A 114073-nucleotide genomic window follows, 5' to 3' on the forward strand; every position below is an offset into this window, starting at 1 on the left:
CAAGCTCGCCTACTAGTACATCGCACAACAGTTGATCCTCGTGGCGGCGGCCAATCCGGTATCAGCAACGGGCAGACGATTAGCAGAGTTACGAGGAGGTGTCGCGGGGTTGTTTTTGGATCACCGTCCAAGGCCAGGTAGACCAAGGACGGTGAAGATTTCCAAAACCCGGTATCCAGTTGACCGTAAGGCTGCTCCGCTTAAGTGAACAGCATTAGGCCCAATGCCGGGCTTTCGCATTTCTGAGCATTTGAGGCGACCTGCGCAGCCCTTTTCCAACCCATCAAATCGCAAGGTTCACGGGCCGCACTGAACAGCCGTGACCAGAGTGTGACCTGCCGCCAATTGCTCAAGCGTGTCGGCGAGCACAGCAAACGCGTGCGGACATTCGCGGACAAAACGCGTTGCACTGGCACTTGATAACGGCTTAGACTGGTTCTTGTGGGACTTGGCTGCGCTCGATGCAGGCTTGGTTTACATCCCGCTCCCCAGTTTCTTCTCGGCGGCGCAACACAGAGCTCATGCTCGAAAGCGCCTCCGCAGACAGCTACATCGGCAAGGACGCTGACCCTATTCAATCACTCGGTTTAACCCTGTGCGCCTGACATTGCCCTTCGCCAAATTGGCGAATCGTGCGCAATGAATTCGGGCACCTAAAACCTGCTGCACCTCTGGCCTGCCCAGCAACCCGCTCGGGCTGCCGCACCTGCATCCAAAACGCCAACTCCAGCCTGTCATAATAATGGCCCACGCCAACTCAATATCTCACGATCCAACAGCAATCCTTTGCGCAGTCAGGTCTTGGGCTAGAGTTGAATCTTTAAACCTGCACAGAATTCTGATGATGCTCAGCACTGCCCTTTCGAAATTCACGCGCCTGCCATTGGTTAACACCCCAACGCCACTGGAGAAACTCGAACGCCTTTCGAGCCAGCTGGGCACCGATGTCTGGGTTAAGCGCGACGACATCACCCCGTTCGCCCTGGGTGGCAACAAGGTTCGCAAACTTGAGTTTTTGGCAGCCGATGCCTTGGCACAAAACGCCGATACACTGGTAACGGCAGGGGCGATCCAGTCCAATCACGTACGCCAAACCGCCGCCATCGCAGCACGCCTCGGCCTCAAATGCCTGGCGCTGCTGGAGAACCCGATTGCCAGCCGCGACCACAACTATCAGAGCAACGGCAACCGCCTGTTGCTCGACCTGTTTACCTGTGAAGTTGAACACGTCGCTAACCTCGACAACGCCGATGAGCAACTGCAAGAAGCCGCCGATCGTTTGCGCGCGAACGGACGCAAACCCTACATCGTGCCGATTGGCGGCTCCAACGCGCTCGGCGCACTGGGCTACGTCCGCGCCGGCCTTGAGCTTGCCGAGCAGATCAAACTCACCGGCGAGCAGTTCTCGGCAGTGGTTCTGGCCTCGGGTTCGGCCGGCACGCACAGCGGCCTGGCGCTCGCACTCGAATACGCTTTACCCGGTACTCGCGTGGTTGGAGTCACCGTTTCACGCACCGACGCTGCGCAGCGCCCCAAGGTTGAAGGTTTGCTGCAACGCACGGCAGAACTGCTGAATATCGCGGTGCCGGATGCCCTGCAAATTGAACTTTGGGATGGCTATTTCGCTCCACGTTATGGCGAGCCCAATGCAGCTACACTGCAAGCAATCAGTTTGCTTGCAGCCACCGAAGGCCTGCTGCTGGACCCGGTTTACACCGGCAAAGCCTTCGCCGGTTTGCTTGACGGCATTGCCAAGCAACAGTTTGCAGCAGGGCCAGTGCTGTTCCTTCACACCGGAGGCTCGCCGGCCTTGTTCGCGTATCACCCTGCCGCAGGTTGATAGCGGCTATTAATACCGTTCATTGGTCGTATGGACGACTTCTGATTATTTTGTACCACCCCTCGCAGCCAAGCTGCGGGCACACCAGCCTAAGCGAGTGACACTATGAAGCTAGCTACTTTGCGTCGCCATTTCCTGATCACCAGCCTGGGCCTGATTCTCGGCTCCAGCATGATCAGCAGCACTTATGCCGCCGAGCTGCTTGAGCACATCAAGAGCACCGGGAAAATCCAGATTGGCCTTGAGGGCACTTACCCGCCGTTCAACTTTCAGGATGCGGATGGCAAACTGACCGGCTTCGAAGTGGACTTCGCCAAAGCGCTTGCGGCCAAGCTTGGGGTTGAAGCTGCGTTTCAACCGACCAAGTGGGATGGCATTCTCGCCGCCCTCGAATCCAAACGTCTGGATGTGGTGATCAATCAGGTGACCATCACCGACGAGCGCAAGAAGAAATATGATTTCTCGACGCCATACACCGTATCCGGCATTCAGGCACTGACCCGTAAAGGTGAGGCCGACAGCATCAAGCAACCCGCTGATCTGGCCGGTAAGCGCGTCGGTGTGGGTCTGGGCACCGCTTACGAGACCTGGCTGAAAGAGAATGTGCCGCAAGCCGACATCAAAACCTACGACGATGACCCGACCAAGTTTCAGGACCTGATGGTTGGCCGTCTGGATGTGATTCTGGTGGATCGTCTGGCAGCCTTCGAAATGGTTGAAAAAACCTCGGGCAAGATGGCCGTGGCCGGTGAGCCGTTCTCACGTCAGGAGTCTGCAGTTGCCATGCGCAAAGGCGACCCGGAACTGCTCGCCGCGATCGACAAGGCCATGGCCGAGATGCGCGCAGACGGCAGCCTCAAGGCTATTTCCGAAAAATGGTTCAAGTCTGACGTCACCCAATGATCGAAGAAAGCCTACAGCTTGCGATGGACTCGGCGCCTTACCTGCTCAAGGGCGCCATGTACACGGTTGTCCTGAGTATTGGCGGGATGTTCTTTGGATTGCTGCTGGGTTTCATGTTCGCCTTGATGCGCCTCTCGCGCTTCAAGGTGCTGAACTGGCTCTCGCGCATCTACGTCTCGTTCTTTCGCGGCACGCCTTTGCTGGTGCAACTGTTCATCATCTACTACGGGTTGCCGCAGGTCGGTATCCAGCTGAGCCCGCTGCTTTCGGCACTGGTCGGCTTCTCGCTGAACATGGCCGCCTACACTTCGGAAATTCTCCGCGCCGCGATCTCCTCGATCGACCGTGGCCAATGGGAGGCAGCAGCCAGTATCGGCATGAACCGGATGCAGACACTGCGCCGCTCGATTCTGCCGCAAGCAATGCGCACCGCTCTGCCGCCGCTGGGCAACAGCTTTATCTCGCTGGTTAAAGACACGGCGCTGGCCGCGACTATTCAGGTGCCAGAGCTGTTTCGTCAGGCGCAGCTGATTACGGCGCGCACCTACGAGATCTTCACCATGTACCTGGCTGCGGCATTTATTTACTGGATTCTGGCGACTTTACTGTCGCACTTTCAGAGCCGCCTTGAGGCGCGCGTTAACCGACACGAGCAGGACTCCTGATGATTTCCGTGCGTAACCTGACCAAACAATTCAATGGCCAAACCGTACTCAAGGGCATCGATCTTGAGGTGAAGGCAGGCGAAATTGTCGCCATCATCGGCCCCAGCGGTTCGGGCAAAACCACCCTGCTGCGTTGCCTCAATCTGCTTGAAACCCCGGACGGTGGCACCATCAAGGTCGGCGACATCGAAATCGACAGCAGCAAGCCGCTGGGCAAGCAGCAAAGCAAGATTCGTAAACTGCGCCAGCACGTCGGTTTTGTGTTCCAGAACTTCAATCTTTTCCCCCACCGCACTGCGCTGGAAAACGTGATTGAAGGGCCGCTGATCGTCAAGAAGGAACCGCTGGCAACCGTGACTGAGCGCGCCATTGCCCTGCTTGCCAAAGTCGGTCTGGCGGGTAAGGAAAACGCCTACCCGAAACGTTTGTCCGGCGGCCAGCAACAGCGCGTCGCCATTGCCCGGGCGTTGGCCATGCAGCCAGATGTGATCCTGTTTGACGAGCCGACCTCGGCGCTCGACCCGGAGCTGGTCGGCGAAGTGCTCTCAACGATTCGGGCATTAGCGCAAGAGCAGCGAACCATGGTGATTGTCACTCACGAGATGAGCTTTGCCCGTGATGTGGCCAATCGGGCAATCTTTATCGACAAGGGTGTCATCGTCGAACAGGGCGATGCCAAGAGCCTGTTTGGCGCGCCCAAGGAAGAGCGCACGCGCCAGTTCCTCAGCAAGTTCATCAGCGATGGCGCACCGCAAAATTCCGCGGACTTCTGATGCCTGCCTGAACAACGCGCAGAAAAAGACCGGCCTCAGCCGGTCTTTTTTATAACGCTGCAAAACTTCCGCCCGCTCAACGCTTATGCATTGGCCCGCGCCTGCACCACGCTCAGGCCAGTGGTGGGCGCACGCCGCTGCGCCAGATAACGGCTGCAACTGACGCGCAGGAACGAGGCAAAATTAACCACTTCGCCACGGTAATCCATAACCTCCTCATACAGCTTGGTGATCAGCTGATTGGTGGTCATGCCGTCAATTTCAGCGATTTCGCGCAGAATGTCCCAGAACTGGTTTTCCAGGCGCAAAGTGGTGACCACGCCGCAAATACGCAACGAGCGCGAGCGCGACTCGTACAGAATCGGGTCGGCCTTAACGTACAGCTCACACATAAATCACCTCAGCGTCTGCGGTTTCTGGTTACAGCTTGATTTCGGTGCCAAGCAATTGCAAGAAGCCAGCGAGCCATTTCGGATGCGCAGGCCAAGCTGGCGCCGACGCCAGATTACCTTCGACATGCGCCTCATCGGCGGCAATGTCGATGAACTCGCCACCGGCCAGACGTACTTCTGGCGCACACGCCGGATAAGCACTGCACGCACGCCCTTCAAGCACACCGGCAGCCGCGAGCAATTGCGCGCCGTGGCACACAGCCGCAATCGGCTTGCCCGCAGCAGCCAAAGCCTTGACCAGCGCCAGCACATCCGCATTCAACCGCAGGTACTCGGGCGAGCGGCCACCGGGAACCACCAGCGCGTCGTAGTCTTCGGCCTTGACCTTGGCAAAGTCGAAGTTGAGCACGAAGTTGTGGCCAGGCTTTTCGCTGTAGGTCTGGTCACCTTCAAAGTCGTGGATGGCGGTGCGCACGAACTGGCCACTGGTTTTATCCGGGCAAACAGCGTGTACGGTGTGGCCGACCATCTGCAGCGCCTGAAAAGGCACCATCACTTCGTAGTCTTCCACGTAGTCACCGACCAGCATCAGAATCTTTTTCGCAGCCATGGTTTTCTCCTCACAGGGGTTGGGTTTAGAGAAGTATTGCCCCGCTAAAGCGTAGCCGGGTAATAGCCCGCGACTACGTTAAACGGCGCAATTGAACATGCCGTTTAGCGGCGCCTGTCGAGCAGATTGACCACAACCCGGTCGAGCCAGCCCCACAACCGCTGCTGCAGGCGGCTCCACCATGGGCGTTGTTGCCAGAGTTCGTGGGTCACTTGCAGGCTCTGGCTGAAATCGTCGATGAAACATTGTTCGACCTGCTGAGTAAGCCGCGAATCGAGGGCCTCCAGATTGGCATCCAGATTGAAGCGCATATTCCAGTGGTCGAAGTTACATGAACCGAGGCTGACCCATTGATCGACCAGCACCATTTTCAGGTGCAAAAAGCGTGGCTGGTACTCGAATATCTTGATCCCGGAGCGCAGCAGACGCGGGTAATAACGCTGGCCGGCGTAGCGTACCGAGGGATGATCGGTGTTGCGCCCGCTCAACAGCAGGCGCACGTCTATGCCCCGCGAGGCAGCTTTACGCAGCGCCCGGCGCACCTTCCAGGTTGGCAGAAAATACGGCGTGGCCAGCCACACCCGCTGCTCGGCATTGCTCACCGCGCGGACCAGTGCTTGCAGAATATCGCGATGCTGGCGTGCATCGGCGTAAGCCACACGGCCATGGCCATCACCCGAGTCGGGCGGTATTGGCGGTTGTTTGATGCGTTTGCTGGGCCGCAGCATCCAGCTCAGTTTGGCCACGCTGGCGCGCCACTGATGCTCAAACAGTGATTGCCAGTCCGCCACCAATGGGCCGCTGATTTCGACCATGACTTCATGCCACGGGCTTTGCGCGTCATCCGGCACCCAGAACTCATCGGTAGCGCCCGTACCGCCGGTGAAGGCAACGTTGGCGTCGACCAGCAACAGCTTGCGGTGGTCACGATAAAAGTTGCGGATACCGTGACGCCAACGCAGCGGGTTGTAGCAGCGTATCTGCACGCCACAATCGCTCAGGCGCTTGCGTTCATTGGCATGCAATGCCTGCGCGCCGTAATCGTCGAACAGGCAGCGCACCTGCACCCCGCGTTGAGCGGCCGCACACAGGCTGGCAACCAGCAACTCGACGCAGCGCCCGCTCTCGATCAGGTACAACTCAAGTTCCACTTGCTGCTGCGCGGCATCGATTGCCGCGATCATGCGCGGGAAAAATTGCGGGCCATCGTTTAGCAGGTTGAACCGGTTAGCGCTGCGCCAGCCAAATACTGTACCGGGCATCAGCGTTGACTGAAGATCAAGACAACACTGACCGGCACCGCCGGGCTTATCGACTTCAATCCGGCCGCGTTGCGCAAGGCCTCAAGCCCCGGGGACAAGGCAAAGTCATCAATATTGAGAATCAGCGGGCTCAGCGTCACGGCCTGGAAACGGTGGTAGTCCAGCCGGGTAATCAACAACTCGGCGCTGTACTGTTGCTGTTTGCCGTGCAGGTTGAGCTGCATGGGCTGCTGGATTTCCAGCTGCGCACCCGGCGCCAGCGTGGCCAGTTGGTCAAGGTCGATTTGCGCCTCGATGGTCGCCTCGGGATATTTATCTATCTCGAACAGCATCGAGCGCATGCGCTCATCGCGCAAAGGAATGCCGCTGGCAATCGACTCCAGCTCGACACGCATCTGCACCTTGCCTTGCTTATCGACGTTACCGTGCAGTTTGAGAAAGCGCTGAGGCTCGGCAACGCTTTGGTTCTTGGTCGAGACGAACGCGATCCGCGAAGACTCGTTGTCCAGATACCAGTTGGCGTGAGCGGGTAAGGCAACACTGCAGGCAAGCAGCAGTAAAACGCGTAGCAGTTGCATAAATATCCCTTGGGCATGGCACTCCAAGCCTCAAGATAGCCGCCTGCGTGCCCGTTGCAAAGTCACTTGAGCTTAGCCCTGCAATGTTAACGCCGTGAAATATTAACTCTCGGGTGTAGCAGCGGGTTGCGCGAGCAATTGGCAACCTTGACGCGGCCCTTGCCATTGCGCTGTTTGAGTGCTGCCCAGCCCGCGTGCAGTCACGCGCTTGCTGGCCTGATCATCTAGCAGTTCGCTCAGCGGAATGTACTGTTTGATGTAGCCTTCGCAGTAGTTCGGCGGATTATTCATCACATAGCGGCACGAGCAATATTCCTTGGCCGAGTAGGCCCCGATAATGCTCGGAAACGCCTGCAGATCAGCGCGATTAGTCCAGCCCCAGCCAAGCGCGATAAGCACCAGCACAGCCAAAATCGACAACCATGGATGACGACGGATCATGGTTTGACTCCTGGCCCAAAGGCGGCGGTGACACGTTTAAGCAACTCGTTGTGTTTGAAACTGCCATCGCGGTCATCGCCATAGCGCACCACGACCAACTTTTCCTCTGGCATCACATACATCCCCTGCCCCCAATGGCCGAGCGCGGCAAAGGTATCGTCTGGTGCGTCCGGCCACGGTTTGCTGCCGCTTGGCGCGGCGCTGTTGAGCCACCACTGGGCACCAGGCACGGCGCCATCGGGCTTTTCAGCGTCGGCTTGATAATCGGCAAACGGCGTCAGGTTGAAAGTTACCCAGGCATCGGGCAGCAATTGCTGATCATGCCAACGCCCGCGGCGCTCCATCAGCAAGCCGACACGGGCCAGATCGCGGGCCGTCATGTAGGCATAGGAAGACCCCACGAAGGTGCCCGATGTATCTGTTTCCCAAACGGCCGAGGTGATTCCCAGCGGCTCGAACAGCGCCGTCCACGGGTAATCGGCATAGGCTTTGACGCCGACGATATTTTTCAGCGCCGCCGCGAGAATATTGCTGTCGCCACTGGAATAACGAAACCGCTGGCCCGGCTCGGCATCCGCCGGGGTTTGCGCGGCGAACGCGGCCATGTCGGTTCGCCCACGGGTGTACAACATGGCGACCACCGAGGATTTCAGCGGCGCGTATTCATAGCCTTCCTGCCAGGCAAGGCCGGAGGCCCAGTTGAACAGGTGCCCCACCTTGATACCCGGGTGCTCAGCCATTGGCGCGTAATAAGCGGCAACGGGCGCATCTAACTTGAAACGCCCTTCGCCATAGGCAACCCCGAGCACGCTGGCCATCAGACTTTTGCTCATCGACCAGGTCAGGTGTGGCGTGTTGGCGGTGGTCGGCCCGGCGTAACGCTCGTAAATAATCTGGCCATCGCGGATCACCAACAACGCATCGGTGCGCACACCTTTGCGAGCCTCATCATCGCGCGCAGGAAAGGCGTAGTCTTCCAGCGCGGTAATGGCCGCGCTGGTACTGGCGGTCGCTGTGCTCCAATGCGGATCAGGCCAGCGCTCAGCGGCCAACACAGCACTGCAGGGCAATGCCAAGGCCAGGGCAAGAGTCAGTCGCGGGAAAAGCGGGATACGCATGGCAGCAGCTCGGCAGCAAGGGAAGCTGCACCCTAGCACGGGAAATATGACCCTCAATAGCGCGATATATGCCGTGAATGCGGCTTATTTGGCGCGATAGGTCAAGGTTGTTACTGGGTTAACGCGGCAAGCGAAAATCGTCTGGCCCCATCAGATCCAATCCACACTCCAGCGTCTCGACCCAATCGAGGAACGCAGTGATCATTTCTGGCCCAACGAACGGGCGGCCATGTTGCGGCACGATCATCGCCACATCCATCTCGCGCACCATCGCCGCCCACAGCCGGCACACCTTGTTGCTAGCCATATAGCGCTGATGGAAGCCGCGCATGTGTGAGATGTGGCTGGCGAAGTCGCTCACCGGCGTTGCGTCATCCACCAGCGATGCGCCCATGTCGCCGGAAAACAGGATTTTGCTGACCGGGTCGTACAACTGAAAGTTGCCCACAGAATGCAGAAAGTGCGCGGGCACAGCCTTGAGCTGACATTTACCGAGGTTGAAACTCAAGCCGCGGTCCGGCAACGCGAGAATCCGGTCGTAGGTCGAGATACCGTGGTTGATGGCCAGATAATTGGCCGTCAGGTGCGGCAGAAAGCGCGCCCACAACTTGGAACAGATGACCTTCGCCCGCGTGTGCAGCAGCCATTTGTCCAGCGACGAGATGATGTCCGGGTCCTGATGCGAGGCAAAAATGTAAGTCAGGTCCTGCACCGGAATGAACCGCGACAACCCCAGCGACAGCGGGGTGTAAGTCAAATCGCCGCCGGGGTCGAGCAGCAGGTATTGGTCGTTGTCGATAATCAGGAACTGATTGGACTGCACGCCCTCGCCGCTCACCAAATCGTCGAACATCAGGCAGCTATGCCCGTCTTTCTCGAACAGCACTATCGGCTCACGGCGCATGATTTTTATTCCTGCAAAATCGCGCGACTCTAGCGAGTCCGACCCATGCGACTACTGATCTGGATCAATCCAGCGGGCTAGAGCGAGGCGAGTGCCTTATGCAAACGTTGAGCGCGCGCCGAATTTGCGACATTCATCACAGTTTTGTCGCGACTCCAGAGCGTCGCCCACTCGGCCGGTCCCGCTGCCAGTGCAGCGTCGATATCGGCCTGCAATGCATCGAACTGGGCGAACAGGCCCGCCAGCAGCACGTGCGTGGCGGCACTCGAAGCGCACAACCGCGACACCTCGCTGCAACCCGCCAGCAATGCCAGCAAGCGCAACTGCAAGGGCTGCGGCCAGTCGCAAGTCTGGCCCACGCCATACAGCCAGGCACTCATGGCGCTGAGCACGTGCAGGTCTTCGATAGTTCGAAACGGCTTGGCGTAATCGCTCCAGCCATCACCGGCGAGGCGCTCGCAAGGGGCGCTTTCCAGTTGCACCCGGGCATGGCTGACATCCGGCATGAACGGTAGCGCCGGCAGCGGTTCCAGACGCACGCCGGGCCCGCTGGTTTGCACCACGACCAGCGCCACGCGGGGCGCGTCTTCATCCGGTCCTTCCTCACGCGCCACCACCAACAGCCAGTCGGCAGCATCGCCAGCGGTGACAAAGTCTTTGCGACCATTGACATGCAACCACGACAAACGCGATTGCATGTCGGCCGGGCGCAGACTTTTGTTTTCAGTCACGCACAAGGCGCCAAGTGTCCACGGCGCAGATGGCCAAAGTGCGCGCAACGCCGCCTGATAACCGGCGAGAAACGCCAAGCCCGGGGTGGCTGCCGCTCGCCCGCCAAGAATCACCAGGACCAGCGGTGACGGCTGCTGCAGCCGTTCAAGCAAGGCGCCATACCACTGATCGAGCGACGGGTATGCAGGGAGCCGTGGCTGATGACTCAACAATTCTTGCCAGCACATAAACAACCTCCGAAAACCATTTGGGCCGATGTCACACAAGCATCATGAATTGTTCATGGTGGTGACACTCGCAGTTTCTAGCCTGAGCTTGCCCAACAAGAATGATCGAATGCAAGACGTAGTCAGCACTTGCCCGAATCGGCTAACGGAGAAAGACCATGATCCAACAAGCAGCCAACACCAGTGCACGTCGTTTGCAGGCCGAACGTCTGAGCGGCCCTGCGGCTTTGCAAGAGGCGCAAGCCCTGCGCTATCGGGTTTTCAGTGCTGAATTTGACGCCAAGCTCAAAGGTGCCGAGTTGGGCCTGGACATGGACGACTACGACATTCACTGCAAACACATCGGTGTGCGCGACCTCAATACCGGCGAATTGGTCGCCACCACTCGCCTGCTCGACCATCAGGCTGCCGCCGGTTTGGGCCGTTTCTACAGCGAAGAAGAATTCAGCCTGCACGGTCTGGTTCACCTGCAAGGGCCGGTACTGGAAATTGGCCGCACCTGCGTCGCATTGGGTTATCGCAACGGCGGCACGATTGCGGTGCTCTGGAGCGAGTTGGCAGAAATCCTCAATGAGGGCGCTTACAGCTACCTGATGGGCTGCGCCAGCATTCCCATGCAGGACGGCGGCGTGCAGGCCCACGCAATCATGCAGCGCCTGCGCGAACGGTATCTGTGCAATGAACACCTGCGCGCCGAGCCCAAGCAGCCGCTTCCGGCGCTGAGCGTGCCCGCCAACGTGATTGCTGAAATGCCGCCCCTGCTCAAGGCGTATATGCGTCTGGGCGCAAAAATCTGCGGCGAGCCGTGCTGGGACAAGGAGTTCCAAGTGGCCGATGTGTTCATCCTGCTCAAGCGTGATGACCTCTGCCCACGCTACGCCCGCCACTTCAAGGCCGCGGTGTAATCGCGCAAGGCAAGCCGCTGAAACAGGCCGCGCCTGCAGTGCTTTTCAGGGGTTTGCTTGTGCGTCGACGCGCCACTGTGTAAAAAGTGCCGCCAGACTAGAGCCAACCCAACGGATACCTGATGATCAAACTGCGCCTGTATTTACGCTTGCTGCGCCTGCTCGCCGTGATTGGTCTGGGCACGTTGATGGCCGCCATTGTCAGCCTGATGGAGCGCTGCAGCCGTCGCGACTTGCTGAGCATGCGTCAACGCCTGACCCGCTGGTTCCTCAGTCGTCTCAGCGCCGCCTTGCCGTTTCGCGTCAGCGTACGCGGCGAATTGCCGAAAAAGCCCATGCTCTGGCTGAGCAACCATGTGTCATGGACCGATATTCCGCTGATCGGCATGATCGCCCCGCTGTCGTTTCTGTCCAAGGCAGAAGTACGCACCTGGCCGGTTGCCGGTTGGCTCGCACGCAAAGCCGGTACCTTGTTCATCCGCCGGGGGTCAGGTGACAGCGCCCTGCTCAACCAGCAGCTCGGCCGGCACTTGGGCAGCGGTCATGATTTGCTGATTTTTCCGGAAGGCACGACCACCGACGGCAGCGCCGTGCGCACCTTTCATGGCCGCCTGTTGAGCAGCGCGATTGAAAGCGCCGTGGATATCCAACCGGTGGCCATCCGTTACACGCGCCAAGGCAAGCCCGACTCGATTGCGCCGTTTATTGGTGATGACGACATGCTCTCGCACCTGTTGCGCCTGTTCAGCAGCGATATCAGCGAAGTCGAAATCCAGTTGCTAACGCCTATTGCCAGCGCCAGCGGCAACCGCAATGAACTGGCGCGCAGAACCCAGACGGCGGTCAGTGACGCGTTATTTGGTCAGGCGCAACCTTGCGAGCCACGCGCCGCCGCTTAATCCTCACGGCGCCGCTGCTCGGCGACAAACGCCTGCAGCTGTGGATAAAACGCCTGAAAATCCTCCTGCAGCGGTTGATACAACCGCTGCAACTCCAGCATCGCGTCTGCTAATTCCTCGGGGCGCGACAACCGCCGTTGCAGCCCGTAGATCACCTGTTCCAACACCGCAAAGTCGGCATAGCTGCCCAGCCAATCCTGCGCCGACATACGCGGTGCTATTCGCGCCAGATTGAGCGGCAGCTCAGGTTCATTGGCCAGCACCGAGTAAACCCGGCTCGTGAACTGGTCGAGTGGCTCACTGGCGTAATCAGCCCAGCGTTGCGCCAGGCAATGATCGAAGAATACATCCAGCACGATCCCGGCATAGCGCCTGCGGGTCAGTGAAAAACGCGCGCAGGCCTGAAGTTGCAGCGGGTGGCTGTCGGTGAACACATCAATGCGCCGATGCAAACGAATAGCGGCTTCTATATCTGGCGCGAACTTGCCGGTGAGCGGGCCTTTGACGAAGTCGCCATACAGGCTGCCCAACAACTGCGCGGGCGCGGTGCCACCTAGATGCAAATGGGCGAGGTAATTCATGGGCCAATTCATACCGTGTAGCGGGCAACTGTGCCCGACAGAAGTTGAGTGCAGCAGGGCTGCGATGTTCCATCAGCGAAATCAATGATCACTATCGCTGGAATCGAAGGGTATATCGGGCCGACCCGATATAAAGTTCGTCCCATAGCGATACGCAACCGGCGGAACCTGACATGCAAACAGCACACATCGACCACCAAGAGATTATCAAAGCCCTCGCGCATCCGGTACGTCGAGACATTCTCAACTGGCTGAAAAACCCGGAAGCGTATTTTGCAGACCAGGACCACCCGCTCGAAATCGGCGTTTGTGCCGGCAAGATTGACCGGCTCACGGGTCTGTCGCAATCCAGTGTCTCGGCACATTTGCGCACCCTGCAAAACGCCGGACTGATTACCAGCAAGAAGATTGGCCAATGGCACTTCTTCAAGCGTGACGAGGCGGCCATTCAGGCATTTCTCGAAGAATTGAACAACACCCTTTAACTCGCTGTAACTGCCTTAAGCGTTGTTGGCGTAGCCGCCAGCTTAATAGAACCAACGCGCGTCGCTCTGACGCACCGCGCAAGACTGAACCCGCAAGCATTTTTTGCACTCAACGAATAACCCTGATGGAGCGCTACCCAATGCCTACTCTGTTCGATCCAATCAAAATCGGCGACCTTGAACTCAACAACCGCATCATCATGGCGCCGCTGACCCGTGCCCGTGCTGACAAAGGCCGTGTGCCCAATGCGCTGATGGCTGAATACTATGTGCAACGTGCGTCCGCCGGCCTGATCATCACCGAAGCGACAGCCGTCACTCCGATGGGCGTCGGCTATGCCAACACTCCCGGCATCTGGTCCGCGGATCAGGTACGTGGCTGGAGCAATATCACCAAGGCTGTGCACGCCAATGGCGGCAAGATTGTCTTGCAACTGTGGCACGTCGGGCGCATCTCCGATCCGAGCTTCCTCGACGGTCAGGCGCCAGTCGCTCCGAGCGCAATCGCGGCCAAGGGCCACGTAAGCCTGCTGCGTCCAATGCGTGACTACCCGACTCCGCGCGCACTTGAAACCGAAGAAATCGAAGACGTTATCGAGGCTTATCGTCAGGGCGCGGAAAACGCCAAAGCGGCCGGTTTTGATGGCGTCGAGATCCACGCCGCCAACGGTTACCTGATCGACCAGTTCCTGCAGGACAGCACCAACAAGCGCACCGATCGCTACGGTGGCTCGATTGAGAACCGTGCACGCCTGTTGCTGGAAGTCACCGATGCCGCCATTGGCGTCTGGGGTGCTGGCCGTGTAGGTGTGCATCTGGCGCCACGTGGCGACTCACATGACATGGGCGACTCGCAGGCCAGTGAAACCTTTGGTTATGTTGCCGCCGAGTTGGGCAAGCGCAACATCGCGTTCATCTTCACCCGCGAAAAGGCCGGCGAAGACAGCCTGACCCCGGCCCTGAAAAAGCAATTTGGTGGCATGTTCATCGCTAATGAGCGTTTCAGCAAAGAGCAAGCCAACGAGTGGCTGGCTGCCGGCAATGCCGATGCAATCGGCTTCGGTATACCGTTCATTGCCAACCCGGATCTGCCCGCTCGCTTGCAGGCTGATGCGCCGCTCAACGAACCGCACCCGGAAACCTTCTACGGTTCTGGCCCGGTCGGCTACATCGATTACCCACGGATGTAATCAGCAGCCCGTTACTCAGGTAGCTGGCGGCAATAAAAAACCGGGCCTAGCCCGGTTTTTTATTGCCGATGATAAATTTAACGTTTGGCGTCGATTTGATCCTGCAGGTTGCGAATCTGCGCCTGCAAGGTCGTAATGCTGCGGGTCATCTGGGCGCGGAAGGCATCAAATTCAGCCGTGTTGTTTTTCGGCGCCGGTGCGGCCTTTGGTGCAGGCTGGTTGTCGAACTCGCTGCGCAGCACCAGCAGATCCTGGCTCAGCCGCTCAATGTCAGCGCCCGGATTGCCGATTTTCTTCAACTCAGTCACATCGCCATTCAAACTCTTGAGCTGGCTCTGCAATTTGCTCACGTCACCTTGAGCAGCAACCAGATCCGCTTGTTGTTTCTTCAGGTCTGCCTGCTCGCTGGTCAATGCCTGCAATGCATCGGCAAGTTTAGTGCTGCCGCCCTGCTGCGATTTCACATCGGCCTGAACTGCCTCAAACACTTTGTTTTGTTCAGCTAGCTGAGCAACAGCCTTCTGCTGCTGGCCTTCCAGTTCGCCAAGCTTGCGTTGCAGTTGTTTGACCTCAAGTTTCAGCGCTTCGCTGCCGGAGGTCACGCTGGACTCGGCCGCGACAACCTTGCCGGAAATATCCTGAATACGCCCTGCCGCCTCTTCGCTGATTCGCGCAAAGCTTTCCTGCGTGGCGACCAGTTGCTGCTCCATCAGATTGATCTGCTGAAAACTCCACCAGCCAAGTCCGGCGAAGGCAATGGTCAGCGCACCGACCAGCGCCCAGAGCGGGCCGGTAGACGCCGGTTTCTGCTCGCTGCGCACAGGGCCGCGCACATGCACCGGGCGTTGTGCGGCAGGTGCTGCTACAGGCTCGGAAAAATCATCCTCCTCACGCGCTCTGGCAGAGAGGCTGGGAACATGATCAATTTCGTCGTGTGCATCGTTACGCATGTTTAAACCTTTGGAAGGACACAGATAAGCTTGGAGCCACTGAAACAGCAGCGAACGCAGGACGCTCAGCGATTGCGCAATCGGCGCACAGTATAACGCTTCAGCGGCGCTGCATCAGTGTTGCGCAAAGTCTTTGCGCCATGCACTGAACAAGCGCACAGACCCGCCCAATCGACAGGTACAAAGCCCCACAGTTCCGCGGTTAGTGAAGTGGTACACGCTTTGCAGTCCCCTTTGGCGGGGCACAAGACCCGGTAATTGTTCGACATGCTAAACCTTCGACCTGTAAGACTCATGCAGGCCTGTAAGGTCGCGAACGCCCGAGATGGGCAGGCGCGACTCATAATCAATAACAGGAAGGCCAATGGAACTGAACAAAGCGGTAATCGATTGTATGCAAAGCCTGCGCCGCCGGTTGCGCGCAGAACTCGCGGTTGATATTCGCCTTAGCCAACCGGATGCCGTGAGCGCAATGCTCAGCGCCTGCATGGCCTCGAACGACCCGCAAACCCGCGAACTCGGCGAGCATCTGGCTAATATCAGTGACACACCCATGAAGCCGACTGCGCCGCCGATCAAACTTGCGGCCGAATCGGCGGATGCCGGCAGCGCAGGCTCATACAAGGTGTATCGCGGCCAGCGCGTTTACAGCTAACTCACTTGGGCTGTACGGCTTTCCACCACTGGCAGAACTCATCGAGAGCGGTCCATACGCTGACTTGCGGATCGTAGTCGAGGTACTCCTGCGCGCGGCTGATATCCAACGAGAAGTCTTTGGCCATCACCGCCATGCCCAAGCGGAAAATGGTCGGTTCCGGACGCCCCGGCAGCAACTTGCAAACGCCCTCGTTCAGCGCCGCCGCACTATAAGCCAGACCAAATGGCAGATGTTTGGTGACCGGGGGCATGTCGAGTTTGCGCATCACGTAATTGACCACATCCCAGAGCGGCACCGGCTGGCCGTTGCTGATGTTGTAGACCTTGCCCAGCGCCGGACCTGTCGCCATCAGGCAACTGAACAAGGCGTCGTTGAGGTTCTGCATACTGGTGAAATCGACCTTGTTCAGGCCATTGCCGATGATCGACAACCGGCCTTTGCGATGCATGTTGATCAAGCGCGGAAAAATACTGGTATCACCGGCACCGGTAACAAAACGCGGGCGCAGCGCCAGCACTTCAAGGCCAAATTCCTGGGCCCCGAAAACCTGCTGCTCGGCTAAATACTTGGTCTTGCCGTAATGGTCGCTGAAACGCTTGGGAATCTGTTCTTCCTTGATGCCGACATGCGCCTGACCGTCGAAGTAGACCGAAGGCGACGACAAATGCACCAGGCGCCGTACGTGGCGTTTCAGGCACGCCTCGATAATGTTTTCGGTCACGACCACGTTGGCCTGATGGAAGTGCTCGTACTTGCCCCAAACACCCACAGCGCCCGCGCAATGCACCACCGTATCAATGCCTTCACAAAGGCGTAAGGCCAGCTCGGGATCGGACAAATCACCCTGAATAAATTCGGCGCCCCGTTTGACCAAATGTTCAACGCCCTCGGGACGACGGCCATTGACCCGCACTTCAAGCCCTTGCTCGAGGGCAAATCGCGCAAAGCGCCCACCAATAAAGCCGCTCGAACCGGTGACCAGAATTTTCATGGGTGATGTCCTGTTGTTTTGTTTGCCGCACTCTAGCAGTACCGCCTGCCGGGTTACGTGACCTGTCACGCCAGAATTACGACCTGACAAGCGCCCGCCGGCCACTCTGCACGCTCTGCATGCCGTTTGGCAACGCTGCATTTTCATGTGTAACCAGCACAAAGTCTTACTACCGTCAGTCTCAGTCCGATAGCCGCGCCGCGAGGCCGACGCTTATAATTTCCGGGCATTTTTTAAGGTTATTACGATAACCACCCGCAACACGCATTCAATCGGATAGGGATATGACGATGAAATTTGACGCCATCATTATTGGCGGAGGCAATGCTGGATTCGGTGCCTCTTCAATTCTTGCCGCCGCCGGCCAGAAACTGGCCTTTATCGAGCAGGCCGAATTCGGTGGGACCTGCCCGAATCGTGGCTGCACACCTAAAAAGGTGCTGGTGGCTGCGGCCAAATCACTCGAGGAGATCAACAAGGCCAGCGGCCACGGCATCAGCGTTTCAGCGCCAACCATCGACTGGACCCAGCTGATTGGCCGCAAAGACCAGATGATCGACTTCATCCCGGGTGCCATGCTCGGCGTGGCCGAGAAGCGCGGCACGGTATTCACCGGCAGCGCCAAGTTTGTCGGGCCCAACGAAGTTGAAGTCAACGGTCAGGTCTTGCAGGCCCGCAACATCATCATCGCCACCGGCTCGAAAACCCGCCCGCTGCCAATCTCCGGCGCGGAACTGATGATGACCTCCGACGATGTACTGGCCAATACCGAGTTGCCCAGGGAAGTGATCTTTGTCGGTGGCGGCGTCATCGCCCTGGAATTCAGCCACGTCTATGCGCGTGCCGGGGTCAAGGTGACGATTCTCGAGGCGATGCCGCAATTACTGCCGCGCCACGATACTGATGCCGTCGCCGCCTTGCAAAAGGCCACCGAAGCGCTGGGCGTAAGCATCATGACCGACGTCAAAGTGATGAAGATTGCGCGCGACGGTGAGCTGCTCAGCGTGCATATCGAGCATCAGGGCAAGTCGCTGATCCTCACGGCCGATGCGGTGGTCAATGGCGCCGGGCGCGTCGCCAACATTGACGATCTGGACTTGAACGCCGGCAATGTCGAGCACAAGGGTTATTCGATTCAGGTCGACGAATTCTTCCGCTCAACCAGCAACCCAGCCGTTTGGGTCGCCGGTGACGCCGTCGCCAGCACCGCTCAGTTGTCGCCAATCGCCACCATCGAAGGCCAGGTGGTTGCGCGCAACATTCTTGAAACCCCGCAACACCAGACCGACTATCGCGTGTTGCCCACAGCGGTTTACACCATTCCGGCGCTGAGCAGTGTCGGCCTGACCGAGCAGCAGGCCATCGATGCCAAGCTGAATTTCGAGGTTATCAACAGCGACATGAGCGGCTGGTTCTCCAGCAAGAACGTGCTCGCCGAACATGCGTGGGCGAAGATGATTGTCGATAAAGACACAGACATGATTGTAGGGGCGCACATGCTCGGGCATCAGGGCGAGGAGTTGATCAACCTGATCGCCATGGCCATGCGTTTCAACATCACCCGCAGCGAGTTGAAGGGCCAGTTGTTCGCGTATCCAACGTTCAGCTCCGACCTGAAAAACCTGATGTAATCCTGTGTTGCAGGGCAAAGGCTCCTGGTGATCAGGGGCCTTTTTTATGCGGGAAATGTACGTGTGCGCACCGTGGTCTCAAGCACTCACCAACATAATCCCAGCCACTTGCTGCAAGCGTCGGGTGAGTCGATCAAGCAACTCGCCACCGTTGCGCCAGTGGTGCCAGTAGATCGGCACATCAATCGGCTGATCGGCCACCAACTCAATCAACTCGCCACGCGCCAACTCGGCCTGCACCTGCAGTTCTGGCATCAGGCCCCAGCCCAGCCCTGCGCAGGTCATGCGCACAAAACCTTCGGAGGATGGACACAGGTGATAAACAAAGCCGCCGTTCACGCCCAACGCGGCCATGTAACGATGCTGTAGAAAGTCATCCGGGCCGAAAACAATGGCCGGCACCTGCGCCAGTTTTTCAGCCGTCACCCCTGAACTGAAGTGACGCGCGATAAACTCAGGGCTGGCGAATGCGCGATAACGCATGGCCCCAAGCAGCACGCTTCTGGCACCCGCAACCGGCCGCTCGCTGGCGCAAATACACGCTGCCACATCGCCGCCGCGCATGCGCTTGAGCCCGACGTCCTGATCCTCGACAACCAGATCGAACACCACGCGGTTATCCGCACAGAACTGCGCCACAGCTTGCGCCCACCACGTGGCGAGACTGTCGGCGTTGAGCGCCACGCGCAAACGCTCCGGCAAACCTGCCTCGTTGAGCGCCGGCACCTGTGCCTGCAAATCGCGCTCAAGCAATCGCACCTGCTGCACATGGTTGAGCAGGCGCCGACCGACTTCAGTGGCTTGCGGAGGCGTTTCGCGCAACAACACCGGCTGGCCCACACGCGCCTCGAGCAACTTGATGCGCTGGGATACAGCCGACTGCGACAACCCGAGCATTTGCGCGGCGCGCTCGAAACCGCCCTGCTCGACTACAGCGGCCAGCGCCGCGAGTAACTTGTAATCAAACACATCATTTTTCCTTATATAGGATCAGCATAATTAATTTCTCTTATACATCGAGACACGGCACATTAGCCAGCAAACCAAGCCCCTGAAACTGACTGATGGAGTTAGCGCAATGCCCGCAATCACCGACTTGAGCGAACTGTTAAAGCACATGAAGCCACTGCTCAATACCGGTGAATATGTGTTTTGCAGCATTGCCAGCCGCGCGCAACTGGGTGCTGTCGAGCCGCTGGGCAGCTTTCGTGAAAGCGAAGGTCTTACCGTGATTGTTGAACGTGAACAGGCGCAAGAACTGGGCTTGAACTTCGACTATGTGGCCGCCTGGCTGACCCTTGAAGTGCATTCGGCGTTGGCCGCTGTTGGGCTCACCGCCGCCGTGGCCAAAGCGCTGGCGGATGCCGGAATCAGCTGCAACGTGATTGCCGGTTTTTATCATGACCACCTGTTTGTCGATCACGCGCAGGGTGCGCGGGCACAGCAGGTGTTGCAGCAACTCAGCGAGGGGCAGTAATCATGTGGCAGAGCTATAGCAACGGCATATTGGTTGCCATCGGCCTGATCATGGCGATCGGGTCGCAAAACGCATTTGTCCTGGCCCAGAGCCTGCGCCGCGAGCATCATTTGCCCGTGGCGATGCTGTGCATTGCCTGTGATGCCATTCTGGTGACTGCCGGCGTATTCGGGCTCGCCACGTTACTCAGCCAAAGCCCGACGTTAATGGCCATCGCGCGCTGGGGCGGCGCGGCATTTTTAATCTGGTACGCAAGCCAGGCACTGCTGCGCGCATGGCGTCCGCAAGCGCTGGATGAAAATGGCCAGGGCACTCCGCGGCCGTTGAAGGCGGTCCTTCTGGCGGCGCTGGCAGTGACCTTGCTCAACCCGCATGTGTACATAGACACGGTATTGCTGATCGGCTCGCTGGGTGCCCAGCAACCAATGCCGGGGGCCTATGCGCTGGGCGCCGCCAGCGCCTCGATGATGTGGTTCATGAGCCTGGCGTTTGGCGCGGCCTGGCTTGCACCGTGGCTTGCGCGCCCGACTACATGGCGCCTGATCGATCTGGCTGTGGCCGCCATGATGCTGACCGTCGCTCTGCAACTGCTGCTCAATCCGGTATAAGGCGAAAACGCACGCTATTGGCGGGCATGCAACTGTTATCCCACACAGTTGTCGCGTGGTTATGCGCCCTTTCCGATGCTATGATCGAAGATTCGCGGCACAGGGACGCCAAAACGCCCGCCGCTTTGTTTGGCCGCCCGTGATCGGCCTTGCGAACATCGCCCCAGACCTGACTAGGAGATAATCATGGCTTTCGAATTACCGGCCCTGCCGTACGAAAAAAACGCTCTTGAGCCGCACATTTCTGCGGAAACTCTGGATTTTCACCACGGTAAGCACCACAACACTTATGTGGTCAACCTGAACAACATGGTTCCAGGTACCGAGTTTGAAGGTAAGTCGCTCGAAGAAATCATCAAGACTTCTTCTGGTGGTGTTTTCAACAACGCCGCACAAATCTGGAACCACACCTTCTACTGGAACTGCCTGAGCCCTAACGGCGGCGGCGCTCCAACTGGCGCACTGGCTGACGCGATCAACGCGGCTTTCGGCTCGTTCGACAAGTTCAAGGAAGAGTTCAGCAAGACTTCCATCGGCACCTTCGGCTCTGGCTGGGGTTGGCTGGTGAAGAAGGCTGACGGTTCCCTGGCTCTGGCCAGCACCATCGGCGCAGGCTGCCCGCTGACCAGCGGCGACACCCCGCTGCTGACTTGCGACGTGTGGGAACACGCCTACTACATCGACTACCGCAACGCGCGTCCTAAGTATGTTGAAGCGTTCTGGAACCTGGTTAACTGGGACTTCGTAGCGAAAAACTTCGCCGCCTAAGTTTCAGCCCAGAGAAGCCCGGCTCAGGCCGGGCTTTTTTATGCCCGGAGAAAATTGCCGACGTCATGGCTGCCCTACAGTTGTTTGAAATTTATATTCAAGTCTCAGGCACTATGAACCGATACGCAGACGGGGATTATTCAATTTTTGCACCCTGCTGCAACGGGTAAACGTCTGGCGTTTTAAGCCGAACATTTATAGCCACGACCTTTGACGACACCGGGCAGTTTGCCAATACTGCAAAGAGCCGAATCGCAACGCTCTGAAACAAGGATTGCTATTTGAAGCAGGATCGCAAAAACAGCTTGTCACTCAAACTGCTCGGAATGGTTTTGTTCTCTGCGCTTATCGTGGGTGTCGTTCTGAGTTGTGCGCAAATTGTCTTTGACGCCTATAAAACGCGTCAGATGGTGACCAATGACGCCCATCGAATTCTCGACATGTTTCGCGACCCTTCCACGCAAGCGGTGTATAGCCTCGACCGCGAAATGGGCATGCAGGTAGTCGAGGGTCTGTTCAAACATGAATCCGTGCATTACGCGGCGATTGGCCACCCGAATGAGCCGATGCTGGCCGAAAAAACCAGGCCATTGCTCGACCTGCCAACGCGCTGGTTAACCGACCCGATTCTCGGCAAAGAGCAAACCTACAACACTCAGTTGGTGGGTCGCAGCCCGTATAACGAATACTACGGCGACCTGCGCATCACGCTGGACACGGCGGTGTATGGCGCCAACTTCATCACCAACTCCGGCGTGATCTTTATTTCCGGGGTGCTGCGCGCGCTGGCGATGGCATTGGTGCTGTATCTGGTTTACCACTGGCTGCTCACCAAGCCGCTGGCAAAAATCATCGAGAACCTGAGCAATATCAATCCTGACCGTCCGAGCGAGCACAAGCTGCCCATGCTCAAAGGCCACGAGCGCAACGAACTCGGCCTGTGGATTAATACCGCCAACCAACTGCTCGCCTCGATTGAGCGCAACAGTCAGCTACGCGACGAAGCCGAGAGCAGCCTGCAACGCATGGCGCAGTTCGACTTTCTCACCGGCTTGGCCAACCGCCAGCAGCTGCAAAACCAGCTTGATCAGATTCTTCAATCTGCAGGCCCGGCGCAACGTCGGGTGGCTGTGCTGTGCGTGGGTCTGGATGACTTCAAGGGCATTAACGAGCAGTTCAGTTATCAGGCCGGCGACGCCCTGCTGATGGCTCTGGCTGATCGCTTGCGCACCCACAGCAGCCGCCTTGGCACGCTGGCACGCTTGGGCGGCGATCAGTTTGCACTGGTGCAGGCCGGCATCGGGCAGCCTTATGAGGCGGCCGATCTGGCCCAAAGTATTCTCGACAGCCTGGAGTCGCCGTTTCAGGTCGATGGCCAGGACGTGCTGCTGCGCGCCACCATCGGCATCACCCTGTTCCCGGAAGATGGCGATAACACTGAGCAGTTGCTGCAAAAAGCCGAGCAGACCATGACGCTGGCCAAGTCGCGTTCGCGTAACCGCTTCCAGTTCTACATTGCCAGTGTCGACAGCGAAATTCGGCGCCGTCGCGGGCTCGAAAAGGATTTGCGCGAAGCCCTCTCGCTCAATCAGTTCTATCTGGTGTTCCAACCGCAGATTGAATACAAGCACAACCAGATCGTCGGGGTTGAGGCGCTGCTGCGCTGGTCTCACCCGGAGCACGGGCTGATTCCACCGGATCAATTCATTCCGTTAGCCGAAAGTAACGGCCAGATCACCGCTATTGGTGAGTGGGTGCTCGACCAGAGTTGCCGCCAACTGCGCGCGTGGCACGACATGGGTTTCAACAACCTGCGCATGGCCGTCAATCTTTCGACCGTGCAGCTGCACCACGCCGAACTGCCTCGCGTCATCAGCAACCTGATGCAGGTTTACCGCCTGCCGCCGCGCAGCCTTGAACTGGAAGTCACCGAAACCGGCCTGATGGAAGACATCAGCACGGCAGCCATGCACCTGCACAGCCTGCGCCGCTCCGGCGCGCTGATCGCGATTGATGACTTTGGTACCGGCTATTCTTCGCTCAGTTACCTGAAGAGCTTGCCGCTCGACAAGATCAAGATCGACAAAAGCTTTGTGCAGGATCTGCTGGATGACGAGGACGATGCGACCATTGTGCGCGCCATCATCCAGCTCGGTAAGAGCCTTGGCATGCAGGTGATTGCCGAAGGGGTCGAGACGGTTGAGCAGGAGCGCTACATCATTGCCGAAGGTTGCAATGAGGGTCAGGGTTACTTCTACAGTCGCCCCTTGCCGGCGCGTGAGCTAACCCCGCTGCTGCGTCAGGCGCAGCGCAACAGCCCTGGCGCCAAACGGGTCAGCCAAGCTGATGCGCTAGTTGCCCAGGATCCAGGCAAAGCCTAACGCACCGGCAATACACACCGCCGCGCCCGCCGCTGCCTGCCAGTACAACTGGCGGGCCAGCTCATCTTCACCGGCACACGACAATATGAAGGGCTGCGACTCAAGTGGCTTGGCCATGTGATGCTGGTCAGGCTTGAGGCTGTCGGCACGGTGCAAGTCTTCGGCTTCGAGTTGCGCGGCAAGGCGCACCCGATTCCATTCCTGCTCGTCCAGTTGGCCATTGCCGTCGGAGTCAAAGCGCTGCAGCAAACCGCTGAAGTCACTCTTCCAGTGACGAATCACCTCGGCCTGACGGCGCTGCAAATCCAGCCCCTGACGCCCACCGCCACTGCTGCGAAAATCACCAATGGCGTATAACGGCTGGCCAACGTGCAGGCGCTCTTCAATGTAGCGATAGCGCTTGCCCATGCTCAGGAACGCCGTGAGTCCGGACTTTTGCGGACCACGCGGATGGCGCAAACTGCCTTTCCAGATTTCCCGGGTTACCGGCCGGACTTCAGCGCCCTGCGGATTGATCAGGCACTCGCCGGTGCCGTCACTGAGCTGCAACCAACTGTCGCTGACGCCACTTTCAACCGGCCGCCAACTCTTTTTGTTGTCATCGCCGACATACTCTTCGATCCTGAATCGCCACCACTGGCAAGGCTTGCCGGTTAATGGCGCGATAACTTCAGCGCCTGCACAGGCCTGTAACACGCCGTAGAACTCGACATAGCCTTGCGCGGCCGAGCGAATTTTCGAGGTGGGCGTGTCGAGCAAGTGCCGCGCCTGCGCATAACGCCGCATGAACCACCAGCCGCCCGCCACTGCGGCCCCGACAGTCAGGCCCATGCCGATCCAGGCACCTTCAATTCCCATGGACTAACTGAACAGTGATTTGAGGTTGACGTCGGCCTTCTCGGCCTCAGTGAATTGCAGCAACTCTGCCGGTTTGAACGCCATCGCCCGGGCGATAAGAACATCTGGAAACTGCTCGATGCGCACATTGTTGAGGTTGACGGACTCGTTATACAGCTCGCGGCGATCCGCAATACCGTTTTCCAATCCGCTGATGCGCTGCTGCAAATGCTTGAAGCTTTCGTTGGCCTTCAGCTCGGGATAGTTCTCGGCCAGCGCAAACAATTGCCCGAGACCGGCGCGCAAACCACTCTCGGCTTTGCCCAACGCCCCGACATCGCCTTGCTGCCGCGCAGTGGAAACCGCCTGACGCGCATTGATCACCTGCTCAAGCGCGGTGCGCTCGTGCGCCATGTATTGTTTGCAGGTTTCTACCAGCTTCGGCAGCTCTTCGTGACGCTGTTTTAGCAACACATCAATATTCGCCCACGCTTTGCTGACGCCATGCTTGAGCCGAACTAAAGCGTTGTAGAGGGAAATGGCATAAGCCACGAGCAAGACCAATACAACAATCACGGCGACGCTAAACAAACTCATGCGGGTTTCTCCTTAACCTCTGCAATTAGGCAGTAGTGGCATTCTAGCGGCATCGAGACGCTTGCATAGCGTGATACTTCACGAGTTTTATGCGAATTAATCGCAACAAGGCTTTACAGGTAATGCAAATCTTTCGCATTATGTTGGCAATTCGCAAGCAGTTGCTGCTTGTTCATCACTTTCAACCAACAAAGGATGTCGTCATGATTCGTCTGCCCCTGGCTTCTGCCAGCCTGCTAGCTATCGCCATTTCCCTCGCCGGTTGTGGCGAAGACAAGGCACCGGCGACCCAGGCCGCTGCCCCGGCTCCAGCCCCAAGCGCCGCCCCGGCAACTCCGGCAGCCACCAGCAAGGTTGATGAGGCTGCTGCCAAGGCAGTGGTCAACCATTACGCCGACATCGCACTCGCTGTATTCAGTGACGCCGCCAGCACCGGTAAAGAACTGCACGCGGCAATCGACGCGTTCCTCGCCGAGCCGACCGATGCCACCCTTAAAGCTGCACGCGAGGCATGGGTCACTGCTCGCGCACCGTACATGCAGAGCGAAGTATTCCGTTTCGGCAACCCGGTGGTTGACGACTGGGAAGGCCAGCTGAATGCCTGGCCGCTCGACGAAGGCCTGATCGACTACGTAGCCAAAGACTACCAGCACGCGCTGGGTAACCCGGGCGCAACCGCCAACATCATCGCCAACACTGAAATTCAGGTCGGTGAAGATAAAGTCGACGTGGCTCAGATCACGCCTGAAACATTGGCCAGCCTGAATGAGCTGGGCGGTTCGGAAGCCAACGTTGCGACCGGCTACCACGCCATCGAATTCCTGCTCTGGGGCCAGGACCTGAACGGCACCAATCCGGGTGCTGGCGAGCGTCCTGCTTCCGACTTCATCGTCGGTGAAGGCGCCACTGGTGAGCACAACGAACGCCGCCGCGAATACCTCAAAGCCGCTGCCGATCTGCTGGTCAGCGACCTCGACGAAATGGTTGCCCAATGGCAGCCAGGCAAGCCGGACAACTATCGCGCCAGCCTTGAGAAAGACAGCGCTGAGAACGGCATGCGTAAAATGTTCTTCGGCATGGGCAGCCTGTCTCTGGGCGAACTGGCCGGTGAGCGCATGAAAGTTTCGCTGGAAGCCAACTCGACTGAAGACGAACAGGATTGCTTCAGCGACAACACCCACAACGCGCATTTCTATGACGCCAAAGGTATCCGCAACATCTACCTCGGCGAATACAAGAAAGTCGACGGCAGCACACTGACCGGCCCAAGCCTGTCGTCGCTGGTGGAGAAAGTTGATCCGGCAACCGACAAGACCCTGAAAGATGACCTGGCCAACACTGAAGCCAAGTTGCAGGTTATGGTCGACACCGCCGAGAAGGGCGAGAAGTACGACCAAATGATCGCAGCCGACAATGCTGAAGGTAACCAGATCGTACGCGACGCAATCGCTGCACTGGTCAAGCAGACTGGCGCCATCGAGCAAGCCGCTGGCAAGCTCGGCATCAGCGACCTGAACCCGGATACTGCTGACCACGAGTTCTGATCGGTCCGTGTTATCCATAGCCGGCGCGCGTAAAGCCCGCCGGCTTTTTTATGCCTGAAATAGGTATGGCCGGCGCGACAAATCGCCCCTAATCGTCTTGGTAACGCAAATCGCTCTTATTTAAATTCAGCCAAACTGCTAAGATTGCACGCCCTGTTCAACACGGTTCAGCTGAATGTTGGTCACCCTGCGTCAATCGTTTGCACTGCTAGCCATCGGCCTTTCTCTGGGACTGAGCGGCTGTGACCAAGCACCACAATTCACCCAGGCTGAACCCGGCGAAGCCCTTTCTGGCGGCAGCACTACCGTGTTCAAAACCGACCACAATGCGTTCTCGCTGCCCTCGGCCAATCTCTCGCCGCTGCGCCGTCTCGACTTCAGCGTGGGCAATAGTTTCTTCCGCAATCCCTGGGTCATCGCCCCGGCCACGACCATTGCCCGTGACGGCCTTGGCCCGCTGTTCAACACCAATGCCTGCCAGAACTGCCACATCAAGGACGGTCGCGGCCATCCGCCTGCCCCGGGAGCAGTCACCGCCACCTCGATGCTGGTACGCCTGTCGATCAGCCCCACGGCGGACCAAGCGGCAATCATCGAACGTATGGGCGTGGTCCCCGAGCCAACTTACGGCGGCCAGTTGCAAGACATGGCCAATCCCGGAGTCGCACCTGAAGGCAAGGTTCGAATGAGCTACAGCCATGAACAGGTCAGCTTCGAAGACGGTTTCACGGTCGAGTTACGCAAGCCCTCGTTGCAGATTACCCAACTCGGCTACGGGCCGATGCATCCCGACACCATGATGTCGGCACGTGTTGCCCCACCGATGATCGGCCTCGGCCTGCTGGAGGCGATTGCCGATGACGACATTCTCGCCAATGCCGACCCGGACGACGCCGACGGTGATGGTATTTCCGGGCGCGCCAATCAGGTGTGGGATGATGTGCAGGGCAAAACCGTGCTGGGCCGATTCGGCTGGAAAGCCGGCCAACCCTCACTCAATCAGCAAAATGCCCACGCCTTTGCCGGTGATATGGGCCTGACCACCAGCCTGCTTCCCCGCGATGACTGCACCGTGGCGCAGCAGGACTGCCTCGACGCGGTTAACGGTGGCGAGCCTGAGGTCACTGACAAGCTGCTCGGCAGTATCCTGTTCTACAGCCGCAACCTCGCCGTACCGGCGCGTCGCGACGTTGACTCAGCTGAGGTGCTGGCCGGCAAGAACCTGTTTTTTCAAGCCGGTTGCCAGGCTTGCCATACCCCCGCATTCACCACCCGCAGCGACGCGGCAGAGGCGGAGTTGGCAAATCAGTCTATTCGCCCATACAGTGATCTTTTGCTGCACGACATGGGCCCGGGCCTGGCAGATAACCGCCCGGAATTTCTCGCCTCTGGAAGTGAATGGCGCACGCCGCCACTCTGGGGAATCGGCCTGACCGAAGCCGTTAACGGCCACACCCAGTTTTTACACGATGGCCGCGCGCGCAATCTGCTCGAAGCCATACTCTGGCATGACGGCGAAGCGGCCGATGCCAAGCAACACGTACTGACCTTTTCTGCCGGTGAGCGCGATGCGCTGCTGGCCTTCCTGAACTCGCTGTGAGGAGCTGCGCATGATGCGTTCACCATTCACCATTGCCCTTGCGGGGTTGGCGCTCAGTGCCTGCTCGCAAACCGATCCGCAACAGACCACCAGTGCAGCGTTGACGGAAGGCGTGTTGGTCCCTGCCTACAGCAGCTGGGTTGAAACCAATCGCCAACTGGCCAGCAGCGGCGCGGCGTTCTGCGCCGACCAACAGGATTTGGCCACAGCACGTCAGGCCTTCCTCGGCGCACAAAGCGCTTGGGCGGGTTTGCAGCCGATGTTGGTAGGGCCGATGGGCGAAGGCAATTTGTCGTGGCAGGTGCAGTTCTGGCCAGACAAAAAGAATCTGGTCGCGCGCCAGGTCACGGCGTTGCTCAACAAAACGCCGCAAGTCACCCCGGCCATCCTCGACAAATCCAGCGTCGTGGTGCAAGGCCTGACAGCGTATGAATACGTTCTGTATGACACCTCGATTGACCTTAACGACCCGGCGCAGAAGGCACGTTACTGCCCGCTGCTCACCGCAATTGGCGATCATCAGCAGGCCTTATCGACTCACGTGCTGGAGCAATGGCAAGCCGAGGACGGTATTTCGGCGCAGCTCAAGACCTTCCCGAATGAGCGTTACGCCGAGCCGACCGAAGCCATTGCCGAACTGTTACGCACCCAGGTCACGGCCATCGACGGCCTGAAGAAAAAGCTCGGCACGCCAATGGGCCGTCAGTCCAAGGGCACCCCGCAGCCGTATCAAGCCGAAGCATGGCGCAGTAATGCCAGCATGAGCAATGTCTCGGCTACGCTGGCCGGTGCCGAGAAAATCTGGCACGGCGCCAACAACGATGGCATCCAGGCCTTGCTCGGCGATGACAATAAGGCGCTGAAAGACAAGATCGACGCGGCCTATGCCGAGACCCGCGCGCAACTGGCAACGCTGCAACGACCGCTGAGCGAAATGCTCAAGGACGAACAGGGCCGCAAGTCGCTGAACGACTTCTACGAAACCCTGAACATTTTGCACCGCCTACACGAAGGCGAGCTGGCGCGAACCCTTGGCATCCAACTTGGCTTCAACGCAAACGACGGAGACTGAATGAAACGCAGAGCTTTCCTCGGCCTTGGCGGTTTGGCCCTCGCTGCGACCGCAATGGGTGGCTGGACCCTGATTCACAACGGCCCGCAACCGCTGCTGGTTTCAGCGCGCAATAACGCCGACGGCAAACATTACGCTGTCGGCTATACACTCGACGGCAACGAGGTATTCGCCACGCAGGTGAATGAGCGCTGCCACGATGTAGTGCCGCACCCGCAGTTGCCAATGGCCTTGTTTGTCGGACGTCGCCCCAGCACCGAGAGCTATCTGATCGACACCCGAACCGGTGAATTGCTACAGACCCTGACCTCGCCCGCCCAGCGTCACTTCTACGGCCACGGCGCGTTCCATGCCGATGGCCAGTGGCTGTACGCCACCGAAAATGACACCTCCGAGCCGGGCCGCGGGGTGATCAGTGCTTACCGGTTGCAAGGCAAGCAGTTGATCCGTGACCACGAATTGTCCACCCACGGCGTTGGCCCGCATCAATTGCTCTGGCTGCCAGACAACGAAACGCTGGTGGTTGCCAACGGCGGCATCCGCACCGAGGCCGAAAGCCGCGTCGAGATGAACCTCGACTCGATGGAACCCAGCCTGGTGTTGCTCAAGCGCGACGGCTCGCTGATCAGCAAAGAGCAGCTGCCAGAGCGCATGAACAGCATCCGCCACCTGGCTATTGCCGCCGACGGCACCATTGTCAGCGGCCAGCAGTACATGGGCGAGATCACCGACAAGGCGCCACTGGTGGCGATCAAGCGTCCGGGCGAAGCCTTCCAGCCCTTCCCGCTCGGCGAGGAGCAGCGTCTGGTCATGCACCAATACACCGCCAGCGTGGCGATCAACAGCGAGCTGCGCTTGCTGGCCATGACCGCGCCGCGCGGCAATCGGGTGTTTATCTGGGACCTCGACACGGGCGCTGTGCGCCTTGATGCAGCGCTGCCGGATTGCGCCGGCGTCGGCGCAGTCGAACAGGGTTTTGTGGTCAGCTCCGGTCAGGGCCGTTGCCGTCTGTACGACTGCCGTCAGCCAAAAATCGCCGTACAACCTCTGCAACTTCCCGCCGGGCTTTGGGACAACCACCTGCGTCTGGCCTGACGCTCGCCTCTCAACATGACCGTCAGTCGGCGCCCGCTGACTGACGGGTCATGCGCATTAAAGAGTTTGGCCTGCCGGCCGACAACTGGGCTCGACCTCTTCGCGACACTTGCAGCACAACACGGAAGTTAGACCCGCGCCGAAGACTTTGCCTAATTTCCTACCCGAGGCGCATACCATGCCCCTGATGCATTCTCTGCGAGCACAAATCCTGTCGTTGCTTGGCGCCAGCCTGATCCTGATTCTGCTGATCGCGCTGTTCTGCTTCTCGTTCATGTCCAACAGCATGCAAGCCTACCGCGACCTGATTGACGGCCCGCTCCTCTCATCGCGACTGGTGAACGAGGCCAATGTTGAGTTCAAGATTCAGGTGCAGGAATGGAAGAACGTATTGCTACGCGGCAAGAACCCAACGGATCGCGACAAGTACTGGCAGCAGTTTCAAGCTCAGGAAAGCAAGGTTCAGCAAACCCTCAAGCAGCTGGCTCAGAGCGCTGGCGAGCAAGGTGATCCGGCATTGCGCGCGCAAACCGACAAACTCATCAGCGAACACCTGAACATGGGCCAAGCCTATCGTCAGGGTTTTAAGGCGTTCAGTGAGGCCGGCGCCGACCCGGCAGCGGGTGATGCAGCCGTAAAAGGCATTGACCGCGCCGCCAGCGAGCAGATGGATCAACTGGTTGCACAGCTCAGCACAGCCAGCCAGAAACGCTCGCAACTGATCAGCGATGAAGCCCATCAGACCCTGACGCTGGGCGTCGCCTTCATGCTGATTGCCAGCGTTGTTATCGGCATGGCCTGCCTGTGGTTACTCAACCGCAGCCTGATCAACCCGATCGGCCAACTGGTCGAGTACATCGCCCAGCTCAGCCGGGGCAATTTCGCCAAGCGCGTCGATGCCAGTCGCAAAGACGAACTGGGCAAGCTCGCGGTGGCCGCCAATACCCTGCGTGACTTCCTCGCCGAGACGTTCAGCCAACTGAAATCCAGCACCGGCAATCTCGACAGCGCCAGCAGTGAACTCGGTTCTATCGCCGCGCAGATGTCGCAAGGCACGCGAGACCAGTTCTCGCGCACTGATCAAGTCGCCACCGCCATGCACGAAATGTCGGCAACCTCGCAGGAAGTCGCCCGCCATGCAGGCGAGGCTGCAAATGCCGCCGACGATGCAGATCGCTCAGCGCAGCAAGGCGGCGAAGTGATGCAGGCAACCATTGAAACCATCACCTTGATGAGCCGCGAAATCTCCACCACAGCCGAGGTGACCCGTCAGCTCGAAGACGACTGTGGCCGCATCAGCAAGGTGCTTGAAGTCATCCGTGGAATTGCCGAACAAACCAATCTGCTGGCCCTGAACGCAGCAATTGAAGCCGCGCGCGCAGGCGAAGCCGGACGCGGATTTGCCGTGGTCGCCGATGAAGTGCGCACGCTGGCGCAGCGCACGGCCGAGTCTACTGCCGAGATCAATCAGATTATTGATACCGTACAAACCGGCGCAAGCAATGCCGTGCGCGCCATTGAGAATGGCCGTAGCCGCAGCGACCGTGGTCTGGAGCAAGTGATCGAGGCTGGCAGTGCACTGCAAAACATCACCGCCGCGATTGAAGCCATCCGCGACATGAACCGTCAGATTGCCACGGCGGCAGAAGAGCAAACGGCCGTCGCGGAAGACATATCGCGCAACCTGACCGAAATCACCACCATCGCCAGCGCCAATGAGAAAACCGTGCAGCGCACTGAAAGTGCCAGCCACAACCTGCATCAGTTGTCTGCCGGATTGGGCGAAGTCACCCAACGCCTCAGCGCCTGACCGATAAGCAAGGGGCGCCTGCAACTGCGCGCCCTTTGTGCACAACTGCGCCGAAAACGCTACAACAGCGGTTTAGAAATGCGTAAAGAGTCAGCCTCTTACACATTAACTGGGCGTGTGACGCAACACGAAACCAATTCCTTCAGCCAGGCTTTGACTTGCCTGACGACCGGCACTACTGTTCGTCTTTGGTAATTTTTTCAGGCTGTGCCTGACCTGCCAGGGACGAGAAACATGCTGCTTCGCCGTATGCTCATGATGTTGGGCGCCGTTTTAATCGTTGTACTTGCACTGGGTGGTTACAAGGGCTACTCGATTTATCAGCAGGTTCAGCAATTCTCCAAACCCAAACCTGCCATCAGCATCACGGCTGCCACAGCCGAAAAGCGCCCTTGGCAGCAGCGTTTGGCCGCCATTGGTACGCTCAAGGCGTTTCAAGGCGTCGACCTCACGGTTGAAGTGAGCGGGATCGTGCGCGATGTTCTGTTCACCTCGGGCCAGCACGTCAACAAGGACCAGCCACTGGTGCAACTCAACAACGAAGTTGAGCAGGCCAATCTGGCCACCGCCCAGGCCAACCTCAATCTGGCCCGTGTCGAGTACAACCGCGGCAAGACCCTGGTCGGCCGGCAGAACATCTCGAAAAGCGAATTTGATCGCCTCGCGGCTCAACTGCAAACCTCGCAGGCCAGTGTTGATCAGATCAAAGCCCTGCTCGACAAAAAACGTATTCTGGCGCCATTCAACGGCACCATTGGCGTCCGCCAGATTGATGTGGGTAACTTCCTCGCATCCGGCACCCTGATTGCCACGCTGCAAGACACCTCCCAGCTGTACCTGGACTTCTACTTGCCTGAGCAATCGGTGCCCAAGCTGCATCTCGGTGAAACCGTACAGTTCAAGGTGGCCGCCTACCCGGATGAGCACTTCACCGGTGAGATTGCCGCGATCAACCCCAAAGTCGAAGACACCACCCGCAACGTACTGGTGCGCGCGCAGTTGAAAAACCCCGGCAATAAACTCTTCCCCGGCATGTTTGCCAGCCTCGATGTATTGCTGCCCGAGTCACCGGATCAGGTTCTGCTGCCCGAGACAGCGGTGGTTTATACGTTGTACGGCAACTCGGTCTACGTGATCAGCGAGCAGAAAGATGACGATGGCCAAGTTGTTAACGATGACAACGGCCAGGCCAAACTCGTGGTCGAACGCCGCATCGTCGAGACGGGCGAGCGCCGCGACGGTCAGGTGGTTGTCCTAGACGGGCTTGAACCGGGCGAGCGCGTTGCCGCCACCGGCCAGCTCAAGCTGGATAACGGCGCCCATGTGAGCATTGTCACCGAGCCTGCCAGCAAAGCCACCAAACAATAAAAGCAGCCAAGCACCCAGAGATTTCCGGGTGCTTTACGCATTACGTTTCAGCACGCCGATGCTGATCGAAGGGAAATAGCCATGGCTTTTACCGACCCATTCATACGCCGCCCGGTGCTGGCGACTGTTGTCAGCCTGCTGATCATTCTGCTGGGTTTTCAGGCGTTCAGTAAGCTCACTATCCGTGAATATCCACAACTCGAAAACGCCCTGATTACGGTGACTACGGCTTATCCCGGGGCCAACGCCGAAACGATTCAGGGTTATATCACTCAGCCGCTCCAGCAAAGTCTGGCCAGCGCTGAGGGCATCGATTACATGACGTCGGTGAGCCGGCAGAACTTCTCGATCATCTCAATTTATGCCCGCATCGGCGAAGACAGCGACCGCCTGTTTACCGAGCTGTTGGCCAAGGCCAACGAGGTCAAGAACCAACTGCCACCGGCTGCCGAAGATCCGGTGCTGTCGAAAGAAGCCGCCGACTCTTCGGCGCTGATGTACGTAAGCTTTTACAGTGACGAGCTGAGCAACCCGCAGATTACCGATTACCTGTCGCGAGTGATCCAACCCAAACTCGCCACCCTGCCCGGCATGGCCGAAGCCGAGATTCTGGGTAATCAGGTGTTTGCCATGCGTTTGTGGCTGGACCCGCGCAAGATGGCGGCATTCGGCGTCAGCGCTCAGGACATCAACGATGCCGTGCGCAAGTACAACTATTTGTCTGCGGCGGGCGAGGTCAAGGGCGAGCTGGTGGTCACCAGTATCAACGCCGAAACCGATCTGAAATCGGAAGCTGCGTTTGGCGCGATTCCAGTCAAGACCGAGGGCGACTCGCGGGTATTGCTGCGTGATGTCGCGCGGGTTGAGATGGGCGCAGAGAACTATGACTCGATCAGCTCATTTGACGGTATCCCATCGGTTTATATCGGCATCAAAGGCACGCCCAGCGCCAACCCGCTGGATGTGATCAAGGAAGTTCGCAAGGTCATGCCGGAGCTTGCCAAAGAGCTGCCGTCGAACCTCAAAGTGTCGATTGCCTACGACGCCACGCAGTTCATTCAGGCCTCGATTGATGAGGTAGTGAAAACCCTCGGCGAAGCCGTGATCATTGTGGTGATCGTGGTCTTCCTGTTCCTAGGCGCGCTGCGCTCGGTATTGATCCCCGTAGTGACCATTCCCCTGTCGATGATCGGCGTGTTGTTCTTCATGCAACTGATGGGCTACTCGATCAACCTGTTGACATTGCTGGCCATGGTACTGGCGATCGGCTTGGTGGTGGACGATGCGATTGTGGTGGTGGAAAACATTCACCGCCATCTCGAAGAGGGCAAAAGCCCGCACGATGCGGCGATAGAAGGCGCCAGAGAAATTGCCGTGCCGGTCATTTCAATGACCATCACGCTGGCAGCGGTGTACGCGCCAATCGGTTTTCTTGAGGGCCTTACCGGGGCACTGTTCAAGGAATTCGCCCTGACGCTGGCGGGCGCAGTGGTGATCTCGGGTATCGTCGCGCTTACCTTGTCGCCGATGATGTGCTCCAAGCTGCTGCGCCATGAAGAGAACCCTTCTGGCCTCGCCAACAAACTCGACAGCATTTTTGGCGCCCTGAAAAGCCGCTATCAACGCGCGCTGCACAGCACACTTGAAACCCGTGCAGTGGTTTTGGTCTTCGCCATTTTGGTGCTGTGCCTGATTCCGGTGCTGCTCAAGTTCACTAAATCCGAACTGGCGCCCGAGGAAGATCAAAGCATCATCTTCATGTTTTCCAACGCCCCGCAGCCGACCAACCTCAATTATCTGAACCAGTACACCGATCAGTTCCTGCCGATTTTCAAGGACATCCCGGAGTACAACTCATGGTTCCAGATTAACGGCTTCAACGGCGTGCAATCCGGTATCGGCGGCTTCCAGCTCAAGCCCTGGGATCAACGCTCGCGAAGCCAGATGGAGCTTCTGCCGGAGCTGCAAGCCAAGCTTGATCAAGTGCCTGGCCTGCAAGTATTCGGCTTCAACCTGCCCTCCTTGCCCGGCACGGGATCTGGCTTGCCATTCCAATTCGTGATCAATACGCCGAACGACTATGAGTCACTCCTTGCGCTGACCAACACCATCAAGGATCGCGCAGAAAAGTCAGGCAAGTTTGCCTTCCTCGATGTGGATCTGGCGTTCGACAAGCCGGAAGTGGTGGTCGAGATTGACCGCGAAAAAGCCGCGCAAATGGGCGTATCCATGGAGGATATCGGCGTTACTCTGTCCAGCCTGCTGGGTGAAGGTGAAATCAACCGTTTCACCATCGAAGGCCGCAGTTACAAGGTGATCGCGCAGGTGGAGCGCGAATTCCGTGACAGTGAAGTGTGGCTGAACAAATACTACGTGAAGAACGCCAAAGGCCAGATGTTGCCCTTGTCGACACTGGTGACCGTGAGTGATCGGGCGCGGCCGACCCAGCTCAACCAGTTCCAGCAGCTCAACTCGGCGATTATTCAGGGCTTCCCGATTGTGAGCATGGGCGAGGCCATCGACACGGTGCGCCAGATCGCCGAGGAAGAAGCTCCGCCCGGCTATACGTTCGACTACGCCGGCTCATCGCGCCAGTTCATTCAGGAAGGCAACGCGCTGTACGCAACATTCGCCCTGGCACTGGCGCTGATCTTTCTGGTACTGGCTGCGCAGTTTGAGAGCTTCCGCGATCCGCTGGTGATCATGGTGACCGTACCGCTGTCGATTTGCGGCGCGCTGATTCCGCTGTTCCTGGGCTTTTCGAGTATGAATATTTATACCCAGGTCGGCCTTGTGACCCTGATTGGTCTGATTACCAAGCACGGTATTCTGATTGTCGAGTTCGCCAACCAACTACGCCGCGAGCAAGGCCTGAATCGTCGTCAGGCTATCGAGGAAGCCGCAGCGATACGCTTGCGACCCGTATTGATGACCACTGCCGCGATGGTATTCGGCATGGTGCCGCTGCTTTTGGCCACCGGCGCCGGTGCGGTCAGTCGTTTTGATATAGGCTTGGTCATCGCCACCGGCATGTCAGTGGGCACCCTCTTCACACTGTTCGTGCTGCCGTGCGTGTACAGCTATCTGGCAACGCCGGATGCACACAGCAATGAAGTGAGCGCCTGAGCTGACTGTGCTACGGGGTAATTCACTCTTGCCCCGCAGCGCAGCGTTTGTCGCGGATCAGCTTACTTCTTGCGCAACACATAAACCCGCCACATGGCGTACCCGGGCAAGAAGTCCAACTTATCCTGAACGGTAAAACCTGCTGCCCTGAACTCAGCCTCGGCAGTGATTGCCGGCAACACAAAACGGTTTTTCTGAGCCTTCCAACTCGGGTCCTGGTCACGTTTGCGTTCCAGGCGCTTACGCCGCCATGACTTAAAGTTGCCATCGACCCAAAGTGACACGATCACACTGTCACGCGACACCCGGTGCAGTTCGTGAAGCATGGCCATGCGGTGCTCGGCGCTGCCGATGTGATGCAGCAGGCGCATGCAAAACACACTGTCTACCGCCTTATCCGCCAGGTCGATCGCGAACACTGACGTCTGCATTGTTGTAACACGTGCAACAACATCGGCAGGTTGCGCCTTGCGCGCCGTTGCAAGCATGTCTGACGAGTTGTCGGCGGCGATTATCCTGCGCCCCGGTTGCTCCGCCAGCATGGGCCAGAAACGCCCGGCACCACAGGGCAAGTCCAGCACCGACTGTGGGTTGCCGGCACGCTCCAGCGCCTTGCGGCCGATAGCAATGTCGCGCTGGTGCGACATGCGCCGCCACATGCCCTGCTTGTGTTTGGTTAAATATTGCTGACTGTGCTGCTCATCGTACTTGTCGGAAAACGGCAGCTTGATAGAACGACTCATAGAGGCACTCCCAGAAAATAATCACCTGATTATTCCGGTGCCGCTGTGAAAATCTCATCAAAGGGATATCAACTGAATGTCAGAACCAAGGCCATTAGTCGGCTCAGACTCTTGAGACGCAGACAGGACGTTTTCGCGTAAACCGTCAGGAGAAAACAGCGCTGAACTGAATCATCAGCGCCAGGCAATCAGAGCATGGCGCGCATGGGGCAAACCCAAGATGCGCGCCAAACCCAACATATTTAGCAGTGGCGCTGCGGGCTGCTTAGCTGTCGCCGCGCATGGCCTGAGACATGCCAAACATGAACAACAACAGGTCTTTGTCCGGCACCGCAGAGGCGGCTTGGCGCACGTGCGGAGGCGCAGGGCAATAGCCCAGGGTGTTTTGGGTCAGGACTTCTGCTTGCGGCTCTTGCCAGGCCGCAAAGGCGGCGGAGGCGACAGCTAGCGCGCCAACCAAAAACACACCTCTAGCAATTTCTAACTTCATATCCGTAACCTCTTGATAGCGCTGCCAAACGCTGTGAATTCACCGTAGATCAAAACTTTGCTACTCATCCAACTAAGCGACGAGTGGTATGACAGTCAACGGCGAGAGCAGCACCTCGTACGAGGCTGGCCTAGCAAATGGATAGCTGTGAACCCATTTCAGCCAGCTAAGTTCAAACTATTTCAGGAATACTCCTACAGACAAAGTAAAAATTGCGTTAAATGGTTCTACCTTCTGACCAACGCGCTGGTGTGTCCGCCACTTTTTCGCAGGCAATAAAAAACCCCGCGACAAGCGCGGGGTTTTTGTGACGCTAGGTGAAGGCTGGCTTACATCATGCCGCCCATGCCACCCATACCGCCCATGCCGCCCATATCAGGCATTGCCGGGGCTTTCTCGTCAGCCACTTCGGCGATCATCGCTTCAGTGGTGATCATCAGGCTGGCGATCGAAGTCGCGGCCTGCAGAGCCGAACGAGTTACTTTGGCCGGATCCAGAATACCCATCTCGATCATGTCGCCGTACTCGCCAGAAGCGGCGTTGTAACCGAAGTTACCGCTGCCCTGCTTAACCTTGTCGACAACGACGCTTGGCTCGTCGCCAGCGTTGGCTACGATCTGACGCAGCGGCGCTTCAACAGCGCGACGCAGCAGAGCGATACCGACGTTCTGGTCGTCGTTGTCGCCTTTCAGTTCGCTGATCGCTTGCAGCGAGCGAACCAGAGCAACACCACCGCCAGGTACCACGCCTTCTTCTACCGCAGCACGGGTTGCGTGCAGGGCGTCTTCAACGCGGGCTTTCTTCTCTTTCATTTCAACTTCGGTACCAGCACCGACTTTGATTACAGCAACACCGCCAGCCAGTTTGGCCAGACGCTCTTGCAGCTTCTCTTTGTCGTAGTCAGAAGTTGTGTCTTCAACTTGCTTGCGGATCTGAGCAACGCGGGCTTCGATATCAACCTGCTGGCCAGCACCGTCGATAACGGTGGTGTTTTCCTTGCTCAGGATTACGCGCTTGGCGTTACCCAGGTGTTCAAGAGTGGCGCTTTCGAGGCTCAGGCCAACCTCTTCAGAGATCACAGTACCGCCAGTCAGGATCGCGATGTCCTGCAGCATGGCCTTACGACGATCGCCAAAACCTGGTGCCTTAACGGCAGCCACTTTAACGATGCCACGCATGTTGTTCACAACCAGAGTCGCCAGGGCTTCGCCTTCAACGTCTTCAGCAACGATCAGCAGCGGACGGCCTGCTTTGGCAACAGCTTCCAGCACCGGCAGCATTTCGCGGATGTTGGAGATTTTCTTGTCGACCAGCAGGATCAGCGGGGTTTCAAGCTCAGCAACCATGGTGTCTGGCTTGTTGATGAAGTAAGGCGACAGGTAGCCACGGTCAAACTGCATGCCTTCTACGACAGACAGTTCGTTTTCCAGGCCCGAACCTTCTTCAACGGTGATCACGCCTTCTTTGCCGACTTTCGCCATGGCTTCAGCAATGATGTCGCCGATGGAGTTATCGGAGTTGGCCGAGATAGTACCAACCTGAGCGATTGCCTTGGTGTCAGCGCATGGCTTGGACAGGTTCTGCAGCTCTTTAACAATAGCGATGGTCGCTTTGTCGATGCCGCGCTTCAGGTCCATTGGGTTCATGCCAGCAGCGACGGCTTTCAGGCCTTCGTTGACAATAGCCTGAGCCAGAACGGTTGCAGTGGTAGTACCGTCACCGGCTGCGTCGTTTGCCTTGGAAGCAACGTCTTTAACCAGCTGAGCGCCCATGTTTTCGAAGCGGTCTTTCAGCTCGATTTCTTTAGCAACAGAAACGCCGTCTTTGGTGATGGTCGGCGCGCCGAAGCTCTTTTCCAGAACAACGTTACGGCCTTTCGGGCCCAGAGTTGCTTTAACAGCGTCAGCCAGGACGTTTACACCGGCGAGCATTTTTTTGCGAGCAGAGTCGCCGAACTTAACTTCTTTAGCAGCCATGGAAATTGATCCTCAATTCTTGACAGTTAAACGGAATTTCGCGGGAATCAGGCTTCGACAACAGCGAGGATTTCGCTTTCGCCCATAACCAGCAGGTCTTCGCCGTCAACTTTGACGGTGTTGCTGCCTGAGTAAGGGCCGAACACAACCTTGTCACCTACTTTAACGGCCAGCGCGCGAACTTCACCGCTGTCCAGTACGCGACCGGTGCCAACAGCAACAATTACGCCCTGGTTTGGCTTCTCAGCGGCAGAACCCGGCAACACGATGCCGCCAGCAGTTTTGGTTTCTTCTTCGCTGCGACGAATCACTACGCGGTCATGCAGAGGACGAAGCTTCATTGTCGATCTCTCCCAATATGGTGTTTTTACTACCGGTGTCTTCACCGGTGGGTTAGCAAAGTCCGGCGGTGCCGGTTGCGTCATGCCTTGCATGACGCGGAAGTCTGTTCTGTCAGATGACAGAAAACCTTGCGGTATCAGCAACATGTGGGCACGCAAGGCGAATTCAAGGGCAAGCGATAATTTTTTTTGCAGAAATGGGCGAAATCCGCCAAGAGGTACGACAAACGCTCTACACCGCGTACAACGCTGGCTTAGCGCATAAAAAAAGCCCACGCAGAACGTGGGCTAGGTACTTGAGTCAGAGTGATCAATCCTTCACTCGCGGCGTTCGTATTCGCCTTCAAGTACATGGGGATGAGTTTGCCCGCTGCGCGCCGCCATATCGTCGGCAAATGCACGCTGGCGTTCGGCCTGCTCCTGAGCGCGGGCCCGCAGACGACCGACCAGCATTTTGCGGGTGAAAGGAATAAGGCAGAACAGCGCAATCACGTCACTGATAAAGCCGGGCAACAGGAACAGTCCACCGGCGACGGCAATCAGCACGCCTTCCAGCACTTCCTGATCAGGCATCTCGCCACGGGCCATTTTCTCGCGGGCACGCCACGCAGTGGTAACACCAGCAATGCGCATCAGGAAGATGCCGAGTATCCCGGATGCAACGAGCAGCAAGATGGTCGAGAGCGCTCCAATGGCGCCACCGACTTTGATCAAGATCGCTAACTCGATCAACGGGAAGAGCAAAAACAAAAACATAAACGCTCGCATCAAAGATTCCTTTACGGAAGATCAGCTTCCAATACAGATGAAGTATGGGCCGATGCGCTTAATTCAAGCTTAAGCATGACTTTAGGCTGGCCATTGGTCAGCATGTGCCAGCGCCACCAAGGCCTGGCGTACTGCTCCAGGACTGTTACAGGATGTTTGGAAGCCCAGCCAATGGATGCTATGACCGATGCGCAAATGAAAACCTTCGGGGTCTATGCCGACCATATGAGCAGGTTGGCCAGCCGGTAAACCTGCCAGTTGCACGTAGTGAGCAATCGCCTTGGCGTGGTCACTGTTCATATGCTCGATCATGCCGGTTTCAATGTCGCCACAAAATGGATTGGCTTCAGCCACTTCGTCGAGCCAGTGGATCGCGCCAAAGCCACCGATGTAGCGCCAGCGCACGGGCTGCAAGCGCCAAAAATCAAAATCATGCGCCTGATGATAACCCTGCGACTCAGGGAAATAGCGGTAGTAGCGTGCAGCCGCCGCGGCTATTTCGGTTTCATCTTCGATGCGCACCGCTTCGCTCAACAGCGTGAGACGCCCCACGGCCTGCACATCTTCAGCGCCCCGCTCACCCACCAGCAGCGAGCATTTAGGGTCCATCTGCAGATTATGCGTGTGCTGTGCAATGCGGCTGATGAGGATCAACGGCTCGCCCTGAGCATTCAGGCAATATGGCACCACTGAGCCGAAAGGGAAGCCTGGCATGGCTTTAGAATGGGTAGAAAGCACCCCACGGTATTCCTTGAGAAGCAATTCTCGGGCATGCTTACGGGCTTTCACGCTCACTAAATGACTCCTCGCGTAGAATTCGTCACAAACGGACAGGTGCATAGAATAACGGTTCGACAGCATCCGCGGGACAAACCATCCACCTTGAGGGTAAATACGCTATGCAGCTGCAAGATAAAGTCATCATCATCACTGGCGGTTGCCAGGGCCTGGGCCGTTCCATGGGTGAGTACTTTGCCGCACGCGGTGCCAAGCTGGCACTGGTCGATCTCAACCAGGAAAAACTCGACGATGCAGTAGCGGCGTGCAAGGCACTCGGCGGCGACGCGCGCTCCTATCTGTGCAACGTAGCCAACGAAGAACAGGTTACGCACATGGTCGCCCAAGTGGCCGAAGATTTCGGCGCCATCAATGGCCTGGTCAACAATGCGGGTATTTTGCGTGACGGCCTGACCATCAAAGTTAAAGATGGCGAAATGACCAAGATGAGCTTAGCCCAATGGCAAGCCGTGATCGACGTCAACCTGACTGGCGTTTTCCTTTGCACCCGTGAAGTGGCTGCGAAGATGATCGAGCTGAAAAACCAGGGGGCCATCGTCAACATCTCGTCGATTTCCCGCGCTGGCAACATGGGCCAGGCCAACTACTCGGCGGCTAAAGCCGGTGTCGCGGCGGACACCGTAGTTTGGGCCAAAGAACTTGCCCGTTACGGCATCCGCGTGGGCGGCGTAGCGCCAGGTTTCATCGAAACCGAAATGGTTGCCAGCATGAAGCCAGAAGCCCTTGAGAAAATGACGTCGGGTATTCCGCTGCGCCGTCTGGGCAAGCCTGACGAGATCGCCCACTCGGTGGCTTACATTTTCGAGAACGACTACTACACCGGTCGTATTCTTGAACTTGATGGCGGCCTGCGTTTGTAATCGCCAGCCACAAAAAAAGAAGCCCTGCACATGCAGGGCTTCTTTTTTTCAGGCGTTAACGACCATCACCAGCCTACGCCGAAGCCCAGGGTATAGCGCGAGTCATCGATCTCGCCTTCGTTGCCGTTTACCAGCTCACGCTCGGCTTTGAGGTTGAGCGACGCCCAGTCGGTCACTTTGTAGCGCAAGCCTATTTCGGCATCCAGCGAGAAGTCGCCGACATTGCCCAGCGGCTTACCGATTTCGCCATTGGTGAAGAACTCGACGGCCTTGCCCAGCAGATAGCGGTTGTAATCCCACTTGGCGCTCAGCGCATAGAAATTATCGTGCTCGCCATTGGTGTAATCGTAAGCCGTGCGGCTGAGCAGCCCCGCCACCGAGAACGCGCCCAACTCGTCATCCCAGAACTGGTAACCGGGACCGGTACCGTAGTTGCGCTGGCGCTCCAACTCTTCGACTTTATCGCGCTTGTATTCGAGACGCCCTTGCCAGAACCAGTGCTCATCAATGAAGCGGTCGAGTGCATATTCACCGTCCCAGTTGTCAGTCGTCACCAGATCATTGGTCAACTCACGGTGATAACCCGCCGTTGCGTTGTGCCGCCAGTTGCCATGGCGCGCCTTGGTTTTCAGGTCGATGTCGTAATCATCGGTGTCGCTTTCCGAACGTTCATAATCCAGGCCCGCATCGATGTTGCCGCGCCAGGTAAAATCCTCGATAACCGGCTTGGGTTTCATGATTTGCTGGATGCTCGCCAGCTCAATCGCCCGGGGCGCTTCACCGTTGACCAGAATCACTTTGCCGGACGGGCCTCTGCGCAGTGACTTGGCGCGCTCACCCACCACCGCGTCTTCCTTGATGAGCAACTCCTGGTCGCTCTCAAGCGTGGCAACTTTGTTCCATGCAATGGGGATTGAACCGCCGAATTCAGTTTGAATCAGCAGTTTTGCGCCATCGAAAAATCTGATTTGGCCACTGACCCGATCACCGTTGGTTAGCCAGACGGTATCGGCGAAGGCTGGAATTGCAGCAAAAGAGGCACTGAGCAGGAGCAGGGTTCTAGAAAGCATGGGAAAGTTACTACGTATTTTTCAGGCGAAGCCGACCATTATGAAGCAAGTCAGCTACTGGAAGCATAAAGACCGGCACCAATCGCCCAAGTTCAGATAAAACGCTTACCATTATCGCTTTATAGCGAGCAAAACCGCCCACAACGCCCCTGCCAGAGCACCTGCCAGTAAAATCCCCAGAAATGCCATACACTCGGATTAGAAAAGCAACGAGACCAGCGCTGCAATGCGCCAGATTATCCGCCGTTCACTGCGAAAAAACTCACCACGCCACCCCAAGACCAATCAGGAAATGCTCATCTGAATTACGCTGACCTTCGGCCTCAATCTGATCCAACTCATACAACAGCGAGACCCGTGCCCAATCATTCACCCGATAGCGCAGGCCAAATTCGCTCTCCAGCACATAGTCGATGTCACTGATCTGCGGCACCTGCAATTCAGCCGTGCTGTAGAACTCAAAGCGGGTTCCCCAGAGCAGGCGCTTGAAGTCCCAGGCCAGCGAGAGGGTGCGAAAGCTCAGATCACCGCCCTCGTATTCAAACTCGACATCGTTGACCTGACCAATCAGATCGAAGCGCCCTAACGTGTCATCCCAGAACCGATAACCCGGCCCGGTACCAATAATCCGCGCCCTGTCGATGAACTCCAGATGATCGACTTGCCACTCGCCGCCCGTTCGCCAAAACCAGTGCTGGGTGAAGAAGCGGTCAATGTCGTATTCGGCAGTCCAGTTATCGTCAGTGACCGTGCCATTCTCGGTTTCACGTTCGTACTCGCCATTGGCCACATGCCGCCAGCGGCCATGCTCAAGGCGCGTATCGCCTTTGAGGCGAAACTCGTCGGAGTCGTCGTCTTTGCGCTCCATGTCGAGTTTGGCGTCGAGGTTGCCTTCCCAGACCACATCGCGCAGCAATTCACGCGCGGGTACGATGCGGGTGACGCTGGCAAGCGGCACGGTTTTAGTCGTGCCATTGACGATCCGCACCATGCCTTTACCGGCCGCCGACAACCGTTGCGTGTGTTGACTGTCCAAACCCTCCTGACGCAGCAGTAACGGCTTCTCGGCGCTTAAGGTATCGATATCTTTCCAATCGATAAGCACTTGGCCGGCATATTTGGTTTTCAATGCCAGTTTGCCGCCATCAAGCAGAACAATGTTGCCGGTGATCCGATCACCGTTATTCAGCCACACCGTATCGGCCCAGAGCGGCCCAGCAAGCCCTAGCAGGATCGCAAGCAAAACGCTGCGCAGCCCCATGATTGATCACCGTACATTGAGTTGTCTTTTTATAGCCGCCAGCATGCCGTCGTACGATGAGTACGGCAAGCTACAGGAAAGTGATGATCAGCAGAGGTAACACAACGGACTACGACTGAGCTTGCGCAACCCGAACACTCGCTGCCTTGCAAACGCGCAGCGCAGCCGCTACCACGCCACGCCAACGCCGATCAGGTAGCGCCGGTCCGAGTCCAGCACACCCTGGCCACGTGTCTGATCCAGCTCATACAGCAGCGACAAGCGCGCCCAGCTATTAAGGCTGTAGCGCAAACCCACTTCGCCATCTATTACGTAGTCGACTTCATCAATCATCGGCAGGTGAGTTTCTGCACTGGTGTAGAACTCCAGCCGCGTGCCCCAGATCAGGCGCTTATAGTCCCAGGCGATGGACAGGCTGTTGAATTCGAGGTCATCAACCTCAGAGCGATACTTGATCCGGTTGATCTGGGTAATCAGATCGAAGCGACCCAATTCGTTGTCCCAAAAGCGGTAGCCGGGACCGGTGCCGAGAATGGTCTGGCGCCGCACAAAATCAAAGGCATCCTGCTCATGTTCGACACCTGTGCGCAAAAACCAGTGGTTGGTGAAAAACCGGTCAATGTCATATTCGAGCTGCCAGTTATCATCAACCACTATGTCATTCTTGGTTTCGTGTTCGAACTCGCCATGCAAAACATGCCGCCATCGGCCATATTCGATGCGCGAGTCGGCCCTGAAGTTGAACTCGTCGGAGCGATCCTCGTTGCGTTCAAGGTCGAGTTTGGCATCGAGATTACCCTCCCAAACCGCATCCCGCACGATCTTGCGTGGATGCACCATGCGGGTAATGCTGGCTAACGGCACGGTGGTTGTCTTGCCGCCCGGCTCATCGTGCACGACACGCACCATGCCTTTGCCGGCAGCCAGCAACTGATTGCTGCGATTGCTGTCCAAACCATCACGGCGCAGCATTAAGGGTTTATCGGCGCGAAGGGTGTCGATATTTTTCCAATCAATGAGCACCTGGCCAGCGTATTTGGTTTTTAATGCCAGTTTGCCGCCATCCAGCAGGACAATATCGCCGGTAATACGGTCACCGTTGTTCAACCAGACAGTGTCCGCCAACGCCGGCACCATCCATGCGAGGACTGAACTCATTAATAAGATGCGCGACCACATGATCCTTCACTCACTCACGCCACAAACAGACGCCGACAAGCATGAAGCCTTAGCACAGGCTGGGGCAAGTCAGCGTGAGCGACTGGATGCCCTGTATCTGGTGTTGGCGCAGGTTCCTTGCGGCAAAGTCGTCAGTTACGGCCAGCTTGCCGAGCTTGCAGGGTTGGGCAGGGCTGCGCGTTGGGTCGGCACCACGTTGAGCCGTTTGCCAGAGGGCAGCACCCTGCCCTGGCACCGGGTAGTGGCCGCTGGCGGTCGTCTGAGCCTGCCGGCTGGAAGTGCCTCGGGCGCCGAGCAACGGGCCAGATTACGCACAGAAGGCGTATTGGTGATCAATGATCGTGTGGATATCCGACGGCATGGCTGGCATTCCATGCAGGACAGCGGTTAGAGTGCGCCCTTTGTTAGATAATCCCCAGGCTGAAAACCGCCCAATGCAACGAAAAAGCTGGCGCGACGCGCTCGCCGCCTACTCCAGCCCGTCAACGCTCGTGCTCCTGTTACTGGGATTCGCCGCCGGCTTGCCGTACATGCTGGTGTTCTCGACACTTTCGGTCTGGCTCCGTGAAGCCGGTGTAGCCCGCGAAACCATCGGTTTCGCCAGCCTTATCGGTTTGGCCTACGCCTTTAAATGGGTCTGGTCACCGCTGCTCGATCAGTGGCGTTTGCCGATTCTCGGCCGCCTCGGCAGACGCCGCTCGTGGCTGGTGCTCTCGCAAATCCTGATCGCCATCGGTCTGGCCGGCATGGCCTTCTGCGACCCGCAAACGCACCTCACCTGGCTGATTGCCTTGGCGGTGCTGGTCGCGTTCGCCTCGGCGACTCAGGATATTGCCGTTGATGCATACCGCCTGGAGATCGTCGACGACAGCCGTCAGGCGGCGCTGGCAGCCAGTTACATGTCCGGTTATCGGGTCGCCGCGCTGCTGGCAACTGCGGGCGCACTGTACTTTGCCGAAGGCTTCGGCTCGACCGTACAGCTTTATCACCACAGTGCCTGGGCGGCGACTTATCTGGTATTCGCCCTGCTGATGCTGCCGGGTCTGATTACCAGCATCTGGATGAAAGAGCCCGATGTGGCCCTGCGCACCCAGCTGTCAGCGGCTCGTTATGGTTTCAGCCACCAGATTGCCTCGGTGGTGGTGTTGATCATTCTGCTGGTTTCTGTGCCGGCGATGTTCACCCAGTATTACTACACCGACTTCGCCAGTGTGCTGCGCGGCGACACCAGCGTACTCGGGCTGGTCATGCAGGATCGCGCCCTGCTGCGCGCCATGATGTACACCATTTTCACCTTCCTCTGCCTGTCGGCCTTTGGCCGTCGCGGGCTGGCGCCGGTGCTGACGCCGATCAACGACTTTGTCGGCCGTTATCGCTGGCAAGCGCTGGTGTTGCTGGGCCTGATTGCGACCTACCGCATGTCCGACACGGTCATGGGCGTAATGGCCAACGTGTTCTACATCGACCAGGGCTTTACCAAAGACCAGATCGCCAGTGTCAGTAAGCTGTTTGGCCTGATCATGACGCTGGTAGGCGCTGGCGCTGGCGGTTTGCTGATCGTTCGCTTCGGCATTCTGCCGATTCTGTTCATCGGCGGTTTGGCGTCTGCGGCAACCAACCTGCTGTTCCTCATGCTCTCCGGCATGGGTGCTAACGTCGAGATGCTGATTGTGACCATCTCGGCAGACAACTTCAGCGCCGGGCTTGCAACGGCGGCGTTCGTGGCTTATCTGTCGAGCCTGACCAACCTCAAGTTCTCCGCCACCCAGTACGCGCTGCTCAGCTCGATCATGCTCCTGCTGCCGCGCCTGATTGGCGGTTACTCCGGGGTGATGGTCGAGCGTCTCGGCTACGCGCACTTCTTTTTGGTCACGGCATTGCTCGGCGTACCGACCCTGATTCTGATCGCCATGCAGTGGCGTCGCGAGGGGCCGCAGGCCAACGGCAGCAAGTCCGACAGCGCCGAAAACCCGAACGGCTCGACCGAGCACGCTTAAGGCCCTGGATAACGGTCACAGCGCAACGCTGTGACCGCCGCCTCACACGCCATACTTAGCGCCGGCTTAATCCTTGAAACCGCCCCCTCCAAGCCGCCTTTTTCGTGACTGAGCAGTCCGTTGTCACAATATGGCAACGTGCGGTCGCATCTGAATTCGTCAGCCATTATTATTGGTCACCGATAGCCTTTAATCTGGAGCGAACATGCCCGATAGCGCATCTGAGGTGCCCCTTTCAACTGCCGATCAGTTCGAGGACTGGTGGCAGACCCAAGGTGAATGGGTTGAAGAACCCAACCAGCGGCGTGGCGGAGAAAGTGGAGTCCAACGGGTTCGCGGTCGTAACGGTGAGCTGCTCTATGTCAAACGCCAGGTTGGCCATGCGCATCGCAGCTTGCGCCATCCATTTGGCCGCCCCACCGTTCTGCGTGAGCGTGAAGCATTGCTCAGCGCACGCCAGGCCGGCGTTAATGTTCCCGATATCGTTTACTGCTCGACCTCAGGAAAACGCGGACTGTTAGTCACGGCGGCGCTTGATGGGTACCTGAATGTTGATGACTGGTACGCCAGCGGCGGCCGCGAGCGCTATGGCGAGGTGATGCATGAGCGCCTGCTCAAAGCAATCGGCACCAATATTGCCCTGTTCAATCGGGCTCGCTGGCAACACAGCAGCACCTACTCCAAGCATATTTTCGTCTGCATTGACGGTCAGGGTGAGAATGCCAAACCCCTGACAGCGCTCATTGATCTGGAAAAAAGCCGCCAGCGTCTGACGGCCAAGCAAGCAGCATTGCATGACATGAAGCAGCTGCGCCGGCGCTCCAACTGGAGCCGCGAAGACTGGAAAGTGATCATCGACGCCTATCAACAAACGTTTGGCTGCACCCTCAGCGAATTGCCCGACTAAACGCAAAAAGGCCCTCAAATGAGGGCCTTTTTGCGAGCGGCTGCCTTGCAGCCTGAGCGGTTTGCGGTTGCGCCAGACGCTTACTCTGACTTGGCCATGTGCATAACACGCTGCGGGAACGGAATGCCTACGCCCGCTTCGGTGAGTTTAATCTTGGTCTGTTCAGTGAACTCGAAAGTCACCGGCCAGAAATCACCGGTCGCCACCCAGATACGCAGCGACATATTCACAGCGCTGTCGCCCAGACCGGTCACGTAGACCACTGGCGCTGGGTTGGTCAGCACGCGCGGGTCCTTGGCGATCTGCATCAGCACATCACGGGCAACCTTAATATCACTGGAATAGTCGATCCCCACATTGATATCAACACGGCGAGTGGCCTCACGCGAGTAGTTGGTAATGTGGCCGTTCGAGAGAATCCCGTTAGGCACGATAACCACTTTGTTATCGGCAGTTTTCAGGGTCGTGTGGAAGATTTGAATTGTATCGACCGAGCCCGAAACGCCCTGCCCCTCAATCCAGTCACCCGCACGAAACGGGCGGAACAACATGATAAGCACGCCACCCGCGAAATTGGCGAGGCTGCCTTGCAGGGCCAGGCCGATGGCCAGACCGGCGGCACCGATCACCGCGATGAAGGACGTTGTTTCGACCCCGACCATCGAAGCCACACTGACCAGCAGCAGGGTTTTCAGGATGATATTGGCCAGACTGCCAATAAAACCATTCAGTGCGCGGTCAAATTTACGGGCTTCCAGAACCTTGGTTACTTTGCGCAGCAAGACACCAATTAACCACCAACCGATAACCAGGGTGATCAATGCCAGAAGCAGCTTGCTGCCGTAACTCAAAATGATCGGCATCCAGCTTTCTGACATCTTGATGATCTGATCGACACTCATATCCATTCGTCTCTCCTTCTACACAAAGCAAACAACACCGCCTGTCGGCAGGGTTGGTTTTAAAGCGTGCTTGTAAAATGCAATCGCCATGGCATGCCATGGCGATAAAGTATGACTCTGATGTACGACGTCATTATGCCATCAGGGTTCAATTTGATCGGACTAATCGCGGAAGTTGTTGAATTGCAGCGGCATTTCAAACTCTTTGGCGCGCAGATTGGCAATCGCCTCCTGCAAGTCGTCGCGCTTCTTGCCGGTAACCCGAACTTGCTCACCCTGAATCGCCGCCTGAACTTTCAGCTTGGCTTCTTTGAGGTGCGCGACGATCTTCTTCGCCAGTTCCTTGTCGATGCCTTCGCGCAGAATGACTTCTTGCTTAACCTGTTTACCGGACGCATAGGCATCCTTGATCTCAAGGCACTGCACGTCGATCTTGCGCTTGACCAGGGCCATTTTGAGAATTTCGAGCATGGCCTCAAGCTGGAAATCCGCCTCAGCTGTCAAATTGACAGTCAGCTCTTTCAGCTCAAAACTGCCTTTGCCACGGAGGTCATAACGACGATCGAGATCTTTGATCGCATTGTCGACGGCGTTGGTGACTTCGTGTTTGTCCAGTTCGGACACCACGTCGAACGATGGCATATTCATTCTCCTGATAAATGCCGCGACTCACTTCACGGAAGCAAGCCATTCAGCTTGACGGTCTTAAAACCATGCCATTATATAGTGCCTGCGAGCAAATCTGCCCGTCGTTGACCAACGCCTGAGTCCAATTATGTGAGTTTGACCCAATGCCAACGCCACATCTAAGCATTATGGTGGTGGATGACGCCAAATTCTCCAGCGCACTCATCGGCAAAACGTTAAGCCAGGCCGGCTATAAAGATATTCGTTTTGCCGCAAGCGCAGCCCAAGCACTGGCTCAACTTGAAGAACGCCCCGCCAGCGTTATCCTCGCCGATTGGCTGATGCCAAAAATGGACGGCCTTGAGTTGACCGGAAAAATCCGCCAACTGGATGAAGCCACCGACCATTACACCTACGTGATTCTGCTCACCGGCAAGGAAGGCGACAATATTCTGGCCGAAGCCTTTGATCGTGGCGTGGACGACTACATCAGCAAAACCCAGATGGCCGAGCAACTGATACCGCGCATCTATGCGGCGGACCGCCTGTGTAACACCTTGCAGCGTTTGCTCCGGCAGAATCAGATGCTCACCAGCAATGTCCATACGCTGGAACACCTCAACGTGATTGATCCACTCACGGGGTTGGGCAATAGCCGCTACCTGAACCAGAAATTGAACGACAGCCTGCGTCAGGTCGAATCACGTGGCGGCGCATTGTGCTACCTGCTGATCGGCCTGGAGGATGCCGGGCAATTAAGACAGCAGCATGGCGATGTCCTGTTCAACGAGTTGATGCATGCGGTTGCCCGCAGGCTCCAGCAACTGGTACGCCCGCTCGACACACTGGGTCGTCTCGACGACAACCACTTTGTGCTGATCACCGTGCTCAGCAACTTGCAGGAGTGCTCGCCAAGCAGCTTCAAGCGCCTGCATGAAGGCATCAACCTCAAAGCGTTCAAGACCAGCACAGGTTATGTGTCAATCAAATCAGGGATTTCTCTGGTCGGCATGGACAACAAGAGCTTGCCGGTCGCGCCCGAAGATATTCGCCAGCGCGCCAGCCAGTTACTGCCCGAGGCTTACACATCGGGCAGGGTAACCGCTACGCGCATGTCTGAGAAAGGCTAAGCCGGCACTGAAGCTGTATTGCAAGGCGCCAAAGCCATAAACTGGGCGCTTTGCACTTCATCAAGGAGCCGGCCATGATCTGGCATGTACTTGGCGCAGGCAGCTTGGGCTGTTTGTGGGCTGCGCGACTAGCGCGGGCGGGCCTGCCTGTCACGCTGCTGATGCGTAATCAGCAGCGCCTCGACGCCTATCTGCAAGCGGGCGGGCTTAGCCTGATTGAAAATGGCCAGCGCTCGCGCTACCCCGTCGGCGCACAAACCTGCGATCACAGCCAACCGATCAGTCGCCTGCTGGTCGCCTGCAAGGCTTACGACGCCGAAGCGGCAATTGCCCAGATTGAGTCGCGGCTAACCGCAGACGCCGAGCTTATCCTTTTGCAGAACGGCCTTGGCAGCCAGAGCGCCGTGTCCGCCAGAGTGGCGCCCGCACGCTGCATTCTGGCGTCCAGCACCGAGGGTGCATTTCGCCAGAATGACTTTGAAGTGGTCTTCGCCGGACAGGGCCAGAACTGGCTGGGTGATCCGCTTGAGCAGACGCCGCCCAGCTGGCTATCGGAACTCGCGGCCAGCGGCATCGCCCATAGCTGGAGCACAGACATCAACACCAGGCTCTGGCGCAAACTGGCCCTGAACTGCGCGATCAATCCGCTGACGGTGCTGCATGACTGCCGCAATGGCGGCCTTGAGCAATACCCGCAACAGGTCATGGCGCTGTGCAACGAACTGAGCACATTGTTGACTGCCTGCGGTCAGGCAGATGCGGCGCTAGATCTGCACCAGCAAGTGCTGCAGGTGATCCGCGCCACGGCGCAGAATTACTCCTCAATGCATCAGGACGTCAGCCACGGCCGCCGCACCGAAATCAGCTACATAAGCGGTTATGCCTGCACCGCCGCGCAGCGCCTGAACCTTGCGCTGCCGCACCTCGAAGCAGTCCATGCACAATTGGTGCAGGCGCTTGAGGCACGAGGATTGCCCAGCCGATGACCGGCACGTTACCCTGCATTCATCTTGATTTGGCGACGGTTAACCCATGACATTGCGTCAACGCCTCGAAAACCTGCCGGTTGGGCGCAAACTGCTCGCCGCCCTGCTAATCCTGCTGGCTACTGTATTGATCACCGCCAATCTGGCGTTTATCAGTGCCGCTTACTGGATTTCGCAACAGAGCATGGCGCCGCAGGCCCTGCATACACTCGGCAAACTGATCGCCAGCCCCGCCCTCAGTCATCAGGCGCTGACCACAGCGGCAGCCGCCGAGTCACTGCTCAAACGCCTGGATGGTTATGAGCCGCTGCGCGCGGCAGTGATTTATGACAGCAATGGCGTAAGCTTGGCGCAATTGCAGCGCGGCGATAAATTAGAGCTGCCATTGCACGTCAATCAGCTTGAGTCGTGGCGCCTGACCGAGTTTCGTACCAACCTGCTCACCGAACTGCCGCAGCCCGGCGGACGCCCAGGCTACTTGCTGCTGGTCGCCTCCAGCGAACTGCCGGGCGAGTTCTACACCGGCACCCTGACGGCCAGCGTGGCCATTTTAATGGTCAGCGTGATCCTCTGGCTGTTGATTGCCCGGCAGATCCGCCGACTGGTGACCAAGCCGATCCGCCGCCTCGAAGAGTTGTCGCGACAGGTAACCCGCGAGGAGAATTATGCGTTGCGCGCCCGCCCTGGCAATCAGGATGAGATCGGCAGCCTGGCCAATGCATTCAACACCATGCTTTCGCGCATCGAGGCCCGCGAAGATCAGCTCAAGCGGGCACGCGACGATGCCCAGTCAGCCTTCGATCAGGCGCACAATCTGGCGGAAGAGACGCGCCATTCGAACCGCAAACTGGAACTCGAAGTGCAGGTGCGCAGCAAGATCGAGAAAAAACTCACCGGCTTTCAGAACTACCTGAACAACATCATCGACTCCATGCCGTCGGCGCTGATCGCGCTCGACGAGCAGTTCTATGTCACTCAGTGGAATCAGGAAGCCAGTGCACTCTCCGGCACCTCGATTAATGAAGCACTCAACCAGCCGATATTTCTGGCCTTCCCGCCGCTAAAACCCTTCATGGCGCAACTGACCCAAACCGTGGAGAAACAGCAGGTCGAAAAAGTCGACAGGGTGACCTGGAACCGGAATCAGGAGCCGCACCATTACGCCCTGACCTTCTACCCGCTGGTGGGCGGAGGCGGCCGTGGCGTGGTGATCCGCATAGACGACATTACCCAGCGCCTGAGCCTCGAAGAAATGATGGTTCAGTCGGAGAAAATGCTCTCGGTGGGCGGCCTCGCGGCGGGAATGGCGCACGAGATTAACAACCCGCTGGGAGCCATTTTGCACAACGTGCAGAACATCCGCAGACGCCTGTCTCCGGACCTGGAAAAGAACAACCAACAGGCCGAGCTGATCGGCATTCGTCTGGAAGTGATCGACCAATACCTGCAAGCCCGTGAAGTGCCACAGTTGCTCGACGGTATTCAGCAGGCAGGCAGCCGCGCCGCACGGATTGTCAGCCATATGCTGAGTTTCAGCCGCCTGAGCAATCGCCTGCTGGCGCCATGCCTGCTGCCCGGGTTGATTGATCAGGCGCTGGAAATTGCCGGCAACGACTTCGATCTGACCGACAGTTTCGACTTCAAGAGCCTGATTATCGAGCGCGACTTCGACCCGCATTTGGGCCCGGTTCCCGCCACTGCCAACGAGCTTGAACAGGTGCTCCTGAACCTGTTGAAGAACGCTGCACAGGCCATCCATCAGCGTGAAGATGACAGCGCACCGGGCAAGATCTGCCTGCGCACGCGACTCAGCCCGCCATGGGCTGAAATCATTGTTGAAGACAACGGCGTCGGCATGCCCGAGGCTGTGCGCAAGCGCATTTTCGATCCGTTCTTCACTACCAAGGAAGTGGGCGAAGGCACTGGCCTTGGCCTGTCGGTTTCATACTTCATCATCACCAACAATCACAAAGGCCAGATGGAAGTTCAGTCCGCCGAAGACCAAGGCACCTGCTTCACTCTGCGCCTGCCACTGACCGCCGCCATGCCGCACAAGGATCAATAACCATGGGCTTCCGACTTTCGAAGATTTACACCCGCACCGGCGACAAAGGTGAAACCGGGCTGGCCGGTGGGCGCCGGGTTTCCAAAGCGCATCCGCGTGTTGAGGCCATGGGCGAGATCGACACATTCAACAGCCATCTGGGCCTGCTGCTGGCAGAACTCGCCGAGGCGCAGGCCCAGCACGCCGGTTTGAGCGAGGTTATCGAGGTGCTGAGCCCGTGTCAGCATCGCCTGTTCGATCTTGGCGGAGAATTGGCCATGCCTGAATATCAGGCGCTGCACAGCAGTGAAATCGCACGCCTTGAGCAGGCGATTGATGTGTGGAATGAAGAACTGGGCCCACTGCAGAATTTTATCCTGCCGGGCGGCTCAAAGCTGGTTGCTCAGGCGCATATTTGCCGCAGCCTGGCGCGCGCAGCAGAACGCCGCTGTCAGCATTTGAACAGCGAGGAGCCGCTGCGCGAAGAAGGCCTGGCGTATATCAATCGGTTGTCTGACCTGCTGTTCGTCGCAGCGCGGATTATCGCCAAGCGCCAGAACGTCGCCGAAGTTCTGTGGCAGGAAGCCCGCAAACAGGACGCGTAACGCTAAAGGCTTAGCCGCCCTAATCGAGCGTCAGGCGGCTTTCGAACTGGCGTTGCTCGCCGGTCACCGGATCGCTGAAACCAAGCCCTTTGGCCAGCAGCTTCAAGGGGATTGAGTAATCGTCCGGATCGTCGGGAGCGCCGGTCACAACCGGATAGAACGGGTCGTTGCAGATCGGCGCACCCAGACTGGCGAGATGCACGCGCAACTGGTGCTTTTTGCCGGTCACCGGGTACAACGCATAGCGCCAGATTTCGCCCATTTTCTCGGCGACCTCGATCCGCGTCTCGGTGTTCGCCTCGCCTGCCACTTCGCGCATTCGAAAGAATGGCTCACCCGGCCCGAAGCGAGTTTTGCGCACCAGCGGAAACTCCAGCTCAGGCAGCGCCGGCGCCAGCGCTTCATACCGTTTGAACATCTGCCGCTCGCGGAATAACGCCTGATACTGGCCACGGGTTTGCGGATTGGTCGAGAACAGCACCAGCCCGGCAGTGTGCCGGTCGATGCGGTGCAGCGGTACCAGATCAGCACTGCCAACACGCTTGCACAGGCGCGCTTGCAAGGTTTGCTCGACATAACCGCCGGATGGCATCACCGGCAGAAAATGCGGTTTTTCGGCGACCAGTAAATGCTCATCCTGAAACAGGATCGACTCCTCGAAAGGAATCACAATCTCGCTCGGCACCTCACGAAAATAATGCACGCGCAATGCAGGCTGATACGGCTGAGTCTCTGTGACAAGCGAGCCATCGGCATTCAGCACCCGCCCGCGCGCCATGCGGTCGAGCCAGGCATCACGGCTGATGGCCGGAAAATGCGCGCACAAGCAATCGAGCACTGTGAGCCAGTTGCCTTGCGGCAGGTGAACCGTGCTGGGACGCATATTGGAGGCAGAGCGGGCATTTACAGACATAAGTAACAATCAGCGAGTCGGACAGACACGCATTAGGCCGCAGCGGGCGGCCTACGTCAAAGCGCAGCTGCGCTGCAATCAGAGCAAGATCAGCGCCCAGGTCACGGCAATAATGCTCATGGCGACAAACTGGGCGGCGCTGCCCAGATCTTTGGCCTGTTTGGACAGCGGGTGCAGCTCAAGCGAGATGCGGTCTACCGTGGCCTCGATCGCCGAATTGATCAACTCGACGATCAATGACAACAGGCACACCAGAATCAGCATTGCGCGCTCAACCCGGCTTACATCCAGGCACAACGCAACGGGGATCAGCACCACGCTGAGCAGCAGCAACTGACGAAATGCCGCCTCCCCGAAAAATGCAGCTTTCAAGCCGGCCCATGAATAACCAGCGGCCTGGAAAATGCGCCGGATACCGGTGCGGCCTTTCAGTTCGCTCGCATTGCCAGCCAGAGATTGCGTATTCATCCGTGCCTTCCTAACTATCAAATTGCTCGCACTCAGTGGCTTTTGCGCAAGATGTAAACGCGCCACATGGCGTAGCCGGGGAGAAAATCGAAGCTGCCGAGAATATTGAAACCGACAGATTTGAACTCACTTTCAATCACACCGCGCGCAACCACACTGCGCCCTGGTCGCACGCGGGACTGGCCTAACGCCGCCCGCCTGGCTTCCAAACGCTTGCGCTTCCAGGACTTGTAGTTGCCATCGACCCACAGCGAGATGATCAACGTGTCTCGCGTGACCCGGTGAAACTCGTTAAGAATCTGCGTGCGCTGGGCGGGATCGATCAGTTGCTGCTGCATAAAGCGCATGCAGAAAATGCTGTCGACCGCATTGGCATCCAGCGGGATGCTGGTCATGGTGGCGGCAAGCGGTTGGATCCGCTCGGTAATCGAGCGCGGGTAGCGCGCAATAAGCTGGCTTATGTCCGGCTCGCCGCTATCTGCAGCAAGCACGACACGGGTCGGCAAATGCGCCAACAAAGGCCAATAAGGGCCTTTCAGTGTTGGAAAATCAAGCACCAGATTCGGCTCACCGGCCAGTTGCAGTGCTTTGCGCGCCAGCTTCTGCCCGCGCCACAACGACAACCGCCGAACGAGGCCAGCCTGTTCCTGTACTGGAAGTCCGCGATCCTGATCCGCGTCATAGCTGGGCGACAAATCAAGTTCGACGTTCTTCGATGCCACAGCAGCCTGCCCTGTTAGTGATTTTGGTAACAGGCAGACTATGGGCAAGCGCATCAAACGGCTGTTAAGACAATGAGAAAATTCCGTGAAACAGCTTTAAGTTAAGATTTTATGAACCCTGAAATCTTAGGCCAGTTTAACTTCAAACACGGTACCGCCCGCCTCGCCGTCATGCACCGAGACCTGCCAGCCCTGATGCGCGCACACCCTTTTGACCAGCGACAGGCCCAAGCCCAGGCCTTCGCCACGCTGCTGGTTAACCCGCACAAACGGCTGGAATACGGACTCATGCAGCTCCTCAGGAATGCCGATGCCGGAATCCTCGACACGAAAACCACACTTACCGGTAATCAGGCGAATCTCGCCCTGATCGGTGTAGTGCATGGCGTTGCGTAACAGGTTGGAGATGACCGTTCGCAAGAATGACAAGTTGTATTGGCCGTCATCAGGCGCTTCCTCGATCAGGCTGAGTTTCAGCCCCTTCTCCTCAATCGCCGGCGCCCATTGCTGGATCTGTTCCTGCGCAACACCGGCCAGCGTTGCTTCACCGCCAGGCACCTGTTTATCGGTTTTACGTCGCGCCAGAATCAGGAAGGTTTCCACCAAGTCACGCATATCTTCACTGGCCCGACGAATACGCTGGACCTGCTCATGCTGGCGGGCATTGAGATTGTTGCTCACGGTGAGCAGCTCGCACGAGGTCGAGATAATCATTAGTGGCGTGCGCAATTCATGGCTGACATCGCTGGTGAACAACTGCTCGCGCTCCAGCGTGCCGCGTAATTGGCCCAGCGTGCTGTCGAATGAGGCGGCCAAACGTCCGACTTCATCATCCGGATAATCCGGTGCCAACGCCGGTGCCAGCGGATGCAGTTGATCACGGTGGCGCACTTGGTTGGCCAGACGAATTACCGGCGCCATCACCCGACGGGCCAGCATTAAACCAAGCCCCCACGCCGCCAGAACACTCAACACAAAGCCACTCAGAACGATCTTGTAGAGCAGCACTTCGCGCTCTTCAAATTCGTGCTGCTCCTGCACCAGAATGTAATCTTGCCCGTCAACGGTGCGGCGCATCACATAGTAAGCATGATCACCATCAGTGACTTCGGAGTAGCCGGTTTCGACGTTGGCAAACAATGGCGGAATTGCAAATTCGGCGCCGTGCCCGGTTGCATAAAGTTGGGTGCGTCCATCCAGACGCGGGCGCAAAACACCCTGATTCTCGGGAGCCAATACGTTATCCAGTTCGCCATCGAGCTCCAGCGGCACCAGATGCCCTTCAACAAAGTGCACGGTGGCGACAATACTCACCGAGAAGATTCCGCTGACCACTACTGTCATCAACACAAAGGCGATGACAATGCGCCGGATCAGGGGTTGTTTAGACACCATTGGGCGACTCCGCCAAGCGATAACCCACGCCGTGAATGGTATGCAGCAATGGCACATCGAACGGTTTGTCGAGTACCTGGCGCAGTTGATGAATGTGGCTTCTCAGGCTGTCGCTGTCAGGGCAATCATCGCCCCAAAGTGCCTCTTCAAGGGTTTCACGACGGACCACGGCCGGGCTTTTCTGCATCAACACGGCGAGCAGTTTAAGCCCCAGCGGGTTGAGCTTGATCGGCTGGCCAGCGCGGGTGATATACAGCGTGTCGAGATCGTAAACCAGATCGGCCACCTGCATTTTGCGCTTGCGGCTGCCCTGCGTGCGCCGCAGTACGGCTTCGATACGGGCAACCAACTCGGACAATGCAAACGGCTTAACCAGATAATCGTCGGCACCAACACCAAGCCCCTGCAGGCGATCGTCCAGCGTATCGCGGGCGGTGAGCATGATGATCGGAGTCTCCAGCCGGGCATCTTCACGCAGCCGTTGGCAAATCTGGAAACCATCCATTCCGGGCAGCATCACATCCAGCACGATCAGGTCATATTGCTCGGTAACGGCCAGATGCATGCCGCCCAGACCGTCCTGAGCACAGTCGACGGTGTAACCCTTGAGCGCTAGAAAATCGAGGACATTAGCCAGAATATCCTTGTTATCTTCGACTACCAGAATGCGCATACACCTGCCCTCGGCTTGCAAAATTAGCGGTCAATATACTGGCAACTAATGGCCGGCGAATAGTCGTCACGGCAAAACACCAACAGCGCATTCGCAGCCGAGTAATGCCGTTGACGATTTCTTCACAACCGCATAACAGTGCACTCACAGCCCATGCTTAAACTTCGCACCTGACTGAGACCGTTCAAGAAGGTTCGAGCTGATGCTCAAAGCGCTGCCGCCAATTCCACGCCCATTCAACTTTCGTTTGGCCTATGCCATCCCTCTCGGGTTGATGGCGCTCATGCTGTGCGTTGATCCCAGCCCGCTGGATCTGGCGATTGCGCACATGATGTACAGCCCGCAAACAGGCTTTATCGGTGACCACAGTTTTTTCCTTGAGGACGTCCTGCACGACTACGCCAAGCAGCTGATTATCGTTTGCGGCCTGCTCACCATTGCCGCGCTGATCACCTGCCAGTTCAGGCCAAAGCTGAAACACTGGCGGCGTCCTTTGAGTTACGTGGTGCTTGCGGTTGCGCTTTCGACCAGCGTCATCACACCTCTCAAGGCGCTGACCAATGTGCCTTGCCCGTGGAGCATTACCGAGTTCGGCGGCAGCCAAACCCATACGCCACTGCTCAGCAGCCGGGCTGATAACGACAAGTCGGGGCGCTGCTGGCCGGGCGGTCATGCCAGCACCGGGTTTTCCTGGCTGGCATTGTTTTTCGTCTGGCGCGACCGTCGCCCTCGCGCCGCCAAGGCCGCGTTGATTGGCGTGCTCGCGGTGGGCACGATTTTCTCGGTGGGGCGCATGCTGCAAGGGGCGCACTTCCTCTCGCATAACGTCTGGACGTTATTGATCTGCTGGCTGATCAGCTTGAGTACTTACTACCTGATCCTTTACCGACCGGCGCTGGCGAAAGCGCCACTCAAGGATGCAACTGGATTACGTACAGACACAGCGACAGAGTGACCAGCGAGCCCAGTGTGGAGAACAAAATACTGCGCGACACCACCGCCGCGTCGCGCTGGTAATACTCGGCCAACATGAAGGGCCCGGTGCCGGTTGGCAGCGCGCTCAGCAGTAACGCCGAATGCGCCCAGAGTGGCGGCAGATCCAGTATCTGATAGGCCAGCAGCCACACCAGAAACGGATGTACGACCAGCTTCAGCGCAACCAACGGTAAGCTGCCATCGCTGCGGCCAACCTGTTTGTGGGCAAGAAACAACCCCAGCGAAATCAGCGCACACGGCGCTGTTGCCGCGGAGAGCAAATCCAGCACCCGCTGCGCCGGCAGCGCAACGCTCAAGCCGCTGGCGGCCCACACGCCACCGAGCAAGGGCGAGACCACCAGTGGATTCTTCAACAAGGCCAACGCCACTTTGCGCACCGCATTAAACAGGCTGGGCTCGCTTTGCAGTGCCACTTCGATGCACACCACGGCCAGCGCAAACAGCACGCAGATTACGATCAGGCTGGAAATCAGTGCCGGCTGCAAACCCGCATCGCCAAACACCAGTATGCACAGGGGAATTCCCATGTACCCAGTGTTTGCATAAGAGGCACTGAGGCCCTGGATACTGGCATCGGCCAGACTCTTGTGTACGCGCCAGCGCCAGATCAGCGTAATCACGAAGACTGCGATGGTGCCCGCGGTGTAGGCCGCAATAAAGCCCGGCTTCCAGAAGTGCGCCCAACTGGCTGACGCCGTGGCATTGAAGAGCATGGCTGGCAGACACAACCAGACCACCATGCGGTTGATTTCGGAGGCTGCCGTCGGCCCAAGCAGCCCCAACCGCCGAGTGATAAAACCAAGAAAGATGAGCGCAAATACCGGCAGGATTACGCTAAGTACTGATGCCATAAAATCGCCATTGCCAACATCCATTCAGCACTGCGCAACATCACAGCACCCCAAGTCAATCGCCTGCTTATAACGCCACAGGCCAGAATGCGCGAATCCCCGCGACACCCTGCGCACCAATATTACGGGCTTGTGCGGCGTCATCCGGGCCGACGCCACCCAACAGAAATACCGGCAGATTTGTTTGTTTGATCCATTGCTCGCACAGCGTCCACCCCAGAGGCTGGGCCTCGGGATGAGTCTGCGTCGCGGCCAGCGGAGACAAGGTCACGAAATCGACGCCTAATTGCGCAGCCATCTCAAGCTCAGCCAACGAATGGCAAGAGGCTGCCAGCCAGCGCGAGGCCGGAATCGGGCGCTCACCACCTGCCAGCTCAGTCAGCTGCTTGCTGGTCAGATGCCAGCCCGCTGCAGGGAAATCGCTGAGCCATTCGAGTGGGCCTTTAAGCATGACCTGTGCGCGCCCGGCGCAGAGGCCAATCGCGTCCAGTGCGAGCGTGCGGTATTCGGGATCAAACATCGCCGGCGCGCGCAGCTGCAACAAACCAGCGCCCTGACTGACCGCCCGGTGAATGCCATTAAGCAGCTCACTGGCCGACAAGTCCTGCGGTGTAATAAGGTATTGCTCCGGCAAACGCGCGGCCGCAACGATCGGCTGATTGGCCTGCGGAAACTCATACTCGGGCAGTTGCCTGGCACTGACCCACGCCAGCGGCTGCCCTTCGGCGCCATGCGGCTCGCCGCTAAACTCACTGACTTCCCAGACATCCAGCAGTACATGCTTATCGGGATAGTCGTGCTGCACCTGAATCAGCGGCTGAGCCTTGATCACGCTGATCGCCAGTTCTTCCTGCAGCTCGCGCACCAGTGCTTCACGCACGGTTTCAGAGGCTTCGACCTTGCCGCCCGGGAACTCCCACAAACCGCCCTGATGCTGGGTATCGGCGCGTTTGGCAATCAGAATCCGGCCGTCTGCACCGCGTATCACCGCAGCCGCCACGTGTATGCGTTTCAAGCGTTACTCCTCTAGCGCGGCCTGATACCACTTCTGAAATGCCGGCCATTGATAGATGGTGTTTACATAATCCTCGGCCACCGCTGGCAGCTCGACTTTATAGCTGCGCAACCGGCAAGCCACTGGCGCAAAGAAGGCATCGACCAGGCTCACGCTGCCGAACAGATAAGGCCCCTCCGCCCCGAACAGCTCGCGGCACTCCAGCCACAGGTTACACACCCGCTGAATGTCGGCGCGTACCGCTTCCGGCACCTCGGCCAAGGCTTCATTGCGCTGTAAGTCCATCGGCATGTGCGTACGCAGTGCGACGAAGGCGCTGTGCATCTCGGCGCAAGCACTGCGGGCACGCGCCCGGGCATAACACTCACGCGGCCACAAGTGCGCCTGTGGAAAAGATTCAGCCAGATACTCGGCAATCGCCAGTGAATCCCACACCGGGCCATCTGCGGTTTTCAGCAGCGGCACTTTGGCAGTGGGTGAGTGCTTGAGGATCAGCGCCTGGGTGTCGGGACGATTGAGCAGAATCAGTTGCTCTGTGTAAGGCGCGCCTGTGAGTTCCAGGGCCAGCGCTGCACGCAGCGACCACGACGAATAGCGCTTGTCACCAATCACCAATTGCAGAGACATGAGGTATTCCTTGGTCAGGTTGCAAAAGACAGGGACGCCGAAGCGTCCCTGAATTTGTCATTTGAAAACAACAATATCAACCGTGGCAGTAAAGCACCGACTCAGGTGCGATATTCCGCGTTGATCTTAACGTACTCATGCGACAAGTCAGTGGTCCAGATAGTTTCGCTGCAGGAGCCACGACCCAGCTCGATGCGGATGGTAATTTCTTCCTGCGCCATCACGGCGCTGCCCTGCTCTTCGGTGTAACTCGCCGCACGGCAACCACGGCTGGCGATGCACACATCACCGAGGAACACATCAATCTTGCTGACATCCAGTTGCGCCACGCCAGCCCGGCCGACAGCGGCCAGAATCCGGCCCCAGTTCGGGTCAGAGGCAAACAGTGCGGTCTTGATCAGCGGCGAATGCGCCACCGCGTAACCCACGTCCAGACATTCCTGATGAGTCGCGCCGCCATTCACGGCCACGGTCACGAACTTGGTCGCACCTTCACCGTCACGCACGATAGCCTGCGCCACTTCCATGCAAACCTCGAACACAGCTTTTTTCAAAGCAGTGAACAGTGTGCCGCTGGCCTGAGTCACTTCCGGCAGCGCAGCTTTGCCGGTGGCAATCAGCATGCAGCAATCATTGGTCGAGGTGTCGCCATCAATGGTGATGCGATTGAACGACTTGTTAGCCGCATCGCGCAGCAGGTCTTGCAACACGCCCTGGCTGACCTTGGCATCGGTTGCAATGTAACCGAGCATGGTCGCCATGTTCGGCTTGATCATGCCCGCGCCCTTGCTGATCCCCGTTACCGTAATGGTCACGCCATCATGTTCGAACTGACGGCTCGCGCCCTTGGGCAGCGTGTCGGTGGTCATGATGCCTTCGGCAGCCTGCGCCCAGTTGTGCTCACTGAGGTTATCGATAGCGGCCTGCAACGCGCCTTCGATTTTCTCGACTGGCAACGGCTCGCCAATAACACCGGTGGAGAATGGCAATACCGCACTTTCCTCAACACCGCTCAATTCGGCCAGCTTGGCGCAAGTACGCTCGGCGTTGGCGAGGCCCGGCTCACCCGTGCCAGCGTTGGCATTGCCGGTATTGGTCAGCAGATAGCGCACATTACCCAACACCCGCTTCTTGGCCAGAATCACCGGTGCGGCGCAGAACGCATTCAGGGTAAAGACCCCGGCAACGCTGGAGCCTTCAGCGCAGCGCATGACCACTACATCTTTGCGCCCGACGCGCTTGATGCCCGCACTGGCAATACCAAGTTCGAATCCTGCAACCGGGTGCAGAGTAGACAACGGGCCAAGACCTACAGCCATGAAAGCGCTCCTTATCGAGACACGCGCCAGCCGCAGGCTAGCGCACAGAGGATGGTAAAACGCCGCGAGCGGTAAACCGTTCGCGGCGTATATAGCCGGGCTAGCAATGATAAACGCTGTAGCGTGTTTATCGCCTGCTTAGTTCACCTGGCCATGGCAATGCTTGTACTTTTTACCGGAACCGCACGGGCACGCCTCGTTACGACCGATTTTCTGCTCGGTGCGCGCCGGGGCAACTGCCACCGCTACTTCAGCTTCTTCGGCTTCAGCTTGCGGCTGATTCAGGGCAGAAGCTTCAGCGTGCTGGAACTGCATGCGCTCAGCCATGGCTTCGGCTTCGGCGCGCAGACGCGCTTCCTCTTCGGCCGGATCTTCGCGGCGGACCTGAACGTGCGACAGCACACGAATGGTATCGCGCTTGATCGAATCGAGCAGTTCCTGGAACAGGGCGAAAGACTCGCGCTTGTATTCCTGCTTCGGGTTTTTCTGCGCATAGCCGCGCAGGTGAATACCGTGGCGCAGGTGATCCATGGTCGACAGGTGATCTTTCCACAGGTCGTCCAGAACGCGCAGCAGAATCTGCTTCTCGAAGGTACGCAGTGCGTCGGCACTGGCCATATCTTCTTTCTCGTTATAGGCATTAACGATTTCAGTCAGGATGCGCTCACGCAGGGTCTCTTCGTACAGCTGATGGTCATCATCGAGCCACTGCTGAATCGGCAACTGAATGCTAAAAGCAGTCGACAACGCATCTTCCAGACCACTGACGTTCCACTGCTCTGGCAGCGACTGCGGCGGGATATGCTCGTTGATGGTGCTGTCGAGGACTTCCTTGCGGAACTCGGCAATGGTCTCGCCAATGTCGTCGGACGCCAGCAACGTGTTACGCATGTGATAAATCACTTTACGCTGCTCGTTGGAAACGTCGTCGAATTCGAGCAATTGCTTACGCATGTCGAAGTTGCGGCCTTCAACTTTACGCTGAGCCTTCTCGATGGCGTTGGTCACCATGCGGTGCTCGATGGCCTCACCCGACTGCATGCCGAGGGCCTTCATGAAGTTCTTCACGCGGTCGGAGGCAAAGATGCGCATCAGGCTGTCTTCCAGCGACAGGTAGAAGCGGCTCGAACCCGGGTCACCCTGACGGCCAGAACGACCGCGCAACTGGTTGTCGATACGACGCGACTCGTGACGCTCGGAAGCGATCACATGCAAGCCGCCCGACTCGATCACCTGCTGGTGACGCTTCTGCCAGTCACTTTTGACCTGAGCAATCTGTTCAGGCGTCGGGTTCTCAAGTGCAGCCACTTCAACTTCCCAGTTACCGCCCAACAGGATGTCGGTACCACGACCGGCCATGTTGGTGGCAATAGTCAGTGCGCCAGGGCGACCGGCCTGAGCAATAATTTCAGCTTCCTTCTCGTGGAATTTGGCGTTGAGCACCTTGTGCTCCATGCCTTCCTTGTCGAGCAGGCGGGAAACGTGTTCAGAGGTTTCGATGGTGGCAGTACCGACCAGAATCGGACGACCCTGCGCCTGACACTCTTTGATGTCGGCAATGATGGCGGCGTATTTCTCGTCCTGAGTCAGATAGACCAGATCGTTGAAATCCTTACGCGCCAACGCACGGTTGGTCGGAATAACCATTACTTCCAGACCGTAGATCTGGTGGAATTCGAACGCTTCGGTGTCAGCAGTACCGGTCATACCGGACAACTTGTTGTACAGACGGAAGTAGTTCTGGAAGGTGGTCGAGGCCAGTGTCTGGCTCTCTGCCTGAATGTTCAGGCCTTCCTTCGCTTCGATCGCCTGATGCAGGCCTTCGGACAAACGACGGCCCGGCATGGTCCGGCCGGTGTGTTCGTCGATCAGCAGAACCTGACCATCCTGCACAATGTATTCAACGTTGCGCTGGAACAGCGTGTGAGCACGCAGGCCCGCATAAACGTGGGTCAGCAAGCCAAGATTGTGCGCCGAATAGAGGCTTTCACCCTCAGCCAGCAAGCCGGCCTGAGTGAGCATGTCTTCGATGAACTGGTGGCCCTGCTCGTTGAGTTCGACCTGACGGGTTTTCTCGTCGACCTTGTAGTGACCTTCCTGAGTCACCACGCCCTCTTCTTCCTCGATGTGCTGCTTGAGGGTCGGAATAAGACGGTTGATTTCGCTGTAGAGTTTGGAGCTGTCTTCGGCCTGACCCGAGATGATCAGCGGCGTACGCGCCTCATCGATCAGGATCGAGTCGACTTCGTCGATTACCGCGAAGTTGAGTTCGCGCTGGAATTTCTCATCCAGGCTGAACGCCATGTTGTCGCGCAGGTAATCGAAACCGAATTCGTTGTTGGTACCGTAGGTGATGTCGGCCGCATAGGCGCTGCGCTTCTCTTCCGGCGGCATGAAAGGCGTGACGATGCCAACGCTCATACCAAGGAATTCATACAACGGGCGCATCCAGTTGGCGTCACGACGGGCCAGATAGTCGTTCACCGTAACAACATGCACGCCTTTCCCAGACAATGCATTGAGGTATACCGCCAAAGTTGCCACCAGGGTTTTACCCTCACCGGTGCGCATCTCAGCGATTTTGCCTTCGTGCAGGGCCATACCGCCCACTAACTGCACGTCAAAGTGGCGCATACCCATTACACGCTTACCAGCCTCACGGGCTACGGCAAACGCTTCAGGCAACAGCTGATCAAGCGTCTCGCCTTTGGCTAAACGGGCTTTGAACTCATCTGTTTTGGCACGTAGTTGCTCATCCGAGAGTGCAAGGATTTGCTCCTCGAAGGCATTGACGGTCTGCACCGTCTTGAGCATGCGCTTAACTTCACGCTCGTTCTTGCTTCCAAAGAGTTTCTTTAACAAAGGCGCAAACATATCGACAGGTTCTTCCCACACGTATGGATGGAGGGCGGCCCTACAGTCGCCCATGCAGCCCTGAAGGCTGCTTGCGAAGGAGGCATTCTACTCGGAAAAGGCAATCAGGAAAGTAGCGTTATTGTTCTTCGCTCACTCGCGCGATGTAAGTGGTGGGGTTGACCACTCGACCTTTACTGGTTACTTCGAAGTGCACATGATACCCAGTGGAGCGTCCTGTGCTGCCTACCTGAGCGATAGTTTGGCCACGTTTGACCAGATCCCCGACCTGCACCATATTACGACGATTGTGCCCGTACAAGGTTGTGTAACCATCGGCATGGCTGATTTCGACCACATTGCCGTAGCCCCTTTTGACCCCTGAAAAGGTCACAACCCCTGCGGCCACGGCCACCACCGGACTGCCGGCCTTGGCGGCGAAATCGACACCTTTATGCACGCTGGAGCGCCCGGTCAACGGGTCTGTACGGCGGCCATAATGGGATGAAATATAGCCTTGCAAAACCGGCTGACCGGCGAGGTATTCAGACTCGCTGAGACGACGCTCAGCCAGCAGTTGCTCAAGCACCTGCAACTGGCTTTCGCGGCTGTCGAGTTGCAACGCCAGATCGTCCAGTGTGCTCATGAATGATGGCGGTGCGTAGGCCGATTCCTGCAAAGCATCATCCGGCCCGCCCTGCCCCACATTCAGCGAAAAATCGAACTCGCTCGAGTCCAGATCAGCCAGCTCGGTCAAGCGCTCACCCAGCGCATCCAGGCGCGTCAGGCGTGCCTGCAATTCGGCAACGTGGCCGGCGAAAGCATCCAGTTGGCGCTGCGCATCAACGCGCACTTCACCGACCTCGGCACGTTGTTCATCAAGCGCCTGAGTGACTTCGGCAGTTTGTAGAATTGCGGTGTCTATCGGCGCATGGATCCAGGTCGCAAATGCGGCCCCCATGCTCAACGATACAGCCAGAAACATCGCCAGGCCCAAGGCCATCCAGCGCATGTCCAGACTCACCGTACGAGCGGCGCCGTGGCGCCGACTTAATAAGATTATTTGCACAACTTCCCCTCTGGTGAAGCCAAAGCTGGCAGCAGGTATTCTGCTACCATGACGGCTTCACAATTCAAGGCGTTCAGCCATGACGTTTCGCCCTTTACCGGCCAAGGCCACCTCCGCGCTACTGCGTGAAGTGAAGCCACTCAAAGCGCTGTTCCATCAAGCTCAGAAGCTTGATCAACTGCAGCAACTTGTTGAGAGCCAGTTACAGCCAGCTGCCCGTGAACACTGCCATATAGCATCGTGGCGTGACGGCTGCCTGTTGCTAATTGTCACCGATGGCCATTGGGCCACCCGCCTGCGTTACCAGCAACGACGCCTGCTTAAACAGTTGCAGGCGCTCGAAGCGTTCGCGACCTTAACCAAGATACACTTCAAGGTGCAACCACCGACTGCCGAAAGGCGTGTACCCGGTCGCACTTTTTGTTTATCGGCCAGCGCCGCAGAAAACATCCAGGAAACCGCCGATAGCATCAGCGATCCAAAACTGCGAGCCGCATTAGAGCGCCTGGCCAAACATGTAACCCCGTCCGAATAAATCCATCGGGGCACTTGCCGGCGTTGGCTGGCGACGAATAAAAAGAGGCCACCCGAAGGTGGCCCCGAAAACAAAAAGAAGAGAGTTTATTACTTACACCGCCGCAACCGGGCGCATGTAGGAGATCGGTGCGCTGCTGGCATCATCGAATGTCACAGTTTCCCAGGCATCCGTCTGTTCGATCAAAGCACGAAGCAGGCGATTGTTCAGGGCGTGACCCGATTTGAAACCACGGAACTCACCAATCAAGCTGTTACCGAGCAGGTAAAGATCACCGATTGCATCGAGAATCTTATGCTTAACGAATTCGTCCTCATAACGCAGGCCGTCTTCGTTTAGTACCCGAAACTCATCCACCACAATGGCGTTATCGACGCTACCACCGAGCGCAAGGTTCTGCGAACGGAGGAACTCGATATCACGCATAAAACCGAATGTGCGAGCCCGGCTCACTTCCTTGACGAAAGATGTGCTGGAAAAATCGACACTGGCCGACTGCGTACGATTGCGGAAAACCGGATGATCGAAATCGATCTCGAAGCTCACTTTGAAACCATCAAACGGGACGAACGTGGCGCGCTTGTCGCCCTCGACCACAGTCACTTCGCGCTTGATGCGGATGAACTTCTTAGCCGCTTCCTGCTCTTGCAAACCCGCCGATTGAATCAGGAATACAAATGGACCCGCACTGCCGTCCATGATTGGCACTTCGGATGCGGAGAGCTCGACGTAGGCGTTATCGATGCCCAGGCCAGCCATGGCCGAAAGCAAATGCTCAACCGTATCCACCTTGACATCACCGTTGACCAGCGTGGTCGACATGGTGGTTTCACCAACGTTGTCCGCGTTCGCGGCAATTTCCACGACGGGATCAAGGTCGGTACGACGGAACACGATACCCGTGTCCACAGGTGCCGGCTTCAGGGTCAGGTATACCTTCTCCCCGGAATGCAGGCCAACGCCAGTGGCGCGGATGATGTTCTTCAGGGTGCGTTGTTTAATCATGGGCTTGGCCGCTATAGCGCTAGTTGCGAATTGTTTTCAACAATGGCCGGCGATAATAGCAGAACCGGCCTTTGCTGAACACCAATCGTCCCAATGCTCCTGATACATTTCATTAATCGGCCTGACGACGCAGGAATGCCGGGATGTCCAGATAGTCCAGATCGTCCTGAGGATTGAGCTTAGCGGCTGTGGCCGCGCCGCTGTGGCTCTGACGCTGAACGGTCGGACGCTCGTAGTCCTTGTAGTTGACGGTGTGCTCATTACGCACCGGCGCAGGCGCTGGAGTCTGAGCGTTGTTCGACACTGCAGCGGTCGAGACCTGAACGGTGTTGTCGATAACCTTGACCGGCTTCTCGAGCTTGGCACCCAGACCTGTAGCCACTACGGTGACGTGCAGCTCATCACGCATGTCCGGATCGATCACAGTACCGACCTTGACGGTCGCGTGCTCGGATGCGAACTGCTCGATGATGTTACCCACGTCGGAGTACTCACCCAGCGACAGGTCAGGACCGGCGGTGATGTTAACCAGGATGCCACGGGCGCCCTGCAGGTTTACATCTTCCAGCAGCGGGTTGCGGATAGCCGCTTCAGTGGCTTCGCGAGCGCGGTTCGGGCCGCTTGCGCAACCTGTACCCATCATCGCCATGCCCATTTCGCTCATGACAGTTTTAACGTCGGCGAAGTCGACGTTGATCATGCCCGGGCGTTTGATGATGTCGGAGATACCGCGCACGGCACCGGCGAGAACATCGTCAGCCTTGGCGAATGCCGACAGCAGGCTGGCGTCTTTGCCGAGGATGGTCAGCAGCTTTTCGTTAGGAATAGTGATCAGCGAGTCGACGCTTTCAGACAGGGCACGAATACCCTCGTCAGCGATCTGCATACGCTTGCGGCCTTCGAACGGGAACGGACGCGTTACCACTGCAACGGTCAGAATCCCCATTTCCTTGGCAACCTGAGCAATTACAGGCGCTGCACCGGTACCGGTACCGCCGCCCATGCCCGTGGTGATGAACACCATGTCGGAGCCTTGCAGGACTTCAGCTACACGCTCGCGGTCTTCCATCGCAGCCTGACGGCCGACTTCAGGATTGGCGCCAGCGCCCAGACCTTTGGTCACAGCGGTACCCAGTTGCAGAACAGTGCGCGCACCAATGTTCTTCAGGGCTTGTGCGTCAGTGTTGGCGCAGATGAACTCAACGCCTTCAATGTTGCAAGTCGTCATGTGGTTGACTGCGTTACCGCCGCCACCGCCGACACCGATTACTTTAATGACCGCTGTTTGCGGGATGTTGTCTACGAGTTCGAACATTTTCCCTCTCCTTTTTACTTTCTAGTTGTAACGCCTACTGCAGATGCGGTTTTACTTTAGAAATTTCCCTGGACCCAACGCTTGAAGCGCTCAAGTACAGGCGCCTTGGCCTCGTCGCTGTAACTACCGATCGATGACATCGAGATGCCGTCGTGCTGCTTCTGCAGCCCGTACATCAACAACCCCACACCGGTCGAATAAATCGGGTTGCGTACAACATCAGCAAGCCCTTTGACACTCAACGGCAAACCCAAACGAACCGGCATGTGGAAGATCTCTTCCGCCAACTCGACTGCGCCTTCCATCTTCGCGGTGCCACCGGTGAGAACGATCCCGGCTGGGATCAGATCCTCGTACCCGCTGCGCCGCAGCTCCGCCTGAATGAGGGTGAACAGTTCGTCATAACGCGGCTCGACCACTTCAGCCAAAGACTGACGTGAAAGGTCGCGCGGCGGACGATCACCCACGCTCGGGACTTTGATTGTTTCGCCCGCGCCGGCCAGCTTGGCCAATGCGCAGGCGTAACGAATTTTGATTTCTTCGGCGTACTGCGTAGGGGTACGCAGCGCCATGGCGATGTCATTGGTGACTTGATCGCCGGCAATCGGAATCACCGCTGTATGGCGAATTGCGCCTTCGGTGAAGATGCAGATATCGGTGGTGCCGCCGCCAATATCGACCAGGCAAACGCCCAGCTCTTTCTCGTCGTCGGTCAGTACCGCGTAAGCCGAAGCCAGTTGCTCAAGGATGATGTCGTCAACCTCAAGGCCGCAGCGGCGCACGCACTTCTCGATGTTCTGCGCTGCATTCACTGCACAGGTAACAACGTGCACTTTGGCTTCGAGACGAACGCCACTCATGCCCAGCGGCTCGCGAACGCCTTCCTGGTTATCGATCACGTAATCCTGCGGCAACGTGTGCAGAACCCGCTGATCAGCAGGAATTGCAACGGCCTGAGCAGCGTCGAGTACGCGTTCGAGGTCGGCCTGGCTGACCTCACGATCACGGATGGCGACAATCCCGTGGGAGTTCAGGCTGCGGATATGGTTGCCGGCAACGCCGACAAACGCCGAGTGAATCCGGCAACCTGCCATCAACTGGGCTTCTTCGATCGCGCGCTGGATCGACTGCACGGTGGACTCAATGTTGACCACGACGCCCTTCTTCAGGCCGCGCGAGGGATGAGTACCGATACCGACGATTTCCAGCTGGCCATCAGCCGCGACCTCACCCACCAGCGCCACTACTTTCGAAGTGCCGATGTCGAGAGCAACGATCATCTTTCCGCTCTGCACGTTTGCCATTTGTCTTGCCTTCTCCTGATTCACTGCACGACAGCAGTGTTAGCTGCCGTGATCACGGCCGGTTCACGCCACGCAACGGCCAGGCCGTTGGAGTAACGCAGATCGATCCGCGCAATATTCTCTATTTGGTCACTCAGCTTCTTGTCATAAATCGTCATGAAGCGGCGAATCTTGTCGATCAGATGATCGCGGCCCAGCAGCATCTCAATGCCCTGACCCGTGGTTAAAAACCAGCTGCCACGATCACGCAGCTCAAGGCGCGCGACGGTAAAGCCAATGGGGCGCAACATCTGGCTGAGCACTTGATACTGCTGCATCACTTTTTGCTGCGCCCGCTGCGGACCGTAGAGCTGCGGCAGGTGCTGATAATTCGCCAGTTCCTGCGGGGCAAACGACTGGCCCTGATTGTTCAACAGCGCGGCATCGCCCCAGCGAGCGATTGGCAGTTGCTCTTCGAGCTTGATCTGTACCTGGTCTGGCCATACGCGACGCACTTGTGCGCTGGCGATCCACGGCATGCTTTCAAGCTCGTGACGCATACCGACCAGATCCACGCTGAAGAAGCTCGCCGAGACAAACGGGGCGATGCGCTCCTGCACCGACTGCTGGCTGATGTAGCTCAAGTCGCCATCAACACTGATTTTCGAAATCGGCTGATCGGCATACGGCAGCAAACGCAGCGACGCTTCATACGCGCCAATCCCCAGCGCCAACAGCAGCAACGGCCATGTCACGCTCTTGAGGAACTTGAAGCTCGGTTTCGGCAAGCGCTTGCTCAACGGCTCCTTGGCCACCAAACGGCTGGCGCCGCGCTGCGCAGGCTTGGCACGCAAAGGTGCGCCATTGGTGCCTGGCTGATGACGAAGGATGGCGTTCATGACTTAACCCCGAGCCTCAATACTGTCGGCGAGAATCGCCAACACCAGTTGTTGAAAATCCAGACCGGCCGCTTTGGCCGCCATTGGCACCAGACTGTGATCGGTCATGCCTGGCACGGTATTCACTTCGAGCAACCAGAACGCGCCCTGCGCATCCTGCATCACGTCAACCCGCGCCCAGCCCTGAATGCCTACCGCTTCGCAAGCACGCTCGGTGAGCTGCTGCAGTTCGGCTTCTTTGTCAGCGTCGAGGCCGCACGGAATCCGGTACTGGGTATCATTGGCCAGATACTTGGCGTCGTAGTCGTAAAAGCTGTGCGGCGTGCCCAGACCAATCACTGGCAAGACCTGACCACGCAGCGTTGCGATGGTGTATTCCGGCCCCTGAATCCACTGTTCAACCAGCACCTGGCTGTCGAACTGGCTGGCGGTTTGCCACGCACTGATCAGCTCCTCAACGTTGGCAACCTTGGCCATGCCGATGCTCGAGCCTTCGTGAGCCGGTTTGACGATCAACGGGAAGCCCAGTTCCGCGCCAGCCTGCTGGCAATCTTCAATGCTCGACAGTGCGGCGTGGCGCGGCGTCGGCAAGCCCAGGCTCTGCCAAACCTGCTTGGTGCGCAGTTTGTCCATCGCCAGTGCCGAGGCCAGAATGCCGCTGCCGGTGAAAGGAATGCCTGCGCATTCGAGCAAGCCCTGCATGCTGCCGTCTTCACCGCCACGACCGTGCAGCACGATGAACGCGCGGTCGATTTTCTCGCTAAGCAAGCGCTGCAGCAGGTCGTCGCCAACATCGATGCCGAACGCATCAACACCAGCCGCCTGCAACGCACTCAGTACCGCAGCGCCCGACTTCAGGGACACCTCACGCTCGGCGCTTTTGCCGCCGAACAGGACGGCGACGCGACCAAAAGCGCTGACCGGCAGCTGAGATTTCAATTTTTCAGTACTCATTTAGCTTTACCTGAAGCCACTGCAAACTGCGGGCTCTGCAACAGTTGTGGAGCCAAACCGCCGATGTCGCCCGCGCCCTGACACAGCAGGATGTCGCCAGCACGCAGTAGCGGCTTGATCAGTGGCGCCAGATCGACGCCACGCTCGATATAAATAGGGTCCAACTGGCCGCGCTGACGGATGCTGTGGCAAAGCTGACGGCTGTCGGCGCCCGGAATCGGCTCCTCGCCTGCCGGATAAACTTCCATCAACAGCAGCACGTTGGTCTCGCCGAGAACCTGAACGAAATCGTCATACAGATCGCGGGTACGGCTGAAACGGTGCGGCTGGTAAACCATGACCAGACGACGATCCGGCCAGCCACCGCGAACAGCCTTGATTACCGCAGCTACTTCGCGCGGGTGATGGCCGTAGTCATCAACCAGCATCACTTCACCGCCTTCAACCGGCAGCTCGCCATACACCTGGAAACGACGACCCACGCCCTGGAAGCCGGAAAGGCCCTGAACGATGGCTTCATCAGAAATGCCTTCATCGGTGGCGATGGCGATTGTGGCCAGCGAGTTGAGTACGTTGTGGTTGCCCGGCATGTTCACCGACACATCCAGCGGCTCGCGATCCGGGCGCAATACGGTGAAGAAGGTGCGCATGCCTTCCTGGCGAACATTGATCGCACGCACGTCGGCATCTTCGGCAAAACCGTAGGTCACGGTCGGGCGCGCCACGTGCGGCAGAATTTCGCAGACCACCGGATCATCCACACACATCACGGCCAGCCCGTAGAACGGCAGGTTGTGCAGGAACTCGATGAAGGTTTTCTTCAACTTGTTGAAGTCACCTTCATAGGTGCTCATGTGGTCCATGTCGATGTTGGTGACCACGGCAACCATTGGCTGCAGGTGCAGGAAGCTGGCATCACTTTCGTCAGCTTCGGCAATCAGGTAACGGCTGGTGCCCAGCTGGGCATTGGTGCCCGCGGCATTCAGACGGCCACCGATGACAAATGTCGGATCAAGGCCGCCGGCAGCGAATACCGAAGCCAGCAGGCTGGTGGTCGTGGTTTTGCCGTGCGTACCGGCAACGGCAACACCGTGGCGGTAGCGCATCAGCTCGGCGAGCATCTCGGCACGCGGCACCACCGGAACGCGACGCTCCAGTGCACTGGCGACTTCCGGGTTGGCAGTATTGACTGCGCTCGAAACCACCAGCACATCGGCGTGGGCCGAGTTATCAGCCTGGTGACCGATAAAGATTTTTGCGCCGAACTTCTCCAGACGATCAGTCACGGCCGATGCCTTGAGGTCGGAGCCGGAGACCTGATAGCCCAGATTCAGCAGTACTTCGGCGATGCCGCACATGCCCGCGCCGCCGATACCGACGAAGTGGATATTACGGATACGGCGCATTTCGGGTTGCGGTGCGGCTTTCTGCGACTCAACCACGGGCCACCTCCAGGCAAATCTCAACGACGCTGCGTGTGGCGTCAGGTTTGGCCAGGCTACGGGCAGTAGTGGCCATGGTTTTTAGTTTTTGTGGCTGCATCAAAACCTCGTTCAGCTGCGCGGCCAGCATTGCCGCGTCAGTGGAGCGTTGCGGGAGGAGCACGGCGGCACCCTCGTTCGCGAGAAATTCGGCGTTGCGTGTCTGGTGGTCGTCAATCGCATGGGGCAATGGCAGCAAGAATGCTGGTAAACCCGCTGCCGCCAATTCACTGACCGTTAGCGCACCCGCACGACAAATAACCATGTCTGCCCAACCATAGGCCTGCGCCATGTCCTTGATAAATGGGGCGACTTGCGCTTCGACGCCTACATTGCGATATCGTTCGCCAGTAATTTCACTGTGTTGCTTGCCCGCCTGATGAAACACCTCGGGGCGCACTTCAGGGTCAATCAACGACAGCGCTTCTGGCAGCAATTTATTCAGTGGTTCAGCGCCCAGACTGCCGCCCAAAACCAGCAAACGCGGCTTGCGATTGGCCAGCGGTTGACGCGGGGTTTCCAGGAACAGTTCTTCACGCACCGGGTTACCGGTGGTACGGCGCTTGTCGGATGCGTTGAAGGTGTTCGGGAAGGCTTCACACACGCGAGCGGCGAATGGCGCCAGGCTGCGGTTAGCCGTACCGGCCACTGCGTTTTGCTCATGAATGATCAAAGGTGCGCCACACATGCGTGCCGCCAAGCCACCTGGCCCTGTCACATAACCGCCCATGCCGAGCACGCAGACTGGCTGCAACTGGCGCATGACTTTGCGCGCTTGATACAGCGCTTTGAGCAGCTGGAACGGCGCTTTGAGCAGCGACAGCTTGCCCTTGCCACGCAATCCACTGACATCGATCAGGTGCAGTGGCAAACCGGCAGCCGGCACCAGTTCATTTTCGATGCCACGTGGGGTGCCCAGCCAATGCACGCTGTATCCGCGCGCCTTGAATTCGCTTGCACAGGCCAGCGCCGGGAACACGTGCCCGCCAGTACCGCCTGCCATGATCAGAACATTACCGGCCACGAGCGACCTCCTTTACAGGTGCAGTCGCCAGATCGGCAAAATCCGACTCGGTGAAATCGACATCTTCACTGCCGAGCGAGGTCCGACGCTCCCACTCGATGCGCAGCAACAGCGCCAGACTGACGCAGCAAATAACCAGTGAGCTGCCGCCGTAACTGAGGAACGGCAGGGTAAGACCTTTAGTCGGCAGCAGGCCGACGTTTACGCCGATGTTGATCAGGATCTGGCCAATCCACAGAAATGCCAGGCCGTAGGCCACGTAGGCGGCGAAGAACTGCTTGGCCTTCTCGGCCCACAAACCGATGTACAGAGCGCGCACGCTGACGAACACAAACAGCGCCACGGTGGTCAGTGCGCCAACCATGCCGAGTTCTTCAGCGAGTACCGAGAACACGAAGTCGGTGTGCGCTTCTGGCAGGTAGAACTGCTTCTGGATACTGTTGCCGAGGCCAACGCCAATCCACTCGCCACGACCAAATGCGATTAGGGCCTGACTCAACTGGTAGCCCGCGCCGAACTGATCGGCCCATGGGTCGGCGAAGTTGGTCATACGCGCCCAGCGATACGGATCCTGTACCAGCCAGACCACAGCACCAACAGCCAGCAACACCATGACCCCGAAGCGGAACAGGCCAACACCACCGAGGAACAACATGGCAGCCGCGGCACCGAACATCACCACCGTTGCACCGAAGTCAGGCTCAAGCAGCAGCAACAGCGCCATCGGCATCAGCACGGCGAAAGGCTTGATGAAACCGGCCCAGCTTTCGCGGACCTGCTCTTGGCGACGAACCAGATAACCGGCCAGGAACAACACCACAAAGACTTTGGCGATTTCAGAAGGCTGCACGTTGAATGCACCGAAGCCGATCCAGCGCATCGAGCCGTTTACCTCACGTCCAACCCCCGGAATCAGCACCATCAACAACAGGGCAAATGCCACGAGCAGCAGCATCCAGCCGTAACGCTGCCATGTCGCAATCGGAATCATCAGCACAATGCCGGCCGCGCCCAGACCAATGAGCAGATAGATCAGGTGGCGGATCATGTAATACAGCGGGCTGCCGGTATTGACCGCAGCCACTTCGGTAGACGCCGAGGCGATCATCACCAGACCAATACCCAGCAGTGCCAGGCAACCTGCCAGCAGCGGGAAGTCCATGCTCATGCCGCGCGGGCCGAACAGCGGTGACGGATAAGGACGCAGGAATTCGAACATCAGTTCAACGCCTCCGCCGCTTGTGCAAAGAGGCGACCGCGCTCTTCGAAGTTCTTGAACATGTCCAGGCTCGCGCATGCCGGCGACAGCAACACGGCATCACCCGCCTCAGCCAACTCGGCGCAACGGGCAACCGCTTCTTGCAGCGTACTCACATGCACCAGCGGTGCGCTGTCAGCCAGCGTTGCAGCCAGCAACGGCGCATCGCGACCCAGCAAAACAACCGCGCGGCAGAAACGTGCCACTGGTTTGGCCAGCGCCGAAAAATCTGCGCCCTTGCCATCGCCACCGGCGATCAACACCAGCTTGCCGCTGATATCCGCACCCAAGCCTTCGATAGCAGCCAGTGCAGCGCCAACGTTAGTGGCTTTGGAGTCATCGTAATAATTCACACCGCGCAGCTCGCGAACCCACTGACAACGGTGAGCAAGGCCGGTGAACTGTTTGAGCGTTTCCAGCATGGCTGCCATCGGCAGACCGGCTGCATGGCCCAGCGCTAATGCGGCCAAGGCATTCGACTGGTTATGCGCGCCGCGAATTTTCAGCTCGCTGACCGGCATCAAGGCAGCGAACTTGAAGCCGAGGCATTTCTGGCCGTTTTCATCGATCAAACCGAAACGCTGGAAGTCCGGCTTACCCAAGCCGTAGCTCCAGCAAGGCAACTGATCGGCAATCAGCGGCCGCGACAATGGATCGTCGCGATTCACCACAACCTGCCGTGCTCCACGGAAAATGCGATGCTTGGCCAGATGATAAGCCGGCAGATCAGCGTAGCGATCCATGTGGTCTTCGCTGATGTTCAGGCACGTCGCCACTTCGGCGTTCAGCTGCTCGGTGGTTTCGAGCTGGAAGCTCGACAGCTCAAGCACATAAAGCTCGACATCATCGGACAACAAATCCAGCGCTGGCGTGCCCAGGTTACCGCCTGCGGCGACCTTCTTGCCCGCTGCTGCGGCCATTTCGGCAACCAGCGTGGTTACGGTGCTTTTTGCGTTGGAGCCGGTGATAGCCACAATCGGTGCTTTGGCGTGACGGGCAAACAAGTCGATATCGCCCGACAACTTGACCCCGCGCTTGGCCGCTTCCTGCAACTGCGGCGTGGCAATGGCCAGACCCGGGCTCACCAGCAACTCGCTGGCGCGGCAGAGGAACTCGACATCCAGCTCACCACAGCGCACTTCGACCTCTGGGAACTGTTCACGCAAGGTGGCCAGCTCCGGAGGATTCGCACGTGTGTCTGCCACGGCAAAGCGGGCACCCTGACGCGCGAGGAAGCGCACCAGCGACATGCCACTTTTGCCGAGACCGACAATAATGCGGAAGTTGTCTGTAGCGATCAGGCTCATCGTGTCCTCAACGCAATTTCAAAGTGGAAAGACCGATCAACACCAAAATCACGGTGATGATCCAGAAACGTACAATCACCCGCGGCTCCGGCCAGCCCTTCAATTCGAAGTGGTGATGGATCGGCGCCATGCGGAACACGCGCTTGCCGGTCAACTTGAATGAAGCGACCTGGATGATGACCGACAGGGTTTCCATCACGAACACGCCACCCATGATGAACAGCACCACTTCCTGGCGCACGATGACGGCGATGGTGCCCAGTGCAGCGCCCAGCGCCAGCGCGCCAACGTCACCCATAAAGACCTGGGCCGGATAGGTGTTGAACCAGAGGAAACCGAGACCGGCACCCACCAGCGCCGAGCAAAACACGATCAGCTCGCCCGCGCCTGGCACGTAAGGAATCAGCAGGTAATCAGCGAATTTCACGTTGCCCGACAGGTAGCAGAAGATCCCCAGCGCACCACCAACCATCACGGTCGGGAGAATGGCCAGACCATCAAGGCCGTCAGTCAGGTTGACCGCGTTGCTTGAGCCCACGATTACCAGATAGGTCAGTACGACGAAGCCAGCGCCCAGCGGAATGCTGACATCTTTCAGCAGAGGCAGGATCAGCGTGGTTTCAACCGGTGTTTGCGCCGTCATATAAAGGAACACGGCAGCGCTTAAGCCAAATACCGACTGCCAGAAATACTTCCAGCGGCTCGGCAGGCCGCGCGAATTCTTCTCGATCACCTTGCGGTAGTCATCCACCCAGCCCACAGCGCCGAACAGCAGGGTTACAGCCAGAACCACCCAGACGTAACGGTTGCTCAGGTCTGCCCACAACAGGGTGCTGACGGTAATGGCAGACAGGATCAGCGCGCCACCCATGGTCGGCGTGCCTTTCTTTGACAGGTGCGATTGCGGGCCGTCATTACGCACCGACTGGCCGATTTGACGGGTTTGCAAGGTACGGATCATCCACGGGCCGAGGCACAGCGCGATAACCAGTGCAGTGAGCACACCGAGAATTCCGCGCAGTGTCAGGTACTGGAATACAGCGAAACCAGTGTGGAACTGTTGCAGGTACTCGGCCAGCAGCAGCAGCATTTAGTGAATCTCCCCAGACGTGCCACAAAGAGCCGCGACGATTTTCTCCATCGCGGCGCTGCGTGAACCTTTAATAAGTACAGTGGTGTCACCCGACTCGAGGCGAAGCGCTTCGATCAGGCTGGCTTGATCGGCGAAATGCCGGCCATTTATTGCGAATTCTTCTACAGCAAAACTCATCAGCGGTCCGACGGCATACAGCGCATCAACTTTGCCCTTGGCGTACTCGCCAACAGCACGGTGACTTTGCTCAGCCCATTCCCCCAATTCGCCCATATCTCCGAGCACCAGAACAGTGCGGCCGGAAAAGCCCGCGAGTATATCAATCGCCGCGCAAATCGACGCGGGATTTGCGTTGTAGGTGTCATCGATTACGCGCATCCCATTGGGCGCCAACTGCGCTACTGCACGGCCTTTCACCGGTTGCAGCGCTTCGAGCCCGGCCTTGATATCGATGAGCGGTACGCTCAGCGCATGTGCAGCGGCCGCAGCAGCCAGCGCATTGCTGATGTTGTGCTCGCCCAGCAAGTTGAGCTGAATGCGCGCCATGCCCTCACTGCAATTGAGGGTGAAATTGGCGCAACCACGCGGGTCACGACTGCAATCGCTGGCGTGAAAATCGGCGCTGCTGTCGACCTTGGCAAAACTCAGAACAGACGCGGGCTTGGCGCGCTCGCTCCAGATGGCAAACGCCGCGTCGTCCTTGTTCAGCACCGCAATGTGGTGCTCGCTCAGGCTGGCGATGATTTCGCCCTTGGCTTCAACGATTTTTTCCGGGCCGCCAAACTCGCCAACATGTGCAGTACCTGCGTTGGTGATCATCGCCACCTGCGGCTTGGCCAGGCTAACGGTGTAGGCAATTTCGCCAACGCGCGATGCGCCCAGCTCGATAACCGCTGCTTTATGCTCGGGGTTCAGTTCGAGCAAGATCAGCGGTGCGCCCAAATCATTGTTCAGGTTGCCGCGCGTCGCCAGCACGGCCGAGGCCTCCCCTGCATTGGCTTCGCGCATGATGCTGGCCAGCATCTCTTTAACTGTGGTTTTGCCGCTTGAGCCGGTAACCGCAGCCAGTGGGCCACGGTAGGCTTTGCGGTTCATTGCGGCCAGCTGACCGAGTGCCACGCGGCAATCTTTGACGATTAGCTGCGGCAAGGTTGAATCGGCTATGTGGCGTTCGACCAGAGCGGCGACAGCGCCCTTGCCGGCGACTTCATTCAAATAGTCGTGGCCATCGAAGCGCGGACCGGTCAGGGCAATGAACAGCTGACCCGGCTTGATGCTGCGGCTGTCGGTATTGACTGCATCGAACTCGCCGTCAGCACCGATAAGCTGCGCATCAAGTGCGCTCAACAACTCAGAAAAACGCAGTGCCTTAAGCATGAGCATTCTCCCAGGCTGTGAGAGCATTAGCCGCTTCGACCAGATCCGAGAACGGCTGGCGCACGCCGTTGATTTCCTGGTAATCCTCGTGCCCCTTGCCAGCCAGCACGACGATATCGCTGGCTTGCGCCGCCGCAACGACCTTGGCGATGGCCAGACCGCGTCCGGCGACGAACTCGACAGCGTCGGGCGCAACAAAGCCCTGACGGATATCAGCAAAGATTTGCTCGGGCGCTTCGGTGCGCGGGTTGTCATCGGTAACTATCACAGCATCGGCCAGACGCTCGACCACTTCGGCCATCAGCGGACGCTTACCGCGGTCGCGGTCACCACCGCAGCCAAACACGCAGGTCAGACGCCCCTGAACATGTGGGCGCAGTGCTTCAAGTACTTTTTCCAGCGCATCCGGAGTGTGGGCGTAATCGACCACAACCAATGGCTTTTCGGCGCCGCCCAAACGCTGCATGCGGCCAACCGGGCCTTGCAGGTTTGGCAGCACCTTGAGAATTTCATCCAGCGCGTAATCCAGCGCCAGCAGAGCGCCAACCACGGCCAGCAGGTTGCTCAGGTTGAAGCGGCCCAGCAAGGTGCTGCGCAGAATACCTTCACCACGCGGGGTTACCAGCTTGGCGCGAACGCCGTGATCATCAAACTGCAGCGCGTCGCAGAACAGGTAAGCACTGCTGTCGATCAGGCTGTAAGTGATCAGACGCGAGTCGTGCTGCTCTTGCGCCAGTTTCTGACCGAAGCTGTCATCCAGATTAAGTACGCGGCAACGCAGGCCAGGCCATGCGAAAAGCTTGGCTTTGGCGGCCGCGTAGGCTTCCATCGAACCGTGGTAATCGAGGTGATCGCGGGAAAGATTGGTCAGCACGGCAACATCAAATGCCAGCGCTGCCACTCGGCCCTGATCGAGACCATGGGACGAGACTTCCATCGCCACGGCACGCGCATGGGATTTTTTCAGGTCCGCCAGCACAGCCTGCACCCCAATCGGGTCCGGCGTGGTGTGCTTGCCCTGAGTCAGCGCGTTGTAGAAGCCATTGCCTAACGTGCCAACGATGCCGCATGGCTCGCCGAGCATGTCCAATGCCTGCGCCAGCAATTGGCTGACGCTGGTTTTGCCGTTGGTGCCGGTGATGCCGACCATATGCAGGGCGCGGCTCGGCTCACCGTAGAAACGACCGGCGATAGCCGAAAGCTGGCCAGCCAGGCCTTTGATCGCAACCAACTCGGCGTTATCGACGCTCATGTCGAACGCGCCTTCGGCTTCATAAGCAACAGCAGCAGCGCCGCGCTCCAATGCGTCGGCGATGTGCTCGCGGCCATCCTGAGCCAGCCCCGGCACCGCCAGAAACAAGTCGCCCGGACGCACTTTGCGGCTGTCCAGGGTCAATTCGCGAATCAAGGTGCTCGACTGCGCTTTAGGAATAAGTTGGCTAAGTGGCATTGGCATCAGCCGCGCCCTCCTTTAGTCGACGCAGCATCTACGGTCTGCACAGCTTCGTCCTTTGGCAAGTTATCCGGAGTCACGTTCATCAGGCGCAAACCGCCTGCCATTACGCGACTGAACACCGGAGCAGAAACCAAACCACCGTAGTAACCGCCCTGACTTGGCTCATCGATGACGACGGCAAGCGCAATACGCGGATTGTTGACCGGTGCGAAACCTGCAAACAGCGAGCGATAGGCATTCTCGCGATAACCTTTAGTCCCGACACTTACCTTACGTGCCGTGCCGCTCTTGCCCGCTACGTGATAGCCAGGCACTTGTGCGCGGTAAACGCCGCCTGGCGCTTCAATCACTTGCTGCAACATGCCGTGCACAGTCTGCGCAACATCTTCGGGAATCACTTGTACGCTGTCTGGCGTCTTATCAACTCGAATCATCGACAACGGCACGGTGCGGCCGTCATTCGCCAGCGCTGCGTAGGCATGAGCCAACTGCACGGCGGTTACCGAAAGGCCGTAGCCGTAGGCCAATGTGGCCGTTTCAGCTTGGCCCCACTTGCGATGGTTGGGCAGATTGCCGACGCGCTCGCCAGGGAAGCTGAGGCCGGTATCCTGACCAAAACCGACTTGCTGCATCACGCTGTAAATCGACTCGGCGCCGATATCAAAGGCCACCTTGCTCACGCCGACGTTACTCGACTTGATCAAAATTCCGGTGAGATCAAGTACACCGCTGTTACGCGACACGTCGCGGATGGTGTAACGACCAATACGCAGCCAGCCCGGCGCGACATTAACGGTGTCGGTCGGCTTCCAGCGGCCAGTTTCCAGCGCGGCGCTGATCGAGAACGGCTTAACCGTCGAGCCCGGCTCGAACAGGTCAGTCATGGCGCGGTTACGCATGGCGGCCGGTTGCAGGGTGCGGCGATTGTTTGGGTTGTAGGTCGGCTGGTTAACCATCGCCAACACTTCACCTGTCTTGACGTCGACCATCACCAGGCTGCCGGCTTTGGCGCCGAACTCGACCAGCGCATTGCGCAATTCGCGGTGAGCCAGATATTGCAGGCGCAGGTCAATCGACAAGGCCAGGGTTTTACCCGGCTTGGCGTTCTGCGTGACCTGCACATCTTTAATCAGACGGCCGCGACGATCTTTCAACACCTGACGCTTGCCCGGCACACCGGCCAGCCAATCATCAAACGCCAATTCCATGCCTTCACGGCCACGGTCATCAATATCAGTGAAGCCGACCACGTGTGCGGTCACTTCGCCCGCCGGATAGAAACGACGGAATTCCTCGCTGGAATAAACCCCGGGGATTTTCAGGTCAAGAATGCGCTGGCCCTGCTCAGGCGTCAGCCCGCGCACCAGATAAAGGAACTCACGCTCGGCGCTGGCCTGCAGGCGCTTGGCAAAATCTTCCTGATTCTGGCCCAACGCTTTAGCCAGTACTGGCCACTGCGCCTTGGCTTGCTGCAGTTCTTTGCCATTGCCCCACAAAGTGGTGACCGGCGTACTGACCGCCAGCGGCTCGCCATTACGGTCTGTTACCAGACCGCGGTGTGCAGGGATCGGGATGTGGCGCACGCTGCGCGCATCGCCGTGAGCCTGCAGGAAGTCATGATCAAAAATCTGCAGATCAATGATGCGCCAGACAATAGCGGCCACCATCAGCGCCAACAGGAACAGCACAACTCTGAAACGCCACGGATAAAGTGCGCCTTCGAGTCTGATCATGGCGCCACCATCCTTACTTCGCCGGCATCGGGAATGCGCATGCCAAGCTGATCGTGGGCCAGTGTTTCGATACGGTTATGCGCCGTCCAGGTGCTCTGCTCAAGGATCAGGCGGCCCCACTCAGCCTGAGCTTTGTCGCGCACGCTGAGTTCGGAGTAGAGGTTGTTGAGCAACTGGCGATTCCAGTGCGCGCAGTAAGACACAGCCAACGCCGACATAATGACGGCGATGAACAGCAGCAGCATCAGCAGCGTGCCGCGCGGCAGTGTCTTCAGCGACTGCATGCTCATCTGACTTTCTCGGCGATGCGCATTACGGCGCTACGCGAACGGGGGTTGGCTTTGAGTTCGGCTTCCGAGGCAAACACCGGCTTGCCAATCAGTTTCAGGCGTGGTTCGAATGCCTTGGGGATAATTGGCAGGTCACGCGGCAACTTGTCGGCCTCGCCCTTGGCGTGCTTGCGCATGAACTGCTTGACGATGCGGTCTTCCAGCGAATGGAAGCTGATCACCACCAGACGACCGCCCACTTCAAGGGATTCCAGCGCTGCATCGAGGCCACGCTCAAGGTCGCCCAGCTCGTTATTGATGTAGATACGCAGGCCCTGGAAGGCACGGGTTGCCGGATTCTTGCCTTTTTCCCAGGCGGGATTGGCCACGGTCAACACCTGCGCCAAATCTGCGGTGCGCTCAAACGCCTGCTCGCTGCGGCGCTGCACAACGGCGCGTGCCATGCGCTTGGCAAAACGTTCTTCGCCGTATTCCTTGAATACGCGGGCGATTTCTTCTTCGCTGGCGGTGGCAATGAACTGGGCTGCGCTCACGCCACGATCCGGGTCCATGCGCATGTCCAGCGGGCCGTCATTAAGGAAGCTGAAACCGCGCTCGGCATCGTCCAGTTGCGGAGAAGAGACACCGAGGTCGAGCAGAATGCCGCTGATTTTGCCGTCGATTCCGCGGACAGCAGCTTCTTCGGCAAGTTCCGCAAAACTGCGTTGTACAACGACAAAGCGGCCGTCATCGGCCGCTAGTGCATTTCCCGTGGCGATTGCCAGTGGGTCTTTGTCGAACCCTAGCAACCGCCCCTCTGCACCGAGCGTTTGGAGTATCAGGCGGCTATGCCCGCCGCGCCCGAATGTGCCATCGATATAGCAGCCGTCAGCGCGTACGGCGAGGCCTTCGACGGCTTCGTCCAGTAACACGGTAATATGGCTGAAGTTGCTATTCATAGTCACAGGATCAAGTCACGTAGATCGTCGGTTAAAGCACCCGGTAGTTTGATAGCGGCCAAATCAGCCTCTGCCACGCCATTCCAGGTTTCTTCATCCCACAATTGAAATTTATCGAGTTGGCCAACCAGCATTGCGCGCTTGTCCAGCTTTGCGTATTCGCGCAAGCGCGGCGGAACCAGGAAACGACCACTGGCATCCAGTTCAAGGTCAACGGCATTACCAATCAACAGACGCTGCAAGCGACGGTTCTCTTCACGGAAGGAAGCCAACGCGCGCAATTTCTGTTCAATGATTTCCCACTCGGCGAGCGGATAGATGCACAAACAAGGGTCAATGGCGTCGATTGTTACGATGAGCTGGCCAGAACAACGCGAGACGAGCTCATCCCGATACCGACTTGGCATCGCGAGCCGCCCTTTGGCGTCGAGATTAATGGCGTTAGCTCCGCGAAACACGGTTGCACATCCCCTTTTATTAGCTTTCCATGCCCAAAAAAACCCACTTCGTGCCACTTCTTACCACTTGCGCACACTATAGGAACGCCACCCCCCCACCGTCAAGGCACTCCACGAGGGAAAAAGCCTTATAGAACGGTGATTTACGGAAATAAGGAGGGATATGGAGTGAGCTGCGCAACATTCGAAAAGTTAAAAACGAACAGGCACAGCGAAATGAACTTCAAAGTTAAAGTGATTTATTAAGAGTAAGATTTTTTAGGTATTAGAAAGGCGGGAAATGTAGTTTTGCGATACAGCAGGAATAAAGGTGGAGAGTCGATCTGTAAGCCGGGTTCTGTCGAGGACAGTCATTCCTCTACGACGTACATCACTGCACGCCTTTAGCAACCTACCCGGTTCCAGCGCGGGCCACGCCAATGGAACCCTATTTGGTCTTGCTCCGAGTGGGGTTTACCTAGCCACGGACTGTTGCCAGCCGCGCGGTGCGCTCTTACCGCACCTTTTCACCCTTACCGGCGCCGAAGCGCTTAGGCGGTTGTTTTCTGTGGCACTTTCCGTAGGCTCACGCCTCCCAGGCATTACCTGGCACTCCGCCCTATGGAGCCCGGACTTTCCTCCCCCACATTACGCAATGCGTAACGCGGCAGCGACTGTCCGATCGACTCTCCGGCGCCAAGGTTAGCGACAGATGCCTTTGAGGACAAGGATAATCCGCGCTAACTGACTGAATTCAAACCTGCAAGCCGCCAACCCCACACGCATCACGCCTGCCCCTGACGCTCCAGCGCGACCTGATACAGCAGGTTCTTACGCACGCCGGTAATCTCCGCGGCCAGCGCGGCTGCTCGCTTGAGCGGCATATCCTTGAGTAGCAAATCGAGCACGCGCAGCGCTTCACTGCTCACCGCAGCATCACTTTCTGGCGCCTGCCAGCCGGCCACTACCACAACACACTCGCCGCGCTGCTGATTGCTGTCACTGGCGACCCAACTATGCAAGTCGACCAGCGGCATGCCCTGCAACGTTTCAAACGTCTTGGTGATTTCACGCGCCAACAAAGCCGGGCGCTCATCGCCAAACACCAAACGCATGTCTTCGAGGCATTCAAGAATGCGGTGCGGCGCTTCATAGAAAATCAGGGTACGCGGCTCTTCCTTTACCTGCTCAAGACGCGCGCGACGCCCCACCGCCTTGGCCGGCAAAAAGCCTTCGAAGATGAATCGATCGGACGGCAAGCCGGCGGCCGACAACGCCGCAATCAGCGCACAGGCGCCCGGCACGGGCACCACTGCAAAGCCCGCCGCACGCGCCTGACGGACCAGGTGATAACCGGGATCAGATATCAGCGGCGTGCCGGCATCGGAAATCAGCGCGACATCCTCACCCGCCTGCAAACGCGAAATGAAACGACCGCCCTGATCACGCTCATTGTGCTCGTGACAAGCCGCCAGAGGCGTCGCGATACCGAAGTGCTGCATCAGGCGCGCCGAGTGGCGGGTGTCTTCCGCCGCGATCAAACTGACTTCATTAAGCACACGAATGGCCCGCGCGCTGATGTCTTCCAGGTTGCCGATGGGCGTGGCGACCACAAACAGCGTGCCCTTCTGTGAGTTAGCAATAACCGGTTCTGTCACAGCAACGCCCCAAGAATCGTATAAAAGAGGCTATTGTAACCCGTTTAGCACCTCCAACATCGCACCTGAGCCAGTGGTTCGGTACAATCGCCCTTCAATTTGATCAAGTATCAGGAACGCTTACATGATCGCCTGCCTGCGCCCCTTTATCGTGCTCTGCCTCGTTGGCCTGATTGCCGCTTGCGCCAGCTCCCCTTCATCCACGCTCGGCGAACTGCCTCGCACCCCTCAAGCCAGCATTGAACAGCTGCTCCAGGAGGCCGGCGACAGCCAGTCAGAAGAAGCTAATCTGCTGCGTTTATCCGCCGCCGATCTGGCTTACCAACAGAAGGACATCGGGCGCGCCAGCAGCATTCTCGAACAAGTGCAGATGGAAGGCTTGAAGCCTGCCCAGCAAATCTACGCCAGCACCTTAACTGCGGAACTGGCATTGGCGCGCAAGAGCCCGAAAGCGGCGCTTAAAGCCTTGCAGAACCCAAGCTTTGCCCGTCTCGGCGAGTTGCCGGTCGAGCAGCAGGCGCGCAGCCAGTTGGTTCGCGCCACGGCACTGGAGCAGGACGGCCAGACCCTTGCCGCCGCTCGCGAGCGCGTCTTTATCGCACCACTGCTGACCGGCGCCACCGCAGCCGCCAACCATGAAGCCATCTGGTCGCTGGTCTCGCGCCTGCCCAAAGAGCAGCTGCAACCTACAGGTGACGCCGACCTCTCTGGCTGGCTGGAACTGGCTAGCGCCACCAAAGGTGCTGGCACGCTGGAAACTCAGCAGCAGGCCATCAGCAACTGGCAAGCCACCCACCCGAATCACCCGGCAGCGCTGAACCTGCCAAAATCCCTGCAGGATCTGCAGCAACTGGCCAGCCAACCGCTGTCCGAGATCGCCCTGCTTTTGCCTATGGAAGGTCGCTTGGCCAGCGTATCGCGCGCACTGCGTGATGGCTTCATGGCTGCCAACTTCGAAGCCCAGCAAAGCGGCCAAGCCGCGCCGAACATCCAGTTTTTCGACAGCTCTCGTCTGACCTCGATTGATGATTTCTACCGCCAGGCGCAGGCCAGCGGCGTGCAACTGGTGGTTGGGCCACTGGAAAAGGAACTGGTCACCCAGCTCAACAACCGCGAGCAACTGCCCATCACTACACTGGCCCTCAACTACAGCGAAAACGACAAGGAAGGTCCGCCACAACTGTTCCAATACGGTTTGTCTGCTGAGGATGAAGCACGCGAAGCCTCACGCCGCGCCTGGGCTGATGGTCGCCGCAGCGCCTTTGCACTGGTGCCGAGCGGCACATGGGGCGACCGCGTTCTTGAAGCTTTCAGCAGCGACTGGCGCGCTCGCGGCGGCAACATGATTGCGGCCGAACACGTGTCCAAGCCGGTAGAACTGGCGCAACAAATTGCCCGCCTGCTGAAACTGCGTGAAAGCGAAACCCGCGCGCAAAACGTCGAGAGCACCATCGGCACCTCGGTTGATGCACAGCCCACGCCTCGCCAGGACGTAGACTTCATCTTCCTCGCCGCCACCCCGCAGCAAGCGCAGCAGATCAAGCCGACTCTGGCGTTCCAATACGCAGGCGACATGGCGGTGTATGCGACCTCGCACCTGTACACCGGTGTCTACAACCAGGCCCAATATCAGGATCTGTCCGGTATTCAGTTCTGCGAAACGCCGTGGCTGCTCGACTCCAGCGATCCGACCCGCCAGCGCATCAGCAATCAATGGCCACAAGCCAACAGCGGCCTGGGCCGGATTTACGCAATGGGCATTGATGCCTACTCGCTGACACCACGCCTCGGCCAGCTGAAAGCTCTGCCATCGACCCGTATCGATGGCTTTACCGGCAGCCTGTCGCTGGATGCTCAGCAGCGTATTCAACGCCAGCTGCCGTGGGCCGAGTTCCGCGACGGACAGGTTCAGCGCCTGCCTGACACGCCTCTTTGATTGATCGAAGTAGCAAGCAAAGCACCGGCAAGGACGCCGAAGCGCTGGCTTGCGACTTCCTCAAACAGCAAGGTTTGCGCCTCATCACCCAGAATTGGAGCTGCCGTCGCGGCGAGCTCGATCTGGTCATGCTAGACGCAGATACAGTAGTATTCGTAGAAGTTCGCTATCGGCGCCACTCAGGATGGGGAGGCGCCGCCGAGAGTGTGGACAGGCGCAAACAGCAGAAACTGTGCATTGCCGCCAACCACTTTCTCCAACAAGAATCACGCTGGGGCAAACATCCGTGCCGTTTTGATGTCATAGCCATTAGCCATAAACCTGATTCGCCGCCACAACTCAACTGGATCAAGAACGCCTTTGATGCGTAAGCCATTCGCTACAAACACCCGCGCAAGCCAATCTATTATGCAGATGGCGGCCGCCCACACAGTGCGCTGCCCCTTCACCGCTCCTGCGCAATCGCACACCACAAGGTATTTTCTCTGATGGATATGCAAGACCGTATTCGCCAGCTGTTTCAAGCCAGCATCGACACCAAGCAGCAATCCATGAGCGTTGTAGCGCCGTATATCGAGCATGCCAGCATGGTCATGGTTCAGGCGCTGCTTAATGAAGGCAAGATTCTCACCTGCGGTAACGGCGGCTCAGCCGGCGATGCCCAGCATTTCTCCTCGGAATTGCTCAACCGCTTCGAGCGTGAGCGTCCGAGTCTGCCTGCCATTGCACTGACCACCGACACCTCGACCATTACCTCGATCGCCAACGATTACAGCTACAACGAGATTTTCTCCAAGCAGATTCGCGCACTCGGCCAACCCGGTGACGTGCTGCTCGCCATCTCGACCAGCGGCAACTCAGCCAATATCATCCAGGCCATTCAAGCGGCGCACGACCGCGAGATGACTGTAGTCGCCCTGACCGGGCGCGATGGCGGCGGTATGGCCTCACTGCTACTGCCGGAAGACGTTGAAATCCGTGTGCCGGCAAAATCTACTGCGCGAATTCAGGAAGTTCATCTGTTGAGCATTCACTGCCTGTGCGACCTTATCGACAGCCAACTATTCGGGAGCGAAGAATGAAGCGTTCACCCCTAGTCATCGCCGGCCTGCTACTGGCCATCGCCGTATCCGGCTGCACCAACCGCAGCATCGGCAACTCGCTGGACGACAAGCTGCTCGACCCGGAACTGCGCTCAAGCGTACAGAAAGCCAGCGCCGACCTGAGTAGTCCGACCTCACACATCGTGCTAAGCAGCTACAACGGCGTGGTCCTGCTGACCGGTCAAACCCCGCGCGCCGACCTCAAAGCACTGGCTGAACGCGCCGTAAACAGCGTGCAAGGCGTTAAAAAGGTCTACAACGAGCTGCAGGTTCTGCCGCCAACCACACTGCTCGCACGCAGCAACGACTCCTTGCTGACCGCACAAATCAAAACCGCGATGCTGGCTGACACCAGCGTGCCAAGCACCAACATCAAGGTGATCACCGAAAACGGTATCGTTTACATGCTGGGCCTTGTGACCCACGCCGAAGCCAATCAAGCCACCAACGTGGTTCAAGGTGTAGGCGGCGTGCAGAAAATCATCAAACTGTTCCAGTACACCGACTGATTGCACAGTTGCCCCATAAAAAATGGCGATCAAATGATCGCCATTTTTTATGGGCGAAAGAAACACACCTGGAGGATGGATAAACCGCAGGTTAATCCGTCATGGCGTAATTGCGGGTGTACACCTTTGTGGTTGTTTGGCGGTTTCGGATGTTTGAGGCGATCGATAAGCGAACGACACAAAGACGCCCGAACTCGTCGGAACGGATTATCTGCCGTCATCCGAAATAGTCATGACGGATTGCCCCGGCACGGGGCTATCCATCCTCCGGTGACCGATAATCATGCCCACGGAGGATGGATAAACCGCAGGTTAATCCGTCATGACGTAATTGCGGGTGTACGCGGTTCGGTTGTTTGGCGATTTCACATGCTTGAGGCAATTCCTAAGCGAACCGTACAGCGACGCTCGAATTCGTCGGGGCGAATTATCTGCCCTTATCCGAAATGGTCATGACGGATAGCCCCGGTACGGGGCTATCCATCCTCCAGTGACTGATAATCATGCCCGCGGAGGATGGATAAACCGCAGGTGAATCCGTCATGGCGCAATTGCGGGTGTATGCCGTTGAGATTGTTCGGCGGCCTCGAATGACTGAATCAATCCCAAAACGAACTGTACAGTGACTCGTGAATCCTTCGGGCGGATTATCCGCCGTCATCCGAAATGGCCATGACGGATTGCCCCGGTCCGGGGCTATCCGTCCTCCGGTGATTGAGCGTGATGAACCAACGTCATTATGCGGGCATTAAAAAGGCGATCATTTGATCGCCTTTTTAAATTATTTCACAACCTTGAGGCTTGGGCGCCCGGTTGGTCGTGGTGGATCGCTATCCGGTGGACCCTGATCATCCGGGCCCTCGCCTTCAACGTCCTCGCCTACAGGCGGCTCCAAATCGAAAACCATGCCCTGACCGTTCTCACGCGCGTAAATGGCCAATACGGCCGCACCTGGAACGTAGAGGCTATGCGGCGTGCCACCAAAGCGGCCTTCGAAGCTGATGGCCTCGTTATCCATCTGCAAATGACGCACGGCAGAGGGAGATACATTGAGAACGATCTGACCGTCGTTGGCAAAACCTGCCGGCACGCTCACGTTCGGGTATTCAGCATTCACCAGCAAATGCGGGGTACAGCCGTTATCGACAATCCATTCGTAAAGAGCACGAACCAGATAAGGGCGACTTGAATTCATCGAGACCTCCTGCATTAGCGCATATCGCGCTCAACACCAGACAAGCTGGCTTGAAACGCTTCGCGGGCAAACTGACGCTCCATGTAGTCGAGCAATGGCTTGGCCGGCTTTGGCAACTCAATGCCGAGCACCGGTAAACGCCACAGAATCGGCAACAGGCAGCAATCGACCAGGCTCATTTCTTCACTGAGGAAGTATGGCTTGTCGACAAAAAGTGGGGATACCCCGGTCAGGCTCTCACGCAATTCCTTGCGCGCCTGAACACGTGCGGGTTCTTTGCTACGCGGATCGAGAATCAGATCGACCAACGCACACCAATCGCGTTGTATACGGTGAACCAGCAAACGGCTATTTGCCCGTGCAACCGGATAAACCGGCAACAGTGGCGGATGCGGGTAACGCTCATCCAGATACTCCATCACTACGGTTGACTCGTACAGAGCCAGATCGCGGTCGACCAGAGTAGGCAGGCTTGCGTATGGATTGACCTCAAGCAGTTTCGGCGGATAACGACCCGGCTCTACTGTGATGATCTCGGCGCTGACACCCTTCTCGGCGAGCACAATGCGTACGCGGTGGGAGTAGTGGTCGGCGGGGTCGGAATAACAGGCCAACCGGTTGGTCACGCCCATGGCGATCCTCCTCGCTTATATGGTTATTTGAAGCAGAAAAACCTGCGCGCCCAGATGGGCGCGCAGGTCAACAACAGAGCGACGGCAGATTAATGCACGTCCTTCCAGTATTCACGCTTGAGCAGATAGGCGAATACGAAGAAGAAAGCCAGGAACAGCAGAACGTATGTACCGATACGCTGGCTTTCCAGTTTTACCGGGTTAGCTGAGTAAGCCAGGAAGGTCACCAGATTCTTGATCTTCTCGTCAAACTCGGCCTCGCTCAGTTCGCCAGTTTTCGGCTCGACGACCAACTCATCACAACCTTCGTGAGTAATTGGCGTACCAGTCAGCGGGTCATACTGCTTCTTGCCGTCTTCGACGACCTGAACCTGCTTGCAACCGATGTACTGACGACCTTGCAGGCCAACCAGAACGTTAGGCATACCGACGTTGTGGAAAACCTTGTTGTTCACACCCATTGGGCGTGCCGGGTCTTCGTAGAAGCTACGCAGGTAGGTGTACAACCAATCGTTACCACGAACACGAGCAACCAGAGTCAGATCAGGTGGCGCTGCACCGAACCAGGCCTTGGCGTCTTCAGAGCGCATGCTGTTCTGCATGTGGTCACCGATTTTGGCACCGGTGAATACGATGTTTTCGAGCATTACGTCGTGCGGCACACCAATGTCATCAGCTACGCGCTCATAACGTTGGAATTTGGCACCGTGGCAACCCATGCAGTAGTTGGCGAACGTACGCGCGCCGTCCTGCATGGCTGCTTTATCAGTCAGGTCGATATCAACCTTGTCGAGATGCACACCTTCAGCGCTAGCGAAGGCGAGAGCTGGCAGACACGCCACAATCATTGCTGCAAATAGCTTTTTCATCAGCCAGTCACCCTTTCCGGAACCGGTTTGGTTTTTTCCATCCTGGTGTAGAAAGGCATCAGGATGAAGTACGCGAAATACAGGAACGTGCACACTTGCGAGAGCAAGGTACGGCCTGGAGTTGGCGCCAATACACCCAGCACACCAAGGATTACGAAGGATACGCAGAAGACCAGCAACCAGATCTTGCTCATCCAACCCTTGTAGCGCATGGATTTAACCGGGCTACGGTCAAGCCAAGGCAACACGAACAGCACGGCAATCGCAGCACCCATGGCGATTACACCCAGAAGCTTGTCTGGAATCGCTCGCAGGATTGCGTAGAACGGTGTGAAGTACCAAACCGGTGCAATGTGTTCAGGCGTCTTGAATGCGTTGGCCACTTCGAAGTTCGGCTTCTCGAGGAAGTATCCGCCCATTTCCGGGAAGAAGAACACGATCGAGCAGAAGATGAACAGGAAGACCACAACGCCAACGATGTCTTTAACGGTGTAGTAAGGGTGGAACGCGATGCCGTCGAGCGGAATGCCGTTCTCGTCCTTTTTCTTCTTGATGTCGACGCCGTCAGGGTTGTTCGAACCCACTTCGTGCAGAGCCAGAATGTGCAGCACAACCAGACCGAGAATTACGATTGGCAGCGCCACAACGTGCAAGGCAAAGAAGCGGTTCAGCGTGATCCCCGAAATCAGGTAGTCACCACGAATCCACTGGGTCAGGTCATCGCCGATAACCGGAATGGCACCGAACAGCGAAATAATTACCTGTGCACCCCAGTAAGACATCTGGCCCCAAGGCAGCAGGTAGCCCATAAAGGCCTCAGCCATCAGCGCCAGGTAGATCAGCATGCCGAACACCCAAACCAGCTCACGCGGCTTTTGATACGAGCCGTAGAGCAAGCCACGGAACATATGCATGTAAACCACGATGAAGAATGCCGAAGCACCCGTCGAGTGCAGCAGACGCAGAATCCAGCCGTATTCCACATCACGCATGATGTATTCGACCGAAGCAAATGCTTCTTCAGCCGACGGCGTGTAGCTCATGGTCAGCCAGATGCCGGTGAGGATCTGGTTAACCAGAACCAGCAGCGCCAGCGAGCCAAAGAAGTAGAAGAAGTTGAAGTTCTTCGGTGCGTAATACTTGCTTAGATGGTCTTCCCACATTTTTGTGGCGGGAAAGCGGGCGTCAACCCATTCCATGAACTTGCTCATCAGGCTTTCTCCTGGTCCACGCCGACGACGATAATCTCATCCGTCTCATACGAGTGCGGCGGCACTGGCAGATTCAGCGGCGCTGGCTGCGATTTGTATACGCGCCCTGCCATGTCATAACGCGAGCCGTGGCATGGGCAGAAATAGCCCCCCACCCACTCAGGACCCAAATCTGCCGGAGCGACTTCTGGACGGAACGTAGGTGAGCAACCCAGGTGAGTACAGATGCCGATAAGCAGCAGCACTTCTGGTTTGATCGAACGAGTAACCGGATCTACGTAGGTCGGCTGAACCGAAGCTTTTGACTCCGGATCGGCGACACGGTCGTGGATCTTATCAAGGTTACCGAGGATCTCCTCGGTACGGCGCACGATAAATACCGGCTGCCCCCGCCATTCGGCAATCATCTGCTGGCCTGGCTCGACCTTGCTCACGTTCACCTTCACAGGCGCACCGGCTGCTTTAGCCTTGGCACTCGGGAACCATGACCCCACGAACGGGACCGCGGCACCCACCGCTCCTGCAGCGCCCACCACAGAGGTGGCTGCTACCAAGAAGCGACGCCGGCCTGCATTCACGCCGTCATTGCTCATTCAGTCGTCTCCCATCAGCTTTGTGGCCTGTGGTTCAGGCCTATACTTAAATAAAATTTTGTAGCGCAAAAAATTCGCCAAATGGTAAAGAAAAGCCCCTTTACTGACAAGGCAATTACCTAACCAAGTGCAGCGCACTCCCTCGCAGCGCGCTGCTGGTAAGGATGCGGCACGTTGTCGCACAGTAGTCTAGCACCCATAAAAAACGCCCAGCTCCGAAATGGAAACTGGGCGTTTTCTTGAACGCAGGAAGCGAATTAACGCTTCGAGTACTGCGGACGCTTACGCGCTTTGCGCAGACCAACTTTCTTACGTTCAACTTCACGAGCATCGCGAGTCACGTAGCCTGCTTTACGCAGAGCCGGACGCAGAGTCTCGTCATAATCCATCAACGCACGAGTGATACCGTGGCGGATTGCGCCAGCTTGACCGCTCACACCACCGCCAACAACGGTAACGAAAACGTCAAACTTTTCGGTCAGATCGGTCAGTTCCAGCGGCTGACGAACTACCATGCGGGCAGTTTCGCGACCGAAGAAAGTATCCAGCGTACGATTGTTGATAGAGATGCTGCCGTTACCCGGACGCAGGAAAACGCGTGCGGTTGCAGTCTTGCGACGGCCAGTGCCGTAATTTTGAGTCGCCGACATAATGAACTATTCCGTTAAATCTTCAGTTCTTGGGGCTGCTGAGCAGTATGAGGGTGAGCAGCGCCCGCATAGACTTTCAGCTTACGGTACATGTCGCGACCCAGCGGGTTCTTAGGCAGCATGCCTTTAACCGCGGTCTCGATCACGCGCTCTGGCGCCTTGGCGATCAGCTTTTCGAAGTTGATCGACTTGATGCCGCCCGGAAAACCGGAGTGAGAGTAATACATCTTATCGGTAGTCTTGGCACCGGTAACACGCACCTGCTCAGCATTGATAACAACGATATAATCGCCAGTATCTACGTGCGGAGTGTACTCAGGCTTGTGCTTGCCACGCAGACGAGTAGCGATTTCGGTAGCCAGACGACCCAGGGTCTGACCAGCAGCGTCGACGACAAACCAGTCGCGCTTAACTGTTTCTGGTTTAGCAGTAAAAGTCTTCATTCTTTATAGCCTCAGGGGCCGCCCTGATAAATAAGACGGCGGATCTTACTGAATAGTGCGTACTTTGACAAGGTCAAAGGCAGCCGGATACAGACGCTATCGGGGGCTCGGGTCAGCACGTCTGATAAACGGCAAGATGTTTTCGGCAGGCGGCGCATCACTTCCACTGCAGAAAGAGCTGCGCAATTATGCAGATTGCGAAAATTTTATCAACCTGATTCTATAGTTGTTTCTCAAATAAGGGCCAATCATGCAATTTCGTCAGCTAGGTAAAACCGACATCACCGTTAGCGCCCTCTGCCTCGGCACCATGACCTGGGGCGAACAAAACAGCCAAAGCGAAGGCATTGCCCAGATTGACCGGGCCAAGGAATACGGCGTTAATTTCATCGACACCGCCGAAATGTATCCCGTCCCGCCTCGCGCCGAGACTTACACCAAGACCGAACAAATCATTGGCGAGTATTTCAAGCAACGCGGCGACCGCGCCGACTGGGTGCTGGCCAGCAAGATCGCCGGCCCCGGCAATGGCATCGATTATATTCGCGACGGCCAGCTCAGGCACAACCGTGAACACATCCGCGAAGCCGTAGACGCCAGCCTCAAGCGCCTGCAAACCGACTGGATTGACCTGTACCAGTTGCACTGGCCAGAGCGCCCGACTAATTTCTTCGGCCAGCTCGACTACAAACACCAGGAGAGCCAGTTCACCGCCTTCGAAGAAACCCTGGATGCGCTCGCCGAACAGGTCAAGGCCGGCAAGATTCGCCATGTTGGCCTGTCCAACGAAACCCCGTGGGGCACCATGGAGTTTCTCAAGCTGGCAGAAAGCCGCAACCTGCCGCGTTGCGTGTCCATCCAGAACCCGTACAGCCTGCTTAACCGCACCTTCGAAATTGGCCTGGCGGAAGTAGCCATTCGTGAACAATGCGGCCTGCTGGCTTACTCGCCTCTGGCTTTTGGCATGCTCAGCGGTAAATACGAAAACGGCGCACGTCCGGCCGATGCCCGACTGACACTCTTCAGTCGCTTCGCGCGCTACAGCAACCCGCAAGCCGTTGCGGCCTGCTCACGCTACGTTGCACTGGCCAAAGAGCATGGGCTCGATCCGGCACAAATGGCCCTGGCTTTTGTGACCGCACGACCATTCGTCACCAGCAACATCATTGGCGCGACCACGATGGAGCAGCTTGAGAGCAACCTGGCCAGCAGCGAGCTGACATTGAGCAGCGAAGTAATGGAAGGCATTCAGGCGATTCACACCGCCCAACCCAACCCCGCCCCGTAAGCCGGCACAAAAAAGCCGATCAGGATTAGCTGATCGGCTTTTCATCACAACGCTGCAATGCAGCGCGGTATCAACTCTTCTTGCGCACGTACAACACGAGGTTGTGATCCACCAACTCGAAGCCGTGCTCGGCAACGATTTCCTTTTGGCGCTTTTCGATCTGTGCATCCATGAATTCGATAACCTCACCGGTTTCGACGCAGACCATATGATCGTGATGACCACCATCAGCCAGTTCGAATACAGCGTGGCCGCCATCAAAATTATGCCGCACGACCAAGCCGGCAGCCTCAAATTGAGTCAGTACACGGTATACGGTGGCCAGGCCAACATCTTCTCCTGCCTCCATCAGAGACTTGTAAACATCCTCTGCGCTCATGTGCCGTTGACCCGCAGAATCCAGCATCTGCAAGATCTTGACCCGTGGCAGGGTCACTTTCAGGCCTACCTTTCTTAACTCGTTATTTTCAACCATGGTCTGCTTTCTCGTGGAAGCGGTTTCGCAGCTTCCCTTATTACGGGTATGATCTGGGTTTATATTGCCCAGCCAAGATAGTGGAAGTCACCCACCGATGCAAAAAACCAAGCTCCTGATGACAAGCCTCACCCTGACGGGGCTCTTCGCGATCGCCGGTTGTTCATACCCCGGGGTTTATAAAATCGACATTCAACAGGGCAATGTCGTCACACAAGACATGATAGACCAGTTACGCCCTGGAATGACCCGCAAACAAGTGCGGTTTATCATGGGTAACCCCCTGATTACCGACACGTTCCATGCTAATCGCTGGGACTACCTGTACAGCATGCAGCCAGGCGGCCGCCAGCGTACGCAGGAGCGCGTGAGCATTACCTTCAATGAAAGCGACCAACTGGTAGGTCTTTCTGGCGACTTCATGCCGGGTATGAGCCGCGAGCAAGAGATCATGGGCAATACGCCTGCGACCACCACGGCCGAGGTGGCACCGACCACTGAACCCGTGGAAACGACCCCTGTCGCACCGGCACCTGTTGAACCTGTTGAAGAAGAGCCTGCAGAGCCCGGCTCGCTGCTCGACACCATTCAGCAAGAAATCGACGACGCTGAAACAGCACCGGTGCCGACACCAGCCCCGCTGGAGACTGCACCCTAACCTGCACAGGTTAGCGCTCAGCAACAAAAAGCCCGGCATCCCGGGCTTTTTGTTATCTACAGGGCGCGAAACAAAACAGTTCACGCCATCGCAGCATCAACAGTCGACCTACGAATCGCCCTCGGCACTTTTGGCCTTAGCCGCCTCTGCTGCCTTGGCCGCACGCTGCTTGCGCACTTCCTTGGGATCGGCAATCAGCGGCCGGTAAATCTCGATCCGCTCACCCTCTTGCATAACCCGCTCATCGGGCTTGGGCACGGCCTTGCCGAAGATACCCAGCGGGCTCTGCGCAAGATCCAAACCGGGGAAATGCTCCTGCATACCGGACTTCAGCACCGCCTCACGCATGGTAGTGCCTTGCGGCACATTGATCCGCAAAAGCTTTTGCTTGTGCGCCAGCGCATAGACAACCTCAACCACGATGGTTTGCTTATCCATAGAGATCCTTGGCGCGCTGACAGAAGGCATCGACCAGGGTATTTGCCGCCTGATTGAACAAAGGCCCAAGGGTTGCCCGAACCAGCGAGCCGGCATAATCAAACTGCATGTCGAGGCTGATTTTGCAGGCCTTGTCCCCAAGTGCCTTGAACTCCCAGCGCCCGTGTAACTTGGTGAACGGACCTTCATCCAGGTTCAGTTCAATCGACTTGCCCGGCACCAGCGTATTGCGCGTAACGAAGCGTGAACTCAGGCCGCCCTTGGCGATATCCAGGCTCGCACGCATGTGCTCGTCACTGACCTCAAGCACCTGACTTGAGGCGCACCAGGGCAGGAATTCCGGATACTGAGCCACATCATTGACCAGATCGTATAGCGCCTGAGCGGTATAGGGCAGCAGCGCCGAACGCTGAATATGAGTAGTCATAAGCCGGGGTATTCACTCCACAGGTTCATCGGTTTCACTTCGTCAGCTCGGCAACGAAGACAATCAAAACGCCAATCGGTGCAACGACACGAATCAGCCACAACGCAACATTGAACAGCACAGGGCTGCTGATCGACAACTCGTCACGCACCGCCTCCCGGGTCATGACCCAGCCAGCAAACAGTGCAAAGGATAACCCGCCGAGCGGCAACAGCAGGCGGCTGGTCAAATAATCAATACCTTCAAAGAAGTTCTTGCCGCCCTCAGCGCCCCACTGAAACAGATGGAAGCCATCGTTGGCAAACACGAAGAACTTGGCATCGGCACCGACATTGAACGACAGCACGGTGCCCATGCCGACCAACCAGCAAAAGAATGCCAGCGTCGAGGTGACAACTGCGCGGCTGCGACCTGAGCGCTCAACAAAGTAGGCAACCGCAGGCTCCAGCATGGAGATCGACGAACTCCAGGCGGCCAGTGCCACGAGCACAAAGAACACCAGACCGGCGATCTGGCCAAAGGCAATGTTGCCGAAGGCAATCGGCAAGGTCACGAACATCAAGCCCGGCCCACCGCTGGGTTCCAGCCCGGCCGCGAACACAATCGGGAACAACGCGAGTCCGGCCGTCAGTGCCACAACCGTATCCAGCAAGCCGACGGTAAGCACGGTGGCACCTATTGATGACTTCTTCGGCATGTAAGAGCCGTAAACCATGATCGAGCCCACGCCCACACTCAGTGTGAAGAATGCATGGCCCATCGCCGCCAGAATGCCTTCCTGCACCTTGCTCGAATCGAAGTGGAACAAGAAGCGCACGCCATCCATGAAGTGACCGGTGGTCAGGCTGTAGCCCAGCAGCATCAGCAGCAACACAAACAACATCGGCATCATGATCCGCAGGCTGCGTTCAAGCCCCGCAACCACGCCTTTGGCGATCACAAAACCGGTGAAGACCATGAACAGGGTGTGCCAAAGCGTCAGGCGCCAGGGGTCCGAGGTCAACCCACCAAAGACCTCGCCCGCCCCTTGCGGGCTGATACCACTGAAATCACCACGGCCCATGCCGATGATGTAATCGAGCGACCAACCCGCCACAACACTGTAAAACGACAGGATCAACAACGCCGCCACCATGCCGATGACAGCCGCCAGTGGCCACAGCTTCGAGCCGCCAGACTCTACTGCCAGCGCCTTCATCGAGTTCACCGGACTCTGCCGGCCGCGACGCCCGATCAGGGTTTCAGCAAGCATGATCGGTACACCAATCAGGGCGATGCACACCAGATACATCGCCACGAAAGCGCCGCCGCCATACATACCGGTCATATACGGGAACTTCCAGATATTGCCCAAGCCCACGGCGGAGCCCGTTGCGGCAAGGATAAACACCCAGCGGCTGACCCATGCGCCATGTATCGAAACTTTGTCTGTTGCCATGTACCGCCAGCCTGATTGGGTGAGAAAAAGTGCGCGCATTGTCGGGGATTCGCCCACGCGGCTCAAGCTTGGACGAATCCCGAAAAATCCGACGCCAGCCATTGTAGGTTGGCCGGCCCGTACATAGCCCACACATGCACGCTGCAAACCGCATCAACTCTTATAGTAGTTAATGGACGACACTCAGCTGCCCGGCCACTTGCAGCGCGGAGCAACCGCTGTTCTGCCCGTGCCCAGCCACGATTGCGGGTAGTCGAGAGCAATTGCAATCATCAATCACACACTTTGCCTGCTTGAGTCCGTAGCGCAGATGCTGGCGACTCCTTATAATGCGCCGCCTATGGCTAAACAAAAGAAACATCAAGAAGGCACCATCGCGCTGAATAAAAAGGCGCTGCATGACTATTTCATCGAAACCAAGTTCGAGGCCGGTCTGGTTCTGGCTGGCTGGGAAGTGAAAAGCATGCGCGCCGGCAAGGCTCAGTTGGTTGACAGCTACGTGCTGCTCAAGAACGACGAAGCCTGGCTGATGGGCTGCCACATTACCCCCCTGAAAACGGCGAGCACCCACGTGATCGCTGACCCGATCCGTACCCGCAAGCTGCTTTTGAACAAGCGCGAGCTGGAGAAATTGTTCGGCGCGGTCAATCAGAAGGGCTACACCTGCGTGGCATTGTCGATCCAGTGGAAAGCCCACTTGGTCAAATGCACCATCGCTTTGGTGAAGGGTAAGAAAGACTTCGACAAGCGCCACACCGAGAAAGAACGTGACGCCGACCGCGAAGTCCAGCGTGCCATGCGCACCAAGGGCAAAGGCGATTAATCACCCGCCTGCCTTGGCGGCCTAGCCTGCGCCCGACCCTCCTCCGGAATCGCCACCTCGCCAAGGGTGCGCGTTGGATCATTATGATCAACCCCGGTTGAATCATAACGACCAACCCCCGGAGGATGGATAGCCCCGCACCGGGGCAATCCGTCATGACCATTTCGGATGGCGGCAAATAATCCGCCACGCCGAATTTGCGCATCGTCGCGCAATCCGTTTATGGGCCCTTTCAAGAATCCGCAACCGCCAAACAACCGCAACCGCGTACACCCGTAATTACGCCATGACGGATTAACCTGCGGTTGATCCATCCTCCGTGGGGTGTTGAGTCATAACGATCATTCACCGGAGGATGGATAGCCCCGCGCCGGGGCTATCCGTCATGACGATTTCGGATGACGTCAAATAATCCGTCATGACCATTTCAGACCTCGATAAATAATCCGCCACGCCGAATTCGCGCATCCTCGCGCAATCCGTTTATGGATCGTTTCAAGAATCCGCAACCGCCAAACAACCGCAACCGCGTAAATCCGCAATTACGCCATGACGGATTAACCTGCGGTTGATCCATCCTCCGTGGGGTGTTGAGTCATAACGATCATTCACCGGAGGATGGATAGCCCCGAACGGGGCAATCCGTCATGACGATTTCGGATGACGGCAAATAATCCGTCATGACCTTTTCAGACCTCGATTAATAATCCGTCACGCCGAATTCGCGCATCGTCGCGCAAACCGCTTATGGATCATTTCAAGAATCCGCAACCGCCAAACAACCGCAACGGCGTACATCCGCAATTACGCCATGACGGATTAACCTGCGGTTGATCCATCCTCCGTGGGGTGTTGAGTCATAACGATCAATCCCGGTTGGATCATGATGACCAACCACCGGAGGATGGATAGCCCCGAACGGGCTATCCATCATGACGATTTCGGACGGCGGCAAATAACCGGTCATAACCATTTCGGATCACGCCAACGTCAGCGATTAACCGCCATGCGTTGAGCGGCGCTGGGCGCGGGCGACTCGTTGGGCCTGCTGCTGCACGTCGGACAAAACTTCCTGCACGTAATCAATATGCTGATTGGACAACGTGCGCGCCTGCTCGGCATGGCCCTGCATGATGGCCTCGTATAACGCGCGGTGCTGGGCAATCAGCATGTCACGGGTCTCGTCACGCTGCGCATACATGCCGCCAATGTTGGTCACCACATTGCGCCGGAGCAGATCAAACAAGCCGCGAATGGTATGCAGCAACACGGCATTGTGGCTGGCCTCGGCAATCGCCAGATGGAAGTTGGCATCGGCGGCGCCCTCTTCTGCGCGAGTCGCCTTACCCGCACGGCTGTAGCACTCCTGCAACGCGTCGAACGCTGCTGTCAGCCGCACGCGATCAATACTGGTGGCGCGCTGAGCCGCATAAAACGCACATGAGCCTTCCAGCGTATGACGAAATTCAAGCAAGTCGCGCTGGGCGCTTGGGTTGTTTTCCAGCAGGTGCAGCAGCGGATCACTAAAGGTCGAGCCCAAGGTTTGCGACACATAATTGCCGCCGCCCTGGCGGCTCACCAAGAGCCCACGGGCGACCAATTTCTGAATCGCTTCACGCAACGAAGGGCGCGACACACCAAAACGCTCAGCAAGCACACGCTCAGCCGGCAAGCGCTCGCCCGCCGTCAACGTACCTTCAAGCACCATGGTTTCGATCTGCTCGACAATGCCATCCGACAAACGTCGCTGCTGTACCTGCCCTACGTCCATTTCCATCACCTTATTGGTTTTACCACCCCGAAGCGCCGCACCGCGCGGCCTCGGGATGTCCTGCAAGAAGCCTATAGAGCCTGCAGACACTGCACAAGATAGTGCTCTGAGACCAAAGTTGTAGAGACATAAATTGACTTTAACCGCACCGGCCTTTTACTCTGAGCCCATCAACTTGTAAATTGGTCTGACCAATTTAAGCACTAACTAATAATAATTTCAAAATACGCCACGAGGTTATCGATGTCGCCAATGCCAACCTTCCCTGCCAACACTCGGAATATATCCAGTCTGTTTGCCTGCGCAGGGAGCCAGACCAATGAATAACGGCTTACTCGCACTTCTCGCCTTCTCGCCGATTCTGCTGGCCGCGATTCTGCTGATCGGCCTGCGCTGGCCGGCAAAACGCGCCATGCCGCTGGTTTACCTGCTGACTGCCGCCGTTGGTTTGTTTGCATGGGACATGACGTTCAATCGCGTATTGGCCTCAACCATTCAAGGCCTGCTGATTACCCTCGGATTGCTGTGGATCATCTTCGGCGCAATCCTGCTGCTCAACACCCTCAAACACTCCGGCGGCATCACTGCTATTCGTGCAGGCTTCGCCACCATCAGCCCGGACCGCCGCATTCAGGCGATTATCATTGCCTGGCTGTTTGGTTGCTTCATTGAAGGCGCCTCTGGCTTCGGCACACCGGCTGCAATCGCTGCGCCGCTGCTCGTCGCTATCGGCTTCCCTGCCATGGCCGCCGTACTCATGGGCATGCTGGTCCAGAGCACACCGGTGTCGTTCGGCGCGGTTGGCACACCAATCATCGTCGGTGTCAGCACCGGCCTCGACAGCAACGCCATTGGCGCGCAATTGGCTGAACACGGCTCGTCGTGGGCGCAGTTCCTGCAACTGATTACCAGTGAAGTCGCCATCATCCACGCCATTGTCGGCACTGTTATGCCGCTGTTCATGGCCATGATGCTGACGCGCTTTTTCGGTCAGGAGAAAAGCTGGAAAGCGGGTCTCGCAGTCATGCCGTTCGCTATTTTCGCCGGCCTGGCATTTACCATTCCTTACGCCCTCACCGGCGTGTTCCTCGGCCCTGAGTTCCCGTCACTGATTGGCGGCCTTACAGGTCTGGCGATTGTCACCACTGCTGCCCGCTTCGGCTTCCTGGTACCGAAAACCTCGTGGGATTTTGCACCGGCTAAAGACTGGCCAGCAGAGTGGATCGGCACCGTTGAAATGAAGCTCGAAGAACTCACGCAAAAGCCTATGAGTTCTCTGCGCGCTTGGCTGCCTTACGTACTGGTGGGCGCCCTGTTGGTCATCAGCCGCGTATTCCCGGAAGTCTCCGGCGCACTCAAAGCAGTGGTCATCAACTTCCCGGACTTGATGGGCGAAGCAGGCGTCAGCGCCAACTTCCAGCCGCTATATCTGCCAGGCGGTATTCTGGTTGCAGTGGTTATCGCCACCTTCTTCCTGCACGGCATGCGTGTTCGTGAACTGACTGCAGCCGTTAAAGAGTCGAGCAGCGTTCTGCTCAGCGCGGGTTTCGTGCTGCTGTTCACCGTGCCGATGGTGCGCATTCTGATCAACTCAGGCGTTAACAGCGCCGACATCGCCAGCATGCCAATTGTCATGGCTCGCTGGGTCGCGGACAGCGTTGGCGGTATCTATCCGCTGCTGGCGCCAAGCATCGGTGCACTCGGCGCTTTCATCGCCGGCTCCAACACCGTCAGCAACATGATGTTCAGCCAGTTCCAGTTTGGCGTGGCGCATACACTCGGCATGTCCGGCGCGCTGATTGTCGCGGTACAAGCCATCGGCGCAGCGGCGGGCAACATGGTCGCGATTCACAACGTGGTCGCCGCCTCTGCCACAGTCGGACTGCTCGGTCGCGAAGGCACTACATTGCGCAAGACAATCTGGCCTACGCTGTACTACGTTCTGTTTACCGGCCTGATTGCCCTGTTTGCCGTCTATGGCCTGGGCATTACCGACCCGTTAATGCTCGCCCAGTAAACTGATAAACCAGCCCCGCCTTTCGAGGCGGGGCTTAGTCAATTACGGCGCACAATAATGCGCCCGGCCTTGGCAAGCGGCACATTCAACTGCCCCCCTTTGCACGGCCATTCGTTGATTAAATTACAGGTTGTTCATCTATGATCATTTCTGCCTCGACCGATTACCGCGCCGCCGCAAAAAGCAAGCTGCCACCGTTCCTGTTTCACTACGCCGACGGCGGCGCTTACGCCGAACACACCCTGCGCCATAACGTCTCCGACCTCTCGAAAATTGCTCTGCGCCAGCGCGTGTTGCGCAACATGAGCGAGTTGAACCTCGAAACCCAACTGTTCAACGAAACCCTGTCGATGCCGGTAGCGTTGGCACCGGTTGGCCTCACGGGTATGTTCGCCCGTCGCGGTGAAGTACAGGCCGCTCGCGCAGCTGCCGCCAAAGGTATCCCGTTCACCCTGTCGACCGTTTCGGTGTGCCCGATTGAAGAAGTTGCCCCGGCAATCAATCGCCCGATGTGGTTCCAGTTGTACGTTCTCAAAGATCGCGGCTTCATGAAGAACGCACTTGAGCGCGCCAAGGCCGCTGGCGTCACCACACTGGTTTTCACCGTGGACATGCCAACGCCAGGCGCTCGCTACCGTGACGCGCACTCCGGCATGAGCGGCCCGAATGCTGCCATGCGCCGCATGCTGCAAGCCATGACGCATCCGCAGTGGGCCTTCGATGTTGGTTTGATGGGCCGCCCGCATGACCTGGGCAACATCTCGACCTATCGCGGCAACCCGACCGGTCTGGCGGATTACATTGGCTGGCTGGCCAATAACTTCGACCCGTCGATCTCCTGGAAAGACCTGGAGTGGATCCGTGATTTCTGGGACGGCCCGATGATCATCAAAGGCATTCTCGATCCGGAAGATGCTAAAGACGCAGTCAAGTTCGGCGCCGACGGCATTGTCGTATCCAACCACGGCGGGCGTCAGCTCGACGGCGTTCTGTCCAGCGCCCGCGCCATGCCGGCCATTGCCGACGCAGTTAAAGGCGATCTTAAAATTCTCGCCGACTCGGGTATCCGCAGCGGCCTCGATGTGGTCCGCATGATCGCACTGGGCGCCGACACTGTGATGCTCGGCCGCGCCTTCCTTTACGCCCTCGCCGCTGCCGGTGAAGCAGGCGTGAGCAATCTGCTCGACCTGTTCGAGAAAGAAATGCGCGTGGCCATGGTGCTCACCGGCGCCAAGTCGATCAGCGAAATCAGCGCGGAATCGCTGGTTCGCGAACTGGGCCGCTAAACACACGCGGCATTGAGCCACTGGATACGGCCGCTGTTGCGGCCGGCAATAATTGCAACACTGGAGCACACATGGGTCTGCCTGCCGTATTTCTCAGCGAAGTTGAACGCCTGATTCCCCGTGAACGACGTTTTGACGACCCATTGTCGACACTGGCATTCGGCACCGATGCGAGCTTCTACCGGTTGATTCCCAAGCTGGTGATTCGCGTCGAATCCGAAGCAGAAGTCGTCGCGGTATTGAAATTGGCAGCCGCGCAGAGTGTTTCGGTGACGTTCCGTGCAGCCGGCACCAGTTTGTCCGGTCAGGCACTCAGCGATTCAGTGCTGATCGTACTGGGCGACAATTGGAATGGCCGTGAGATCCTCCAGCAAGGCGCGCAGATTCGTCTGCAACCGGGCGTAATCGGCGCCAATGCCAACGCCGTCCTGCTGCCGTTCCAGCGCAAGATTGGCCCAGACCCTGCGTCGATCAACGCCTGCAAAATCGGCGGTATCGTCGCCAACAATGCCAGCGGCATGTGCTGCGGCACCGCGCAAAACAGCTACAACACATTGGCGGGCATCCGTATCGTGCTCGCCGATGGCAGCGTCCTCGACACCGAAGACAGCGCCAGTGTTGCCGCCTTCCAGCAGAGCCACGCCGCACTGCTTGAGCAACTTGCCGAGCTTGCCCGCGCCACTCGTAACAACAGTGAATTGGCGAGCAAGATTCGCCACAAATACCGCCTGAAGAACACCACGGGTTTATCGCTTAACGCGCTGGTCGACTTCGACCAACCGCTGGATATTCTCAGCCACCTGATGGTCGGCTCCGAAGGGACCCTGGGTTTCATCAGCTCGGTGACCTACAACACCGTGCCCGATCACCCACACAAGGCCAGCGCCTTGGTGGTATTCCCCGATGTCGAGAACTGCTGCCGCGCCGTTACCGTACTCAAAGCCCAACCAGTTTCAGCGGTGGAACTGCTGGACCGTCGCAGCCTGCGCTCAGTCGAAAACAAAGCCGGCATGCCGGACTGGGTCAAAAACCTGTCCGATAACGCCTGCGCCTTGCTGATTGAGTCGCGCGCCGCCAGCCAGAGTTTGCTGCATGAGCAACTGACTCAGGTAATGGCCTCGCTCAGCAGTTTTCCGGTCGAGAAACAGGTCGATTTCAGCGAAGACCCGGTGGTGTACAACCAACTGTGGCGCATTCGCAAAGACACCTTCCCGGCCGTTGGTGCCGTGCGCGAAACCGGCACCACAGTCATTATCGAAGATGTCACCTTCCCCGTTGAACAACTGGCTGAAGGGGTTAATCGCCTGCTGCAACTGTTCGACAAGCATCAATACGACGAAGCCATCATTTTCGGCCACGCCTTGGAAGGCAACCTGCATTTTGTGTTCACTCAGGGCTTTGACTCGCCCGAGCAAGTCGCCCGCTACGAAGCCTTCATGCAGGATGTCGCGCAACTGGTCGCAGTCGAGTTTGGCGGCTCACTCAAGGCTGAACACGGCACCGGCCGCAACATGGCGCCGTTCGTTGAGCTTGAGTGGGGCAAAGATGCCCATCAACTCATGTGGCAGATCAAGCGCCTGCTCGACCCGCAAGGCATTCTGAATCCGGATGTGGTGTTGTCCAACGATCCGCACATTCACCTGAAAAACCTTAAGCCGCTGCCCGCCGCCGACGAGATCGTCGACAAGTGCATCGAGTGCGGCTTTTGCGAGCCGGTATGCCCGTCGCGCGAACTGACACTGAGCCCGCGCCAGCGCATCGTTATCTGGCGCGACATTCAGGCCAAAAAGCGCGCTGGCGTCGACACCACAGCGCTTGAGCGAGACTATCAATACCAAGGCATCGACACCTGCGCGGCGACCGGCCTTTGCGCCCAGCGTTGCCCGGTAGGCATCAACACCGGCGACTTGGTGCGTAAATTACGCGCCCGCGATGCCAACAGCACAGGCGCTGCCAACTGGCTGGCCAAGCATTTCGACGGCGCGATCAAAGGCACACGTTTCACACTGATGGCCGCCAACATGGCGCGTCAGCTACTCGGCCCGAAGAACCTTGCAAGCCTGAGCCACAACCTCACGAAAATCAGCGCCAACCGACTGCCGCAATGGACACCGGCCATGCCGCAAGCAGCTCGTCCGATTCGCCTGAACACCCAGCAAGTGGCTGATCCACGACCTCGCGTGGTCTACCTTACCGCCTGTGTTTCACGCGCGATGGGCCCGGCATTCAGCGACCGCGAGCAAGTCCCGCTAATTGATAAAACCCGCGCTTTGCTGGAGAAATCAGGCTTTCAGGTGGTCTTCCCGGCGGAACAAGGCAGCCTCTGCTGCGGCCAGCCATTCGCCTCGAAAGGCTATGTAGAGCAAGCCGATCGCAAGCGCAGCGAACTTATCGATGCCCTGCTCGAAGCCAGCCGTGGCGGACTTGATCCGATTTATTGCGACACCAGCCCCTGCACCCTGCGTTTGCTGCAAGACGGCCTCGATGAGCGCCTTAAACTGCACGACCCGGTGAAATTCATTCGTGAGCACATGCTCGACCGACTGGAGTTCACCCCGCAAGCAGAGCCGGTGGCGATTCACGTAACGTGCAGCACCCAGCACTTGGGCGAAGCTCAAGGACTGATTGACATTGCCAAGCGCTGCAGCGAGCAGGTGGTCATCCCGGAAGGCATTCATTGCTGCGGCTTTGCCGGTGACAAAGGCTTCACTACACCGGAACTGAATGCTCACGCACTGCGCAGCCTGAAAAGTGCGGTGCAGATTTGCGATGAAGGCATCTCCACCAGCCGCACCTGTGAAATCGGCCTGAGTCACCACGCCGGTATCGATTACCACAGCCTGGTGTATCTGGTTGACCGTGTAACCCGCGCAAGAGCCTGAGCGAATGGCGGTGGGCTAATACCACTCACCGCCATCACAACCTGTGCTGACCAACGGACATGAGCGTTTTTAACAGCGCTCTATACTCAGCGATGTCCGTCCACAGGAGAGCTATCATGCGTAGATTTGCACTATTGCTTACTGCCGCCCTGCTAAGCACTTCAGCCTGGGCCAACCACTGCCCTGCTGATATGGCCAAGATCGATGCCGAGCTTGCCAGCAGCCCACCGAGCGACCCAACTGTTTTAGCCGAAGTGAAAAAACTGCGTGCCGAAGGTGAGGAGCTACACAAGGCGGGGGATCACGCCAAGTCGATGGAAACGCTCGCCAAAGCCCAAGCGCTGCTTGACGCCAACGAGTAAAAGGACACGTCGGGCGCAGCTCAATAGTGCGCCCGACGCCTTCACCGCCTCACTCAGGCAAAGCGCTCTGCAGATCCACCCAGAAACAACTGCCCTGCCCCTCTTCACTGCGAAAGCCAATCTCGCCGCCCATCAACTGCGCCAACTCTCTGCTCAAGACCAGGCCAATCCCAGTGCCGGGAATCGTTGAGCTTTCGCGTCCCAAGCGCTGAAACGGCTGAAACAACTGCTGTTGTTGCTCCTCACTGAGCCCCACGCCGTCGTCCTCGACCCAGAGCCGGACGCAGTCTGAACGCATCTCATAACCCAGCGTGATCAAACCGCTTTCACTGCTGTACTTCATTGCGTTGGATAGCAAATTCAGCAACACCTGACGCAAACGCCGGGCATCCGCTTGCACACACAACGCTGAGTCTGCAGGCACTTGCACATCAATGCGCAGACCACGCTGCTGTAGCTCTGGCAAAATCAGTTCGGCGCAACCGTGCAGCACTCCGGCAATTTTTACCGGCTGCATCTGCAATTGCTGAGGGCGATTTTCAATGCTCGATAGATCCAGTACATCATCCACCAAAGCGGCAAGATGACGGCTCGCATTGATGATTTCCCGCGCATAATCAGCCTCTTGCTGCGCGTTTTCACGTTCTTGTGCATCGACCTCGATCAGTTGCGCAAAACCCTGAATCGCATTCAACGGCGTGCGCAGTTCGTGGCTCATACTCGACAGAAATCGGCTCTTCGACTGGCTGGCATCCTGCGCCTGCAAACTGGAGAGGCGCAGCGCTTCTTGGGTTTCCTTGAGCCCGCTGATATCAACGTGCGTGCCCGCCACGCGCAATGGCTTGCCTGCCTCATCACGCTCAAGCACCCGGCCCCGGCTGAGCAACCAGACGTAATGCATGTTGGCATCGGCAAAGCGATACTCAGCCTCGTAGTGATCCTCGCCGCTGGCGGCAAACTGTTCGCGTAAATGGCGCACCCGCTCCAAATCATTCGGGTGAACGCGCTCATTGAATGCAGCCATCGTCATGCGTTTTTCTGCCAGACTGAAGCGCTTGCAGAAACGCTCACTCACCGAAATCATCAGCAAGTCGGCCTCAATCAGCCACATACTTTCAGTGGTACTTTCAACCACCACTCGCAGCAGCTTTTCCGCATCGAGGCGCTGTATCTCGCTCGCCTGTAATTGCTCACCTGCTTGAGTCACGGCAGCCTCGATCGCGGCCAATTCTTCAATTCTGCTGCTGTCACCCACGGTCTGATACTGGCCCTGACCCAGCTGGCGCATGCGCACCACAATGCCGCCAACACCTTGAATCAACTCCTGCCCCAAATGCCTGGAGCGCAGCCACATCCACAGAATAAACAGCAGATAAAACAGCACCAGCCCACCGATCAACCAATAGCCGATCTTGTCGTACTTCGCCGCCAGCATATTGGTTTCGCTAAGGATTTTTTCTTCATCAACCACCAATAACAGCCGCCAGCCGGTCTGCTCAATCTCACTCCAGACCACTAACTGCTTGCGACCGCCCAACTCCAACTCCATGACTTTTGGCCGATCCGCAGCTATGGCGGCAATCAACGGCTGCATATCCGCACGCGATGCCAGATTAAAATCTTCGGGCTTAAGCACCTCACGACGAATCGCTTCGGCATAGGAATAGTCGGTAAGTTCGCGCAGACCAAAGTCACGTTCACCCGGCGGCGGCAGCGCCATGATGTTGTTATCTTTATTGAGCAGCACCGCGTACCCCTGCCAAGGCACCTGCAAGTTATTGATCTGGTCGAGCACCATATTGATGGTCACATCAAGGCCAACAACGCCCTCCAGAAAATCCCCCTGATAAACCGGAGCAACCGCCGACATAATCCAGCCCAACCCGGCAGGGTCAACATACACATCGGTCCACACCACGCGGCGCGATGGATTGTGCGTGGCGTCGGCACGGTAATAGAAGTTGTACCTGGGGATGAACATGTCTACCGGGTAGCGCTGCAACACATCGAAGTAGGGGTAGATACGGTTGTAGCTGTCCCAACTGTTGAAATACAACGCCGCAACACTCGAGTCGCTCTCATGCATGGAGCGCATCAACGGGTCCAGTTGAGACAGGCGCAGCGCCTTAGCATGGTCTTGTTTGGCAACTGGCGTTGCACTGGAATAGAAGGACGCCGCACGGCCATCGTCACTGCGGCTGTAGAACACGCCATTGTCTGACAACGCATGACGACCCTGCTCAACGGCATCCGGCGTGTACGCCTTGTTGGCAAGCGCTCGCGCCGTTGCATCAGCGAGTATCTTGGCCTGCTGACTAACAGCTTGCAGGTGAATATCAATCACATCGCTTTCACGCGTGGCCGCTGCCGAAAGCGTGGCCAATGCGTTTTCTTGCAGGTGACCAACCTGCGCCTCACGGA

108 protein-coding genes, 1 other RNA gene and 1 pseudogene (1 of these 110 cut by a window edge) are annotated in these 114073 nt (G+C 57.8%); 43 read left to right on the forward strand and 67 right to left on the reverse strand.

Annotated elements, in window-relative coordinates:
* Positions 1–16: 16 nt before the first annotated feature.
* From FEZ62_RS11395 to tcyN, 5 genes and pseudogenes are all read left to right on the forward strand, one after another.
* A pseudogene (locus tag FEZ62_RS11395) lies at positions 17–208 on the forward strand (IS4 family transposase); the annotation flags it as partial.
* 636 nt (positions 209–844) lie between these two features.
* Positions 845–1840, forward strand: coding sequence for a D-cysteine desulfhydrase (locus FEZ62_RS11400; RefSeq protein WP_172927781.1), 996 nt, complete (start codon positions 845–847; stop codon positions 1838–1840).
* 105 nt (positions 1841–1945) lie between these two features.
* Positions 1946–2743: a cystine ABC transporter substrate-binding protein gene (gene tcyJ, locus FEZ62_RS11405; RefSeq protein WP_069897801.1), complete on the forward strand. Its 798-nt coding sequence runs from the start codon at positions 1946–1948 to the stop codon at positions 2741–2743.
* Positions 2740–3408 (forward strand): cystine ABC transporter permease, encoded by a 669-nt coding sequence (gene tcyL, locus FEZ62_RS11410; RefSeq protein ID WP_069897802.1) that lies wholly within the window; start codon positions 2740–2742, stop codon positions 3406–3408. Before tcyJ ends, tcyL begins: the two co-directional genes overlap by 4 nt.
* Positions 3408–4181, forward strand: a complete 774-nt coding sequence (tcyN, locus tag FEZ62_RS11415) for an L-cystine ABC transporter ATP-binding protein TcyN (protein WP_150548566.1) — start codon at positions 3408–3410, stop codon at positions 4179–4181. Before tcyL ends, tcyN begins: the two co-directional genes overlap by 1 nt.
* Positions 4182–4264: 83 nt before the next feature.
* On the opposite strand, the gene FEZ62_RS11420 is transcribed toward tcyN, so the two are convergent.
* From FEZ62_RS11420 to FEZ62_RS11455, 8 genes are all read right to left on the reverse strand, one after another.
* Positions 4265–4573 (reverse strand): ribbon-helix-helix domain-containing protein, encoded by a 309-nt coding sequence (locus tag FEZ62_RS11420; protein ID WP_150548565.1) that lies wholly within the window; start codon positions 4571–4573, stop codon positions 4265–4267.
* 28 nt (positions 4574–4601) lie between these two features.
* Positions 4602–5183 carry a DJ-1/PfpI family protein gene (locus tag FEZ62_RS11425; protein ID WP_069897805.1) on the reverse strand — a complete coding sequence of 194 codons (582 nt, stop codon included), beginning with the start codon at positions 5181–5183 and terminating at the stop codon, positions 4602–4604.
* Between the two features lie 104 nt (positions 5184–5287).
* Positions 5288–6445, reverse strand: a complete 1158-nt coding sequence (locus tag FEZ62_RS11430) for a phosphatidylserine/phosphatidylglycerophosphate/cardiolipin synthase family protein (RefSeq protein WP_090512952.1) — start codon at positions 6443–6445, stop codon at positions 5288–5290.
* Positions 6445–7023, reverse strand: a complete 579-nt coding sequence (locus FEZ62_RS11435) for a YceI family protein (RefSeq protein ID WP_172927726.1) — start codon at positions 7021–7023, stop codon at positions 6445–6447. The genes FEZ62_RS11430 and FEZ62_RS11435 overlap by 1 nt, the downstream gene beginning before the upstream one ends.
* A 102-nt stretch (positions 7024–7125) precedes the next feature.
* Positions 7126–7464, reverse strand: a complete 339-nt coding sequence (locus FEZ62_RS11440) for an amidase (RefSeq protein ID WP_172927727.1) — start codon at positions 7462–7464, stop codon at positions 7126–7128.
* A complete protein-coding gene (locus FEZ62_RS11445) occupies positions 7461–8582 on the reverse strand; it encodes a serine hydrolase (RefSeq protein ID WP_172927728.1) in 1122 nt (373 codons plus the stop codon). The genes FEZ62_RS11440 and FEZ62_RS11445 overlap by 4 nt, the downstream gene beginning before the upstream one ends.
* Before the next feature lie 118 nt (positions 8583–8700).
* Positions 8701–9486: an MBL fold metallo-hydrolase gene (locus FEZ62_RS11450; protein WP_150548561.1), complete on the reverse strand. Its 786-nt coding sequence runs from the start codon at positions 9484–9486 to the stop codon at positions 8701–8703.
* Between the two features lie 77 nt (positions 9487–9563).
* Complete coding sequence (locus FEZ62_RS11455; protein ID WP_172927729.1) at positions 9564–10445, reverse strand: acyl-CoA dehydrogenase family protein; 882 nt, start codon at positions 10443–10445, stop codon at positions 9564–9566.
* A gap of 158 nt (positions 10446–10603) precedes the next feature.
* Here FEZ62_RS11455 and olsB point away from each other — a divergent pair, with 158 nt between their 5' ends.
* Both olsB and FEZ62_RS11465 read left to right on the forward strand, forming a co-directional pair.
* Entirely contained in the window at positions 10604–11350 is a 747-nt protein-coding gene (gene olsB, locus FEZ62_RS11460) for an L-ornithine N(alpha)-acyltransferase (RefSeq protein ID WP_069897812.1), read from the forward strand.
* Between the two features lie 122 nt (positions 11351–11472).
* Positions 11473–12249, forward strand: coding sequence for a lysophospholipid acyltransferase family protein (locus FEZ62_RS11465; protein ID WP_172927730.1), 777 nt, complete (start codon positions 11473–11475; stop codon positions 12247–12249).
* Here FEZ62_RS11465 and FEZ62_RS11470 read toward each other — a convergent pair.
* The gene (locus FEZ62_RS11470; RefSeq protein ID WP_172927731.1) at positions 12246–12830 is read right to left on the reverse strand and encodes an ACP phosphodiesterase; all 585 of its coding nucleotides are present in this window, start codon (positions 12828–12830) and stop codon (positions 12246–12248) included. The genes FEZ62_RS11465 and FEZ62_RS11470 overlap by 4 nt on opposite strands.
* 173 nt (positions 12831–13003) lie before the next feature.
* On the opposite strand from FEZ62_RS11470, the gene FEZ62_RS11475 reads away from it, so the two are divergent.
* Together FEZ62_RS11475 and FEZ62_RS11480 are read left to right on the forward strand one after the other, a co-directional pair.
* On the forward strand, positions 13004–13315 hold the full coding sequence (locus FEZ62_RS11475) for a helix-turn-helix transcriptional regulator (RefSeq protein ID WP_069897815.1): 312 nt from the start codon (positions 13004–13006) through the stop codon (positions 13313–13315).
* Positions 13316–13455: 140 nt separating this feature from the next.
* Positions 13456–14505 carry an alkene reductase gene (locus FEZ62_RS11480; protein ID WP_172927732.1) on the forward strand — a complete coding sequence of 350 codons (1050 nt, stop codon included), beginning with the start codon at positions 13456–13458 and terminating at the stop codon, positions 14503–14505.
* A gap of 77 nt (positions 14506–14582) precedes the next feature.
* Here FEZ62_RS11480 and FEZ62_RS11485 read toward each other — a convergent pair whose 3' ends face one another.
* The gene (locus FEZ62_RS11485; protein WP_069897817.1) at positions 14583–15455 is read right to left on the reverse strand and encodes an ATPase; all 873 of its coding nucleotides are present in this window, start codon (positions 15453–15455) and stop codon (positions 14583–14585) included.
* A 364-nt stretch (positions 15456–15819) separates the two neighbouring features.
* Between FEZ62_RS11485 and FEZ62_RS11490 the strand changes: the two genes are divergently transcribed.
* A complete protein-coding gene (locus tag FEZ62_RS11490) occupies positions 15820–16110 on the forward strand; it encodes a hypothetical protein (protein ID WP_069897818.1) in 291 nt (96 codons plus the stop codon).
* Between the two features lies 1 nt (position 16111).
* On the opposite strand, the gene FEZ62_RS11495 is transcribed toward FEZ62_RS11490, so the two are convergent.
* The gene (locus FEZ62_RS11495; RefSeq protein ID WP_172927733.1) at positions 16112–17104 is read right to left on the reverse strand and encodes an NAD-dependent epimerase/dehydratase family protein; all 993 of its coding nucleotides are present in this window, start codon (positions 17102–17104) and stop codon (positions 16112–16114) included.
* A gap of 284 nt (positions 17105–17388) precedes the next feature.
* Here FEZ62_RS11495 and FEZ62_RS11500 point away from each other — a divergent pair, with 284 nt between their 5' ends.
* Positions 17389–18735, forward strand: coding sequence for an NAD(P)/FAD-dependent oxidoreductase (locus tag FEZ62_RS11500; protein ID WP_172927734.1), 1347 nt, complete (start codon positions 17389–17391; stop codon positions 18733–18735).
* 78 nt (positions 18736–18813) lie between these two features.
* Here FEZ62_RS11500 and FEZ62_RS11505 read toward each other — a convergent pair whose 3' ends face one another.
* Positions 18814–19704: a LysR family transcriptional regulator ArgP gene (locus tag FEZ62_RS11505; protein ID WP_150548553.1), complete on the reverse strand. Its 891-nt coding sequence runs from the start codon at positions 19702–19704 to the stop codon at positions 18814–18816.
* A gap of 109 nt (positions 19705–19813) precedes the next feature.
* Between FEZ62_RS11505 and FEZ62_RS11510 the strand changes: the two genes are divergently transcribed.
* The 4 genes from FEZ62_RS11510 (at position 19814) to FEZ62_RS11525 (ending at position 23969) form a co-directional block, all read left to right on the forward strand.
* Positions 19814–20212 (forward strand): ACT domain-containing protein, encoded by a 399-nt coding sequence (locus FEZ62_RS11510; RefSeq protein WP_150548552.1) that lies wholly within the window; start codon positions 19814–19816, stop codon positions 20210–20212.
* A gap of 2 nt (positions 20213–20214) precedes the next feature.
* Complete coding sequence (locus tag FEZ62_RS11515) at positions 20215–20820, forward strand: LysE/ArgO family amino acid transporter (protein ID WP_172927735.1); 606 nt, start codon at positions 20215–20217, stop codon at positions 20818–20820.
* Positions 20821–21006: 186 nt separating this feature from the next.
* On the forward strand, positions 21007–21588 hold the full coding sequence (gene sodB, locus FEZ62_RS11520) for a superoxide dismutase [Fe] (protein WP_069897824.1): 582 nt from the start codon (positions 21007–21009) through the stop codon (positions 21586–21588).
* Positions 21589–21869: 281 nt separating this feature from the next.
* On the forward strand, positions 21870–23969 hold the full coding sequence (locus FEZ62_RS11525; RefSeq protein WP_172927736.1) for a GGDEF domain-containing phosphodiesterase: 2100 nt from the start codon (positions 21870–21872) through the stop codon (positions 23967–23969).
* On the opposite strand, the gene FEZ62_RS11530 is transcribed toward FEZ62_RS11525, so the two are convergent.
* Together FEZ62_RS11530 and FEZ62_RS11535 are read right to left on the reverse strand one after the other, a co-directional pair.
* Entirely contained in the window at positions 23940–24800 is an 861-nt protein-coding gene (locus tag FEZ62_RS11530) for an E3 ubiquitin ligase family protein (protein ID WP_242454945.1), read from the reverse strand. The genes FEZ62_RS11525 and FEZ62_RS11530 overlap by 30 nt on opposite strands.
* Positions 24801–24830: 30 nt before the next feature.
* On the reverse strand, positions 24831–25403 hold the full coding sequence (locus FEZ62_RS11535; RefSeq protein WP_172927738.1) for a LemA family protein: 573 nt from the start codon (positions 25401–25403) through the stop codon (positions 24831–24833).
* Positions 25404–25606: 203 nt separating this feature from the next.
* Here FEZ62_RS11535 and FEZ62_RS11540 point away from each other — a divergent pair, with 203 nt between their 5' ends.
* From FEZ62_RS11540 to FEZ62_RS11570, 7 genes are all read left to right on the forward strand, one after another.
* The gene (locus tag FEZ62_RS11540) at positions 25607–26947 is read left to right on the forward strand and encodes an imelysin family protein (protein ID WP_172927739.1); all 1341 of its coding nucleotides are present in this window, start codon (positions 25607–25609) and stop codon (positions 26945–26947) included.
* A 175-nt stretch (positions 26948–27122) separates the two neighbouring features.
* Positions 27123–28547 carry a di-heme oxidoredictase family protein gene (locus tag FEZ62_RS11545; protein WP_172927740.1) on the forward strand — a complete coding sequence of 475 codons (1425 nt, stop codon included), beginning with the start codon at positions 27123–27125 and terminating at the stop codon, positions 28545–28547.
* 10 nt (positions 28548–28557) lie between these two features.
* A complete protein-coding gene (locus tag FEZ62_RS11550; protein ID WP_172927741.1) occupies positions 28558–29619 on the forward strand; it encodes an imelysin family protein in 1062 nt (353 codons plus the stop codon).
* Positions 29620–30714, forward strand: coding sequence for a DUF1513 domain-containing protein (locus FEZ62_RS11555; RefSeq protein ID WP_172927742.1), 1095 nt, complete (start codon positions 29620–29622; stop codon positions 30712–30714).
* 178 nt (positions 30715–30892) lie between these two features.
* On the forward strand, positions 30893–32524 hold the full coding sequence (locus tag FEZ62_RS11560; protein WP_172927743.1) for a methyl-accepting chemotaxis protein: 1632 nt from the start codon (positions 30893–30895) through the stop codon (positions 32522–32524).
* A 234-nt stretch (positions 32525–32758) separates the two neighbouring features.
* A complete protein-coding gene (locus FEZ62_RS11565; RefSeq protein WP_090513007.1) occupies positions 32759–33892 on the forward strand; it encodes an efflux RND transporter periplasmic adaptor subunit in 1134 nt (377 codons plus the stop codon).
* Between the two features lie 81 nt (positions 33893–33973).
* The gene (locus FEZ62_RS11570) at positions 33974–37018 is read left to right on the forward strand and encodes a multidrug efflux RND transporter permease subunit (protein WP_172927744.1); all 3045 of its coding nucleotides are present in this window, start codon (positions 33974–33976) and stop codon (positions 37016–37018) included.
* Positions 37019–37080: 62 nt separating this feature from the next.
* Here the strand turns inward: FEZ62_RS11570 and FEZ62_RS11575 are convergent, their stop codons facing one another.
* From FEZ62_RS11575 to FEZ62_RS11600, 6 genes are all read right to left on the reverse strand, one after another.
* Positions 37081–37761 carry a class I SAM-dependent methyltransferase gene (locus FEZ62_RS11575; RefSeq protein WP_172927745.1) on the reverse strand — a complete coding sequence of 227 codons (681 nt, stop codon included), beginning with the start codon at positions 37759–37761 and terminating at the stop codon, positions 37081–37083.
* Between the two features lie 265 nt (positions 37762–38026).
* Complete coding sequence (locus FEZ62_RS11580) at positions 38027–38251, reverse strand: hypothetical protein (protein WP_069897835.1); 225 nt, start codon at positions 38249–38251, stop codon at positions 38027–38029.
* Between the two features lie 329 nt (positions 38252–38580).
* Positions 38581–40227 carry a chaperonin GroEL gene (groL, locus tag FEZ62_RS11585; RefSeq protein WP_069897836.1) on the reverse strand — a complete coding sequence of 549 codons (1647 nt, stop codon included), beginning with the start codon at positions 40225–40227 and terminating at the stop codon, positions 38581–38583.
* A gap of 47 nt (positions 40228–40274) precedes the next feature.
* Complete coding sequence (locus tag FEZ62_RS11590; protein WP_069897837.1) at positions 40275–40568, reverse strand: co-chaperone GroES; 294 nt, start codon at positions 40566–40568, stop codon at positions 40275–40277.
* Positions 40569–40886: 318 nt separating this feature from the next.
* A complete protein-coding gene (locus FEZ62_RS11595; RefSeq protein ID WP_150548539.1) occupies positions 40887–41336 on the reverse strand; it encodes an FxsA family protein in 450 nt (149 codons plus the stop codon).
* An 81-nt stretch (positions 41337–41417) separates the two neighbouring features.
* A complete protein-coding gene (locus FEZ62_RS11600) occupies positions 41418–42131 on the reverse strand; it encodes a DUF2470 domain-containing protein (RefSeq protein WP_172927746.1) in 714 nt (237 codons plus the stop codon).
* A gap of 104 nt (positions 42132–42235) precedes the next feature.
* On the opposite strand from FEZ62_RS11600, the gene FEZ62_RS11605 reads away from it, so the two are divergent.
* Complete coding sequence (locus FEZ62_RS11605) at positions 42236–42994, forward strand: SDR family oxidoreductase (protein ID WP_069897840.1); 759 nt, start codon at positions 42236–42238, stop codon at positions 42992–42994.
* Between the two features lie 65 nt (positions 42995–43059).
* Here the strand turns inward: FEZ62_RS11605 and FEZ62_RS11610 are convergent, their stop codons facing one another.
* From FEZ62_RS11610 to FEZ62_RS11620, 3 genes are all read right to left on the reverse strand, one after another.
* Positions 43060–44064, reverse strand: a complete 1005-nt coding sequence (locus FEZ62_RS11610; protein WP_069897841.1) for a DUF481 domain-containing protein — start codon at positions 44062–44064, stop codon at positions 43060–43062.
* A 262-nt stretch (positions 44065–44326) separates the two neighbouring features.
* A complete protein-coding gene (locus FEZ62_RS11615) occupies positions 44327–45325 on the reverse strand; it encodes a DUF481 domain-containing protein (protein ID WP_090513026.1) in 999 nt (332 codons plus the stop codon).
* A 168-nt stretch (positions 45326–45493) separates the two neighbouring features.
* Complete coding sequence (locus FEZ62_RS11620; protein WP_172927747.1) at positions 45494–46483, reverse strand: DUF481 domain-containing protein; 990 nt, start codon at positions 46481–46483, stop codon at positions 45494–45496.
* 19 nt (positions 46484–46502) lie between these two features.
* On the opposite strand from FEZ62_RS11620, the gene FEZ62_RS11625 reads away from it, so the two are divergent.
* The 3 genes from FEZ62_RS11625 to FEZ62_RS11635 all read left to right on the forward strand — a co-directional run bounded on the left by FEZ62_RS11625 (position 46503) and on the right by FEZ62_RS11635 (position 49408).
* A complete protein-coding gene (locus FEZ62_RS11625) occupies positions 46503–46895 on the forward strand; it encodes an MGMT family protein (protein ID WP_079235503.1) in 393 nt (130 codons plus the stop codon).
* Positions 46896–46938: 43 nt separating this feature from the next.
* Entirely contained in the window at positions 46939–48501 is a 1563-nt protein-coding gene (locus FEZ62_RS11630) for an AmpG family muropeptide MFS transporter (RefSeq protein WP_172927748.1), read from the forward strand.
* A 205-nt stretch (positions 48502–48706) separates the two neighbouring features.
* Positions 48707–49408: a lipopolysaccharide kinase InaA family protein gene (locus FEZ62_RS11635; RefSeq protein WP_172927749.1), complete on the forward strand. Its 702-nt coding sequence runs from the start codon at positions 48707–48709 to the stop codon at positions 49406–49408.
* A gap of 80 nt (positions 49409–49488) precedes the next feature.
* On the opposite strand, the gene FEZ62_RS11640 is transcribed toward FEZ62_RS11635, so the two are convergent.
* Positions 49489–50316, reverse strand: a complete 828-nt coding sequence (locus FEZ62_RS11640) for a mechanosensitive ion channel domain-containing protein (RefSeq protein WP_069897846.1) — start codon at positions 50314–50316, stop codon at positions 49489–49491.
* Between the two features lie 156 nt (positions 50317–50472).
* Complete coding sequence (locus tag FEZ62_RS11645; protein ID WP_069897847.1) at positions 50473–50952, reverse strand: YajQ family cyclic di-GMP-binding protein; 480 nt, start codon at positions 50950–50952, stop codon at positions 50473–50475.
* 149 nt (positions 50953–51101) lie between these two features.
* On the opposite strand from FEZ62_RS11645, the gene FEZ62_RS11650 reads away from it, so the two are divergent.
* The 4 genes from FEZ62_RS11650 (at position 51102) to FEZ62_RS11665 (ending at position 55702) form a co-directional block, all read left to right on the forward strand.
* Positions 51102–52067 (forward strand): response regulator, encoded by a 966-nt coding sequence (locus FEZ62_RS11650; protein ID WP_172927750.1) that lies wholly within the window; start codon positions 51102–51104, stop codon positions 52065–52067.
* Between the two features lie 74 nt (positions 52068–52141).
* The gene (locus FEZ62_RS11655) at positions 52142–53053 is read left to right on the forward strand and encodes a putative 2-dehydropantoate 2-reductase (protein WP_172927751.1); all 912 of its coding nucleotides are present in this window, start codon (positions 52142–52144) and stop codon (positions 53051–53053) included.
* A 46-nt stretch (positions 53054–53099) separates the two neighbouring features.
* A complete protein-coding gene (locus FEZ62_RS11660; protein ID WP_172927752.1) occupies positions 53100–55118 on the forward strand; it encodes an ATP-binding protein in 2019 nt (672 codons plus the stop codon).
* 2 nt (positions 55119–55120) lie between these two features.
* The gene (locus FEZ62_RS11665) at positions 55121–55702 is read left to right on the forward strand and encodes a cob(I)yrinic acid a,c-diamide adenosyltransferase (RefSeq protein ID WP_090513042.1); all 582 of its coding nucleotides are present in this window, start codon (positions 55121–55123) and stop codon (positions 55700–55702) included.
* Positions 55703–55721: 19 nt separating this feature from the next.
* Here FEZ62_RS11665 and FEZ62_RS11670 read toward each other — a convergent pair whose 3' ends face one another.
* The 5 genes from FEZ62_RS11670 to FEZ62_RS11690 all read right to left on the reverse strand — a co-directional run bounded on the left by FEZ62_RS11670 (position 55722) and on the right by FEZ62_RS11690 (position 59873).
* Entirely contained in the window at positions 55722–56615 is an 894-nt protein-coding gene (locus FEZ62_RS11670) for a pseudouridine synthase (RefSeq protein ID WP_172927753.1), read from the reverse strand.
* 78 nt (positions 56616–56693) lie between these two features.
* On the reverse strand, positions 56694–57083 hold the full coding sequence (locus tag FEZ62_RS11675) for a diacylglycerol kinase (RefSeq protein WP_090513047.1): 390 nt from the start codon (positions 57081–57083) through the stop codon (positions 56694–56696).
* Between the two features lie 32 nt (positions 57084–57115).
* Positions 57116–57805 (reverse strand): class I SAM-dependent methyltransferase, encoded by a 690-nt coding sequence (locus FEZ62_RS11680; protein WP_172927754.1) that lies wholly within the window; start codon positions 57803–57805, stop codon positions 57116–57118.
* Positions 57806–57931: 126 nt separating this feature from the next.
* The gene (locus FEZ62_RS11685; RefSeq protein WP_172927755.1) at positions 57932–59200 is read right to left on the reverse strand and encodes a HAMP domain-containing sensor histidine kinase; all 1269 of its coding nucleotides are present in this window, start codon (positions 59198–59200) and stop codon (positions 57932–57934) included.
* The gene (locus tag FEZ62_RS11690) at positions 59190–59873 is read right to left on the reverse strand and encodes a response regulator transcription factor (protein WP_150548528.1); all 684 of its coding nucleotides are present in this window, start codon (positions 59871–59873) and stop codon (positions 59190–59192) included. Before FEZ62_RS11690 ends, FEZ62_RS11685 begins: the two co-directional genes overlap by 11 nt.
* A gap of 202 nt (positions 59874–60075) precedes the next feature.
* On the opposite strand from FEZ62_RS11690, the gene FEZ62_RS11695 reads away from it, so the two are divergent.
* Positions 60076–60828, forward strand: coding sequence for a phosphatase PAP2 family protein (locus FEZ62_RS11695; protein WP_172927756.1), 753 nt, complete (start codon positions 60076–60078; stop codon positions 60826–60828).
* On the opposite strand, the gene FEZ62_RS11700 is transcribed toward FEZ62_RS11695, so the two are convergent.
* The 6 genes from FEZ62_RS11700 to FEZ62_RS11725 form a co-directional block, all read right to left on the reverse strand.
* The gene (locus FEZ62_RS11700; protein ID WP_172927757.1) at positions 60785–61720 is read right to left on the reverse strand and encodes an AEC family transporter; all 936 of its coding nucleotides are present in this window, start codon (positions 61718–61720) and stop codon (positions 60785–60787) included. The genes FEZ62_RS11695 and FEZ62_RS11700 overlap by 44 nt on opposite strands.
* A gap of 67 nt (positions 61721–61787) precedes the next feature.
* On the reverse strand, positions 61788–62735 hold the full coding sequence (locus FEZ62_RS11705) for a Nudix family hydrolase (protein ID WP_172927758.1): 948 nt from the start codon (positions 62733–62735) through the stop codon (positions 61788–61790).
* Between the two features lie 3 nt (positions 62736–62738).
* Positions 62739–63362, reverse strand: coding sequence for a glutathione S-transferase family protein (locus FEZ62_RS11710; protein ID WP_172927759.1), 624 nt, complete (start codon positions 63360–63362; stop codon positions 62739–62741).
* A gap of 101 nt (positions 63363–63463) precedes the next feature.
* A complete protein-coding gene (argJ, locus tag FEZ62_RS11715) occupies positions 63464–64681 on the reverse strand; it encodes a bifunctional glutamate N-acetyltransferase/amino-acid acetyltransferase ArgJ (protein ID WP_069897859.1) in 1218 nt (405 codons plus the stop codon).
* 138 nt (positions 64682–64819) lie between these two features.
* Complete coding sequence (gene secA / locus FEZ62_RS11720) at positions 64820–67555, reverse strand: preprotein translocase subunit SecA (RefSeq protein WP_172927760.1); 2736 nt, start codon at positions 67553–67555, stop codon at positions 64820–64822.
* Positions 67556–67673: 118 nt separating this feature from the next.
* The gene (locus FEZ62_RS11725; RefSeq protein WP_069897861.1) at positions 67674–68603 is read right to left on the reverse strand and encodes a M23 family metallopeptidase; all 930 of its coding nucleotides are present in this window, start codon (positions 68601–68603) and stop codon (positions 67674–67676) included.
* 79 nt (positions 68604–68682) lie between these two features.
* On the opposite strand from FEZ62_RS11725, the gene FEZ62_RS11730 reads away from it, so the two are divergent.
* The gene (locus tag FEZ62_RS11730) at positions 68683–69138 is read left to right on the forward strand and encodes a DciA family protein (protein WP_069897862.1); all 456 of its coding nucleotides are present in this window, start codon (positions 68683–68685) and stop codon (positions 69136–69138) included.
* A gap of 93 nt (positions 69139–69231) precedes the next feature.
* On the opposite strand, the gene lpxC is transcribed toward FEZ62_RS11730, so the two are convergent.
* From lpxC to rsmI, 18 genes are all read right to left on the reverse strand, one after another.
* Positions 69232–70143 carry a UDP-3-O-acyl-N-acetylglucosamine deacetylase gene (gene lpxC, locus FEZ62_RS11735; RefSeq protein ID WP_069897863.1) on the reverse strand — a complete coding sequence of 304 codons (912 nt, stop codon included), beginning with the start codon at positions 70141–70143 and terminating at the stop codon, positions 69232–69234.
* A 112-nt stretch (positions 70144–70255) separates the two neighbouring features.
* Entirely contained in the window at positions 70256–71458 is a 1203-nt protein-coding gene (gene ftsZ / locus FEZ62_RS11740; protein WP_172927761.1) for a cell division protein FtsZ, read from the reverse strand.
* A gap of 56 nt (positions 71459–71514) precedes the next feature.
* Complete coding sequence (ftsA, locus tag FEZ62_RS11745) at positions 71515–72762, reverse strand: cell division protein FtsA (protein WP_069897865.1); 1248 nt, start codon at positions 72760–72762, stop codon at positions 71515–71517.
* Between the two features lie 20 nt (positions 72763–72782).
* The gene (locus FEZ62_RS11750) at positions 72783–73640 is read right to left on the reverse strand and encodes a cell division protein FtsQ/DivIB (protein WP_069897866.1); all 858 of its coding nucleotides are present in this window, start codon (positions 73638–73640) and stop codon (positions 72783–72785) included.
* Between the two features lie 3 nt (positions 73641–73643).
* Entirely contained in the window at positions 73644–74594 is a 951-nt protein-coding gene (locus FEZ62_RS11755) for a D-alanine--D-alanine ligase (protein WP_172927762.1), read from the reverse strand.
* A complete protein-coding gene (gene murC / locus FEZ62_RS11760; protein WP_178115930.1) occupies positions 74591–76000 on the reverse strand; it encodes a UDP-N-acetylmuramate--L-alanine ligase in 1410 nt (469 codons plus the stop codon). Before murC ends, FEZ62_RS11755 begins: the two co-directional genes overlap by 4 nt.
* Positions 76001–76028: 28 nt before the next feature.
* The gene (gene murG / locus FEZ62_RS11765; RefSeq protein ID WP_172927764.1) at positions 76029–77099 is read right to left on the reverse strand and encodes an undecaprenyldiphospho-muramoylpentapeptide beta-N-acetylglucosaminyltransferase; all 1071 of its coding nucleotides are present in this window, start codon (positions 77097–77099) and stop codon (positions 76029–76031) included.
* Positions 77089–78318, reverse strand: coding sequence for a putative lipid II flippase FtsW (gene ftsW / locus FEZ62_RS11770; protein ID WP_069897870.1), 1230 nt, complete (start codon positions 78316–78318; stop codon positions 77089–77091). The genes murG and ftsW overlap by 11 nt, the downstream gene beginning before the upstream one ends.
* Positions 78318–79664 carry a UDP-N-acetylmuramoyl-L-alanine--D-glutamate ligase gene (murD, locus tag FEZ62_RS11775; RefSeq protein ID WP_172927765.1) on the reverse strand — a complete coding sequence of 449 codons (1347 nt, stop codon included), beginning with the start codon at positions 79662–79664 and terminating at the stop codon, positions 78318–78320. Before murD ends, ftsW begins: the two co-directional genes overlap by 1 nt.
* 7 nt (positions 79665–79671) lie before the next feature.
* A complete protein-coding gene (gene mraY / locus FEZ62_RS11780; protein ID WP_069897872.1) occupies positions 79672–80754 on the reverse strand; it encodes a phospho-N-acetylmuramoyl-pentapeptide-transferase in 1083 nt (360 codons plus the stop codon).
* Positions 80755–82134: a UDP-N-acetylmuramoyl-tripeptide--D-alanyl-D-alanine ligase gene (gene murF / locus FEZ62_RS11785; RefSeq protein ID WP_172927766.1), complete on the reverse strand. Its 1380-nt coding sequence runs from the start codon at positions 82132–82134 to the stop codon at positions 80755–80757.
* Positions 82127–83590: a UDP-N-acetylmuramoyl-L-alanyl-D-glutamate--2,6-diaminopimelate ligase gene (locus tag FEZ62_RS11790; RefSeq protein ID WP_172927767.1), complete on the reverse strand. Its 1464-nt coding sequence runs from the start codon at positions 83588–83590 to the stop codon at positions 82127–82129. The genes murF and FEZ62_RS11790 overlap by 8 nt, the downstream gene beginning before the upstream one ends.
* On the reverse strand, positions 83590–85320 hold the full coding sequence (locus FEZ62_RS11795) for a penicillin-binding transpeptidase domain-containing protein (protein WP_172927782.1): 1731 nt from the start codon (positions 85318–85320) through the stop codon (positions 83590–83592). The genes FEZ62_RS11790 and FEZ62_RS11795 overlap by 1 nt, the downstream gene beginning before the upstream one ends.
* Positions 85320–85613 carry a cell division protein FtsL gene (gene ftsL / locus FEZ62_RS11800; protein ID WP_069897876.1) on the reverse strand — a complete coding sequence of 98 codons (294 nt, stop codon included), beginning with the start codon at positions 85611–85613 and terminating at the stop codon, positions 85320–85322. Before ftsL ends, FEZ62_RS11795 begins: the two co-directional genes overlap by 1 nt.
* On the reverse strand, positions 85610–86551 hold the full coding sequence (gene rsmH, locus FEZ62_RS11805) for a 16S rRNA (cytosine(1402)-N(4))-methyltransferase RsmH (protein ID WP_069897877.1): 942 nt from the start codon (positions 86549–86551) through the stop codon (positions 85610–85612). Before rsmH ends, ftsL begins: the two co-directional genes overlap by 4 nt.
* Positions 86552–86553: 2 nt before the next feature.
* The gene (gene mraZ, locus FEZ62_RS11810) at positions 86554–87009 is read right to left on the reverse strand and encodes a division/cell wall cluster transcriptional repressor MraZ (protein ID WP_069897878.1); all 456 of its coding nucleotides are present in this window, start codon (positions 87007–87009) and stop codon (positions 86554–86556) included.
* A 310-nt stretch (positions 87010–87319) separates the two neighbouring features.
* An RNA gene (gene rnpB / locus FEZ62_RS11815) (RNase P RNA component class A) lies at positions 87320–87678 on the reverse strand.
* A gap of 95 nt (positions 87679–87773) precedes the next feature.
* Entirely contained in the window at positions 87774–88631 is an 858-nt protein-coding gene (rsmI, locus tag FEZ62_RS11820) for a 16S rRNA (cytidine(1402)-2'-O)-methyltransferase (RefSeq protein ID WP_345940442.1), read from the reverse strand.
* A gap of 139 nt (positions 88632–88770) precedes the next feature.
* On the opposite strand from rsmI, the gene FEZ62_RS11825 reads away from it, so the two are divergent.
* From FEZ62_RS11825 to FEZ62_RS11840, 4 genes are all read left to right on the forward strand, one after another.
* Positions 88771–90582 carry a penicillin-binding protein activator gene (locus FEZ62_RS11825; protein WP_172927769.1) on the forward strand — a complete coding sequence of 604 codons (1812 nt, stop codon included), beginning with the start codon at positions 88771–88773 and terminating at the stop codon, positions 90580–90582.
* Complete coding sequence (locus tag FEZ62_RS11830; protein ID WP_170827706.1) at positions 90582–90953, forward strand: YraN family protein; 372 nt, start codon at positions 90582–90584, stop codon at positions 90951–90953. The genes FEZ62_RS11825 and FEZ62_RS11830 overlap by 1 nt, the downstream gene beginning before the upstream one ends.
* A 117-nt stretch (positions 90954–91070) precedes the next feature.
* Complete coding sequence (locus tag FEZ62_RS11835) at positions 91071–91664, forward strand: phosphoheptose isomerase (protein WP_150548517.1); 594 nt, start codon at positions 91071–91073, stop codon at positions 91662–91664.
* Entirely contained in the window at positions 91661–92194 is a 534-nt protein-coding gene (locus FEZ62_RS11840) for a BON domain-containing protein (protein ID WP_090513093.1), read from the forward strand. The genes FEZ62_RS11835 and FEZ62_RS11840 overlap by 4 nt, the downstream gene beginning before the upstream one ends.
* 781 nt (positions 92195–92975) lie before the next feature.
* Here the strand turns inward: FEZ62_RS11840 and FEZ62_RS11845 are convergent.
* From FEZ62_RS11845 to rplM, 7 genes are all read right to left on the reverse strand, one after another.
* Entirely contained in the window at positions 92976–93389 is a 414-nt protein-coding gene (locus FEZ62_RS11845) for a ClpXP protease specificity-enhancing factor (RefSeq protein ID WP_069897885.1), read from the reverse strand.
* Positions 93390–93403: 14 nt separating this feature from the next.
* Positions 93404–94021: a glutathione S-transferase N-terminal domain-containing protein gene (locus FEZ62_RS11850; RefSeq protein WP_069897886.1), complete on the reverse strand. Its 618-nt coding sequence runs from the start codon at positions 94019–94021 to the stop codon at positions 93404–93406.
* Between the two features lie 89 nt (positions 94022–94110).
* Entirely contained in the window at positions 94111–94890 is a 780-nt protein-coding gene (locus FEZ62_RS11855) for a cytochrome c1 (RefSeq protein WP_069897887.1), read from the reverse strand.
* Positions 94890–96101 (reverse strand): cytochrome bc complex cytochrome b subunit, encoded by a 1212-nt coding sequence (locus FEZ62_RS11860; RefSeq protein WP_069897888.1) that lies wholly within the window; start codon positions 96099–96101, stop codon positions 94890–94892. Before FEZ62_RS11860 ends, FEZ62_RS11855 begins: the two co-directional genes overlap by 1 nt.
* Positions 96101–96694: a ubiquinol-cytochrome c reductase iron-sulfur subunit gene (gene petA, locus FEZ62_RS11865; RefSeq protein WP_069897889.1), complete on the reverse strand. Its 594-nt coding sequence runs from the start codon at positions 96692–96694 to the stop codon at positions 96101–96103. Before petA ends, FEZ62_RS11860 begins: the two co-directional genes overlap by 1 nt.
* Positions 96695–96951: 257 nt before the next feature.
* Complete coding sequence (gene rpsI, locus FEZ62_RS11870) at positions 96952–97344, reverse strand: 30S ribosomal protein S9 (protein WP_172927770.1); 393 nt, start codon at positions 97342–97344, stop codon at positions 96952–96954.
* Positions 97345–97358: 14 nt separating this feature from the next.
* Complete coding sequence (gene rplM / locus FEZ62_RS11875) at positions 97359–97787, reverse strand: 50S ribosomal protein L13 (protein ID WP_069897891.1); 429 nt, start codon at positions 97785–97787, stop codon at positions 97359–97361.
* A 250-nt stretch (positions 97788–98037) separates the two neighbouring features.
* On the opposite strand from rplM, the gene FEZ62_RS11880 reads away from it, so the two are divergent.
* The gene (locus FEZ62_RS11880) at positions 98038–99075 is read left to right on the forward strand and encodes an NADP(H)-dependent aldo-keto reductase (protein WP_172927771.1); all 1038 of its coding nucleotides are present in this window, start codon (positions 98038–98040) and stop codon (positions 99073–99075) included.
* A gap of 70 nt (positions 99076–99145) precedes the next feature.
* On the opposite strand, the gene fur is transcribed toward FEZ62_RS11880, so the two are convergent.
* Positions 99146–99550 carry a ferric iron uptake transcriptional regulator gene (fur, locus tag FEZ62_RS11885; RefSeq protein ID WP_069897893.1) on the reverse strand — a complete coding sequence of 135 codons (405 nt, stop codon included), beginning with the start codon at positions 99548–99550 and terminating at the stop codon, positions 99146–99148.
* Between the two features lie 97 nt (positions 99551–99647).
* Between fur and FEZ62_RS11890 the strand changes: the two genes are divergently transcribed.
* A complete protein-coding gene (locus FEZ62_RS11890) occupies positions 99648–100208 on the forward strand; it encodes an outer membrane protein assembly factor BamE (protein ID WP_172927772.1) in 561 nt (186 codons plus the stop codon).
* Positions 100209–100316: 108 nt separating this feature from the next.
* Here FEZ62_RS11890 and FEZ62_RS11895 read toward each other — a convergent pair whose 3' ends face one another.
* The 3 genes from FEZ62_RS11895 to FEZ62_RS11905 are packed head-to-tail and all read right to left on the reverse strand — an operon-like array spanning position 100317 to position 102511.
* Positions 100317–100646, reverse strand: a complete 330-nt coding sequence (locus tag FEZ62_RS11895; RefSeq protein WP_172927773.1) for an RnfH family protein — start codon at positions 100644–100646, stop codon at positions 100317–100319.
* A complete protein-coding gene (locus FEZ62_RS11900; protein ID WP_069897896.1) occupies positions 100639–101073 on the reverse strand; it encodes a type II toxin-antitoxin system RatA family toxin in 435 nt (144 codons plus the stop codon). The genes FEZ62_RS11895 and FEZ62_RS11900 overlap by 8 nt, the downstream gene beginning before the upstream one ends.
* 34 nt (positions 101074–101107) lie before the next feature.
* Positions 101108–102511 carry a sodium-dependent transporter gene (locus tag FEZ62_RS11905; RefSeq protein WP_172927774.1) on the reverse strand — a complete coding sequence of 468 codons (1404 nt, stop codon included), beginning with the start codon at positions 102509–102511 and terminating at the stop codon, positions 101108–101110.
* A gap of 340 nt (positions 102512–102851) precedes the next feature.
* Between FEZ62_RS11905 and smpB the strand changes: the two genes are divergently transcribed.
* On the forward strand, positions 102852–103334 hold the full coding sequence (gene smpB, locus FEZ62_RS11910; RefSeq protein WP_069897898.1) for an SsrA-binding protein SmpB: 483 nt from the start codon (positions 102852–102854) through the stop codon (positions 103332–103334).
* Between the two features lie 997 nt (positions 103335–104331).
* Here smpB and FEZ62_RS11915 read toward each other — a convergent pair.
* Entirely contained in the window at positions 104332–105105 is a 774-nt protein-coding gene (locus FEZ62_RS11915; RefSeq protein ID WP_069897899.1) for an FCD domain-containing protein, read from the reverse strand.
* Between the two features lie 319 nt (positions 105106–105424).
* Between FEZ62_RS11915 and FEZ62_RS11920 the strand changes: the two genes are divergently transcribed.
* From FEZ62_RS11920 to FEZ62_RS11935, 4 genes are all read left to right on the forward strand, one after another.
* Entirely contained in the window at positions 105425–107122 is a 1698-nt protein-coding gene (locus tag FEZ62_RS11920; protein ID WP_069897900.1) for an L-lactate permease, read from the forward strand.
* A 140-nt stretch (positions 107123–107262) separates the two neighbouring features.
* On the forward strand, positions 107263–108408 hold the full coding sequence (lldD, locus tag FEZ62_RS11925; protein ID WP_172927775.1) for an FMN-dependent L-lactate dehydrogenase LldD: 1146 nt from the start codon (positions 107263–107265) through the stop codon (positions 108406–108408).
* Between the two features lie 71 nt (positions 108409–108479).
* Positions 108480–111290 carry an FAD-binding and (Fe-S)-binding domain-containing protein gene (locus FEZ62_RS11930; RefSeq protein ID WP_172927776.1) on the forward strand — a complete coding sequence of 937 codons (2811 nt, stop codon included), beginning with the start codon at positions 108480–108482 and terminating at the stop codon, positions 111288–111290.
* Positions 111291–111406: 116 nt separating this feature from the next.
* On the forward strand, positions 111407–111652 hold the full coding sequence (locus tag FEZ62_RS11935) for a hypothetical protein (RefSeq protein ID WP_172927777.1): 246 nt from the start codon (positions 111407–111409) through the stop codon (positions 111650–111652).
* 49 nt (positions 111653–111701) lie between these two features.
* Here the strand turns inward: FEZ62_RS11935 and FEZ62_RS11940 are convergent, their stop codons facing one another.
* Positions 111702–114073, reverse strand: the 3' portion of a protein-coding gene (locus FEZ62_RS11940; RefSeq protein ID WP_172927778.1) for an ATP-binding protein. It continues 127 nt past the right edge of the window; the window shows 2372 of its 2499 coding nt (coding positions 128–2499); the start codon falls outside the window, past its right edge — the gene reads right to left on this strand; its stop codon occupies positions 111702–111704.

The organism is Pseudomonas sp. MS19 (assembly GCF_013277615.1).
In the GTDB taxonomy this organism is placed as follows: Bacteria; Pseudomonadota; Gammaproteobacteria; order Pseudomonadales; family Pseudomonadaceae; genus Aquipseudomonas; species Aquipseudomonas marincola.

What these genes read in the sequence shown, in the direction of transcription:
- FEZ62_RS11400 (WP_172927781.1), top strand. Translation starts at nt 845, where the DNA reads ATGCTCAGCACTGCCCTTTCGAAATTCACGCGCCTGCCATTGGTTAAC.
- tcyJ (WP_069897801.1), top strand. Translation starts at nt 1,946, where the DNA reads ATGAAGCTAGCTACTTTGCGTCGCCATTTCCTGATCACCAGCCTGGGC.
- tcyL (WP_069897802.1), top strand. Translation starts at nt 2,740, where the DNA reads ATGATCGAAGAAAGCCTACAGCTTGCGATGGACTCGGCGCCTTACCTG.
- tcyN (WP_150548566.1), top strand. Translation starts at nt 3,408, where the DNA reads ATGATTTCCGTGCGTAACCTGACCAAACAATTCAATGGCCAAACCGTA.
- FEZ62_RS11420 (WP_150548565.1), bottom strand. Translation starts at nt 4,573, where the DNA reads ATGTGTGAGCTGTACGTTAAGGCCGACCCGATTCTGTACGAGTCGCGC.
- FEZ62_RS11425 (WP_069897805.1), bottom strand. Translation starts at nt 5,183, where the DNA reads ATGGCTGCGAAAAAGATTCTGATGCTGGTCGGTGACTACGTGGAAGAC.
- FEZ62_RS11430 (WP_090512952.1), bottom strand. Translation starts at nt 6,445, where the DNA reads ATGCCCGGTACAGTATTTGGCTGGCGCAGCGCTAACCGGTTCAACCTG.
- FEZ62_RS11435 (WP_172927726.1), bottom strand. Translation starts at nt 7,023, where the DNA reads ATGCAACTGCTACGCGTTTTACTGCTGCTTGCCTGCAGTGTTGCCTTA.
- FEZ62_RS11440 (WP_172927727.1), bottom strand. Translation starts at nt 7,464, where the DNA reads ATGATCCGTCGTCATCCATGGTTGTCGATTTTGGCTGTGCTGGTGCTT.
- FEZ62_RS11445 (WP_172927728.1), bottom strand. Translation starts at nt 8,582, where the DNA reads ATGCGTATCCCGCTTTTCCCGCGACTGACTCTTGCCCTGGCCTTGGCA.
- FEZ62_RS11450 (WP_150548561.1), bottom strand. Translation starts at nt 9,486, where the DNA reads ATGCGCCGTGAGCCGATAGTGCTGTTCGAGAAAGACGGGCATAGCTGC.
- FEZ62_RS11455 (WP_172927729.1), bottom strand. Translation starts at nt 10,445, where the DNA reads ATGTGCTGGCAAGAATTGTTGAGTCATCAGCCACGGCTCCCTGCATAC.
- olsB (WP_069897812.1), top strand. Translation starts at nt 10,604, where the DNA reads ATGATCCAACAAGCAGCCAACACCAGTGCACGTCGTTTGCAGGCCGAA.
- FEZ62_RS11465 (WP_172927730.1), top strand. Translation starts at nt 11,473, where the DNA reads ATGATCAAACTGCGCCTGTATTTACGCTTGCTGCGCCTGCTCGCCGTG.
- FEZ62_RS11470 (WP_172927731.1), bottom strand. Translation starts at nt 12,830, where the DNA reads ATGAATTACCTCGCCCATTTGCATCTAGGTGGCACCGCGCCCGCGCAG.
- FEZ62_RS11475 (WP_069897815.1), top strand. Translation starts at nt 13,004, where the DNA reads ATGCAAACAGCACACATCGACCACCAAGAGATTATCAAAGCCCTCGCG.
- FEZ62_RS11480 (WP_172927732.1), top strand. Translation starts at nt 13,456, where the DNA reads ATGCCTACTCTGTTCGATCCAATCAAAATCGGCGACCTTGAACTCAAC.
- FEZ62_RS11485 (WP_069897817.1), bottom strand. Translation starts at nt 15,455, where the DNA reads ATGCGTAACGATGCACACGACGAAATTGATCATGTTCCCAGCCTCTCT.
- FEZ62_RS11490 (WP_069897818.1), top strand. Translation starts at nt 15,820, where the DNA reads ATGGAACTGAACAAAGCGGTAATCGATTGTATGCAAAGCCTGCGCCGC.
- FEZ62_RS11495 (WP_172927733.1), bottom strand. Translation starts at nt 17,104, where the DNA reads ATGAAAATTCTGGTCACCGGTTCGAGCGGCTTTATTGGTGGGCGCTTT.
- FEZ62_RS11500 (WP_172927734.1), top strand. Translation starts at nt 17,389, where the DNA reads ATGACGATGAAATTTGACGCCATCATTATTGGCGGAGGCAATGCTGGA.
- FEZ62_RS11510 (WP_150548552.1), top strand. Translation starts at nt 19,814, where the DNA reads ATGCCCGCAATCACCGACTTGAGCGAACTGTTAAAGCACATGAAGCCA.
- FEZ62_RS11515 (WP_172927735.1), top strand. Translation starts at nt 20,215, where the DNA reads ATGTGGCAGAGCTATAGCAACGGCATATTGGTTGCCATCGGCCTGATC.
- sodB (WP_069897824.1), top strand. Translation starts at nt 21,007, where the DNA reads ATGGCTTTCGAATTACCGGCCCTGCCGTACGAAAAAAACGCTCTTGAG.
- FEZ62_RS11530 (WP_242454945.1), bottom strand. Translation starts at nt 24,800, where the DNA reads ATGGGCCTGACTGTCGGGGCCGCAGTGGCGGGCGGCTGGTGGTTCATG.
- FEZ62_RS11535 (WP_172927738.1), bottom strand. Translation starts at nt 25,403, where the DNA reads ATGAGTTTGTTTAGCGTCGCCGTGATTGTTGTATTGGTCTTGCTCGTG.
- FEZ62_RS11540 (WP_172927739.1), top strand. Translation starts at nt 25,607, where the DNA reads ATGATTCGTCTGCCCCTGGCTTCTGCCAGCCTGCTAGCTATCGCCATT.
- FEZ62_RS11545 (WP_172927740.1), top strand. Translation starts at nt 27,123, where the DNA reads ATGTTGGTCACCCTGCGTCAATCGTTTGCACTGCTAGCCATCGGCCTT.
- FEZ62_RS11550 (WP_172927741.1), top strand. Translation starts at nt 28,558, where the DNA reads ATGATGCGTTCACCATTCACCATTGCCCTTGCGGGGTTGGCGCTCAGT.
- FEZ62_RS11555 (WP_172927742.1), top strand. Translation starts at nt 29,620, where the DNA reads ATGAAACGCAGAGCTTTCCTCGGCCTTGGCGGTTTGGCCCTCGCTGCG.
- FEZ62_RS11560 (WP_172927743.1), top strand. Translation starts at nt 30,893, where the DNA reads ATGCCCCTGATGCATTCTCTGCGAGCACAAATCCTGTCGTTGCTTGGC.
- FEZ62_RS11565 (WP_090513007.1), top strand. Translation starts at nt 32,759, where the DNA reads ATGCTGCTTCGCCGTATGCTCATGATGTTGGGCGCCGTTTTAATCGTT.
- FEZ62_RS11570 (WP_172927744.1), top strand. Translation starts at nt 33,974, where the DNA reads ATGGCTTTTACCGACCCATTCATACGCCGCCCGGTGCTGGCGACTGTT.
- FEZ62_RS11575 (WP_172927745.1), bottom strand. Translation starts at nt 37,761, where the DNA reads ATGAGTCGTTCTATCAAGCTGCCGTTTTCCGACAAGTACGATGAGCAG.
- FEZ62_RS11580 (WP_069897835.1), bottom strand. Translation starts at nt 38,251, where the DNA reads ATGAAGTTAGAAATTGCTAGAGGTGTGTTTTTGGTTGGCGCGCTAGCT.
- groL (WP_069897836.1), bottom strand. Translation starts at nt 40,227, where the DNA reads ATGGCTGCTAAAGAAGTTAAGTTCGGCGACTCTGCTCGCAAAAAAATG.
- FEZ62_RS11590 (WP_069897837.1), bottom strand. Translation starts at nt 40,568, where the DNA reads ATGAAGCTTCGTCCTCTGCATGACCGCGTAGTGATTCGTCGCAGCGAA.
- FEZ62_RS11595 (WP_150548539.1), bottom strand. Translation starts at nt 41,336, where the DNA reads ATGCGAGCGTTTATGTTTTTGTTTTTGCTCTTCCCGTTGATCGAGTTA.
- FEZ62_RS11605 (WP_069897840.1), top strand. Translation starts at nt 42,236, where the DNA reads ATGCAGCTGCAAGATAAAGTCATCATCATCACTGGCGGTTGCCAGGGC.
- FEZ62_RS11610 (WP_069897841.1), bottom strand. Translation starts at nt 44,064, where the DNA reads ATGCTTTCTAGAACCCTGCTCCTGCTCAGTGCCTCTTTTGCTGCAATT.
- FEZ62_RS11615 (WP_090513026.1), bottom strand. Translation starts at nt 45,325, where the DNA reads ATGGGGCTGCGCAGCGTTTTGCTTGCGATCCTGCTAGGGCTTGCTGGG.
- FEZ62_RS11620 (WP_172927747.1), bottom strand. Translation starts at nt 46,483, where the DNA reads ATGAGTTCAGTCCTCGCATGGATGGTGCCGGCGTTGGCGGACACTGTC.
- FEZ62_RS11625 (WP_079235503.1), top strand. Translation starts at nt 46,503, where the DNA reads ATGATCCTTCACTCACTCACGCCACAAACAGACGCCGACAAGCATGAA.
- FEZ62_RS11630 (WP_172927748.1), top strand. Translation starts at nt 46,939, where the DNA reads ATGCAACGAAAAAGCTGGCGCGACGCGCTCGCCGCCTACTCCAGCCCG.
- FEZ62_RS11635 (WP_172927749.1), top strand. Translation starts at nt 48,707, where the DNA reads ATGCCCGATAGCGCATCTGAGGTGCCCCTTTCAACTGCCGATCAGTTC.
- FEZ62_RS11640 (WP_069897846.1), bottom strand. Translation starts at nt 50,316, where the DNA reads ATGGATATGAGTGTCGATCAGATCATCAAGATGTCAGAAAGCTGGATG.
- FEZ62_RS11645 (WP_069897847.1), bottom strand. Translation starts at nt 50,952, where the DNA reads ATGCCATCGTTCGACGTGGTGTCCGAACTGGACAAACACGAAGTCACC.
- FEZ62_RS11650 (WP_172927750.1), top strand. Translation starts at nt 51,102, where the DNA reads ATGCCAACGCCACATCTAAGCATTATGGTGGTGGATGACGCCAAATTC.
- FEZ62_RS11655 (WP_172927751.1), top strand. Translation starts at nt 52,142, where the DNA reads ATGATCTGGCATGTACTTGGCGCAGGCAGCTTGGGCTGTTTGTGGGCT.
- FEZ62_RS11660 (WP_172927752.1), top strand. Translation starts at nt 53,100, where the DNA reads ATGACATTGCGTCAACGCCTCGAAAACCTGCCGGTTGGGCGCAAACTG.
- FEZ62_RS11665 (WP_090513042.1), top strand. Translation starts at nt 55,121, where the DNA reads ATGGGCTTCCGACTTTCGAAGATTTACACCCGCACCGGCGACAAAGGT.
- FEZ62_RS11670 (WP_172927753.1), bottom strand. Translation starts at nt 56,615, where the DNA reads ATGTCTGTAAATGCCCGCTCTGCCTCCAATATGCGTCCCAGCACGGTT.
- FEZ62_RS11675 (WP_090513047.1), bottom strand. Translation starts at nt 57,083, where the DNA reads ATGAATACGCAATCTCTGGCTGGCAATGCGAGCGAACTGAAAGGCCGC.
- FEZ62_RS11685 (WP_172927755.1), bottom strand. Translation starts at nt 59,200, where the DNA reads ATGGTGTCTAAACAACCCCTGATCCGGCGCATTGTCATCGCCTTTGTG.
- FEZ62_RS11690 (WP_150548528.1), bottom strand. Translation starts at nt 59,873, where the DNA reads ATGCGCATTCTGGTAGTCGAAGATAACAAGGATATTCTGGCTAATGTC.
- FEZ62_RS11695 (WP_172927756.1), top strand. Translation starts at nt 60,076, where the DNA reads ATGCTCAAAGCGCTGCCGCCAATTCCACGCCCATTCAACTTTCGTTTG.
- FEZ62_RS11700 (WP_172927757.1), bottom strand. Translation starts at nt 61,720, where the DNA reads ATGGCATCAGTACTTAGCGTAATCCTGCCGGTATTTGCGCTCATCTTT.
- FEZ62_RS11710 (WP_172927759.1), bottom strand. Translation starts at nt 63,362, where the DNA reads ATGTCTCTGCAATTGGTGATTGGTGACAAGCGCTATTCGTCGTGGTCG.
- argJ (WP_069897859.1), bottom strand. Translation starts at nt 64,681, where the DNA reads ATGGCTGTAGGTCTTGGCCCGTTGTCTACTCTGCACCCGGTTGCAGGA.
- secA (WP_172927760.1), bottom strand. Translation starts at nt 67,555, where the DNA reads ATGTTTGCGCCTTTGTTAAAGAAACTCTTTGGAAGCAAGAACGAGCGT.
- FEZ62_RS11730 (WP_069897862.1), top strand. Translation starts at nt 68,683, where the DNA reads ATGACGTTTCGCCCTTTACCGGCCAAGGCCACCTCCGCGCTACTGCGT.
- lpxC (WP_069897863.1), bottom strand. Translation starts at nt 70,143, where the DNA reads ATGATTAAACAACGCACCCTGAAGAACATCATCCGCGCCACTGGCGTT.
- ftsZ (WP_172927761.1), bottom strand. Translation starts at nt 71,458, where the DNA reads ATGTTCGAACTCGTAGACAACATCCCGCAAACAGCGGTCATTAAAGTA.
- ftsA (WP_069897865.1), bottom strand. Translation starts at nt 72,762, where the DNA reads ATGGCAAACGTGCAGAGCGGAAAGATGATCGTTGCTCTCGACATCGGC.
- FEZ62_RS11750 (WP_069897866.1), bottom strand. Translation starts at nt 73,640, where the DNA reads ATGAACGCCATCCTTCGTCATCAGCCAGGCACCAATGGCGCACCTTTG.
- FEZ62_RS11755 (WP_172927762.1), bottom strand. Translation starts at nt 74,594, where the DNA reads ATGAGTACTGAAAAATTGAAATCTCAGCTGCCGGTCAGCGCTTTTGGT.
- murC (WP_178115930.1), bottom strand. Translation starts at nt 76,000, where the DNA reads ATGCGCCGTATCCGTAATATCCACTTCGTCGGTATCGGCGGCGCGGGC.
- ftsW (WP_069897870.1), bottom strand. Translation starts at nt 78,318, where the DNA reads ATGTTCGAATTCCTGCGTCCTTATCCGTCACCGCTGTTCGGCCCGCGC.
- murD (WP_172927765.1), bottom strand. Translation starts at nt 79,664, where the DNA reads ATGAGCCTGATCGCTACAGACAACTTCCGCATTATTGTCGGTCTCGGC.
- mraY (WP_069897872.1), bottom strand. Translation starts at nt 80,754, where the DNA reads ATGCTGCTGCTGCTGGCCGAGTACCTGCAACAGTTCCACACTGGTTTC.
- murF (WP_172927766.1), bottom strand. Translation starts at nt 82,134, where the DNA reads ATGCTTAAGGCACTGCGTTTTTCTGAGTTGTTGAGCGCACTTGATGCG.
- FEZ62_RS11790 (WP_172927767.1), bottom strand. Translation starts at nt 83,590, where the DNA reads ATGCCAATGCCACTTAGCCAACTTATTCCTAAAGCGCAGTCGAGCACC.
- ftsL (WP_069897876.1), bottom strand. Translation starts at nt 85,613, where the DNA reads ATGAGCATGCAGTCGCTGAAGACACTGCCGCGCGGCACGCTGCTGATG.
- rsmH (WP_069897877.1), bottom strand. Translation starts at nt 86,551, where the DNA reads ATGAATAGCAACTTCAGCCATATTACCGTGTTACTGGACGAAGCCGTC.
- FEZ62_RS11825 (WP_172927769.1), top strand. Translation starts at nt 88,771, where the DNA reads ATGATCGCCTGCCTGCGCCCCTTTATCGTGCTCTGCCTCGTTGGCCTG.
- FEZ62_RS11835 (WP_150548517.1), top strand. Translation starts at nt 91,071, where the DNA reads ATGGATATGCAAGACCGTATTCGCCAGCTGTTTCAAGCCAGCATCGAC.
- FEZ62_RS11840 (WP_090513093.1), top strand. Translation starts at nt 91,661, where the DNA reads ATGAAGCGTTCACCCCTAGTCATCGCCGGCCTGCTACTGGCCATCGCC.
- FEZ62_RS11845 (WP_069897885.1), bottom strand. Translation starts at nt 93,389, where the DNA reads ATGAATTCAAGTCGCCCTTATCTGGTTCGTGCTCTTTACGAATGGATT.
- FEZ62_RS11850 (WP_069897886.1), bottom strand. Translation starts at nt 94,021, where the DNA reads ATGGGCGTGACCAACCGGTTGGCCTGTTATTCCGACCCCGCCGACCAC.
- FEZ62_RS11855 (WP_069897887.1), bottom strand. Translation starts at nt 94,890, where the DNA reads ATGAAAAAGCTATTTGCAGCAATGATTGTGGCGTGTCTGCCAGCTCTC.
- FEZ62_RS11860 (WP_069897888.1), bottom strand. Translation starts at nt 96,101, where the DNA reads ATGAGCAAGTTCATGGAATGGGTTGACGCCCGCTTTCCCGCCACAAAA.
- petA (WP_069897889.1), bottom strand. Translation starts at nt 96,694, where the DNA reads ATGAGCAATGACGGCGTGAATGCAGGCCGGCGTCGCTTCTTGGTAGCA.
- rpsI (WP_172927770.1), bottom strand. Translation starts at nt 97,344, where the DNA reads ATGTCGGCGACTCAAAATTACGGCACTGGCCGTCGCAAGACTGCAACC.
- rplM (WP_069897891.1), bottom strand. Translation starts at nt 97,787, where the DNA reads ATGAAGACTTTTACTGCTAAACCAGAAACAGTTAAGCGCGACTGGTTT.
- FEZ62_RS11880 (WP_172927771.1), top strand. Translation starts at nt 98,038, where the DNA reads ATGCAATTTCGTCAGCTAGGTAAAACCGACATCACCGTTAGCGCCCTC.
- fur (WP_069897893.1), bottom strand. Translation starts at nt 99,550, where the DNA reads ATGGTTGAAAATAACGAGTTAAGAAAGGTAGGCCTGAAAGTGACCCTG.
- FEZ62_RS11890 (WP_172927772.1), top strand. Translation starts at nt 99,648, where the DNA reads ATGCAAAAAACCAAGCTCCTGATGACAAGCCTCACCCTGACGGGGCTC.
- FEZ62_RS11895 (WP_172927773.1), bottom strand. Translation starts at nt 100,646, where the DNA reads ATGGATAAGCAAACCATCGTGGTTGAGGTTGTCTATGCGCTGGCGCAC.
- FEZ62_RS11900 (WP_069897896.1), bottom strand. Translation starts at nt 101,073, where the DNA reads ATGACTACTCATATTCAGCGTTCGGCGCTGCTGCCCTATACCGCTCAG.
- FEZ62_RS11905 (WP_172927774.1), bottom strand. Translation starts at nt 102,511, where the DNA reads ATGGCAACAGACAAAGTTTCGATACATGGCGCATGGGTCAGCCGCTGG.
- smpB (WP_069897898.1), top strand. Translation starts at nt 102,852, where the DNA reads ATGGCTAAACAAAAGAAACATCAAGAAGGCACCATCGCGCTGAATAAA.
- FEZ62_RS11915 (WP_069897899.1), bottom strand. Translation starts at nt 105,105, where the DNA reads ATGGACGTAGGGCAGGTACAGCAGCGACGTTTGTCGGATGGCATTGTC.
- FEZ62_RS11920 (WP_069897900.1), top strand. Translation starts at nt 105,425, where the DNA reads ATGAATAACGGCTTACTCGCACTTCTCGCCTTCTCGCCGATTCTGCTG.
- lldD (WP_172927775.1), top strand. Translation starts at nt 107,263, where the DNA reads ATGATCATTTCTGCCTCGACCGATTACCGCGCCGCCGCAAAAAGCAAG.
- FEZ62_RS11930 (WP_172927776.1), top strand. Translation starts at nt 108,480, where the DNA reads ATGGGTCTGCCTGCCGTATTTCTCAGCGAAGTTGAACGCCTGATTCCC.
- FEZ62_RS11935 (WP_172927777.1), top strand. Translation starts at nt 111,407, where the DNA reads ATGCGTAGATTTGCACTATTGCTTACTGCCGCCCTGCTAAGCACTTCA.